108 protein-coding genes, 2 tRNA genes and 3 pseudogenes (2 of these 113 running past the window's edge) are annotated in these 112702 nt (G+C 58.9%); 59 read left to right on the top strand and 54 right to left on the bottom strand.

The window, feature by feature from the left end; translation table 11 throughout:
• Nucleotides 1-1055, bottom strand: partial view of a Tex family protein gene (locus tag PMI27_RS27355; RefSeq protein WP_008149282.1) — the start only. The gene continues 1270 nt to the left of window position 1, outside the view; only the first 1055 of its 2325 coding nucleotides appear in the window; the start codon lies at nt 1053-1055; the stop codon falls past the left edge of the window.
• A gap of 361 nt (nt 1056-1416) precedes the next feature.
• Between PMI27_RS27355 and ompR the strand changes: the two genes are divergently transcribed.
• Together ompR and PMI27_RS27365 are read left to right on the top strand one after the other, a co-directional pair.
• Nucleotides 1417-2157 (top strand): osmolarity response regulator transcription factor OmpR, encoded by a 741-nt coding sequence (gene ompR, locus PMI27_RS27360; protein ID WP_008149284.1) that lies wholly within the window; start codon nt 1417-1419, stop codon nt 2155-2157.
• 115 nt (nt 2158-2272) lie between these two features.
• Complete coding sequence (locus PMI27_RS27365; RefSeq protein WP_008149285.1) at nt 2273-3586, top strand: ATP-binding protein; 1314 nt, start codon at nt 2273-2275, stop codon at nt 3584-3586.
• A gap of 104 nt (nt 3587-3690) precedes the next feature.
• Here the strand turns inward: PMI27_RS27365 and rimK are convergent, their stop codons facing one another.
• Nucleotides 3691-4596 carry a 30S ribosomal protein S6--L-glutamate ligase gene (rimK, locus tag PMI27_RS27370; RefSeq protein ID WP_008149287.1) on the bottom strand — a complete coding sequence of 302 codons (906 nt, stop codon included), beginning with the start codon at nt 4594-4596 and terminating at the stop codon, nt 3691-3693.
• Nucleotides 4593-5072, bottom strand: coding sequence for a retropepsin-like aspartic endopeptidase RimB (gene rimB / locus PMI27_RS27375; protein ID WP_008149289.1), 480 nt, complete (start codon nt 5070-5072; stop codon nt 4593-4595). The genes rimK and rimB overlap by 4 nt, the downstream gene beginning before the upstream one ends.
• A gap of 216 nt (nt 5073-5288) precedes the next feature.
• Between rimB and PMI27_RS27380 the strand changes: the two genes are divergently transcribed.
• The gene (locus PMI27_RS27380) at nt 5289-5696 is read left to right on the top strand and encodes an RNA-binding S4 domain-containing protein (protein ID WP_008149291.1); all 408 of its coding nucleotides are present in this window, start codon (nt 5289-5291) and stop codon (nt 5694-5696) included.
• A 102-nt stretch (nt 5697-5798) separates the two neighbouring features.
• On the opposite strand, the pseudogene PMI27_RS31960 reads toward PMI27_RS27380, so the two are convergent.
• Nucleotides 5799-6111 (bottom strand): annotated as a pseudogene (locus PMI27_RS31960) (phosphatase PAP2 family protein); the annotation flags it as partial.
• A 104-nt stretch (nt 6112-6215) separates the two neighbouring features.
• Here PMI27_RS31960 and hslO point away from each other — a divergent pair.
• Together hslO and PMI27_RS27390 are read left to right on the top strand one after the other, a co-directional pair.
• Nucleotides 6216-7118, top strand: a complete 903-nt coding sequence (gene hslO, locus PMI27_RS27385) for an Hsp33 family molecular chaperone HslO (protein WP_008149293.1) — start codon at nt 6216-6218, stop codon at nt 7116-7118.
• A gap of 182 nt (nt 7119-7300) precedes the next feature.
• On the top strand, nt 7301-8842 hold the full coding sequence (locus PMI27_RS27390; RefSeq protein WP_008149295.1) for a phosphoenolpyruvate carboxykinase: 1542 nt from the start codon (nt 7301-7303) through the stop codon (nt 8840-8842).
• Between the two features lie 74 nt (nt 8843-8916).
• Here PMI27_RS27390 and PMI27_RS27395 read toward each other — a convergent pair whose 3' ends face one another.
• From PMI27_RS27395 to PMI27_RS27415, 6 genes and pseudogenes are all read right to left on the bottom strand, one after another.
• Nucleotides 8917-10188: a type II toxin-antitoxin system HipA family toxin gene (locus PMI27_RS27395; RefSeq protein WP_008149297.1), complete on the bottom strand. Its 1272-nt coding sequence runs from the start codon at nt 10186-10188 to the stop codon at nt 8917-8919.
• A 2-nt stretch (nt 10189-10190) separates the two neighbouring features.
• The gene (locus PMI27_RS27400; RefSeq protein WP_008149299.1) at nt 10191-10679 is read right to left on the bottom strand and encodes a helix-turn-helix domain-containing protein; all 489 of its coding nucleotides are present in this window, start codon (nt 10677-10679) and stop codon (nt 10191-10193) included.
• A gap of 201 nt (nt 10680-10880) precedes the next feature.
• The gene (locus PMI27_RS27405) at nt 10881-11237 is read right to left on the bottom strand and encodes a DUF1493 family protein (protein ID WP_008149302.1); all 357 of its coding nucleotides are present in this window, start codon (nt 11235-11237) and stop codon (nt 10881-10883) included.
• Between the two features lie 88 nt (nt 11238-11325).
• A pseudogene (locus PMI27_RS30095) lies at nt 11326-11481 on the bottom strand (YhfG family protein); the annotation flags it as partial.
• Nucleotides 11482-11592: 111 nt separating this feature from the next.
• Nucleotides 11593-11889, bottom strand: a complete 297-nt coding sequence (locus tag PMI27_RS27410) for a hypothetical protein (RefSeq protein WP_008149304.1) — start codon at nt 11887-11889, stop codon at nt 11593-11595.
• A gap of 438 nt (nt 11890-12327) precedes the next feature.
• Nucleotides 12328-12606 carry a hypothetical protein gene (locus PMI27_RS27415; RefSeq protein WP_008149309.1) on the bottom strand — a complete coding sequence of 93 codons (279 nt, stop codon included), beginning with the start codon at nt 12604-12606 and terminating at the stop codon, nt 12328-12330.
• A 310-nt stretch (nt 12607-12916) separates the two neighbouring features.
• Here PMI27_RS27415 and PMI27_RS27420 point away from each other — a divergent pair, with 310 nt between their 5' ends.
• From PMI27_RS27420 to PMI27_RS27435, 4 genes are all read left to right on the top strand, one after another.
• Nucleotides 12917-13420: a hypothetical protein gene (locus tag PMI27_RS27420; RefSeq protein ID WP_008149310.1), complete on the top strand. Its 504-nt coding sequence runs from the start codon at nt 12917-12919 to the stop codon at nt 13418-13420.
• A 129-nt stretch (nt 13421-13549) separates the two neighbouring features.
• Nucleotides 13550-15478, top strand: coding sequence for a RecQ family ATP-dependent DNA helicase (locus tag PMI27_RS27425; protein WP_008149313.1), 1929 nt, complete (start codon nt 13550-13552; stop codon nt 15476-15478).
• Between the two features lie 130 nt (nt 15479-15608).
• Nucleotides 15609-16835 carry a 3-hydroxyacyl-CoA dehydrogenase gene (locus tag PMI27_RS27430; RefSeq protein ID WP_008149315.1) on the top strand — a complete coding sequence of 409 codons (1227 nt, stop codon included), beginning with the start codon at nt 15609-15611 and terminating at the stop codon, nt 16833-16835.
• A 37-nt stretch (nt 16836-16872) separates the two neighbouring features.
• Nucleotides 16873-17292, top strand: coding sequence for an acyl-CoA thioesterase (locus PMI27_RS27435; protein ID WP_008149318.1), 420 nt, complete (start codon nt 16873-16875; stop codon nt 17290-17292).
• A gap of 69 nt (nt 17293-17361) precedes the next feature.
• Here the strand turns inward: PMI27_RS27435 and PMI27_RS27440 are convergent, their stop codons facing one another.
• The 4 genes from PMI27_RS27440 to PMI27_RS27455 all read right to left on the bottom strand — a co-directional run bounded on the left by PMI27_RS27440 (nt 17362) and on the right by PMI27_RS27455 (nt 22353).
• The gene (locus tag PMI27_RS27440) at nt 17362-17850 is read right to left on the bottom strand and encodes a glycine zipper domain-containing protein (RefSeq protein ID WP_008149319.1); all 489 of its coding nucleotides are present in this window, start codon (nt 17848-17850) and stop codon (nt 17362-17364) included.
• Nucleotides 17851-18186: 336 nt separating this feature from the next.
• Entirely contained in the window at nt 18187-20535 is a 2349-nt protein-coding gene (locus PMI27_RS27445; RefSeq protein ID WP_008149322.1) for an FdhF/YdeP family oxidoreductase, read from the bottom strand.
• Nucleotides 20532-21371: a formate dehydrogenase accessory sulfurtransferase FdhD gene (gene fdhD, locus PMI27_RS27450; RefSeq protein ID WP_008149325.1), complete on the bottom strand. Its 840-nt coding sequence runs from the start codon at nt 21369-21371 to the stop codon at nt 20532-20534. Before fdhD ends, PMI27_RS27445 begins: the two co-directional genes overlap by 4 nt.
• Nucleotides 21372-21465: 94 nt before the next feature.
• Complete coding sequence (locus PMI27_RS27455; protein WP_008149327.1) at nt 21466-22353, bottom strand: LysR family transcriptional regulator; 888 nt, start codon at nt 22351-22353, stop codon at nt 21466-21468.
• A gap of 136 nt (nt 22354-22489) precedes the next feature.
• Here PMI27_RS27455 and lysM point away from each other — a divergent pair, with 136 nt between their 5' ends.
• Nucleotides 22490-22930, top strand: coding sequence for a peptidoglycan-binding protein LysM (gene lysM, locus PMI27_RS27460; RefSeq protein ID WP_008149329.1), 441 nt, complete (start codon nt 22490-22492; stop codon nt 22928-22930).
• A 120-nt stretch (nt 22931-23050) separates the two neighbouring features.
• Here the strand turns inward: lysM and yrfG are convergent, their stop codons facing one another.
• Complete coding sequence (gene yrfG, locus PMI27_RS27465; protein ID WP_008149332.1) at nt 23051-23713, bottom strand: GMP/IMP nucleotidase; 663 nt, start codon at nt 23711-23713, stop codon at nt 23051-23053.
• Nucleotides 23714-23802: 89 nt separating this feature from the next.
• On the opposite strand from yrfG, the gene nudE reads away from it, so the two are divergent.
• On the top strand, nt 23803-24369 hold the full coding sequence (gene nudE / locus PMI27_RS27470; RefSeq protein ID WP_008149334.1) for an ADP compounds hydrolase NudE: 567 nt from the start codon (nt 23803-23805) through the stop codon (nt 24367-24369).
• Nucleotides 24366-25193 carry a 3'(2'),5'-bisphosphate nucleotidase CysQ gene (cysQ, locus tag PMI27_RS27475; protein WP_008149335.1) on the top strand — a complete coding sequence of 276 codons (828 nt, stop codon included), beginning with the start codon at nt 24366-24368 and terminating at the stop codon, nt 25191-25193. Before nudE ends, cysQ begins: the two co-directional genes overlap by 4 nt.
• 102 nt (nt 25194-25295) lie before the next feature.
• Here the strand turns inward: cysQ and PMI27_RS27480 are convergent, their stop codons facing one another.
• From PMI27_RS27480 to rfbC, 4 genes are all read right to left on the bottom strand, one after another.
• Nucleotides 25296-25751, bottom strand: coding sequence for a YiiD C-terminal domain-containing protein (locus tag PMI27_RS27480; RefSeq protein WP_008149338.1), 456 nt, complete (start codon nt 25749-25751; stop codon nt 25296-25298).
• Between the two features lie 40 nt (nt 25752-25791).
• Nucleotides 25792-27183: a sigma-54-dependent transcriptional regulator gene (locus PMI27_RS27485; RefSeq protein WP_008149340.1), complete on the bottom strand. Its 1392-nt coding sequence runs from the start codon at nt 27181-27183 to the stop codon at nt 25792-25794.
• Entirely contained in the window at nt 27180-28988 is a 1809-nt protein-coding gene (locus PMI27_RS27490) for a sensor histidine kinase (protein ID WP_033052977.1), read from the bottom strand. Before PMI27_RS27490 ends, PMI27_RS27485 begins: the two co-directional genes overlap by 4 nt.
• Nucleotides 28989-29094: 106 nt before the next feature.
• Nucleotides 29095-29640 (bottom strand): dTDP-4-dehydrorhamnose 3,5-epimerase, encoded by a 546-nt coding sequence (rfbC, locus tag PMI27_RS27495; protein WP_008149343.1) that lies wholly within the window; start codon nt 29638-29640, stop codon nt 29095-29097.
• A 177-nt stretch (nt 29641-29817) separates the two neighbouring features.
• Here rfbC and PMI27_RS27500 point away from each other — a divergent pair, with 177 nt between their 5' ends.
• From PMI27_RS27500 to PMI27_RS27515, 4 genes are all read left to right on the top strand, one after another.
• Nucleotides 29818-32730, top strand: coding sequence for an aminotransferase (locus PMI27_RS27500; RefSeq protein ID WP_008149345.1), 2913 nt, complete (start codon nt 29818-29820; stop codon nt 32728-32730).
• A 303-nt stretch (nt 32731-33033) separates the two neighbouring features.
• On the top strand, nt 33034-33912 hold the full coding sequence (gene aguB / locus PMI27_RS27505) for an N-carbamoylputrescine amidase (RefSeq protein WP_008149347.1): 879 nt from the start codon (nt 33034-33036) through the stop codon (nt 33910-33912).
• A gap of 5 nt (nt 33913-33917) precedes the next feature.
• On the top strand, nt 33918-35024 hold the full coding sequence (gene aguA, locus PMI27_RS27510; protein WP_008149349.1) for an agmatine deiminase: 1107 nt from the start codon (nt 33918-33920) through the stop codon (nt 35022-35024).
• 243 nt (nt 35025-35267) lie between these two features.
• A complete protein-coding gene (locus PMI27_RS27515; protein ID WP_008149352.1) occupies nt 35268-35480 on the top strand; it encodes a hypothetical protein in 213 nt (70 codons plus the stop codon).
• A 226-nt stretch (nt 35481-35706) separates the two neighbouring features.
• Here PMI27_RS27515 and PMI27_RS27520 read toward each other — a convergent pair whose 3' ends face one another.
• Nucleotides 35707-37797, bottom strand: coding sequence for a TonB-dependent receptor (locus tag PMI27_RS27520; RefSeq protein WP_008149354.1), 2091 nt, complete (start codon nt 37795-37797; stop codon nt 35707-35709).
• A 254-nt stretch (nt 37798-38051) separates the two neighbouring features.
• Between PMI27_RS27520 and PMI27_RS27525 the strand changes: the two genes are divergently transcribed.
• The 5 genes from PMI27_RS27525 (at nt 38052) to fic (ending at nt 42950) form a co-directional block, all read left to right on the top strand.
• A complete protein-coding gene (locus PMI27_RS27525; RefSeq protein WP_008149357.1) occupies nt 38052-38723 on the top strand; it encodes a DsbA family protein in 672 nt (223 codons plus the stop codon).
• A 253-nt stretch (nt 38724-38976) separates the two neighbouring features.
• Nucleotides 38977-40260, top strand: coding sequence for an OprD family porin (locus PMI27_RS27530; protein ID WP_008149359.1), 1284 nt, complete (start codon nt 38977-38979; stop codon nt 40258-40260).
• Nucleotides 40261-40505: 245 nt separating this feature from the next.
• Nucleotides 40506-40916: an MbcA/ParS/Xre antitoxin family protein gene (locus tag PMI27_RS27535; protein WP_008149361.1), complete on the top strand. Its 411-nt coding sequence runs from the start codon at nt 40506-40508 to the stop codon at nt 40914-40916.
• The gene (locus PMI27_RS27540) at nt 40916-41593 is read left to right on the top strand and encodes an RES family NAD+ phosphorylase (RefSeq protein ID WP_008149362.1); all 678 of its coding nucleotides are present in this window, start codon (nt 40916-40918) and stop codon (nt 41591-41593) included. Before PMI27_RS27535 ends, PMI27_RS27540 begins: the two co-directional genes overlap by 1 nt.
• 232 nt (nt 41594-41825) lie before the next feature.
• On the top strand, nt 41826-42950 hold the full coding sequence (gene fic, locus PMI27_RS27545) for a protein adenylyltransferase Fic (protein WP_008149363.1): 1125 nt from the start codon (nt 41826-41828) through the stop codon (nt 42948-42950).
• Between the two features lie 63 nt (nt 42951-43013).
• On the opposite strand, the gene PMI27_RS27550 is transcribed toward fic, so the two are convergent.
• Both PMI27_RS27550 and PMI27_RS27555 read right to left on the bottom strand, forming a co-directional pair.
• Nucleotides 43014-43307, bottom strand: coding sequence for a DUF3077 domain-containing protein (locus tag PMI27_RS27550; protein ID WP_008149364.1), 294 nt, complete (start codon nt 43305-43307; stop codon nt 43014-43016).
• 310 nt (nt 43308-43617) lie between these two features.
• Nucleotides 43618-43941, bottom strand: coding sequence for a helix-turn-helix domain-containing protein (locus PMI27_RS27555; protein ID WP_008149365.1), 324 nt, complete (start codon nt 43939-43941; stop codon nt 43618-43620).
• Between the two features lie 220 nt (nt 43942-44161).
• On the opposite strand from PMI27_RS27555, the gene PMI27_RS27560 reads away from it, so the two are divergent.
• The 6 genes from PMI27_RS27560 (at nt 44162) to PMI27_RS27585 (ending at nt 47616) form a co-directional block, all read left to right on the top strand.
• Nucleotides 44162-44383: a tautomerase family protein gene (locus PMI27_RS27560; protein ID WP_008149366.1), complete on the top strand. Its 222-nt coding sequence runs from the start codon at nt 44162-44164 to the stop codon at nt 44381-44383.
• Entirely contained in the window at nt 44380-45036 is a 657-nt protein-coding gene (locus PMI27_RS27565) for a DsbA family oxidoreductase (protein ID WP_008149367.1), read from the top strand. The genes PMI27_RS27560 and PMI27_RS27565 overlap by 4 nt, the downstream gene beginning before the upstream one ends.
• A gap of 43 nt (nt 45037-45079) precedes the next feature.
• Nucleotides 45080-45790: an SDR family NAD(P)-dependent oxidoreductase gene (locus PMI27_RS27570; protein WP_008149368.1), complete on the top strand. Its 711-nt coding sequence runs from the start codon at nt 45080-45082 to the stop codon at nt 45788-45790.
• A gap of 62 nt (nt 45791-45852) precedes the next feature.
• Complete coding sequence (locus PMI27_RS27575; RefSeq protein ID WP_008149370.1) at nt 45853-46695, top strand: oxidoreductase; 843 nt, start codon at nt 45853-45855, stop codon at nt 46693-46695.
• Nucleotides 46696-46895: 200 nt separating this feature from the next.
• A complete protein-coding gene (locus tag PMI27_RS27580; protein WP_008149373.1) occupies nt 46896-47294 on the top strand; it encodes a carboxymuconolactone decarboxylase family protein in 399 nt (132 codons plus the stop codon).
• A complete protein-coding gene (locus tag PMI27_RS27585; protein ID WP_238545875.1) occupies nt 47260-47616 on the top strand; it encodes a hypothetical protein in 357 nt (118 codons plus the stop codon). Before PMI27_RS27580 ends, PMI27_RS27585 begins: the two co-directional genes overlap by 35 nt.
• 284 nt (nt 47617-47900) lie before the next feature.
• Here the strand turns inward: PMI27_RS27585 and PMI27_RS0229005 are convergent.
• The 6 genes from PMI27_RS0229005 to PMI27_RS27610 all read right to left on the bottom strand — a co-directional run bounded on the left by PMI27_RS0229005 (nt 47901) and on the right by PMI27_RS27610 (nt 52724).
• Nucleotides 47901-47976: transfer RNA gene (locus tag PMI27_RS0229005), tRNA-Thr, on the bottom strand.
• Between the two features lie 544 nt (nt 47977-48520).
• Nucleotides 48521-49750: a methyltransferase gene (locus PMI27_RS27590; protein WP_008149376.1), complete on the bottom strand. Its 1230-nt coding sequence runs from the start codon at nt 49748-49750 to the stop codon at nt 48521-48523.
• Complete coding sequence (locus tag PMI27_RS27595) at nt 49731-50420, bottom strand: ABC transporter permease (RefSeq protein WP_008149378.1); 690 nt, start codon at nt 50418-50420, stop codon at nt 49731-49733. Before PMI27_RS27595 ends, PMI27_RS27590 begins: the two co-directional genes overlap by 20 nt.
• Nucleotides 50417-51112: an ABC transporter permease gene (locus PMI27_RS27600; protein WP_008149380.1), complete on the bottom strand. Its 696-nt coding sequence runs from the start codon at nt 51110-51112 to the stop codon at nt 50417-50419. The genes PMI27_RS27595 and PMI27_RS27600 overlap by 4 nt, the downstream gene beginning before the upstream one ends.
• A 78-nt stretch (nt 51113-51190) precedes the next feature.
• Nucleotides 51191-51937 (bottom strand): ABC transporter substrate-binding protein, encoded by a 747-nt coding sequence (locus PMI27_RS27605; protein ID WP_008149381.1) that lies wholly within the window; start codon nt 51935-51937, stop codon nt 51191-51193.
• Nucleotides 51938-51950: 13 nt separating this feature from the next.
• Nucleotides 51951-52724, bottom strand: coding sequence for an ABC transporter ATP-binding protein (locus PMI27_RS27610; protein WP_007897462.1), 774 nt, complete (start codon nt 52722-52724; stop codon nt 51951-51953).
• Nucleotides 52725-53286: 562 nt separating this feature from the next.
• Here PMI27_RS27610 and gabP point away from each other — a divergent pair.
• Together gabP and PMI27_RS27620 are read left to right on the top strand one after the other, a co-directional pair.
• Nucleotides 53287-54678, top strand: a complete 1392-nt coding sequence (gene gabP / locus PMI27_RS27615; RefSeq protein WP_008149383.1) for a GABA permease — start codon at nt 53287-53289, stop codon at nt 54676-54678.
• Between the two features lie 380 nt (nt 54679-55058).
• Nucleotides 55059-55385, top strand: a complete 327-nt coding sequence (locus PMI27_RS27620) for a hypothetical protein (protein WP_008149386.1) — start codon at nt 55059-55061, stop codon at nt 55383-55385.
• Between the two features lie 82 nt (nt 55386-55467).
• Here the strand turns inward: PMI27_RS27620 and vapC are convergent, their stop codons facing one another.
• The 6 genes and pseudogenes from vapC to PMI27_RS27650 form a co-directional block, all read right to left on the bottom strand.
• Nucleotides 55468-55875, bottom strand: coding sequence for a type II toxin-antitoxin system tRNA(fMet)-specific endonuclease VapC (gene vapC, locus PMI27_RS27625; protein ID WP_008149388.1), 408 nt, complete (start codon nt 55873-55875; stop codon nt 55468-55470).
• Nucleotides 55875-56105 carry a type II toxin-antitoxin system VapB family antitoxin gene (vapB, locus tag PMI27_RS27630; RefSeq protein WP_008149391.1) on the bottom strand — a complete coding sequence of 77 codons (231 nt, stop codon included), beginning with the start codon at nt 56103-56105 and terminating at the stop codon, nt 55875-55877. Before vapB ends, vapC begins: the two co-directional genes overlap by 1 nt.
• Nucleotides 56106-56287: 182 nt before the next feature.
• Nucleotides 56288-56740, bottom strand: coding sequence for a hypothetical protein (locus PMI27_RS27635; RefSeq protein ID WP_008149393.1), 453 nt, complete (start codon nt 56738-56740; stop codon nt 56288-56290).
• A 5-nt stretch (nt 56741-56745) separates the two neighbouring features.
• The gene (locus PMI27_RS27640; RefSeq protein ID WP_008149396.1) at nt 56746-57162 is read right to left on the bottom strand and encodes a hypothetical protein; all 417 of its coding nucleotides are present in this window, start codon (nt 57160-57162) and stop codon (nt 56746-56748) included.
• Between the two features lie 37 nt (nt 57163-57199).
• On the bottom strand, nt 57200-58174 hold the full coding sequence (locus tag PMI27_RS27645; RefSeq protein WP_008149398.1) for an alpha/beta hydrolase family protein: 975 nt from the start codon (nt 58172-58174) through the stop codon (nt 57200-57202).
• Nucleotides 58175-58243: 69 nt separating this feature from the next.
• Nucleotides 58244-59303: pseudogene (locus tag PMI27_RS27650) on the bottom strand (PDDEXK nuclease domain-containing protein).
• Nucleotides 59304-59564: 261 nt separating this feature from the next.
• On the opposite strand from PMI27_RS27650, the gene PMI27_RS27655 reads away from it, so the two are divergent.
• A complete protein-coding gene (locus tag PMI27_RS27655) occupies nt 59565-60014 on the top strand; it encodes a hypothetical protein (RefSeq protein ID WP_008149403.1) in 450 nt (149 codons plus the stop codon).
• Nucleotides 60015-60099: 85 nt separating this feature from the next.
• Here PMI27_RS27655 and PMI27_RS0229000 read toward each other — a convergent pair.
• The 5 genes from PMI27_RS0229000 to PMI27_RS27675 all read right to left on the bottom strand — a co-directional run bounded on the left by PMI27_RS0229000 (nt 60100) and on the right by PMI27_RS27675 (nt 64320).
• A tRNA-Phe gene (locus PMI27_RS0229000) sits at nt 60100-60175 on the bottom strand.
• Nucleotides 60176-60278: 103 nt separating this feature from the next.
• A complete protein-coding gene (locus tag PMI27_RS27660) occupies nt 60279-60551 on the bottom strand; it encodes an oxidative damage protection protein (RefSeq protein WP_008149405.1) in 273 nt (90 codons plus the stop codon).
• A complete protein-coding gene (gene mutY, locus PMI27_RS27665; RefSeq protein ID WP_008149408.1) occupies nt 60548-61615 on the bottom strand; it encodes an A/G-specific adenine glycosylase in 1068 nt (355 codons plus the stop codon). The genes PMI27_RS27660 and mutY overlap by 4 nt, the downstream gene beginning before the upstream one ends.
• On the bottom strand, nt 61612-63837 hold the full coding sequence (locus tag PMI27_RS27670; protein ID WP_008149410.1) for an AsmA family protein: 2226 nt from the start codon (nt 63835-63837) through the stop codon (nt 61612-61614). Before PMI27_RS27670 ends, mutY begins: the two co-directional genes overlap by 4 nt.
• 78 nt (nt 63838-63915) lie before the next feature.
• Nucleotides 63916-64320 (bottom strand): acetyl-CoA sensor PanZ family protein, encoded by a 405-nt coding sequence (locus tag PMI27_RS27675; protein ID WP_008149412.1) that lies wholly within the window; start codon nt 64318-64320, stop codon nt 63916-63918.
• 220 nt (nt 64321-64540) lie between these two features.
• Here PMI27_RS27675 and PMI27_RS27680 point away from each other — a divergent pair, with 220 nt between their 5' ends.
• The 7 genes from PMI27_RS27680 to PMI27_RS27710 all read left to right on the top strand — a co-directional run bounded on the left by PMI27_RS27680 (nt 64541) and on the right by PMI27_RS27710 (nt 70368).
• Nucleotides 64541-66205, top strand: a complete 1665-nt coding sequence (locus PMI27_RS27680) for an OFA family MFS transporter (protein WP_008149415.1) — start codon at nt 64541-64543, stop codon at nt 66203-66205.
• Between the two features lie 284 nt (nt 66206-66489).
• A complete protein-coding gene (gene hisB, locus PMI27_RS27685; RefSeq protein ID WP_003218037.1) occupies nt 66490-67083 on the top strand; it encodes an imidazoleglycerol-phosphate dehydratase HisB in 594 nt (197 codons plus the stop codon).
• On the top strand, nt 67083-67721 hold the full coding sequence (gene hisH / locus PMI27_RS27690; protein WP_008149418.1) for an imidazole glycerol phosphate synthase subunit HisH: 639 nt from the start codon (nt 67083-67085) through the stop codon (nt 67719-67721). Before hisB ends, hisH begins: the two co-directional genes overlap by 1 nt.
• Nucleotides 67722-67979: a DUF2164 domain-containing protein gene (locus PMI27_RS27695; protein ID WP_008024930.1), complete on the top strand. Its 258-nt coding sequence runs from the start codon at nt 67722-67724 to the stop codon at nt 67977-67979.
• Nucleotides 67980-68021: 42 nt separating this feature from the next.
• Nucleotides 68022-68759, top strand: a complete 738-nt coding sequence (gene hisA / locus PMI27_RS27700) for a 1-(5-phosphoribosyl)-5-[(5-phosphoribosylamino)methylideneamino]imidazole-4-carboxamide isomerase (protein ID WP_008149420.1) — start codon at nt 68022-68024, stop codon at nt 68757-68759.
• Nucleotides 68760-68768: 9 nt separating this feature from the next.
• On the top strand, nt 68769-69539 hold the full coding sequence (hisF, locus tag PMI27_RS27705; protein WP_007897430.1) for an imidazole glycerol phosphate synthase subunit HisF: 771 nt from the start codon (nt 68769-68771) through the stop codon (nt 69537-69539).
• A gap of 73 nt (nt 69540-69612) precedes the next feature.
• Nucleotides 69613-70368 carry a substrate-binding periplasmic protein gene (locus PMI27_RS27710; protein ID WP_008149422.1) on the top strand — a complete coding sequence of 252 codons (756 nt, stop codon included), beginning with the start codon at nt 69613-69615 and terminating at the stop codon, nt 70366-70368.
• A 3-nt stretch (nt 70369-70371) separates the two neighbouring features.
• Here PMI27_RS27710 and PMI27_RS27715 read toward each other — a convergent pair whose 3' ends face one another.
• The 5 genes from PMI27_RS27715 to gpmI form a co-directional block, all read right to left on the bottom strand.
• Nucleotides 70372-71610, bottom strand: coding sequence for a trypsin-like serine peptidase (locus PMI27_RS27715; RefSeq protein ID WP_008149424.1), 1239 nt, complete (start codon nt 71608-71610; stop codon nt 70372-70374).
• Between the two features lie 104 nt (nt 71611-71714).
• A complete protein-coding gene (locus PMI27_RS27720; protein WP_008149425.1) occupies nt 71715-72512 on the bottom strand; it encodes a divergent polysaccharide deacetylase family protein in 798 nt (265 codons plus the stop codon).
• Nucleotide 72513: 1 nt separating this feature from the next.
• Nucleotides 72514-73833, bottom strand: coding sequence for a S41 family peptidase (locus tag PMI27_RS27725; RefSeq protein WP_008149426.1), 1320 nt, complete (start codon nt 73831-73833; stop codon nt 72514-72516).
• Nucleotides 73834-73864: 31 nt separating this feature from the next.
• The gene (locus tag PMI27_RS27730) at nt 73865-75163 is read right to left on the bottom strand and encodes a murein hydrolase activator EnvC family protein (RefSeq protein ID WP_008149427.1); all 1299 of its coding nucleotides are present in this window, start codon (nt 75161-75163) and stop codon (nt 73865-73867) included.
• A 230-nt stretch (nt 75164-75393) separates the two neighbouring features.
• Nucleotides 75394-76923, bottom strand: a complete 1530-nt coding sequence (gpmI, locus tag PMI27_RS27735; protein WP_008149428.1) for a 2,3-bisphosphoglycerate-independent phosphoglycerate mutase — start codon at nt 76921-76923, stop codon at nt 75394-75396.
• A 153-nt stretch (nt 76924-77076) separates the two neighbouring features.
• Here gpmI and PMI27_RS27740 point away from each other — a divergent pair, with 153 nt between their 5' ends.
• From PMI27_RS27740 to secB, 3 genes are read left to right on the top strand one after another with little or no spacing between them, the layout of a single operon-like run.
• Nucleotides 77077-77490, top strand: coding sequence for a rhodanese-like domain-containing protein (locus PMI27_RS27740; protein WP_008149429.1), 414 nt, complete (start codon nt 77077-77079; stop codon nt 77488-77490).
• Nucleotide 77491: 1 nt separating this feature from the next.
• Entirely contained in the window at nt 77492-77746 is a 255-nt protein-coding gene (gene grxC / locus PMI27_RS27745; RefSeq protein WP_008149430.1) for a glutaredoxin 3, read from the top strand.
• A gap of 41 nt (nt 77747-77787) precedes the next feature.
• Entirely contained in the window at nt 77788-78273 is a 486-nt protein-coding gene (gene secB / locus PMI27_RS27750) for a protein-export chaperone SecB (protein ID WP_007897410.1), read from the top strand.
• 131 nt (nt 78274-78404) lie between these two features.
• Here the strand turns inward: secB and trmL are convergent, their stop codons facing one another.
• Nucleotides 78405-78860, bottom strand: a complete 456-nt coding sequence (gene trmL, locus PMI27_RS27755) for a tRNA (uridine(34)/cytosine(34)/5-carboxymethylaminomethyluridine(34)-2'-O)-methyltransferase TrmL (protein ID WP_008149431.1) — start codon at nt 78858-78860, stop codon at nt 78405-78407.
• Between trmL and PMI27_RS27760 the strand changes: the two genes are divergently transcribed.
• On the top strand, nt 78859-79299 hold the full coding sequence (locus PMI27_RS27760) for a hypothetical protein (RefSeq protein WP_033052975.1): 441 nt from the start codon (nt 78859-78861) through the stop codon (nt 79297-79299). The two genes, trmL and PMI27_RS27760, sit on opposite strands and share 2 nt — an antisense overlap.
• A gap of 543 nt (nt 79300-79842) precedes the next feature.
• Here PMI27_RS27760 and ntrC read toward each other — a convergent pair.
• From ntrC to glnA, 5 genes are all read right to left on the bottom strand, one after another.
• Nucleotides 79843-81279: a nitrogen regulation protein NR(I) gene (gene ntrC, locus PMI27_RS27765; protein WP_008149434.1), complete on the bottom strand. Its 1437-nt coding sequence runs from the start codon at nt 81277-81279 to the stop codon at nt 79843-79845.
• A complete protein-coding gene (glnL, locus tag PMI27_RS27770) occupies nt 81276-82361 on the bottom strand; it encodes a nitrogen regulation protein NR(II) (RefSeq protein WP_008149435.1) in 1086 nt (361 codons plus the stop codon). The genes ntrC and glnL overlap by 4 nt, the downstream gene beginning before the upstream one ends.
• Nucleotides 82362-82591: 230 nt before the next feature.
• A complete protein-coding gene (locus PMI27_RS27775) occupies nt 82592-83212 on the bottom strand; it encodes a DUF4124 domain-containing protein (RefSeq protein WP_008149436.1) in 621 nt (206 codons plus the stop codon).
• Nucleotides 83209-83718, bottom strand: coding sequence for a DUF4124 domain-containing protein (locus PMI27_RS27780; protein ID WP_008149438.1), 510 nt, complete (start codon nt 83716-83718; stop codon nt 83209-83211). The genes PMI27_RS27775 and PMI27_RS27780 overlap by 4 nt, the downstream gene beginning before the upstream one ends.
• 298 nt (nt 83719-84016) lie before the next feature.
• Nucleotides 84017-85423: a glutamate--ammonia ligase gene (gene glnA / locus PMI27_RS27785; protein ID WP_008149440.1), complete on the bottom strand. Its 1407-nt coding sequence runs from the start codon at nt 85421-85423 to the stop codon at nt 84017-84019.
• A 330-nt stretch (nt 85424-85753) separates the two neighbouring features.
• On the opposite strand from glnA, the gene thiI reads away from it, so the two are divergent.
• Entirely contained in the window at nt 85754-87208 is a 1455-nt protein-coding gene (gene thiI, locus PMI27_RS27790) for a tRNA uracil 4-sulfurtransferase ThiI (RefSeq protein WP_008149442.1), read from the top strand.
• 139 nt (nt 87209-87347) lie between these two features.
• A complete protein-coding gene (typA, locus tag PMI27_RS27795) occupies nt 87348-89168 on the top strand; it encodes a translational GTPase TypA (protein WP_008149445.1) in 1821 nt (606 codons plus the stop codon).
• Between the two features lie 327 nt (nt 89169-89495).
• Here typA and PMI27_RS27800 read toward each other — a convergent pair whose 3' ends face one another.
• The gene (locus PMI27_RS27800) at nt 89496-89939 is read right to left on the bottom strand and encodes a YkgJ family cysteine cluster protein (protein ID WP_008149447.1); all 444 of its coding nucleotides are present in this window, start codon (nt 89937-89939) and stop codon (nt 89496-89498) included.
• Between the two features lie 254 nt (nt 89940-90193).
• On the opposite strand from PMI27_RS27800, the gene PMI27_RS27805 reads away from it, so the two are divergent.
• From PMI27_RS27805 to PMI27_RS27825, 5 genes are all read left to right on the top strand, one after another.
• Entirely contained in the window at nt 90194-92644 is a 2451-nt protein-coding gene (locus PMI27_RS27805) for a glycogen/starch/alpha-glucan phosphorylase (protein WP_008149449.1), read from the top strand.
• Between the two features lie 204 nt (nt 92645-92848).
• Nucleotides 92849-96421 (top strand): DUF2339 domain-containing protein, encoded by a 3573-nt coding sequence (locus tag PMI27_RS27810; protein WP_008149452.1) that lies wholly within the window; start codon nt 92849-92851, stop codon nt 96419-96421.
• Complete coding sequence (locus PMI27_RS27815) at nt 96418-97791, top strand: DUF3999 domain-containing protein (RefSeq protein WP_008149454.1); 1374 nt, start codon at nt 96418-96420, stop codon at nt 97789-97791. Before PMI27_RS27810 ends, PMI27_RS27815 begins: the two co-directional genes overlap by 4 nt.
• Nucleotides 97792-97962: 171 nt before the next feature.
• Complete coding sequence (locus tag PMI27_RS27820) at nt 97963-98973, top strand: class 1 fructose-bisphosphatase (protein ID WP_008149456.1); 1011 nt, start codon at nt 97963-97965, stop codon at nt 98971-98973.
• 3 nt (nt 98974-98976) lie between these two features.
• On the top strand, nt 98977-99579 hold the full coding sequence (locus PMI27_RS27825) for a DUF924 family protein (RefSeq protein WP_008149458.1): 603 nt from the start codon (nt 98977-98979) through the stop codon (nt 99577-99579).
• Between the two features lie 180 nt (nt 99580-99759).
• Here PMI27_RS27825 and PMI27_RS27830 read toward each other — a convergent pair whose 3' ends face one another.
• A complete protein-coding gene (locus tag PMI27_RS27830; RefSeq protein ID WP_150113487.1) occupies nt 99760-101652 on the bottom strand; it encodes a methyl-accepting chemotaxis protein in 1893 nt (630 codons plus the stop codon).
• A gap of 101 nt (nt 101653-101753) precedes the next feature.
• Nucleotides 101754-101906, bottom strand: coding sequence for a hypothetical protein (locus tag PMI27_RS31730; protein WP_160171627.1), 153 nt, complete (start codon nt 101904-101906; stop codon nt 101754-101756).
• Between the two features lie 30 nt (nt 101907-101936).
• Here PMI27_RS31730 and PMI27_RS27835 point away from each other — a divergent pair, with 30 nt between their 5' ends.
• On the top strand, nt 101937-102191 hold the full coding sequence (locus PMI27_RS27835) for a hypothetical protein (protein WP_008149462.1): 255 nt from the start codon (nt 101937-101939) through the stop codon (nt 102189-102191).
• A gap of 31 nt (nt 102192-102222) precedes the next feature.
• On the top strand, nt 102223-102792 hold the full coding sequence (locus tag PMI27_RS27840) for a lipocalin family protein (protein WP_008149464.1): 570 nt from the start codon (nt 102223-102225) through the stop codon (nt 102790-102792).
• A 121-nt stretch (nt 102793-102913) separates the two neighbouring features.
• Here the strand turns inward: PMI27_RS27840 and PMI27_RS27845 are convergent, their stop codons facing one another.
• A complete protein-coding gene (locus tag PMI27_RS27845) occupies nt 102914-104278 on the bottom strand; it encodes a formimidoylglutamate deiminase (protein ID WP_008149465.1) in 1365 nt (454 codons plus the stop codon).
• Between the two features lie 200 nt (nt 104279-104478).
• Here PMI27_RS27845 and hutC point away from each other — a divergent pair, with 200 nt between their 5' ends.
• The 9 genes from hutC to hutH all read left to right on the top strand — a co-directional run.
• Nucleotides 104479-105147: a histidine utilization repressor gene (hutC, locus tag PMI27_RS27850; RefSeq protein WP_236713266.1), complete on the top strand. Its 669-nt coding sequence runs from the start codon at nt 104479-104481 to the stop codon at nt 105145-105147.
• On the top strand, nt 105144-105713 hold the full coding sequence (locus tag PMI27_RS27855; RefSeq protein ID WP_008149470.1) for a HutD/Ves family protein: 570 nt from the start codon (nt 105144-105146) through the stop codon (nt 105711-105713). Before hutC ends, PMI27_RS27855 begins: the two co-directional genes overlap by 4 nt.
• Nucleotides 105714-105782: 69 nt before the next feature.
• Nucleotides 105783-106034, top strand: a complete 252-nt coding sequence (locus PMI27_RS31725) for a hypothetical protein (protein ID WP_160171626.1) — start codon at nt 105783-105785, stop codon at nt 106032-106034.
• 157 nt (nt 106035-106191) lie between these two features.
• Nucleotides 106192-107880 (top strand): urocanate hydratase, encoded by a 1689-nt coding sequence (gene hutU / locus PMI27_RS27860; RefSeq protein ID WP_008149472.1) that lies wholly within the window; start codon nt 106192-106194, stop codon nt 107878-107880.
• A gap of 132 nt (nt 107881-108012) precedes the next feature.
• A complete protein-coding gene (locus PMI27_RS27865) occupies nt 108013-109485 on the top strand; it encodes a purine-cytosine permease family protein (protein WP_008149473.1) in 1473 nt (490 codons plus the stop codon).
• Between the two features lie 69 nt (nt 109486-109554).
• A complete protein-coding gene (locus tag PMI27_RS27870; RefSeq protein WP_008149475.1) occupies nt 109555-110523 on the top strand; it encodes an ABC transporter substrate-binding protein in 969 nt (322 codons plus the stop codon).
• Nucleotides 110524-110593: 70 nt separating this feature from the next.
• Complete coding sequence (locus PMI27_RS27875; RefSeq protein ID WP_008149477.1) at nt 110594-111445, top strand: ABC transporter permease; 852 nt, start codon at nt 110594-110596, stop codon at nt 111443-111445.
• Nucleotides 111442-112272, top strand: coding sequence for a quaternary amine ABC transporter ATP-binding protein (locus PMI27_RS27880; protein WP_008149478.1), 831 nt, complete (start codon nt 111442-111444; stop codon nt 112270-112272). Before PMI27_RS27875 ends, PMI27_RS27880 begins: the two co-directional genes overlap by 4 nt.
• A 144-nt stretch (nt 112273-112416) precedes the next feature.
• On the top strand, nt 112417-112702 hold the start of the coding sequence (gene hutH / locus PMI27_RS27885; protein ID WP_008149480.1) for a histidine ammonia-lyase. It continues 1238 nt past the right edge of the window; 286 of the gene's 1524 nt are visible here — the first part of the coding sequence; the start codon lies at nt 112417-112419; its stop codon lies beyond the right edge, outside the window.

The raw sequence follows: 112702 nt of genomic DNA, 5'->3' as shown, positions 1-112702 counted from the left end.
GTGGCGTGATCCAGCAGCTTGCCGGTGGAATCGACCACGGCGACCTTGCAACCGGTGCGCAGACCCGGGTCGAGACCCAATGTGGCACGCGGACCTGCCGGCGCCGACAGCAGCAAGTCGTGCAGGTTATGGGCGAACACGTTGATTGCTTCGGTTTCTGCGCCGTCGCGCAGTTCGCCCAGCAGGTCGGTTTCGAGGTGGGTGTAGAGCTTGACCTTCCAGGTCCAGCGCACCACTTCGCCCAGCCATTTGTCGGCGGCGCGGTTCTGGTTCTGGATGCCGAATTGCTGGCCGATCATGCCTTCGCATGGGTGCATGGCGCCCGGCAGTTCGTCGCCGACTTTCAGCGCCGAACTCAGGATGCCTTCGTTGCGGCCACGGAAAATCGCCAGCGCACGGTGCGACGGCATGCTTTTCAGCGGTTCATCGTGTTCGAAGTAGTCGCGGAACTTGGAGCCTTCCTCTTCTTTGCCGGCGATGACGCGCGCGCTGAGGGTGGCTTCCTGCTTGAGGTAGCTGCGCAGCTTGTCCAGCAGGCCGGCGTCTTCGGCGAAGCGTTCCATCAGGATGTACTTGGCGCCTTCGAGGGCCGCCTTCACATCGGCCACGCCTTTTTCGGCATCGATGAAGCGCGCGGCTTCAGCGTCTGGCGTCAGGGTAGGGTCGTTGAACAGGCCGTCGGCCAGCTCGCCGAGGCCGGCTTCCAGGGCGATCTGGCCCTTGGTGCGGCGCTTCTGCTTGTACGGCAGGTACAAGTCTTCGAGGCGGGTTTTGGTGTCGGCGAGCTTAATGTCGCGTTCAAGTTGCGGGGTCAGCTTGCCTTGTTCCTGGATGCTGGCAAGGATGCTGATGCGCCGTTCGTCGAGTTCTCGCAGGTAGCGCAGACGCTCTTCCAGATGACGCAACTGGATGTCATCGAGGCTGCCGGTCACTTCTTTCCGGTAGCGGGCGATGAAGGGAACGGTAGAGCCTTCATCGAGTAGCGCGACGGCCGCTTCGACCTGTTGTGGGCGTACGCCGAGTTCCTCGGCGATGCGGCTGTTGATGCTGTCCATAAAACCACCTGACAAATTGTGAAAGCAGGCTCGCAGGCGCAGAGATAAGGGCTCGGCGAGTCTGGTTGAGCGGCCTGGCCTGCGCCGCTACCTGGATCAACAGGTATCCCGTTGACCCGTGAAATCGAACAATTACTGCCTGTGCCATGAAAATAAAAAACGGCCACCTACAGTAATGATCAGACGTTGCCTGACACAAAAGGCCGCGCATTATAACCAGCGTTCTGTCATTCGGGGGCATCGCAGGCTGTAGGCATAAAGACCGGATTTCTGGCGATGAAGGAAAAATCTGCTAACAATGCACACGGTGCGTATAACGGCAGCTACGCCATAATGCGCGCCGAGATCAAAGGAGCATCTAATGAGCAGCACTGCAAACATTGCTGAAGGCGAAAAAATTCTTATTGTTGACGACGATCCGGGGCTGAGCAGCCTGCTGGAACGTTTTTTCGTCAGCAAGGGCTACCGCGCCCGCGCCGTACCGAACACGGAACAAATGGATCGCCTGCTGGCGCGTGAAGTGTTCAACCTGGTCGTCCTCGACCTGATGCTGCCTGGCGAAGATGGCTTGACCGCTTGCCGCCGCCTGCGCACCGCGAACAACCAGATTCCGATCATCATGCTGACCGCCAAGGGCGATGAGCTGAGCCGCATCAAGGGCCTGGAGCTGGGCGCTGACGATTACCTGGCCAAACCGTTCAACCCGGACGAGCTGATGGCTCGCGTCAAAGCGGTCCTGCGTCGCCAGTCGGCCCCGGTACCGGGCGCTCCGGGCAGCGAAGACGAAAGCGTGACCTTCGGTGACTACGAGCTGTCCCTGGCGACCCGCGAGCTCAAACGCGGCGACGAAGTGCACATGCTCACCACCGGTGAGTTTGCGGTGCTCAAGGCGTTGGTCATGAACGCCCGTCAGCCACTGACCCGCGACAAGTTGATGAATCTGGCCCGTGGTCGCGAGTGGGACGCCCTGGAGCGCTCCATCGACGTACAGATTTCCCGTCTGCGCCGGATGATCGAGCCCGATCCGTCCAAACCGCGTTACATCCAGACTGTCTGGGGCGTGGGTTACGTGTTCGTTCCGGATGGCGCCGCCACCAAGTGATCGGCGATTTGTAGGAGCGGGTCTTGCGGGCAACGGGTCAGATGACTTTGCTCGCAGACTCGCGATCCGCAATATGCGAGCATCGCTCGCTCCTGCAAGTGTGTAGCGGTTATCCATGAAAACCCCCGTTTGGTTCCCCCAGAGTTTCTTCTCCCGCACCCTTTGGCTGGTGCTGATCGTCGTCCTGTTCTCCAAGGCACTGACCCTGGTTTATCTGTTGATGAACGAAGACGTGCTGGTGGATCGCCAATACAGCCACGGCGTCGCCCTGACGCTACGCGCCTATTGGGCGGCCGATGAAGAAAACCGCACGAAGATTGCCGATGCCGCGACCCTGATCCGGGTAGTGGGTGCTGGCGTGCCGGAAGGTGAGCAACACTGGCCTTACAGCGAGATCTATCAGCGGCAGATGCAGGCGGAGCTGGGTGCCGACACTGAAGTCCGATTGCGTATGCACTCGCCGCCGGCCCTGTGGGTCCGGGCGCCAAGCCTGGGTGACGGCTGGCTGAAAGTGCCGCTTTATCCGCATCCATTGCGCGGCCAGAAAATCTGGAACGTACTCGGCTGGTTCCTCGCTATCGGTCTGCTGTCCACTGCCTCGGCGTGGATCTTCGTCAGCCAGCTCAATCAACCCTTGAAACGTCTGGTCTATGCCGCGAGGCAACTCGGCCAGGGCCGCAGTGTGCGTCTGCCGATCAGCGACACGCCGAGTGAAATGACCGAGGTTTACCGCGCCTTCAACCAGATGGCGGAAGACGTCGAACAGGCCGGCCGCGAGCGCGAACTGATGCTCGCCGGGGTGTCGCACGACTTGCGTACGCCACTGACCCGTTTGCGGCTGTCTCTGGAGCTGATGGGCGACCACAGTGACCTGACGGACGACATGGTGCGCGACATCGAAGACATGGATGCGATTCTCGACCAGTTCCTGGCGTTCATTCGCGATGGTCGTGACGAGTCGGTGGAGGAGGTGGACCTGAGCGATCTGGTGCGCGAAGTCGCGGCGCCATACAACCAGAACGAAGAGAAAGTGCGCCTGCGCCTGGAGCCGATTCAGCCGTTTCCATTGCGTCGGGTGTCGATGAAGCGGCTGCTGAACAACCTGATTGGCAACGCCTTGCATCACGCGGGCAGCGGGGTTGAGGTGGCGGCTTATGTGTCCGGGGACACCAGCGCGCCGTATGTGGTGCTGAGTGTCATGGACCGTGGGGCGGGGATTGATCCGTCGGAGCTGGAGGCGATTTTCAACCCGTTTACTCGGGGTGATCGAGCCCGGGGCGGGAAGGGGACCGGGTTGGGCTTGGCGATCGTGAAGCGGATTGCTTCGATGCATGGCGGGAATGTTGAGCTGCGTAACCGTTCTGGTGGCGGGCTGGAAGCGCGGGTGCGGTTGCCGCTTGGATTGATGCTGCCAAGGGATGCGGTTTAACGGCTGAAAAGATCGCAGCCTCGCTTCGCTCGACAGCTCCTACAGGAAAATGCGATCCCCCGTAGGAGCTGTCGAGCGAAGCGAGGCTGCGATCTTTTCAAGGTTTAACCCTTCCCTTTGGTGCGCGTCATATTCGGCCCACCATTCTTCTCAAGATGCTCAATGATGATCCCCGCCACGTTCTTGCTGGTGGTGGTTTCAATCCCTTCAAGTCCAGGCGACGAGTTCACTTCCATCACCAACGGCCCGTGATTGGAGCGCAGGATATCCACACCCGCCACCGCCAACCCCATGACTTTCGCCGCGCGCAACGCGGTCATACGTTCTTCCGGCGTGATCTTGATCAGGCTGGCACTGCCGCCGCGATGCAGGTTGGAGCGAAACTCCCCCGGCTTGGCCTGGCGTTTCATTGCTGCGATCACCTTGTCGCCCACCACGAAGCAGCGAATGTCCGCCCCGCCGGCCTCCTTGATGTATTCCTGAACCATGATGTTCTGCTTCAGGCCCATGAACGCCTCGATCACCGACTCCGCCGCCGTCGCCGTTTCACACAGCACGACGCCGATGCCCTGAGTGCCTTCCAGCACCTTGATCACCAGCGGCGCACCGTTGACCATCTCGATCAAGTCGGGAATGTCATCCGGGGAGTGCGCAAACCCGGTGACCGGCAAACCGATCCCTCGGCGTGACAGCAATTGCAGCGAGCGCAGTTTGTCTCGCGAGCGGGCGATGGCCACCGATTCATTGAGTGGAAAAACGCCCATCATTTCGAACTGACGCAACACCGCGCAGCCATAAAACGTCACCGACGCGCCAATCCGCGGGATCACCGCATCGAAACCCTCCAGCGGCTTGCCGCGGTAGTGGATCTGCGGCTTGTGGCTGGCGATGTTCATGTAGGCGCGCAGGGTGTCGATCACCACCATTTCATGGCCACGCTCGGTACCGGCTTCGACCAGACGACGAGTGGAATACAGACGCGGGTTACGCGACAGCACAGCGATCTTCATGCAACACCTGTGGAGGAGGTAGATACCGGGAACACCGGCTTGTCTTGTACGTACTTAATGCCCGGATTGACCACCAACTGGCCGTCGATCAAGGCTTTGGAACCGAGTAACAGGCGATATCGCATGGACTTGCGGCAGGCGAGCGTGAACTCGACCCGCCAGACCCGATCACCGAGGGCCAGGGTGGTGCTGACCACGTAACGCATCTGCGCGTGGCCGTTGGAGCTTTTGATGGTTTTCATCGTCACCAGGGGTGCTTCGCAGCGCCGGTGACGCAGTTGCACCACCGTGCCCAAGTGAGCAGTAAAGCGCACCCACTGTTCCCCGTCGCGCTCGAACGGTTCGATATCGGTGGCATGCAGGCTGGAGGTGCTGGCGCCGGTGTCGATTTTTGCGCGCAGGCCCGCGACTCCCAAATCCGGGAGCGCCACCCACTCGCGCAGACCGACAACGGTCAAATGGTCAAATGTCTTCAAAGGTGCTCAACCGGTAGAAACCGCTCAGGCCGCACGCGGCCGAATTCGCGGTATTCACGCAGAATAATGGGTAAAAGGCGACAGATATCTACGGCCCGGATTTCCAGCCCTCAAGGGAGGCACTGGAACGTGTGCATTGTAATCCGAGCCGGCGTAATTCATGGCACGACAGAAACGGTAGTACAGTTCAGCAATATTTCAGAATGAGGAAATTCCATGGCACAAAAAAGCGAAGAGGACGACAAAGTCCGTCTCGATAAGTGGTTGTGGGCCGCGCGTTTTTATAAAACACGCGCCTTGGCCAAGGCGGCGATTGAAAGCGGCAAGGTGCATTGTCGGGGCGAGCGCTGCAAACCGGGCAAGGAACCGAGGATCGGCGACGAGTTTCAGATTCGCACAGGGTTCGAGGAGCGCACGGTGGTGGTTCAGGCGCTGTCGATCGTACGCCGTGGCGCGCCAGAGGCTCAGGCGCTCTACGCTGAAACCGACGCCAGCATCGCCAAGCGCGAAGCGGCTGCGGCCATGCGTAAGGCCGGTGCGCTGGGCGTGAGCACCGATGGCAAACCAAGCAAGAAGCAGCGACGGGATTTGTTCAAGTTTCGTGGAAGCAGCAACGACGAGTAAGACAATTTTTTCTGTGTTGCCTGTGAGGCAGCCTTCGTCGGATCGCCGCCCGGAGCCAGCCCGCTCCCACAGGTACTGCGCAGTCCTTGTGGGAGCGGGCTTGCTCGCGAACGAGTGCGCAGCACTCGCCTGGCCGGCGAATTTGGCGAACAACATGCGGATAAAAAGCAGCACCAGCAGAATTATCCCAACCACCACATCGAAAGGCCACAGACTTGCAATTGCCCAAGCGTGTAGCCATATCGGGTTATTCGCCAGCAGCGCGTTGGATGGGTGAAAGCGCCACTCGTCGAAAACCGCGCACAGCCTCTGACCCGTAGGCCATAACCAAAAGGCCAGCAGCGCCAGAGGCAAGAAACTGCATAAAGCCAACCGGGAGGTTCCACCTTGCTTGGAACAAACCCGGATTGTTCATAAAATGCCCCTCACGGCTGAACATCGCGCACCTAAATGGTGCCGCAGAGGCGCAATTTCTCGCTGTTTGAAATCATTTTGTCATTACTTCAGATACCCAGACCTATGACCGATTTACCGGATACCGACTACACCCAACGCTTCATCTTCGATGACAGCGACACCCGCGGCGAGCTGGTTGCGTTGGAGCGTAGCTACGCCGAAGTCCTCGCTAAACACCCGTACCCGGAGCCGGTTGCACAACTGCTTGGCGAGCTGATGGCCGCGGCGTCGTTGTTGGTCGGCACCTTGAAGTTCGATGGCTTGCTGATTCTCCAGGCCCGTTCCGAAGGCCCGATCCCGTTGCTGATGATCGAGTGCTCCAGCGAGCGCGAAATCCGTGGCCTGGCCCGATACGAAGCTGACCAAATCGCCCCCGACGCGACCCTCGCCGACCTGATGCCTAACGGCGTATTGGCGCTGACAGTCGACCCGACCCAAGGCCAGCGTTACCAGGGCATCGTCGACCTCGATGGCGAAACCCTGTCGGAGTGCTTCACTAATTACTTCGTGATGTCCCAACAAGTCGGTACGCGTTTCTGGTTGTACGCCGATGGTCGTCGCGCCCGTGGCCTGTTGCTGCAGCAACTGCCTGCTGATCGTTTGAAAGACGAAGAAGAACGCGCCGCCAGCTGGCAGCACATCACCGCGCTGGGCAGCACCCTGACCGCCGATGAATTGCTGAGCCTGGACAACGAAACCATCCTCCATCGTCTCTACCACGAAGAGCAGGTTCGTCTGTTCGATGTGCAGAAACTGCGCTTCCGTTGCAGCTGCTCGCGCGAACGTTCTGCCAATGCGCTGGTCAGTTTGGGTCTGGAAGATGCCCAGTCGCTCGTGATCGAACATGGCGGCAATATTGAGATTGACTGTCAGTTTTGCAACGAGCGCTACCTGTTCGACGCTGCCGATATCGCTCAATTATTCGCTGGAGCGGGTGTTGATACGCCGTCAGATACCCGTCACTAAAACGGTTCAGCGCAGGTAAATTCACTGGTTTGTGCCGGAATAACGCCGTTCTGACGGGAGGGCCCTACTATTTTTGGGCTTTTCTGGCATAATCCGGCCCACTTTTTGTCGCGGTAGTAGTGCACGACTTTCTACTACAAAACGTTTGGAGCACACTCGGCCACTGGCCGACGGGGAATCTCATGACGCAAGCCAATAACGCCGTGTACACCGATCTGAGTGTTGATGATCTGGTAAAAGAAGCTCTGAGTCGCGGTGAGGGCGAGCTTGCCGATACCGGCGCGCTGGTTGTTCGCACCGGTCACCGCACCGGCCGCTCGCCAGTCGATCGTTTCATCGTTGACGAGCCCTCCACTTCGGCTTCCATCGCCTGGGGCCCGATCAACCGCAAGTTCCCGGCCGACAAGTTCGATGCCCTGTGGGACCGCGTTGAAGCGTTCAACAACGCGCAAGAGCACTTCGTTTCCCACGTACATGTTGGTGCGTCCGAAGACCACTACCTGGCCGTGAAGATGACCACCCAGACTGCCTGGCAGAACCTGTTTGGCCGTTGCCTGTTCATCAACCCGCAAAAGTACAACCCGGCTGGCCGTGATGAGTGGCAAGTGCTCAACGTTGCCAACTTCGAGTGCGTGCCAGAGCGTGACGGCACCAACTCCGACGGTTGCGTGATCCTCAACTTCGCTCAGAAGAAAGTGCTGATCGCCGGCATGCGTTACGCCGGTGAAATGAAGAAAGCCATGTTCTCGGTGCAGAACTACCTGCTGCCGGCTTCTGACGTACTGCCAATGCACTGCGCCGCCAACATCGGCGAAGCGGGCGACGTGACCCTGTTCTTCGGTCTGTCCGGCACCGGCAAAACCACCCTGTCCGCCGATGAAAGCCGTTACCTGATCGGTGACGACGAGCACGGCTGGGGTGAAGGCGTTGTCTTCAACATCGAAGGCGGCTGCTACGCCAAGTGCATCGACCTGTCCGAGAAGAACGAGCCGGTCATCTGGAAAGCCATCAAGCACGGCGCAGTCCTGGAAAACGTCGTTATCGATGACGCCAAGCACGCCGACTACGCTGATGTCAGCCTGACCCAGAACAGCCGCGCCGCCTACCCGCTGGAGCACGTCGCCAAGCGTTCCGAGAAAAACCTCGGTGGCGAGCCAAACGCTGTGATCTTCCTGACCTGCGACCTGACCGGCGTGTTGCCGCCAGTGTCGATCCTCAGCGAAGAACAAGCGGCTTACCACTTCCTGTCCGGCTACACCGCACTGGTGGGCTCGACCGAAATGGGTTCCGGCAGCGGCATCAAGTCGACCTTCTCCACCTGCTTCGGCGCACCGTTCTTCCCGCGTCCGGCTGGCGAATACGCAGAACTGCTGATCAAGCGCATCCGCGGCTTCGGCTCCAAGGTCTACCTGGTCAACACCGGCTGGACCGGCGGCGGCTACGGCGTCGGCAAACGCTTCAACATCCCGACCACTCGCGGCGTGATCGCAGCGATCCAGAGCGGCGCGTTGATCGGTGCTGAAACCGAACACCTCGACACCATCAACCTCGACGTGCCGTTGGCTGTGCCGGGCGTTGAGACTGGCCTGTTGAACCCACGTAATACCTGGGCTGACAAGGCTGCTTACGATGAAGCGGCTAAAGCACTGGCTGGGTTGTTTGTTGAGAACTTCAAGAAGTTTGAAGTGAGCGACGCGATCAAGGCTGCTGGGCCTAAGTTGTAAGGCTTGGATTTAGCGAATGAAAAAGCCGCCCTTCGGGGCGGCTTTTTTGTGGGCGAAAGATGAGTAGTTCTGGGTCACTTGGCAGACAGGCGAAACGCGGGAGCCATATTGTCTTGTTCTCGCTTCGACAGCCCCGCTGCGCTGGCCACTTTTGCCCACTGACCTACGACCTCTTGGAAGTTCTCAATTATTTCTTCCGCATCATCACGGCCTACCCGAAAGTACCCGGCCACTTCGCGAGCGAGTTCGAGATCTAGCGCGTTGTCGGCATCTGTAATGTTGAGCTTCAACCCATCGGCGTGTGATACCGGGTTCATGTCGTAGGCATCAGACAGGCGCCACCCCCGGCCGGGGTCAAGGAGAAAACCATGGTTGCGCAGGTGGTCGTCGGTATTGGAGACGAGGATGTTGAACACAATGCGCGACCACAACTCGCGGAGATCTTTGTCGGGTTCTGAACCATGCTCCATGAGTACTTCTGCCAGCTCTAGATAGCTGGCGCCCACCGATGCATCGTCACCGTCCACGCGGTCAGTCATGGTCATGGCTGAGGCGAAATGTAGTCGCCCACCCGTTTCGGTACGGTCGAAGCGTTTGACCATGAAGCAGTGATGGTCGCTCGCATAGCGTTGCGCAATACCCTTTGCCACCCGCAGACCGCATTGATTCGCCAGAACACTCACCACGAATTCCCATCCGCCGACGTCATAGTCGTCGCGAGTGCTCGGAAACTTGGCGATCCACAGATGACGATTCTTGTCAGCAACACTGGCCTTGGGCCTGGCACCGCCCAATGAACCACCGGGTGCGATTAACATTCTCAGCCACTCGCGCCCATCGAGTGACGTGTTGTCTGGATCGTTTTCCAACGCTCGACTTGCCTGCTCCAGCGCACGTAACTCGACAAAGGGAGGCGCCGCCAATCCATCTCGATCATCCAGAAAATTGCCTTCGTCATTGAGCTTGTAGCGAATAGCACCGACTCGATAGAGGTCATGAACGCCTAACAGGAAATCCGACTCATAAAGCTTGGTACCCTTCGGGACCAAGCCGTCGCGGATGTCCCGTTCCAGTCGGCGTTTCATCAGCAATTGACCCCAGCGATCCGGGCTTGAGTCGGCAAAAACGCCGAAGCGGGTCTGATGCTGTCCTGGGAACTGTCGCCCTTCGAAGAGCTTGATGCGGGGATCCAGCGTCGTGAAATTCAACTCGGGATCGGCCAAAGCAGCAGTGTCGTACTCAAACTCGAACACGTTAGTGGAGCGAGCCTTTCCGGCATGAAGAAACCCTAGACGCCTTGGTCTTTGCAGGGTTTCCCAATCGGCATACACCGCGATCAGTGTCATTTTTAATCCGTCTCAGGTTTAGATTTTTTCTTGGTAAACAAATTGGAAAAAGAGTGGGTGTTCAATGGGAAATCAACCTCAAGATCCGAATCGGAGATGGGACTTTCCAGTGCTTCCGTAGCCCTGTCGCGAATGGGTGACGATGCTTTCGTTGAAGCCACGTTGCGCACTCGTTGGCGTTTACTGGCTGCGGAGCTCGCTCGTGGGGTTAATTGCGCGTCTTGCAGTTGGCGCCCCAACTCATCCGTTGCTGCGAGCTTGCTCAAGTCTTTCTCGAGGCCCAGAACCTGCATCACGGACATATAGGCGCCCATCGTCACGCCTGAGCCGCCGGCCTCCAATGAGCGCAGCGTTGTCAGCGACATGCCTGCTCTCTCAGCCACTTGCTTGGCTGTCAGCTTGCGACGTAGCCGAGCGAGTTTGAGTCGTTCGCCAAACTCGGCGAGCAATCTGGATGCAGCCGGCAGCAGGGGGGCTGTTTTTTTAGCCATGTGCCATTATTCCTTCGTTTTTTGGCTTTAACAGCCAGAATAATAGCACTTATGTAGTTATTTGCTGGGCTGCTCCAACGTGGGGCAAGACTCTCTCTGCCAGTACGCCACTCCAGATGTACGTGTGAGGCGGATTGTTGAAACTGTCATTATTCCAACTTAAATCGCGAAAAACAGACAGAATATTGCCACTTAAGTGATCTACGAGATCCCTTCCAGAGCTTTTGTATCCCACCGTTGCAACTTGACCGCTTGGTAAAGCATGCCGATGGTCAGTGGGGCTTTGTCGCCACGACCTTTGGCCCGGCGTTTAAGGAACACATCGAACCCTTCCGGCTGGAAGTAGCGATAGGCGTCGTAGTCCACGAGGTCGATCGCAAACTGTTCTTCCAGTGCTTCCATCAAATGCCGCGCATCAGAGCCGTCGCAGCCCAGGTCAAAATTGATCGAGGTGGTGAGGCTGAGGGTTTTGCGTTCGGGCAGCCCGAGTTCTTCGTGCAGCAACTGCATAAGCAAGTGCATCGCGTGGTCGTCGGGGAAGTTGGGGGCGAGGATCATTCGGGTGGGTCCGGTTGGGCTTGAACGGACCTTATCGGTCGTCAGGTTTTGGGGGAAGGGCGGGAGCAAATTTTGACGGCTCGTCTTGTCGATATTTGGCGAGCGCTTCTTCTCGTGTCGGAAGTGGTTGGTCGAGATCTGCTGCTGAAGTGTCGAATCCTGCGAGACGCAGGCTCGCCAAGTAGTTTGAGCGGCGGATTTTTTCATAGTGTGCTTGTTTTTGTTTGAAGGTTATTTCGCTCATCATGATTTTCCGTGCTGCTAGCTGGCCTGTTCTGGGCCGGAATTATGCGTCGTGTTCATCGCAGGCAAGCCAGCTCCCACAAGGGCGCGGCTTGCCTTTCGGTGCTTAGCGTCAGGTTGGCGCTTTCCAGCCCATCATGCGTTGTTGGGCGACTTTCAGCAGGTCGCAGCCGTCCTGAGTCAACAGGTAGAGGGCGTGGGTGATATGCGGGATGTCTTCCACGTCACCGTTTTTGAAGCATTGGCAATGTAGGGTTTTGAGTAGGTCGCTTGAAGCGCGGATGCGCTGGAGGGCGGCTTCGAGGATGTCTTGCGGATTGGCCTCTGTGTCGATGATCAGGGGCGGGGAATCGGTGAGGTTGGTTTGGAGGGGGCGGTAGCGATCGGGGAACGGGTTCAATTTATTCATAGTGAGAATTCTCAAGTGCATCAGGAGAAACCACCACCATCGTGACCAAGCGATGGGAGGCGGACTGTGTTCGGGTTGGTCAAACCGGTGAGAACTCACTTTGCCGGTACGCCCGAAGGCGTCCCGAACACAGCCACCATATAGCGTGCAGGCACTTGAGGTGCCGCAGCATACAACGGAAGCGGAATGAGTTCTCAATTCAGGTGACCAAGCCCGAGTCGCTGAATTGGCAGCGACAGTCCGACTATAGGTGCGAGTCGCCGGGTGGCGATAGGCGACAAGGTGTCTGTGGTTGTAGGACCGGGATGAAGCTTTGATAGGGCGTTGCCTACGGACTTATCCCCAGCCGCAAATTCTCTCGTTTGATTGTTATCAGGTGCACCGCGTTATCGTTCATCGCGGGCAAGCCCGGCTCCCAGAGGGATTTTCGTTCGGGCATTAGACAGCTGTAGTTCTCGGCAGCCGTTGCCGGGCGATATCGAGCAGTTCATTACCGTCCTGAGTCAGCAGATACAGCGCGTTGACGATGTTGGGAATATCACTCGCATCCGCCTGTTTGAAGCACAGGCAATACAGTGTTTCGAGCAGTTCGCTGGCGGCGCGGATACGTTGGCGGGCGGCGTCGAGGATTTCGTGAGGGTCGGCTTCTGTATCGATGACCAGCACGGGGGTGTCGCTGTAGCGGGATTTGAGCGGGTGATAGCGTTCTGTAAACATCGAGGTTCGTCCTGTGCGAAATCGGGAGGTGGCTCCCGGCAGGCCGAGACACTGTTTTCAGCCGCGCCGCAGACTATAGAAGGGCACAGCGCCGCGCGGCAATACGACTTCGATGGACAGGTTTTGTAGGGGTTTTACCTGCCTTTTCGGACAGAACCTACGCGTTTCCCGAGGTTTTTTACGCCTAAACCCTTAGACGGTAAATTTCCTACGGGTTTGTCAGGCGAAACCCATCAAACCTCTGTATGGTGCGCGCCAGAATCAGTAGGACGTTTCGAAACGTCCGTCCAACGCTTAAAGGGAATTAGGTATGCAATGGCTACGTATGGCCTCGATTTTGTTGCTGTGGGCCGGGGTTTGTCGCGCAGCGGGTGCTGCTGACGCCGATAACTCGATGGTCCTGGCCAATATGGAACGCACCGGTTGGCCGGATGCGCTGACCAGTCAGGTGAACTTGGACACGGCTTTTCGCGCTGAAGTGCTGATGTTCGGCAAGGCATTGCTGGCCAGTGAAGCGCTGGATGAACAGAGCCTGAAACAACGACTGGGTGTGCAGGATGTGAAGCTCAAGTCGGTCAGGCAGGTGCGTGACGGGCTGTGGGACCGGCTGCTAACCACCTATCGCAGCGCCAGCCAGAACTGCGACAGTGAACCTTTCTGCCCCCGCGTGCGAAGTGTCGCTGATTTGCGTCAGTTGGCGGCGGCGTTCACCGGCGAAATCAGCCCGGCCCATGCCATTTGGGCGAGCAAGAGCCAGGTGTTTCACGAGCAGGCGCTAAATGAGCAGCTGCGAGTGGCGGTGTTGCTGCCGTAGCCTCATCGTCTGCTGACGATCGTTCGAAGCTGTATCATCCCGTATCGTTTTGGTCCCCGACCTTTTCTCGACTCGCTGCGTTTGCCGGCTAGGCTTTGGGCTTCGCAGCGGTCAACGGAGTGACAGCTTATGCACAACACCCTGGAACAGGTTTTCGGTTATCCACAGTTTCGGCCCGGCCAGGAAGCGGCGGTCAGCGCGGTGTTGGCCGGGCGTTCGGCGGCGGCGATTTTCCCCACCGGCTCGGGCAAGTCGCTGTGTTATCAATTATCCGCCTTGCTGCTGCCGCACCTGACATTGGTGGTCTCGCCGCTGCTGGCGTTGATGCAGGATCAACTGGCGTTCCTGCAGCGCCACGGCATTGCGGCGGGCAGTATCGATTCGGCCCAGAGCCGCGATGACGCCAGCGATGTGATGGCTCGGGCCAAGTCCGGCGAGTTGAAGATTTTGATGATCTCGGTGGAGCGCCTGAAGAACGAGCGTTTCCGCAATTTCTTGCAGCAAGTGCCCATCTCGTTGCTGGTGGTGGATGAGGCGCACTGCATCTCGGAATGGGGCCACAACTTTCGCCCCGACTACCTCAAGCTCCCCGACTATCAGCGCCAGTTCAACATCCCTCAGGCGCTACTGCTGACCGCCACTGCGACACCCAAAGTGATCGCCGACATGGAGGCCAAGTTCGCCATTGCGCCCGAAGACGTAGTAACCACCGGTTTTTATCGGCCGAACCTCAATCTGTTAGTGGAACCGGTGCGCGGTCAGGATAAACGCCGACGCCTTGTCGAATGGATGAGTGAACGTCCAGGCCAGCCGAGCATCGTCTACGTCACCTTGCAGAAAACCGCTGAGCACATCGCCGAACACCTGGGGCGCAACGGCATACAGGCCGAGGCGTATCACGCCGGTTTGCCCCACGAACAACGGGAAGCCATTCAAAAGCGCTTTATGGGTGGGCAGTCCAATTGCATCGTCGCCACCATCGCGTTCGGCATGGGCATCGACAAGAGCGACATCCGCAACGTGGTGCATTTTGACCTGCCCAAATCCATCGAAAACTACAGCCAGGAAATCGGCCGCGCGGGGCGTGACGGGCAGCCGTCCGACTGCCTGGTATTGGCCAACCGCGACAGCCTCAACGTGCTGGAAAACTTCGTCTACGGCGACACGCCTGAGCTGGATGGCATCCGCCATGTGCTCGACGAGTTGCAAGCCGCCGCGCCCGAGGGGCAGTGGGAGTTTCTGTTGGGGCCGTTGGCGGACCAAAGCAACATCCGCCAATTGCCGCTCAAGACCTTGCTGGTGCAGTTGGAACTGCGCGGAATCATTGCGCCGCGTTACGCCTATTACGCTGAATACCGCTTCAAATACTTGCAGGAACCGGAGGCTTTGCTCGCCCGCTTCGAGGGTGAGCGCAAGGACTTCGTCGCGGCGATCATCCAGACCTCGAACCGCGCACGGACCTGGGCCACGGTGAATTTCGATGCGCTGTATGAGCAGCATCAGGCCGAGCGTAATCGCGTGGTGAAGGCGCTGGATTATTTCCAGGAAAAGGGCTGGGTCGAGCTTGAAAGCAAGCAGATGACCGAGGTCTACAGCCTGCTGCAAACGGACTTTGATGCCCAAGCCTTGAGCGAAGAGTTGCACGCCTACTTCACCCGCCATGAACAAACCGAGATCGCACGGATTCACGCCATGCTGGATCTGTTCGCCACGGACCATTGCCTGGGTTATCGCCTGGCCGAGTACTTCGGCGATGAAAATGCGCCGCAGCAGTGCGGGCATTGTTCGGTGTGTCACGGGGATGTGGCGCGGTTGCCGACGCCACCGGAATTACCGGTGCTTGTGGATAAAAACTTCGAGGCGTTGTGCGGTGATTTTATCCACAGGCACGAGCAGTACACCGGCAACACTCCATCGGCGGAACGCGTTACGCGGTTTTTATGCGGCATCGGCGTGCCGCTGTTCACCAAGCTCAAGGCACGGTCGATTCCCGGGTTTGCGGCGCTGGAGGATTATCCGTACGCCGAAGTCCGCGACTGGTCCCAGTCGCACCTCTAACAGGGGGGAGTCGGTGTTTTCGAAGCACATCCATCCCCTGAATGTTGCTCATCACAGGAATAAATTTCAAAAATGCGCGGTGGCTGACTATGGTGAAGGCTGTCTTTGGATCGCCAATAAGAGAACAATCATGAGCCAGACACCGTTCAATATTCAGCGCGCCGCCGTCATTGGCGCAGGCACCATGGGCCGTGGCATTGTCATGTGCCTGGCCAACGCCGGCGTCCCGGTGCAGTGGGTCGATAACAATCCACAGATGCTTGAACAGGCGCTGGCTACCGTGGCGGACACCTACGCCCACAACGTGCGTCAGGGACGGATCGATCACGCCGAGGCGGACGCTCGCATAGCACGGGTAACGGCGGCTGCGGACTACGCGGCGATCCGCGATGTCGATCTGGTCATCGAAGCGGTGTACGAAAACCTCGAACTCAAGCAGAAAATCTTCCGTGAACTGGACGGTCTGCTCAAACCTGAAGCCATTCTGGCCAGCAATACCTCGGCGCTGGATATCGATGCCATCGCTGCGGCTACTCGCCGTCCGCAACAGGTCCTGGGCCTGCACTTCTTCAGTCCGGCGCACATCATGAAACTGCTGGAAATCGTTCGCGGTGCCCAGACTTTACCGGTGGTGCTTGAGGCTGCTCTGGCGCTGGGCAAGCGCATGGGCAAGGTCAGCGTGGTGTCGGGCAACTGCCATGGTTTCATCGGCAACCGCATGCTGCGTCCGTATGTACTCGAAGCGCGCAAGATGTTGCTCGAAGGCGCTTATCCCTATCAAGTCGATGCGGTGCTGCAAGGTTTTGGCTTTGCCATGGGGCCGTTCCGCATGTACGACGTGGTCGGCATCGATCTGGAGTGGCGCGCTCGGCAGTTGGCCGGCATAGGGCAAGATTCGCCTGAGGTTCAGGTGGACAATCGTCTGTGCGAATTGGGTCGTTTCGGTCAAAAGAGTGGCAATGGGTATTACCACTATGAGCCGGGCAGTCGCCAGGCTGAGCACGATGTTGAAGTCGATGCGCTGGTATTGAAGGTCAGTGAAGAACTAGGGTTCCAGCGACGCGAGATAAGCCCCGAGGAGATTCTGGAGCGCTGCTTGCTGGCACTGGTCAATGAAGGGGCGAAGATCCTTCAGGAAGGGATTGCCGAATCGGCGCACGACATCGATCTGGTGTACCTCAATGGCTACGGCTTCCCGGCGGACAAGGGCGGGCCGATGGCCTGGGCGGATCAACAAGGGCTGGCGGATATTCACCAGCGGTTGCTGGCGCTTGAGACGAAGCAGGGTGATCAGTGGAACCCGGCGCGGTTGATCGGGGAGTTGGCGGCGGTGGGTAAAGGGTTTGCGGATCGGTAGACTTCACCTGTTCGAACGATCCTCAAGGCGAGAACCCATGCCCCAACGCACCGACTATCCCCACTTCCAGCCCATCACCACCCGTTGGCACGATAACGACGCCTATGGTCACGTCAACAACGTCACCTACTACAGCTTCTTCGACACGGCAGTGAACACCTACCTGATCGAAGTCGGCGGTCTGGATATCCATGACGGCGAGGTAGTTGGCTTTGTGGTGAGTTCGGCTTGCGATTACTTCGCTTCCATTGCCTTCCCTGACCGGATAGAAATCGGTTTGCGGGTGGGCAAGTTGGGCAACAGTTCGGTGCAATACGAGCTGGCGGTGTTCAAGGCCGGGGAAGACGAAGCCTGCGCGGCAGGGCGGTTCGTGCATGTGTTTGTGGATCGGACATCGAATCAGCCGGTGGCGATTCCTGCCGGGTTGCGCGCAGCGCTGCAGCGGTTGGTGGTTTGACGGGCAAAAAAAATCGCAGCCCTTGGGCTGCGATTTTTTGATGCATCGGCAAGCGAGGCGATTCAAGCCTCAGTCGCGATAGCGATGGTGATGCTTGCGGTGGCCATAGGCATGACCGCGCCCCGGATGGTCGTCACGGTAGTAGCGACGATCACCATGGCCGCCACGATAAGAACGACGATCATCATCTTCGTCATCGCTCTTGTTGCCCATGTAGTTACCCAGCGCGCCACCGGCGCCGCCACCTGCTGCGGAGCCGATCAGGCTGCCGGTGGTGCCGCCCATGCTGCGGCCGACCACGTTACCGCCAGCTGCGCCCAACGCACCGCCAATGGCGGCTTCGCCACGGCTGCGTTTGTCTGCGCCAACTGCGCTACCACCCGCGCCGCCCAGGGCCGCGCCAATGGTGGAACCTGTACTGCCGCCTAATGACTGACCGACGACTGAGCCCAGAACCCCGCCCAATGCGCCGCCCACACCTGCTTCGGTGGTGCCGCCAGCAGAAGCGAAGCCACTGACCAGGCCAAGGGACAACAAGAGAATCGAGGAGAACTTCATAGAGGAACCTCAAGGGGATGACGGCGCGATCCTGAGGCCGTGTCATGGTCGTGACAATCGAAATCCGACGAGTAACACGACTTGAGCACATTTCTATAAGTTACTGTTTTTTAGCTGGAACTTAAGTGTTTTTCGCCGGTCTTTAGCTACTTCGGATAGGCCGTTTTCATGCAAAACGGCCTTTTTTGTGGGCGTTTGGAAAGTGACTGATCCGGAAGATTCGTTGAATGTTCCCCCGCTTTCGCGAGCAAGCCCGCTCCCACAGTGGATTTGTGTACGACACAGATCAAATGTGGGAGCGGGCCTGCTCGCGATTGCGGTAGATCAGACGCTGCGTTAAGCCGACTTGGCCAAAATCAACCCGGTTTCACTCGCCGCTTCCAACCGGATCGCCACAAACTTCGATGTCGGTGTATGGCTGCCATCCCCGATGCTCTCCAGCGGCACCAGCGGATTCACTTCCGGGTAATAAGCCGCCGCTTGCCCGGCAGGGATATCAAACGCCAGCAGCGTAAAGCCCTTCACCCGACGCTCACGTCCATCATCCCAGATTGAAACGATGTCAGCCTTCTGCCCCGGCTTGAACCCCAGGCGAATGATATCGGCTTCGTTGGCGAACAACACATCACGCTGACCTTTCACGCCGCGATAGCGGTCATCAAGCCCATAAATCGTGGTGTTGTACTGATCGTGAGAGCGCATCGACTGCATGATCAGGTCCGGCAATACGCCGGTGGCGCGAGTGCGTTCGTGCACCAGGTCTTTGGGCAGGACGTTCGGACGGAAATTGGCGCGCCCCGACGCGGTATTCCAGCGGCGAGCACCGGCGCTGTTGCCGAGGTAGAACCCGCCCGGGTTCTGGATCTTTTCGTTGAAGTCCTTGAAACCCGCAATGGTGTCGGCGATCAGGTCGCGGATGCGCCGGTAATCGGCCACCAGCCAGTTCCAGTCCACCGGTTCGCTGCCCAGGGTTGCGGCGGCGATGCCGGCGATGATCGCTGGCTCCGAGCGCATCTGCTTCGACAGCGGCTGCAGCTGGCCGTTGGAGGCGTGAACCATGCTGAACGAGTCTTCGACGGTCACCGCTTGCGGGCCTTCGGTCTGGATGTCGATGTCGGTGCGGCCCAGGCACGGCAGGATCAGCGCCTCTTTACCGTGTGCCAGATGGCTGCGGTTGAGCTTGGTACTGATTTGCACGGTCAGGTCGCAGTTGCTCAGGGCCTGGAAAGTCCGTGAGCTGTCCGGAGTGGCTTGGGCGAAGTTGCCGCCCAGACCGATAAAGACTTTCGCGCGGCCATCGGCCATGGCATGGATCGCCTCGACCACGTTGTGACCGTTTTCACGCGGCACCTTGAACTTGAAGCGACGCTCCAGGGAATCGAGGAACGCCACCGGCGGACGCTCGTTGATGCCCATGGTCCGGTCGCCCTGCACGTTACTGTGGCCGCGCACCGGGCACAGACCGGCGCCGGGACGGCCGATGTTGCCCCGCAGCAACATCAGGTTGGCGATTTCCTGAATGGTTGCCACCGAATGGCGATGCTGTGTGATGCCCATCGCCCAGCACATGATCACGTTTTTGCCTTTGGCATACATCCGCGCCGCTTGCTCGATTTCAACCAGCGTCAGTCCGGATTGATGGACGATCTGCTCCCACGAGGTGTCGTCGACGATGCCCAGGTATTCCAGCACGTTGACACTGTGTTCATTGAGGAAGTCGTGGTCGAATACGGCAGGCTCACCCGCCTTCTGTGCGTCACGCTCCCACTGCAGCAGGAACTTGGCCATGCCGCGCATGATCGCCATGTCACCGCCCAATGCCGGACGGAAGTACGCGGTGTTGGTCGGCTTGTCGCTGTTGGTGAGCATTTCGATCGCGTGTTGCGGGTGCTGGAAGCGTTCCAGGCCTCGCTCCTTCAACGGGTTGATGCACACCACCTGAGCGCCGCGTTTCACCGCTTCGCGCAGCGGTTCGAGCATCCGTGGGTGGTTGGTGCCAGGGTTCTGACCCCAGACAAAAATCGCGTCGGCGTGTTCGAAGTCGTCGAAGGTGACGGTGCCTTTGCCGACGCCGACACTTTGCGCCATGGCCACACCGCTGGCCTCGTGGCACATGTTCGAGCAATCGGGGAAGTTATTGGTGCCGTAGGCACGCACGAACAATTGATACAGGTACGCCGCTTCGTTGCTGGCGCGGCCCGAGGTGTAGAACTCGGCCTGATCCGGGCTCGACAGACCCTGCAAATGTTTGGCGATCAAGGAGAACGCAGCGTCCCAGCTGATCGGCTTGTAGCGATCGGTTTCGGCGTCATAGCTTAATGGCTCGGTCAGACGGCCCTGATATTCCAGCCAGTAGTCACTTTGTTCCAGCAACGAACTGACGCTGTGTTTGGCAAAGAACGCACCGTCGACACGGCGTTTGGTCGCTTCCCAGTTCACTGCTTTGGCGCCGTTCTCGCAGAACGCCACCATGCCGGCTTCATTGGAATCGCCCCAGGCACAACCGGGGCAGTCGAACCCGCCGTTTTTGTTGGTTTTGAGCATCATGCGCAGGTTTTTCAGCGCGTTGTCGCTGGTCAACCAGGCCCGGGCAACGCTGGCCAACGCGCCCCAGCCACCGGCTGGACCTTTGTAGGGCTTATAACGCGGAACGGGTTTCTGGTCGGCTTGTTGGTGTTGACTCACGCTGGGTTCTCCGTCGCGGGGCTGTAGACCCGCGGCGCATTTTTCTGCGGCAGGTGGATGAGATTGAGGTTGTGGCGACGGGCCCATTGCACGGCAAGGCCCGTGGGCGACGACAGGCTGACCAGGGTCTGGATACCTGCGCGCAACACTTTCTGGATCAGTTCGAGACTGCAACGGCTGGTGACAATCACCAGCCCGCCGGTGGTCGGGATCTTCTGACGGATCAGTCCACCAATCAGCTTATCGAGGGCGTTGTGTCGGCCGATGTCTTCGCGACCCAGCAGCAATTGGCCCTGACTGTTCATGAATACGGCTGCGTGCACCGCGCCGGAGTACTGGCCAAGAGGCTGGAACGCACCGATGCGCTGACGCAAGCCATCAAGCCATTCGGCGGGCGGCAAGGGGGCGCCGGGCAACACCTTGAGATCAGGCAATGCCTGCTCCACCGCTTCCACGCCGCAGAGTCCGCAACCGCTGGTGCCAGCCATTTGCCGACGCTGTTGCTTGAGGTTCCAGAAGGCGCGGTTGGCGATGGTCACTTGCGCGTATTGCGCTGAACCCGAGCCGCTGAGTTGCAGGTCATAAATGTCGCAAGCGTCTTCGATGATGCCGCTGCCGAGGCTGAAGCCGACGATGAAGTCTTCAAGGTCCGTCGGCGTGACCAACATGACCGCCTGACTGATGCCGTTATAAGCGATCGCCAACGCGACTTCTTCGGCCAGCGCGGTGCTGGCCGATTCGGTGTCTTGAAGGTCGCAGTAACTGTACGTCTGGCTTGCGGCGGGCGCTGGCGTTTCGAGGGCTGGCGCCGCGCAGGCAGGGCGCTTGGCGTTCATGAGGTATCACCGACGGTTTAGGCTGCTTTAAGCCTAGGCGCGTCAACTTGTCGCGTCTAATCGCTATTACTGATCTACCGATAGATGACGTCGATCAAGAGCTCGGCAGCGATTGCTGAAGAATCGCGAAACAGGCTTCCGCGAGCGCCGAACGCGGGGCGCTGCGACGCATGATCAGCCCCAGCCGGGCGAGGGTTTGAGCATTTTCGATGGGGTGCAGGCGCAAATGATCGGTGAGTTTTTCCAGGCCACCGTCCAGCGGCATCACGGCGCAGCAGAATCCACCGTGCACCGCTTGTAACAATTGGTGGACGGCATCGGTTTGCAGCAACGGCTGCGGGGTGAGGCCGCGACTGTGGAAGTTGTGGTCGATGGACTGCCGAAAATGCATGCCGCTGGTGAGCATGCCCAGCGGCAGTTCGATCAGCGATTCCCAACTCAGCGGCGCCTCGCCGAAACTGAAGAAGCGCTGATCGTAGAGCAGGCCCATGCGGGTTTCGCTGAATGCCAGGGAATCGAAGCGTTCGCCGTCCAGTCGCTCCAGGTACGACACGCCCAGATCCAGGCGATTGTTTGCCAGTTGTTCCAGGATTTGTTCAGAACTCAGGGCCGAGAGCTCGAAGCGCAGGTTCGGGTGTTCGGCGTGCAAGCGTTGCATCAACGGCAGTGGATCGAAGCTCGACAGCGGCACCACGCCCAGACGCAACGTACCGACCAGATTGCCGCGACAGGCCGCCGCCTCGGCCTGCAAGCCGTCGTAGGCCGCCAACACGGTGCGCGCCCACGCCAGCACCCGTTCACCCGGTGCGGTGAAACCCTCGAAGCGCTGACCGCGATTGACCAGCGGCAACTCGAGTTCTTCTTCGAGGCTGCGCAGGCGCATGGACAGGGTCGGCTGGGTGATGTGACAACGCGCAGCGGCCTGGCCGAAATGCCGGGTTTCGTCGAGGGCGATGAGGAATTTAAGTTGCTTGATGTCCATCTTCGCTCCAGGGCGCGGGAAGGTTCGGATTCTAGCGCTTGGGGGGAAGCGGCGTCATTGGTCGGGTTGGAACCGCAAGTGACAGCCTTGGTCTAGGCTTTTGCGTCTGGAACCCAAAACCCAAGGAGAGTGCACCATGAGCATTTTTAGCTTTGTGAAAGAAGCAGGCGAAAAACTTATCGATCTGCTGACGCCAGGCAACGCCAATGCCAGCGAGCAATTGAAGGAACACATCAGCAAGGTCGGCCTGGGTAACCCGAATGTGCAGGCGACGGTGGATGGCGACAAAGTCACCGTGACCGGCGAAGTCGGCAGTCAGGAAGAGAAGGAAAAAATCCTGCTGGCGGTGGGCAATATTGCCGGTGTCGGTAGTGTGGATGACCAGATCACCGTGACGGGCCCGGTTGCTCAGGCGGCGCGGTTCGTCACTGTGAAAAAGGGCGACACCCTCAGCGCGATTGCCAAGGCTGAGTACGGCGACGCCAACAAGTACAACAAAATCTTCGAGGCCAACAAGCCGATGCTGTCTCACCCGGACAAGATCTATCCGGGGCAGTCGTTGCGTATTCCTGAGTAAGCCTCAAGGCCGTGTGATGGCCATCGCGGGCAAGCCTTGCTCCTACAGGATGTATGCAAAATTCGCGTACGACACACACCCGTAGGAGCAAGGCTTGCCCGCGATGCAGGCGACGCGGTCTCAGAGCCCGGCAATGAGCTCCCGATAATCCCCCACCGCCGCAAACTCGGCCGTGTCCTTCGGCCCTTTACGGCTATCCGGCTCACTCACGGCCAACAAATGCGCCACCCCAAAATCCCGCGCGCTGCGCAGGATCGGCAATGTGTCGTCGATAAACAGACTGCGCGCCGGATCGAAACCGATGTCCGCCTGCAAGGCATCCCAGAATTGCGGGTTTTCCTTGGCAAAACCGTAATCATGCGAGCTGATCAACCGCTCGAAGTACGGCGCCAGTTCGATTCTTTCCAGCTTCAATGACAACGAATCGCGGTGTGCATTGGTAATCAGCACCACGCGCTTGCCCGCCTGTTTGATGGCGGCCAGAAAGGTGTCCGCATCCGGACGCAGGGCAATCAAATGCGCGGTTTCCAGTTTCAGTTCACGCACCGACAGCTTGAGCTCGGCGCTCCAGAAATCCAGGCAATACCAATGCAACTGGCCGGCGTTGCGTTCGAACAACGGCTGCAATTCCATCTCGGCCATGGCCCGGCTCACCCCGTGCAATTCGGCGTAACGCTGGGGCAGGTGTTCCATCCAGAAATGGTTGTCGTAGTGCAGGTCCAGCAGCGTGCCGTCCATATCCAGCAGAACGGTGTCGATGTCGCGCCAGGGCAGCAGGGACATAAAAACTTCTCCAGCGGTAAAAAAGATATCCGACGTAAACAATCAGGATAGGCCGGGTATAGTAACGCGTTCACGCCAAGGAGCTTTTCATGCGCCAGAAACCCACCATCCTCGCCCGCGAGATCGTCGCCACCAGCCGTTTGTTCTGCGTCGAAGAGCTGAAGTTGCGCTTTTCCAATGGCGTGGAGCGCACGTATGAGCGACTGGTGGGCAAGGGCGCCGGTTATGGCGCGGTGATGATCGTGGCGATGCTGGATGCGGACCACGCGGTGCTGGTTGAAGAATATTGCGGCGGCACCGATGAATACGAGCTGTCCTTGCCTAAAGGCTTGATCGAGCCGGGCGAGGACGTGCTGGCGGCGGCCGAGCGGGAGCTCAAGGAAGAGGCCGGGTACGGCGCGCGGCAACTGGAGCATTTGACTGAGTTGTCGTTGTCGCCCGGTTACATGAGCCAGAAGATCCAGGTGGTGTTGGCCACTGATCTGTACGAAGAAAGCCTTGAAGGCGATGAGCCGGAGCCGATGGGCGTGGACAAAATCAACCTGCGTGAGTTGTCGGCCCTGGCCCAGAACCCGCGATTCACTGAGGGCCGTGCATTGGCAGCACTGTACCTGGCCCGTGATCTACTGACTCAGCGTGGAGCGTTCCAGCCATGATTTTCCCCCATCCGTTGATGGCGCCTGTTGTTGAACTGGCGCTGAAGGCTGGCGAAGCGATTCTACCGTTCTGGCGCATCGGTACGGCTGTAACCGCCAAGGCTGACGATTCCCCGGTGACGGCGGCGGACCTGGCTGCTCATCATCTGATTCTGGCCGGGCTGACGGCGCTGGACCCGAGCATCCCGGTGCTGTCCGAAGAAGACGCCAACATTCCCCAGAGCGTGCGCGCCGGGTGGCAGCGTTGGTGGCTGGTGGACCCGCTGGACGGAACCAAGGAGTTCATCTCCGGTAGCGAAGAATTTACCGTTAACATCGCGCTGATCGAGCAGGGGCGAGTGGTGTTTGGCGTGGTATCGATGCCGACCAACGGGCGCTTCTACGTCGGTGGGGCGGGTCTGGGCGCGTGGCGTGGCGATAAAGACACGGCGCCTTTACCGATTCAGGTTCGCGAGGTTCCTGCTGAAGGTGAAGCGTTTACCGTGGTTGCCAGTCGTCGGCATTCCAGTCCTGAGCAGGAGCGCCTGCTGGCCGGGTTGAGCGACAGTCTGGGTGAACTGCAATTGGCTAACATCGGCAGTTCGTTGAAGTTCTGTTTGTTGGCGGAAGGGGCGGCGGATTGTTATCCGCGGTTGGCGCCGACTTCGCAGTGGGACACGGCGGCGGCGCAAGGCGTGCTGGAAGGGGCTGGCGGTGAGGTGCTGGATTTGAGCGGTGCGCCGTTCAGTTATCCGGCGCGGGAGTCGTTGCTGAATGAGTTTTTCCTGGCGCTGCCGGCGAAGGCTGCGTGGCGGGAAAAGTTGTTGGCTTTGGCTCGGGGTTGAAGATCAAAAGATCGCAGCCTCGTTTCACTCGACAGCTCCTACAAGGGGCGGCGCGTTTCTCTGTAGGAGCTGTCGAGTGAAACGAGGCTGCGATCTTTTGCTTTAGCGGTGGAGTACGTACTGCCCGGTAAACTTCACCGCATCATCATCACTGTCGGCATTGACGATCCGCGAATGCAACGTCAACCGTGCCCGTCCATACCGCCGATACATCGCCAAAAACTTCTTCCAAACCGCCGCACTCGGCGCATGGCAAATCGCTGTCGCGTCCATGGTCACCGGCAGCGGATAGCTGATCTGTCCTTCCTGAATCACGATGTGCCCGCCTTCAACCCCTTCTTCACGCAAACGCAAATGCAACCAGCCCCAACCGGCCAGCACCGCGCCGCAATACAGGCTGCCGCCAAACATCGTGCTTTTGTGATTAACGTTGGCCTCCAGCGGCAAGTGCAGGCGCAGTTGCTGGTCGTGCCAATCGAGCACTTTGAGGCCCATATCTCGCGTCAGCGGAATATCGCGATGGAGGACTGATTCCAGATGACGGCTGTCGCGGCTCATGCACGGATCTCTTGTTTGAAGATGATGATTTGACGGTAGCTCAATCGGGTTCGTCGGTGTGGCTGGTGCCACCGTCGGCGAAGTTCAGCCCGTGTTTGCGCAGTTTGTCGTGCAAGGTCTTGCGTGGGATGCCAAGGGCTTCGGCGAGGCTGCGCACCGAGCTGTGAGAACGCGCCAGTTCGGCGGCGATCAAGCTCTTCTCGAAATTTTCCACTTGTTCGCTGAGACCGCCGCTGACCACGTCGACCGTCATGCCGACAGCGCCATCCGCCGCGTTATTGTCCAGGGCCAGTTCCAGGCCCAGGGCAAAGCGTTCGGCGGCGTTCTGCAGTTCCCGCACGTTGCCCGGCCAGGTGTGGCGCAGCAGCAGGGCGCGTTGTCCCGGTTGCAACTCGTGGGGTGGCAGACCGTGACGAGCACTCGCTTCATCGGCGAAATACTGAAACAACATCAGCACATCTTCGCCGCGCTCACGCAGCGGCGGAATGCGCAGCGGTGCGACGTTCAGGCGGTAATACAAGTCGGCACGGAAGCGGCCCTGATCGGCGGATTGACGCAGGTCCTCCTTGGTCGCGGCAATGATGCGGATGTCCAACGGGATCAGCTGATTACCGCCCAAGCGCTCGACGACCCGCTCTTGCAGCAAACGCAGCAATTTCACCTGCACATCCAGGCTCATGCTTTCGATTTCATCGAGGAACAACGTGCCGCCATTGGCGAATTCGAACTTGCCGATGCGCCGCTTTTGCGCGCCGGTAAAGGCGCCTGGCTCGTGACCGAACAGCTCGCTTTCTACTACCGACTCGGCGAGGGCGCCGGCATTGATCGCCACGAACGGACCGTTACGACGGCTCGACAGATCGTGCAATGCACGTGCGACAACTTCTTTACCGGCACCGGTTTCGCCAAGGATCAGCACATCGGCTTTGGTCGCCGCCAATGCACCAATCTGCTCGCGCAGGCGCAGCATCGGCGCCGATTGCCCGACCAGTCGGGCGCTCAGTTCATTGCGATCGCTCAGGGCCAGACGCAGGCTGCGGTTGTCCAGCACCAGCCGGCGCAGGGCCAGGGCGCGGCGCACGCTGTCGAGCAGGGCGTCGCTGGCAAAGGGTTTTTCCAGAAAGTCATAAGCCCCGGCGCGCATGGCTTGTACGGCCAGCGGCACATCGCCGTGACCGGTAATCAGCAGCACCGGCAGTTCCGGGTCCTGGGCATGCAGTTCAGTCAGCAATTCGAGACCGTCCATGCCCGGCATGCGGATGTCACTGACCACCACGCCGGGCCAGTCGCGTTCCAGTTGCGCGGCCAGGCCTTTGGCTTCAGCGAGCGGCAGGATTTTCAGGCCAGCGAGGTCCAGGGTCTGGCTCAGGGCCTGACGCAGGTGCGGATCGTCGTCGATCAGCACGACCTGGATGCGGTTGTCGATGGTCATGCACTTCGGTCCTCGGACGGTTGCAGGCTCACACCCGGCGCGCCTGCACGCAGCTTCAGGGTAATCAGGGCGCCACCTTCCTTGTGGTTGGAGAACGACAGTTCACCACCGAAAGCGCGCATCAGGGTTTCGCAAATCGCCAGCCCTAACCCAAGCCCCTGAGTGCGGGTCTTGGTGGTGTAGAAGGGCTCGCTGGCGCGGCCAAGTGCCTCCAGGCAGAACCCGGGGCCATTGTCGCGAATGTACAGATTGACGCCGTCGGCAGTGGATTGGGCACTCAACCAGAGCTTACGCGGCGGGCCTTTTTCCGTCAGGGCGTCCAAGGCGTTGGCCAGCAGATTGCCGAGCACCTGACGCAGACGGGTTTCCCCGGCCTCGACCCACAGGGTGGCGGCCGGCAAGTCGCGGATCAGCTCGACTTCCATGCTGCGTCGACGCTTGGCCAGCAGCGCCAGCGCATCGTCCAGCGCCGGTTGGAGGGCGACGCTTTCCGGGGCGTGGCGATCGCGCCGGGCGAAGGCGCGCAGGTGGGCGATGATCGACGCCATGCGCCCGGTCAGTTCGCTGATCAACTTGAGGTTGCCGCGCGCATCGTCGGTGCGCTGATGATCGAGCAGCACCTCGGCGTTTTCTGCGTAGCTGCGGATCGCCGCCAGCGGTTGATTCAATTCGTGGCTGATGCTCGCCGACATGGTGCCAAGGGCCGACAGTTTACCGGCCTGCACCAGATCATCCTGAGCACGAACCAGCTCTTGCTGGGCCTGTTCGCGTTCCAGTACTTCCTGTTTCAGTCGACGGTTCAGGCCTTCGAGGTCGCTGGTCCGCTCGGCTACCCGGCCTTCCAGCTCGCGACGGGCCTTGGCTTCGAAGGCGATTCGATCAAGGTAATGACGGCGGCGCTGCATCATCAGCCCCAGCAGCAACATCAACACCAACAACGTCGCGCCGCCGATGGCGACGACCGTGCGTACCGGGCGATCGATCAAAGTGCGTGGGGCGAGGATGCTGACGTTCCAACCGGTTTCTGCGATGGACTGGGTTTGTGTCAGCCAGGCGTTGGGGTTGAGCCGCAATGGTTTGGGATCACGGGTCGGATAAGGTTGAATCGCAGTAATAGCCTTGCTTTCTTCTTCGCCCAACGGGCGGGTCGAGCGGAATCGCCACTCGGGCCGCGACGTGAGAATGACCACGCCGTTATGGTCGGTCAGCAGCAGTTGTTCCGGGGTTTTGCCCCAAAGGCTTTCGGTGTGGTCCAGGTCAACCTTGACCACCAGCACGCCGATGATCTTTTCGCCGTTACGCACGGCGGCGGCGAAGAAATAGCCGCGCTTGGCCGATGTCGTGCCCAAACCGAAAAAACGCCCAAGCCGCCCGGCCATGGCTTCGCTGAAATACGGCCGGAAGGAAAAATTACGCCCGACGAAACTGTCGTGTTTGTCCCAGTTGGACGCGGCCAGGGTCTTGCCCGTGGTGTCCATCAGGTACATGACTTCGGCGCCGGTCTGGGCGCTGATATTTTTCAACAAGCGATTGGCGTTGCCTTGGGTGACGCCATCGTCGGGCGCGCCGAGGACGGCTCGCAGGGCCGGCAGATCGCCGAGGATCTGCGGCAACACTTCATAGCGGTGCAGGGTGCCCAGCAGGTTGGCGACATAAAGATCGAGGGTCTGACGGTTCTGCCCGGCCAGTTCGCTGCGGTAGTAGCGCTCGGCCAGATGCTCCAGCGGCCACAGTAATGGCGCCAGGCACAGCGCGAGCAGGGCCAGGCTGCGCCAGCGGGGTCTGCGGGGGAGGGTCGGAGTCATGAGCATCGAGCGCCTGTGGGTACAGGCGCATTATGCCTAGGCTTGCGGGCGCAGTCTGCGCGCCGTGGGTCAGGCACGCTTGCGCGGTGATGATTCAGACGGTGTTTCAGGAAAAGACTTCAGCATCCTTGAAGAACGCAGCGGCTTGATCTTTGCCGGACAGTTGTGGCGCTTCGTCCAGTTGCCAATCAATGGCCAGGTCCGGGTCGTCCCAGCGAATGCTGCGCTCGGCGGACGGGGTGTAGTAGTCGGTGGTTTTGTAGAGGAATTCGGCGAACTCGCTCAGCACCACGAAACCGTGGGCGAAACCCTCCGGGACCCAGAGTTGGCGATGGTTCTCGGCGGACAGACGCACAGCCACCCATTTGCCGAAATGGGGCGAGCTGCGGCGAATATCCACGACCACGTCGAGTACTTCACCGGCGGTGACCCGAACCAGTTTGCCTTGAGTGTTTTCCAGCTGGTAATGCAGACCGCGCAATACGCCTTTTTGCGAGCGGGAATGATTGTCTTGAACGAAATTCGTCTCCAGGCCAGTCGCTTCTTTGAAAGCCTTGGCATTGAAGCTTTCATAGAAGAAACCGCGCTCGTCACCAAATACCTTGGGTTCGATGATCAGAACACCGGGCAGGTCGGTGGTGACTACATTCATGGTGTTTCTCCAGCGATAGACGTTGATGGCGCATATTCTTACGTAAAGTGGCAAACAGTGCGACTGCTAGTTAAAGACAGTAGTTGCCCGGTTTCGTTCGTCAACTATGGAAGGGGGTTGCGTATCGTTTGAAGCAGTGGCGATATAAGCGCCTAATAAAATCTCAGGGGTCGTTGTATGCCACTCGCCACGTTGATTCATCGCGCCAGTTTGCCCAGCCCGCAAGTGTCTGCGGAGCAAGCGCTTGAGCTGTTGAAGGGACATTACGGCCTGAGTGGAAGGTTGCAGGCCCTCGGCAGCCAGCAGGATCTTAACTATCGGGTCGACAGCGACCAGGGGCGTTTTGTCCTGAAAATCTGCCGTGGTGATTACTCGGCGCAGGAGCTGCACGCCCAGCACGCCGGACTCAAGCATTTGGGTGAACACCCCGATGTGCATGTGCCGCGAGTGATTCCCGCCAAAAACGGTACAGACCTTCTCTCTCTGGAAGTCGGCGGCCAACCGGTGCATGTGCGCCTGCTCGATTACATCGAAGGCCAGTCGCTCACACACCTGGATCATCTGCCCGGTTCAGTGGTGGCCGGTTTTGGTCGACTCTGCGGTGAAATGGACCTGGCGCTGGCCGGTTTCGACCATCCGGGCCTTGAGCGCACTCTTCAATGGGACGCCCGCCACGCCAACGCGTTGATCGCACATTTGCTGCCGGTCATCAACGACGACCAGCAACGCCGACTGATTGCCGATGCGGCTGAACAGGCCGAGCGTCATTTGCAGCCGCTTGTGGATAAGCTGCCGGTACAGGCCATTCACATGGATATCACCGACGACAACGTGGTGTGGCAGCGAGATTCGCAACGCCAGTGGCAATTGCAGGGTGTGATCGATTTCGGCGACCTGGTTCGTACCTGGCGCATCACTGATCTGTCGGTGACCTGCGCGGCGCTGCTGCACCACGCTGATGGCGATCCGTTCTACATTTTGCCGGCGGTTCAGGCCTATCACGCTGTCAATCCGCTCACGCATGAAGAGCTACTGGCGCTCTGGCCGCTGATCGTAGCCCGTGCGGCGGTATTGGTGCTTAGCGGCGAACAGCAGGTCAGCATCGATCCGGGCAACGAATACAGCCGCGACAACCTCACCCACGAGTGGGAGATTTTCCGCGTTGCCACATCGGTGCCGTTGGCGTTGATGGAAGCGGCGATCCTGACCGCCGTCGGCCAGAAACTGCCGGGCATCGGCAGCGAAGGCTTTGCGCCGCTGCTGCCGAGCCTGGTGGGGCGTGAGTTTGCGTTGATCGATTTGGGCGTGCTCAGCCCGCATTTTGAAGCCGGCAACTGGGAGCAGGAGGGGATCGATCAGCGGCTGCTGACCGAAGCTGCCGTGGCTCACGGTCTGGCGGCCAGTCGTTATGGGCAATATCGCTTGTCCCGCACTCGCCCGGACAGCGCTACTGAGCCGGAAACTTGCCCATTGCACGTCGAATTGCGAGTGCCCCACGGCACAGCGGTCGAATCACCGTTTGCCGGGGTGGTGCATCAGCCAGCGGCGGGTGTGCTGCAACTGGACGGCCCGCAACTGAGTGTTCGCCTGTGGGGCGTGACGCCGTCGCTGCACACGGGCGCAGCGCTGGTCAAAGGTCAGGTGCTGGGTTCCGTCAACGGGCCGTTGATCGTGCAGTTGTGCCGCGACGCTTCGTTCACGGCGCCGTTGTTTTGTACGCCGTCCCGCGCGGCTGCCTGGCAAGCGTTGTGCCCGTCACCGGCGGTGCTGCTGGGACTGGCCTGTGACGCTGAAGAAGAACTCGATTCGCAGACGTTGCTGGCGCGCCGTGACGCCAGTTTCGCCCGTACCCAGAAACACTATTACGTCGACCCGCCGCGTATCGAACGTGGCTGGCGCAATCATTTGATCGACATGCAAGGCCGTTCCTACCTCGACATGCTCAACAACGTTGCGGTGCTTGGCCACGGTCATCCGCGCATGGCCGCTGTCGCCAGCCGTCAGTGGTCGCTGCTCAATACCAACTCGCGTTTTAACTACGCAGCGATTGCCGAGTTCTCTGAACGTTTGCTGAAACTGTCGCCGGACTCCATGGACCGGGTATTTCTGGTCAACAGTGGCAGCGAAGCCAATGACCTGGCAATCCGCCTGGCATGGGCCTACAGCGGTGGCCGCGACATGCTCAGCGTGCTCGAGGCCTATCACGGCTGGACAGTGGGCGCGGACGCGGTCTCGACCTCGATTGCCGACAACCCGAAGGCTTTGAGCAGCCGTCCGGACTGGGTGCATCCGGTCACCGCGCCGAACACTTATCGCGGCGAATTCCGTGGACCGGATAGCGCGCCGGACTACGTGCGCAGCGTCGAACACAACCTGGCGAAAATTGCCGAGCAGAAGCGTCAACTGGCCGGTTTCATCTGCGAACCGGTGTACGGCAATGCTGGCGGTATCTCGCTGCCGCCGGGGTATTTGAAACAGGTTTATGCGCTGGTTCGTGCCCAGGGCGGCATTTGTATCGCCGATGAAGTGCAGGTCGGTTACGGCCGGATGGGCAATTTTTTCTGGGGTTTCGAAGAGCAAGGCGTGGTGCCGGACATCATCACCATGGCCAAAGGCATGGGCAACGGCCAGCCGTTGGGCGCGGTGATCACCCGTCGGGAAATCGCCGAAGCGCTGGAGGCCGAGGGTTACTTCTTCTCGTCGGCCGGTGGCAGCCCGGTCAGTTGCCAGATCGGCATGGCAGTGCTGGATGTGATGGAGGAAGAAAAACTCTGGGAAAACGCTCAGGTCGTGGGCGGGTATTTCAAGGAACGGCTTGAAGCGCTGATCGATATCCATCCGCTGGTGGGCGCGGTGCATGGCTCCGGCTTCTATCTGGGCGTCGAGTTGATCCGCAATCGCGAAACCCTGGAACCGGCGACCGAAGAAACCGCGGCGCTGTGTGATCGATTGCGCGAGTTGGGGATCTTCATGCAGCCAACTGGCGATTACCTGAACGTCCTCAAGATCAAACCGCCGATGGTGACCTCGCGTCAGAGCGTGGATTTCTTCGTGGACATGCTGTCGAAGGTTCTCGCAGAGGGCCTGTAAACACACGTCCCTGTGGGGGTGAGCCTGCTCGCGATTGGGCAGGATCAGTCGACATCCATGTTGAATGTTCGACTGCAATCGCGAGCGGGCTCACTCCCACATTGGTACGGTGTTAATTCGATAGATATCGGCTTTTTAGCAAAAAAATATGACAAAAGGTTTGTTGGTGACTTCTAAAGCCGATTTTTATCGGCTATAAAGTCACCTCTGCCCCGGTGTGGCCTCACCACGCCCGGTGCTTCCCATTTCTGTCATTGGTCGATACCACCTTCGACCCTCAAGCAATTGCCCCGGAGATGATTCATGAGCCGTATCGTTACCGTCGCCGCCACCCAGATGGCCTGTTCCTGGGACCTTGAAGCCAACATCGAGACCGCTGAGCGGCTGGTCCGTGAGGCCGCGGCGCAAGGCGCGCAGATCATCCTGATCCAGGAACTGTTCGAGGCTCCGTACTTTTGCCAGAAGCCGAACCCGGATTACCTGCAGCTGGCCACGACCGTTGAAGACAACGTCGCCATCAAGCACTTCCAGAAAGTCGCCAAAGAGCTGCAAGTGGTTCTGCCGATCAGCTTCTACGAACTGGCGGGCCGCGCGCGTTTCAACAGCATCGCGATCATCGATGCCGACGGCAGCAACCTCGGGATTTATCGTAAAAGCCATATCCCGGACGGCCCTGGCTACCATGAAAAGTACTACTTCAATCCGGGCGATACCGGCTTCAAAGTCTGGAACACCCGTTACGCGAAAATCGGCGTGGGCATCTGCTGGGACCAGTGGTTCCCGGAATGCGCCCGCAGCATGGCGTTGCTTGGTGCGGAAATTCTGTTCTACCCGACCGCGATCGGCAGCGAGCCACACGACAAGACTATTTCGTCTCGCGATCATTGGCAGCGCGTGCAACAAGGCCATGCCGGCGCGAACCTGATGCCGCTGATCGCCAGCAACCGCATCGGCAACGAAGAGCAGGACGGCTACGACATTACGTTCTACGGCTCGTCGTTCATCGCCAACCAGTTCGGCGAGAAGGTTCAAGAACTCAACGAAACCGAAGAAGGCGTACTGGTTCAGAGCTTCGACCTGGACGAACTGGAACACATCCGCAGCGCCTGGGGCTCGTTCCGTGATCGTCGCCCGAACCTGTATGGCACACTGAAAACCCTCGACGGTTCCCTGGAGTCCTGATTGTCATGACCACTTTGCACAGCACGCCGCGCGCCGACGGCTTTTACATGCCCGCCGAATGGGCGCCGCAAACCCAGACCTGGATGATCTGGCCCGAGCGCCCGGACAACTGGCGTCTGGGTGGCAAACCGGCGCAAGCCGCGCACGTCGCGGTGGCCAAAGCCATTGCGCGTTTCGAACCGGTAACCGTAGCGGTTTCCGCCGGCCAATACGAAAACGCCCGTGCCCGTCTGGACGTGCCGAATATTCGTGTGGTGGAAATGTCCAGCGACGACGCCTGGGTTCGCGACACGGGTCCGACGTTTGTCATCAATAACGGTGGCGAAGTCCGTGGTGTGAACTGGGACTTCAACTCGTGGGGCGGTTTCGACGGGGGGCTGTACTCGCCGTGGAATCGCGATTCCCAGGTCGGCGGCAAGATCCTCGAGATCGAGCGCAGCCAGCGCTACCGCACCGAGGGCTTTGTGCTTGAAGGCGGTTCGATCCACGTCGACGGCGAAGGCACGTTGATCACTACCGAAGAATGCCTGCTCAACCGCAATCGCAATCCGCACATGAACCGTGCAGAGATCGAAGCGGTGCTCAGCGCCAATCTGGCTGTGGATAAAATCATCTGGCTGCCGGACGGTTTGTTCAACGACGAAACCGACGGCCATGTGGATAACTTCTGCTGCTACGTGCGTCCGGGCGAAGTGTTGCTGGCCTGGACCGATGACCCGCAGGACCCGAACTACCCGCGCTGCCAGGCGGCAATGAAAGTGCTGGAAAGCAGCACCGACGCCAAGGGTCGCCCATTCACGGTGCACAAGATGCCGATTCCGGGGCCGCTGTATGCGACCGAAGAAGAGTGCGCCGGTGTTGATCCGGTGGACGGGACTCAGGAACGTAATCCGACCGTGCGTCTGGCGGGTTCCTACGTGAACTTTCTGATCGTGAACGGCGGCATCATCGCGCCGAGCTTTGACGATCCGTTGGATGGCCCGGCAAAAGAGATTTTGCAGGCACTGTTCCCGCAGCACGAAGTGGTGATGGTGCCCGGCCGCGAACTGTTACTGGGGGGCGGTAACATCCACTGCCTTACCCAACAACAGCCAGCACCGCACAAAGAGTGAGTGCAGTTGTAACAGCTTGAGTTGATTGCAGAATCGATTCGGCAACCATTTTCCCTTCCCGTTTTGTAGAAAGCCCGCAGCCCTAAAGGACTGCGGGCTTTTTTGTATCCACTTGTCGACAGTTGCGAAACCTTGGCACAGCTCTTGTATCGCTCAGGGTGTAACAGGGAGGGGGAGAACTGCGATGTTCTGTCATAAACCTTGGATAAGTTAGCCGCTCACAATCCAGGAGAGAGCGCGGAAATGAACGCCGAAATGAATGTGGTGACCGAGCGGGCGTTGCATCCCCTGGCAGTAAACAGCGAATCGCTCCAGGTCCTGGCGCACTGGTTGAAGTCCAATGGAACGCGTCAGATCAGAGAACCTGATCCGCGCCGGACGATGATCGAACGCTACCCCGCTGGTTTATTCAGCGAAGCGGAGCTGGAAGCGTTGTGGGATGTGATGGAAGGATAAGAAGAAAAAACAAAGGATTGATAAAAGCGCTGCCGGGATGGCGGCGCTTTTTTATGGGCGAAGGTTTTGTGTGCATGGAGATTAATTGTGGGAGCGAGCCTGCTCGCGAAGGCGGTCTAACAGTCAACATTGATGTTGGATGTGTCGGCCTCTTCGCGAGCAGGCTCGCTCCCACAGGTTATCGGTATGAACACAATATTTGTGTGTCCACACCGGTTCGTGGTGTTTAGAAGCTGTAGGTTCCGGTCACGACCACGCTGCGCGGTTCACCCGGCTGAATCTGCGCTGCACTGGTGGCCGACGAGTAATAGGTCTTGTCGCTGATGTTGTTCAGCGCCGTGCGCAAATCCCAATCCTTCTGCCGGAACCCGGCCAATGCATCCCAACGGCCATAACCTGGCAGGACAGTGGTGTTGAGGTTGTCGGCGTAGCGCTGGCCCACCAGGGTCAGACCGGTTTCGGCGTACCAGCCCATTTCCGGTTTCCAGGTCAGGAACAGGCTGCCGTTGTGCTTGGCCACGTTGCTGATGCGTTTGCCTTCAAAGCCGTTGTTGTCCTTTTCGACCGTCGCGTCCTGCACACCCACGCCACCGCGCACGTACCAGTTGCCCGCGAATTTGCCGGTGCCAGTCAGCTCGATCCCGCGGGAACGTTGCAGGCCGGTCATCAAGGTGACGGTCGGATTGTCGGGGTCGCTGGTACGGCGGTTGTAGAGTTCCAGTTCGTAGATCGCCAACGTGGTGCTCAGGCGATCATCGAGCCAGTCGCTCTTCACGCCGATTTCCTTTTGCTTGGTCAGCTCGGGGCTCAGGTCGTTGCTGTTGCCGGCGGCGCCTGGGGTGATACCGATCAAACCACCGCCGACCGGGGAAAAAGTCTTGGTCCAGGAGGCGTAGAAGGAATGATTCTGCAGCGGCGTCCACACCAGTCCTACACGCGGGCTGGTGCTATGGCTGTCACGATTTTCGGAAATGTCCCGCAGCTTGTTGGTCGACTCGATGTCGAAGGTGTCGTAACGCAAACCCGCCAGCAGTTGCCATTGATCGTTCAAACGCAGTTGATCCTGCACGTACACTGCACGGCTTTCGACTTCGGTGTGAGAGCTGCTGGACACTTGCATCCGTCCGGTGTGGCGCAAATTGCGGTCGGGGTTGTACAGGTCGAGCGCCGGCACCGGCTGAGTCCCGCGTCCGGTGGCCGCGTTGTACAACGTCGGATCGCGCCGCTGGCTGCCGATTTCGATGCCGGTCAGCAAACGATGCTCAAGGCCGAACGTGTCGAAACCGCCTTCCAGCTCGACGTTGTTGTAGACGTTGCGGGTGGTCAGGTCCTGTTGCCAGTGCTGGCGCGTGACCTTGTTGGTCGCCGGGGTGTAACCGGTCAGGTAGGTGTTGTCGAAGTCGCTGTTGAGCTTGAACACGCCCAGGGTGTGGCGCAGCTGCCAGTTATCGCTGAGCTCATAACTGAGTTTCGAGCGCAGGGATTGCGACTTGTCGTCGATGAAATCGTGCTCGCTGCCGTAGGTCGTATCCCGTCCTACGTCGGCCGGGCGTCCGTTTACACCGGGGATGCCGCGATCCGGCGTACGGTTGTAGCGGCTGTATTCGTACTGCACCAGCCAGTTCAAGTCCGGGGTCAGTTGCCAGCTCATCGACGGTGCGAACAGTTGGCGATTGCCGCTCACGCCATCGCGGAAGCTGTTTTGATCCATGTTGCCCATGTTCAGGCGCAGGCTGATGTTCTCGCTCGGGTCGGTGCCGAGGTCGGCGTAGAGGCTGCGCAAATCATCGCTGCCGCCCTGGGCCTCGAGGGTCGAGCGGCGACCGAATTCAGGCAACTTGCTGACCCGATTGACGATCCCGCCCTGACTACCACGGCCATACAAAACAGCGGCCGGGCCTTTGAGGACTTCGATGCGTTCGATGTTGTGCAAATCGCGCACGTATTGGCTGTCGTCACGGATGCCGTCAAGGTAGAAGTCGTTGCTGGCGTCGAAACCGCGGATGCGCAGGCTGTCGAAGCGAGTGTCGGCGCCGCTGCTGACGTTGGGGATGCCGCTCAGCGCGGTGCCAAGATCGTTGGTGCCGTAATCCACGACGTTTGCGGTTTTGATCGAGTCGATGGCTTGTGGAACGTAGCGCACCGGCGTGGCGGTGCGGGTCGCGGTGCTGGTTTCTTTCACGCGCGGGTCATCGGCTTCAGCTTCGGCGCTGATCGACGTCTCGGGTAAAACAGTGGTGGCGGCGCAGGCAAAACCGGCAGAGAGAAATGCAGAAAGCCCAAGGGTGACGGGCGTGAGGCGAAAGGGGGCAGGCATCTGAAGCGCATCCGAAAGGGTGGAGTAATCCGAGGGTGCGAATGGTAATGCTTGCTATTTACTTCCGTTAATTATTCTTGAAAGCTCCCGCTGTTTGATTATTTCTAATTGTGTCGAGATAGCTACAGTGAGGCCGTGAGGCCATTCGACCGATTCATGAAACAGACTGAAAGCCATTCCAGCGTTTTTCAGAAACGGGCGGAGGACTAATCTGCCGGCATCTCGTTTTCCTACGCCTTTGCCGGAGTCTTCCCATGATCCTTCACTACATTTACGACCCGTTATGCGGCTGGTGCTATGGCGCAAAACCGCTGGTGCAAGCCGCTCAGGCGGTGTTGTCAGTGATCGCCCACGGTGGCGGCATGATGACTGGCGCCAACCGCCAGACCGTCTCGCCACAACTGCGCAACTACGTGATGCCCCACGACCGTCGCATTGCCGAGTACACCGGCCAGCCGTTCGGCGAGGCGTATTTCGAAGGATTGCTGCGCGATGAGACAGCGGTGTTCGATTCCGCACCACCGATTGCCGCGGTGCTGGCAGCCGAGCAGATCGCCGGCCGAGGACTGGAGTTGCTGGGGCGTTTGCAGAGTGCTCACTACGAGGAAGGTCAACGCATTGCCGATGAAGCGGTGTTGTTAGAACTCGCGAAAGACATCGGTCTGGAATCTCAAGCGTTCCAGGCTGCTTTCAAAGAAGCTGAAACCGATCGCCACATCAAGGACAGTCGAGCATTGCTGGCCGAAGTCGGCGGTCAGGGTTTCCCGACGTTCGTCCTTGAGCGCAACGGCCAATTTACCCTGATCGATATCGGCCCGTGGCTCGGCAAGCCGCAAGCCTTCGCGGCATGGCTGAGTCAGTCGCTTCCCGCACAAGGGGCCTCATCGGCGCTTCAAGCCTGTGGCCTCGACGGCTGCGCCCATTGACGCGCGACAAGTGTTTTCTTAGACGTTTTTCGCCTATTTACAGACGATTCATGAAATTGACACATCGTTAAGGGCGCGGCTAGGATTCGCCCCACGCCTGTGGCTAACCGCCACGACTCATAAAATAACTAAAAGGCCCGCCACGATTTCTTCGTGCGCGGGCCTTTTTGTTTGGGGTGAAAAAAGAGCGCGATAGTGCCGTTTCAGCCGTTCGACACAGCGCGTATCAACCGATCATAAGGAAAAGAACAAAATGTTGAACAAGCGAATCAGCCTGATCGCTCTGGGGATGTTGAGTGCTACACAGGTCATGGCTAACGACCAGGCCGAATCCAAGGGTTTTGTTGAAGACAGCAGCCTCAAAGTGCTGCTGCGCAATGCCTACATCAATCGCGACAAAAAAGACGGCAACGACGACCAGCGTGAATGGGGTCAGGCTGCCATCGGCACCTACACCTCGGGCTTCACCCAAGGTACCGTCGGCGTAGGCGTTGATGCCTTCGGTCTGTACGCCTTGCGTCTGGACCGTGGTAGCCACAGTGGCGGCCAAGGCATCGACTTCTTCAAGGAAGGCGACAGCGGTAACCCGGCCGGCGACCTGGCCAAAGCCGGCGGCGCGGTAAAATTCCGCGTATCCAGCACTGTCCTGACCTACGGCGACCAGATGCCAGTCCTGCCGGTGTTGAGCTACGACAACGGGCGTCTGCTGCCGGAAAGCTACACCGGCACGCTGATCACCTCCAAGGAGATCAAAGGCCTGGAGCTGAACGCCGGTCGCTTCACCGCCGAATCGCGCAAAAGCGCTGAAGGCCATGACAGCGGCGGCTTGAAGTCGATCAACGTGTTGGGCGGTAGTTACCAGTTCACCGAACAGTTCAAGGCTGCGCTGTACGCCTCCGACGTCGAAGACGTGTTGAAGAAGCAATACGTGAACGCCAACTACGTGTTCCCGATCGACAAGGATCAGTCCCTGACCCTGGACTTCAACGGCTACCGCACCAAACTGGACGATTCCTACGTTCGCGAAAGCGGTGCGACCGGCGACGACAACAAAATCTGGAGCCTGGCCGCCACATTCGCCACCGGCGCGCACTCGTTCACGCTCGCCCACCAGCGCAGCACCGGCGACAGCAACCTGGGCTATGCCTACGGCGGCTACCAGAAGGATCAAGGTCGCGTCGGCGACGGCGGCAACACCATCTACCTGGCGAACTCCTACTGGTCCGACTTCAACGCCGAAGACGAACGCAGCTGGCAGCTGGGCTACGGCCTGGACTTCAGCACCTTCGGTGTTCCAGGCCTGAGCTACAACTTCGCCTACGTGCGCGGCGACAACATCACCACCTCCACCAGCGAAGGCGGCACCGAGCGCGAAATCTTCAACCAGTTCAAGTACGTCGTGCAAAGCGGCCCGGCCAAAGACCTGAGCGTGAAACTGCGCAGCTCGATCCTGCGTGTCTCGCAGAAATCGAGTGAGTACAACTCCAGCGGTAATGAAGTGCGTGTGTTCGTGGATTACCCGATCAACATTTTCTGATGATCGGTTGCGCTATCGAGGCCTGATGCAAGGCTGAGAAAGGAGAAGCCCCGGCTGGTTCGGGGCTTTTTTGTGGGCGCAGAAGAGCTCTGGCTTGCGCCACCGGGCGAGCCTGGATTTTCCATCGCGTGGAAACCGTGATCGTCGAAAAGCCTTAGATAATCCGTAAGCGAACAAAAAATTAAAGTATGTTCGGAACTGTACTACTCTGAAGGCACATCCCTTTGCCCGAAGGAGTCCATCCAATGGCCACTTCATCCCCCGTCCGCACAGCTCCCCAAGAGCTCAACACCCCGGAAGCCGGCCGCGTGGCGCTCAAGTTCTTCTTCAACCTGATGGAGCGTTGGGGCTGCACCGCCGAAGAACAGCGCACGCTACTCGGCAAAGTCGGCAACACCACCTTCTATAAATACAAACACCTGCCGCCTAATGTGCGTCTCCCTCACGACACTCTGGAGCGCATCTCCTACCTGATGGGCATCCATAAAGCCCTGAGCATCATCTTCAGCAATAACCGCGACCGCGCCTACAAATGGGTCAGCAGTCCGAACACCGCCGCCCCGTTCAATGGTCAATCCGCGTTGAGCTATATGCTCGCCGGCCGGGTGGTGGACATCGCTGACGTGCGTCGCTACCTCGATGGCGTCCGCGGCTGATGGCCCCGCAAGTCGTGCTCCCCGAGTGGAACCGTGCTTACCGGATGATCAACAGCGCGTTTCCCCCGATCACCCTGTTTGAGGACGTGCTCGACCCCGAAGACCTGCAAACCGCCTACGCCCTGGAAGCCCTGACCAACGACCGGTTGGTGCAAGAAGCCGGCGTGCTCTCCCGCGTGCTCCCCGAAGACCGAATCTCCGGCCCCGGCTCATCACCGGTCATGGCCGCGTTCACCCACATCGGCAAAACCAGCCGCTTCACCGACGGCACCTACGGCGTCTACTACGCCGCCAGCAGCCAGGCCGCCGCCATCGCTGAAACGAGCTATCACCAGGAACGCTTCCTCGCCGCAACCAACGAGCCCGACATCGAGTTGACCCTGCGCACCTACGTCAACAAAGTCGTCAAACCGATGCACGACGTTCGCCAACACTACCCCGAACTGCACAACCCGGATCCTGACGCTTACGGGCCGTCACAAGCCTTCGCCCGGCAACTGCGTGAAACCTTGTCGTGGGGGCTGCTTTACAACAGCGTCCGGTTGGCTGGGCATGAATGTGTTGCTGCTTTTCGTCCGCCGGCCGTGTCTATTCCGAAGCAGGGCAAGCACATTCGATATGTGTGGAGTGCGAGCAGTCGCAAGATTTCGTTCGTGTTTGAGGTCAGCGAGGTGTGAGCCGGAAACTAAAAAGCCCCGATTGATTAGGGAAATTCCAAACGAGGTCATGTCGCGAAAATTCAATTTCCGTAACACGTGTCGCCAACATGTCGTCCGCGGCGACACGTTTCTCAGACGTGTCGCAAAAAGTGAAAAATTGCGACACGTTATGGCCTCATGTCTACACTGGCGACATGAGTAAAGCCTCTCTCTGCTCAAAAAAACATACAAGATGATCAGGATCGCATTCATGACCGAACCGTTGCTGCCATGGCAGGCTGACAGGCCATACAACCAACTGCTGCTGCTACCACCAGGAATCGAGCTGGAAACACGTGCCGTCCTCAAAAAATGTATTAAGGCACGTACCGCGTTGGCCGAGTTGAAACAGGCCGCAGAGTTGATTCCGAATCAGACGGTCCTGATCAATACAATTCCGTTGCTGGAAGCAAAAGACAGTTCGGAAATAGAAAGCATCGTCACCACCACGGACTTATTGTTCCAGCATGCTCAAGACACTGAAAACCATGCGGATCCGGCGACCAAGGAAGCGTTACGTTATCGAACAGCACTGAATCAAGGCTTTCAATCCCTGACGGAGCGGCCGCTGTCCACCAACACTGCTGTAGAAATTTGCCGCACGCTAAAAGGCGTGAAGTTGGACATCCGCCGCACGCCAGGCACACAGCTCGCGAATGACCGTACCGGCGAAGTCATCTACACCCCGCCCGAGGGTGAGGATCACTTGCGTAACCTTCTCGCCAACTGGGAACGCTTTCTGCACAACGAAACCGATCTCGATCCCCTCGTTCGTATGGCAGTCGGGCATTATCAATTTGAGGCAATCCATCCATTTATCGATGGTAACGGCCGCACCGGACGGGTCATAAATACTTTGTTTTTGATTCAGGAAGGCCTGTTGAACCTACCTATCCTCTATCTCAGCCGCTACATCATTGCCTACCGAGCCGACTACTACCGACACTTACTGGAAGTCACGACTAAACAGGCTTGGGAACCATGGTTGTTGTTCATGCTAAGCGCTGTAGAAGAAACCGCTCGCTGGACGACGGCAAAGATTGCAGCCATTCGTGCATTGTCCGAACACACCACTCAGTTTGTTCGTGAACAACTGCCGAAGACCTATACGCGTGAACTGGTCGATGTCATTTTTGAGCAGCCCTACTGTCGTATCAGCAACGTCGTCGAGAAGAAAATTGCTCAGCGCCAGGCTGCGTCTCGTCACCTGAAAGAGCTGGTGATGATTGGAGTTTTGGAAGAGGTTCAGGTGGGTAAGGAGAAGCTTTTTATTCATCCGAAACTGATGCAATTACTCATTCGCGACAGCAACGAATTCAAGCATTACGCAGGTTAATGTGTGTGAGTCGAAACGCAAAAAGCCCCGATTGATCGGGGCTTTTTCTTGTGTGCGATTTGTTTATGACACGACGTTACTGGCTTTGTTGTTACCCGGTGCATCGAGCACCTTCGCTACGTCATCGATGATCGCCTTACTCATATCCTGCAAAAAATGCGACGCCCAGGCATGCCGGTCGGTGTCACGAACCATGGCGGCGTCAGATGCGAGAAGTTTGGCGATGTGGAGCCGGTCGGAGGCGTGTGAGAGGGCCTGGATGACCGGAACACCGGCGTTGATGCGGAACAGCGGTTGGTTGGCGTGGTAGGAGAAAGGGGTGAGGCCGATGGTTTTCAGGTCTTGGGGGTTGGTCATTGGGCACCTCCGGTTTTTGGGCGGTGGTGGGCGTGACCCGGTGTAGCGGTAGCGAAAATTTTGAATAGATTGCGGGCATGCATAAGGAGAACTCCGGTTGGTTTCTGCATCGAATTCGAGTTCTCAGGCCCGGTCACTGAATTGGCAGTGACGGGTTGAAGGTAGCTGGAGGGGGGAGGATGCGCAATCGTGGCTAGGTGGTGGCGTGGTTTGAAGGTTTTTTGACTTTTATGGCTGGGCAATAATTATGGGCAGCCATAATTTTCATACATCAGAAGGGGCTGAGTCCTACTGCAAAATCGCACAACGTCTAGCAGGCGTTAGCTTGTGAAATGACGATCTGAGGCAAAGCCCCGGCATCGTTGGACGGCAAGGTAAAAGCCGTTCGAAAGCCGAGTTTATCCAGCATGTCCATCATTGCATCGATCGTAAATTTCTCGATCTTGCCAGTGGTGAGTTCTGAGACGCGTGATTGGGTCACGTTCAATCTGGCAGCAGCCTCACTTTGTTTGAGGCCCAAGGTTTTGATGTAGTCAGTGATGAAGAGCGATAGCTCCATCTTCAACGCTTTTTTGCTAGCGACTTCGCTGTCATGCGTGGCATGAAATGGGCTGTCGAAAAATTGAACTGCCATCAACGTCTCCCTCCTTTGAGTTATCTAAAATTTGCGATACGTGCAGGCTAGTCGATTGATCGTTTTTTATGCAAACGTATTGTGCCTGCGAGACAAAACTCATTACACCACGTAACTAATGATGTTCCCGCCCCCACCTTTATCCCCTCCAGCCAACCCCATACATTGAACTCCAACGCCGACCCATTCATTCCGAAGGGAAGGTCACTGGAGATTCCTCATGCCTTTCGTAAGCGTACGCATCACCCGCGATGGCGTTACCTCTGAGCAGAAAGCTCAGGTGATCGCCGAAATCACAGAAACCCTGCAACGCGTCCTCAACAAGGATCCGCACCTGACCCACATCGTGATCGAAGAAGTCGACACCGATAACTGGGGCTACGCCGGCATCACCACCACCCAGTACCGCAAGCAGCTGGCTGAGGCGGAGGGGAAGTCATGACCGCGACCGTCTCCATCGATTTCGTCTCCGACGTGGTGTGCCCGTGGTGCGCCTTAGGCGCTACGGCGTTGGAGCAGGCGATCGAGAACGTGGCGGGTGAAGTCTCGGTGGAACTGACCTACAAGCCCTTCGAGTTGAACCCGGACATGCCGGCAGTCGGCGAAAAAGCGGTTGAGCATTTGATGCGCAAATATGGACGAACCGCCGAAGACGTCGCCGCTGGCAAAGCGATGCAGATCGAACGCGGCGCGGCCATCGGTTTCAAGTTCGATCTGGAGAAGCGTACGCACTTCTACAACACCTTTGATGCTCACCGGTTGTTGATGTGGGCGTTGCAGGAAGGGCGGCAGGTCGCACTGAAGAAAATCCTGCTGCGCGCTTATTTCACCGACGGCCGGAACCCGAGCGATCGCGAGACGCTGGTTGGCCTGGCTGCTGAAGCGGGACTGGATGTGGCGGCTGCTCAAGAGGTGTTGGCGTCCGGCGCGTTCGCCAAAGAAGTGCGTGAGCTTGAAGAGTTTTACCGCCAGCGCGGCATCAATTCGGTTCCGGCCATGGTGCTGAACGGTCGTCACCTGGTGTCCGGTTCGCAGTCGGTCGAGTACTACGAACAGATGTTGAAACAAATGGCGAAGGCCCCCGCCGAAGCCTGATTACTTACTTTTTCAAACCATCATTTATTAGTTGAGGTTCATCATGAGCAATTCGAAAAAAGTCATCGTAATTACTGGCGCCTCCCAAGGTCTCGGCGCAGGCATGGTCAAAGCTTTCCGTGATCTGGATTACAAAGTTGTCGCCACTTCGCGTTCGATCAAACCGTCCACCGACCCGGACATCCTCACCGTGGCAGGTGACATCGGCAACCCGGAAGTCGCCCAGCAAGTCATCCGTGAAGCCATCGCACGTTTTGGCCGCATCGACACCCTGGTCAACAACGCCGGGATCTTCGTTGCCAAGCCGTTCACCGCTTACACCCAAGAAGACTATGCCGCGGTGCTGTCGGTGAACCTGAACGGTTTCTTCTACATCACCCAACTCGCGATCACCGAGATGGAAAAACAAGGCAGCGGCCACGTCGTCAACATCACCACCAGCCTGGTGGACCACGCCATCGACGGTGTGCCGTCGGTACTGGCTTCGTTGACCAAAGGTGGTTTGAACGCGGCAACCAAGTCCTTGGCCATTGAATACGCCAAGCGCGGGATTCGGGTGAATGCGGTTTCCCCGGGCATCATCAAGACGCCAATGCATGGTGAAGAAACTCATGAAGCGCTGGGGAATCTGCACCCGGTCGGGCATATGGGCGAGATCAGCGACATCGCGCAGGCGGTTGTGTATCTGGACAGTGCCAACTTTGTCACCGGCGAGATCCTGCACGTTGATGGTGGTCAGAGCGCCGGTCACTAAGACCTGACCTGTCCACAACGCCGTCGATCAATGTCGACGGCGTTTTCATTGGAGAGCACACCATGACCATCGACGTTCACAAGGTTTTCCTGATTACCGGAGTCAGTTCAGGCTTCGGCCTGGCTTTTTCGCAAGCAGCGCTGGCGGCGGGGCACACGGTGGTGGGGACGGTGCGGCGCGAATCCGAGCGTGCTGCGTTCGAAGCGCTGGATGCTCATCGCGCCAAAGCGTTCGTGCTCGATGTCACCGATTTTCCGGCGATTGAGCCGCTGGTGGCCGATATTCTGCGCGAGGTGGGCCAGATCGATGTGTTGGTGAACAACGCCGGTTATGGTCATGAGGGCATCCTCGAAGAGTCACCTCTGACTGAGCTGCAGCGTCAGTTCGACGTCAATGTGTTTGGCGCAGTGGCAATGATCAAGGCGGTTCTGCCCGGTATGCGTGAGCGGCGCAGCGGGCATATCGTCAACATCACCTCCATGGCCGGCTTCATCACCTTGCCGGGTATCGCCTACTACAGCGGCAGCAAATTCGCCCTCGAAGGCGTGAGTGAAGCGCTGGCCAAAGAAGTGGAAAGTCTGGGCATCCACGTGACCGCCATGGCGCCGGGCTCGTTTCGGACCGAATGGGCAGGCCGCTCGATGATCCGTTCGGGTCGCACATTGGGTGAATACAACGCGGTGTTCGATCCAGTCCGCAAGGCGCGTGAAGAAAAAAGTGGCAAGCAGGCCGGCGATCCGCACAAAGCGGCGCAGGCATTGTTGACCCTGGTGGCTGCGCAAAAGCCGCCGGTTCATCTGTTGCTGGGGAAGGATGCTGTGAGGCTGGTGCGCGAAAAGATTGCGCATCTTCAGGCGGAAATCGACGCTTGGGAGCACCTTTCGGAATCGACGGAATTCGACTGATCGAAACCCTCGGGGTATAGGAACTCAAACCCCGGAAACAACAAAGCCCTCGTATTTCTACGAGGGCTTTGTTTTGTAGGGTGCCGGCACCAGACGGAATAATAGATCCGTCCCCCTTTTTACTCCGGGCATGGCCGCCAGCGAACTAAACTAGTTGTATCTGCGTAGCAGATGTCTCTATAGAGGTAAGGAGGTGTCAAATGGCTATTCATGATACCTATCGGGAAATTGAACAGACCCTGGGTCAGGTACCGGAGTGGATTAAGCAGATGCCGGAAGGCGGAGCGATCGGATTCTGGGGCGTAGCCCGGGATTTCTGGCTGGCGGATACCAAGATTCCTAATAAGTACAAGGAGTTGATAGGTCTGGCGGTGTCTGGGGCGACTCGTTGTAAGTATTGCGCCCTGTTCCATACCGAAGCCGCGCGCTTGTTTGGCGCGAGCGACGAGGAAATTTCCGAAGCCAGCTTTATGGGCGCGCTGACCATGATGGGCAGCACCTTTATTAACGCCCAGCAGATCGACTACGAGCAGTTCCGGCAGGAGACGCTGAGTATCGTCCGATATGTCAAAGATCACTCGCAACCCAAAGCCGCTTAAGCCGTTGCGGGAACCAGTCCTTCGCCAGCTGACGAAGGATAAGTTGATTGCAATCACCAGCGATGGTCCCAGGACCACCGCTCGGTGGCAAGCGGCTGTGCTGCGAGCCATCACCGAACTAATGCAATTCAGTGATACCGCCCGCGAAGAAAGCCAAGACCTGCGCATTCCCTTCGCCAAAGCACTCCATGACCTCTATGCGGGACAGAAGTCCGACGCCGAGTTGACGGAAATGGTGTTGCTGATGCTGGAAGTGGAAACCGCCCCCTTGTTCGGCAAAGGGCCCCAGGTAGGAGCAGCATCTGGGAGCAATGGCCTCTGAGAAGTGGAAAAGGGAAAACTTTATTTTCCCAAATGGAAGCCGTCGTTTATCCCCTGGTTTTGAGCAAAAAAGCTCCGCACGATTTGAGCATGCTGATTACGTCAACCTAGGCTTGGCGTGTGTTTCAGGTGGGTGCAGTCGCTCGTCAACGTCACGCTGAAGCGAATGTGTAACGGCAGGGTGCGCAGGCGAATTTGGGGGGGCTATCAAGGTCGGGTAGAAGCAGATTCTCCAACCCCAGAAACAACAAAGCCCTCGTATTACTACGAGGGCTTTGTTTTGTATGGTGCCGGCACCAGGAGTCGAACCCGGGACCTACTGATTACAAGTCAGTTGCTCTACCAACTGAGCTATACCGGCGTGTTGGGCGACGATTATAGCGATTGGGTTGGTTCTGTAAACCCCTGAATTCAGACTATTTTTGCGCAGGCGTCAAGCTGGCCCCGCGGATGCTTCTGCGGGGCCGACCGGTGCAATTGCTTTAGCCCCTTACACGCCGTTTTTAACCGCGTTGATCAGGTCCTCACTCAGCACTTGCGCGGGCGCCACTTGCACGCTTTGCGTGTAGAACGGGGGCAGGTTCTCGACGCCTCCGAGGTACACCAGCAGGTTGCCGAACGGACTTGCTGTTTGAACGCAGGAAAATATGGCGTTTGGCAAAGATAGTTGAGGTTTCGCAGGTCGTTATGTTGTTTTGCCTTAATGCTTATGCACAACGGGATCTGTACCGCACCTGCTTAGAGGCAAATTTGTGGACCCGTTCTCATTTGCTCGCAAATACCTGTTTTCCCGCTTTTTTTACAGGTGTACGAAAATTGAACAGTTGTGTTTCTGCCCCGAAACAGCCGTATATATTGGATCCACGATAATTTCATCCCCAGAGTTATCCACAGGCTGAGGCGTTTTAAGGGCGCTCAGCCAGGATCAGGAAATTACGCGGTGTAAGCGAGGTTTCGCAGAAGGTGCCGAGGCGAACCGCATACCCCTGCTCGGAGAGGAAAAGGGCTCGATCGAGTACCAGCCAAAGCTCCAAAGGGCGTCGGAAAAGTCCGCGCACTAGCTCGAGATTGCGTACTTCGGCCAGTCGTTGCCAACCGGTAGCTTCGAGCGCTGGCCAATCTTGCGGTTCGATTGTGGATAACTCTTTAAGCGCGGCCAAATGATGGCAGTAATCGGCAAAGGATTTATCCAGCCAGGCACTGGGCAGCGAAGGGGTGGGCAGGTACTCGTCAACGCCGCGCAGTTGCCGTTGCAGCAGGTCGAAACCCAGGCGTCGGGCCATGGAAGTGTCACGCTGACGTCGGACGCGAGCGCCGGCGGTGACGGTTTCGTTCATCGGCAGAGAGAGATCTTCGAGCGATAGTTGTAGGTCGGATCGCATACCCGCAGAGGAGAGCGTCTGATACTCGCTCACACTGATCCGGTTATAGCAGCAAGGGGCGATGGCCAGCTGCTTGCAACCGGTGGCGCTCGCGAGTTGCATCAGCCGCACATGAAGATCACCGCAGGCGTGCAGCGCTACTGGCGTGTGGTCAGCCTTCAATAAAGAGGCAGCACCGGACGCGAGCACGTCTTGCTCGACGTGAAGCGCATGCAAATGATGACGCTGACTGAGTGCCTGGCCACTGGCGACCAGCGCCGGGTCATATTCCAGGCAAGTGAGCTGCTGACCGGTTTGTAACAGGCGTCGCCCCAGATGTCCTTTGCCTGAACACCAATCCAGCCAATGCATCGGCGCCTCAGAAAATTCCAGCCGACTGGCAAACGCCTCGATCTGCTGCCACTTGCGCCCCGGCACATCGACATTCAGCCGATGGCCAGCTACATCGAGTGCATGAGGCGGCAATTCACCTACAGCGCTCAGCTCAAGGGAAAGCGCCGCCAGTGAAGCGAATGGCTCCGGCGCCTCCAGAAGAGCAGGTTGGTTATGAGCATTTTCCGCATCGTCCAATGACCTGCCGCGTAGCCATACAGACAACTCTGGGTAGGACGTTTCCCACGGAAGCCGCAGATGAGTAAACGGACGAGGCTTCCATAACGCCTGATGCTCGATCAGAAAAGCATCCAGCGCCGTGAAGCGGGCGAGTAGGGCCTCGCCCGTCAGCACGTGGGAATCAACGCCCTTGGCAGGCATCGACGCGCAGCCAGCGCTCCAGCAGCTTGAAGCCGCGAACCAGCACGTAGGCCATCAACAGATAGAACATGCCCGCGGCGAAGAAGATTTCAATCGGCAGGTAGGTCCGGGCAATGATGGTGCGGGCCATGCCGGTCAGTTCCAGCAAGGTCACGGTGCTGGCCAGGGCGCTGGCCTTGAGCATCAGGATGACTTCGTTGCTGTAGGCCGGCAGGCCGATGCGGGCTGCGCGGGGCAGGATAATGTAGAACATCGCTTTGGCCCGGGACATGCCCAGCGCCCGGGCAGCTTCAATCTCGCCCTTTGGAATCGCCTGGATTGAGCCGCGCAGGATTTCGGCGATGTAGGCCGCGGTGTGCAAGGTCATGGTCGCCGTGGCGCACCAGAACGGATCGCGCAGGTACGGCCACATCGAGCTGTTGCGGATCGCGTCGAACTGCGCCAGCCCGTAGTAGACCAGGAACAGCTGAACCAGCAACGGCGTACCACGGAAAAAGAAGATGTAGCCGTAGGGGAATGCCCGCACGTACCAGAGTCGTGACGAGCGCGCGATGCCCAGCGGAATCGCCAGCAGCAAACCGGCGATCACGGCGATGGCCACCAGTTCCAGGGTCAGTGTCGCGCCCTGAGCCAGTTTCGGCAGCCACTTGATGATGACTTCCCAGTTCATTGGGTGCTCCTCGCGAAGCCGCGAGCGGCGCGTTTTTCCATGAAGTGCATGCCGGTCATGGCGAGAACCGTCAGGCCCAGGTACATGAACGCGGCCACCATATAAAAGGTGAACGGCTGCTTGGACACGGTCACGCCGATTTGCGCGTGACGCATGATTTCTTCCAGGCCGATGACCGACACCAGTGCAGTGTCTTTCATCAGGATCATGAACAGGTTGCCCAGCCCAGGCAGGGCGATGCGCCACATCTGCGGCATGATCAGTTTGGTGAAGATACGGAATTTCGACAGGCCCAACGCCACACCCGCTTCGCGGTGACCTTTGGGGATAGCCAAAATTGCACCACGAAACACTTCCGTGGCGTAGGCGCCGAAGCACAGCCCCAGCGCAATCACGCCAGCGGCGAAGGCATTGAGTTCGAGGTCGGGGTTGCCGAAGAACTCGCCCAGGGCACGCATCAGGTTGACCGTGCCGAAGTAGATCAACAGCACCCAGAGCAATTCAGGGATGCCGCGAACCAGGGTTGAATAAGTGCCGCCAAGCCATTGCAGCGGCTTGTACGGGGAAGTCTTGGCCAAGGCGCCGAGCAGACCGAGCACCAGCCCCAGGCACAAGGCCGAGAGTGCCAGTTTCACAGTCATCAGCGCGCCAGCGGCGAGCGCCGGGCCGAATCCGTAGAGATCGATAGTCATGGATTTCTTTTCAAATCGCGGCAGGCAATGCCAAGGACTGGCGCCGTCAAATAACGGCGCCGGCCCGGCAGGTCAGAATCAATAGATGCTGAACGGGAAGTACTTGTCGTTGATCTTTTTGTAGGTGCCATCAGCGACGATTTCTTTCAGTGCGGCGTTCAGCTTCGTACGAATCTCATCGCCTTTACGTACAGCGATACCGATCTTGTCGCTTTCTTCCACCGGGTCGCCTTTGAACTCATAAGAACGGCCGGCGTCGCTTTTCAGCCACTCGTAGTTGACGTACTTGTCCGCCAGGATGCCGTCCAGACGACCGGAGGTCAGGTCGAGGTAGGCGTTTTCCTGGGTGTCGTAGAGTTTGATTTCAACGCCTTCCATGTTGTCTTCCAGCCAGGTGCCAGCGAGGGTCGCACGTTGTGCACCGATCACTTTGCCTTGCAGGGAAGCCTTGTCGGTTTTGAAATCGACGTTTTTCGGTGCGATGAATTGCAGCTTGTTGGAGTAGTACGGGTCGGTGAAGTCCACCGCTTGCTTGCGCTCGTCGGTGATCGACATCGAGGAGATCAGGAAGTCGAACTTCTTGGCGTTCAGGGCCGGAATGATGCCGTCCCAGTCGGACGTAACCACGGTGCATTCGACTTTCATCTTGGCGCACAGGGCGTCGCCGATTTCTTTGTCGAAGCCGACGACATTGCCACTGGCATCTTTGTTGTTGAACGGTGGGTAGGCCGCTTCGATGCCCATCTTCAAGGTCTCGGCGGCGGCACCGGCGCTGAAGGCCAGGGTGACGGCAGCGGCCAGGAAGATTTTTTTGTAGTTCTGCATGCGGGTAGCTCCGTTAGCGGTTGCTGGACATGAATTGTTTGCAGCGCGCCGAAAGCGGGTTTTCGAACACCTGCTGTGGCGATCCTTGCTCTTCTACCAGGCCCTGGTGGAGGAACACCACCTCGCTGGAAACCTGACGGGCGAAGCCCATTTCATGGGTGACCAGCAGCATGGTGCGGCCTTCTTCGGCCAATGCGCGGATGACATTAAGTACTTCCTGGACCATTTCCGGGTCAAGGGCGGAGGTGGGCTCGTCGAACAGGATCACCTTGGGCTGCATCGCCAACGTGCGGGCAATGGCCGCGCGTTGTTGCTGGCCGCCGGAGAGTTGCGCCGGGTAGGCGTGGCGTTTGTCAGCGATGCCGACCTTGGCCAGCAAGGCTTCTGCGACTTCGATGGCCTCGGCCTTGCTCTGGCCAAGTACGCGGCGCGGCGCTTCGATGATGTTGTCGAGCACGCTCATGTGCGGCCAGAGATTAAAGTTTTGAAACACAAAACCGATCTCGCTGCGCAGGCGATTGATCTGCTTGCCGTCGGCTGCGACCAGTTCGCCGTTCTTGGCGGCTTTGAGCTTGAGTTCTTCGCCGGCCACCAGGATTTGTCCCTGATGCGGGTTTTCCAACAGGTTGATGCAGCGAAGGAAGGTGGACTTGCCGGAACCGGAAGAACCCAGGATCGAGATCACGTCGCCGTCGCGGGCGGTCAGCGAGATGCCTTTGAGCACCTCAAGCTGTCCGTAGCGTTTGTGCAAGTTGCGGATTTCAAGCGCGGGCGTGGCCTCAGCCATGTGCGTTCCTCATAAGTATTTCGCTCCTGCTGTTGGCGGCCTTCCTGGCGAGGCGGCCAAGCTAGCATAGCGTCTGAATGGCAGCCAACAGCGCTACGGGCGGTAAACGGGTGGCCTGTGGCAGGTTGTCGCATCGGTACAGCAGACTGTCGCGCTGCTATCAACCGAACAGCCGTTTGAACCCTGCCTGTCGATAAAAAGGCTGGGGCTGTTCCAAAAAAGGGCGCGATGTTGCCAGCTTTGGCGGGGGGTTGGAAGCGCTAACCGGCCAAACGTTCCTGAACCGCACTTTTATTGTGCGTCGCTATATTTTTGGGTGTGTTTCTGGTGCGCCGTTTCGTTCTTAAAGTGGGTCGCAGGGTAACGCTCTGGCGAATTGCCATTAATCTCAATGACTTGCGATAACTGTCCGGTCTGGCGGAGAGCCCCATCCTTGGGCGTTCTGTAACATTTTGGCGCAATTATTGCGTGCAGAATACGGAACGCCCCGTTGGTTTCTTTTTACGAGAAGGAACGCCACACCGGGTGGACGTAATCGCTTTTCCTTACAAAGGTAGTTTCAATGAGCAGTACCCCAAGCTCCAATGGCCTCGAACAGGGGCTCAAACCGCGTCATGTGACCATGCTGTCGATCGCCGGGGTTATCGGTGCCGGCCTGTTCGTCGGCTCCGGCCACGCCATCGCCGCTGCAGGCCCGGCCGTTCTGTTGGCCTACGCTGCCGCCGGCATGCTGGTGGTGCTGGTGATGCGCATGCTCGGCGAAATGGCCGTGGCTTCGCCGGACACAGGCTCCTTCTCGACGTACGCCGATCGCGCGATCGGTCACTGGGCCGGTTTCACCATCGGCTGGCTCTACTGGTGGTTCTGGGTGTTGGTGATTCCGCTGGAAGCCAACGCCGCCGCGACCATCCTGCACGCCTGGTTCCCGAATGTGGCGATCTGGGCCTTCACCTTGATCATCACTTTGCTGCTGACGGTGACGAACCTGTTCAGCGTGAAGAACTACGGTGAATTCGAATTCTGGTTCGCCCTGGTCAAAGTCGTGGCGATCATCGGCTTCATCGGCCTCGGCATTCTGGCGATCTTCGGCTTCCTGCCGACCAGTCAGGTCAGCGGCGTTTCGCACCTGTTCGACACCCAGGGCTTCCTGCCAAACGGCATGGGCGCAGTGTTGGGCGCGATCCTGACTACCATGTTTTCCTTCATGGGCACCGAGATCGTGACCATCGCGGCCGCGGAATCGAAGAACCCTGGCCAGCAAATCTCCAAGGCCACCAACTCGGTGATCTGGCGGATTGGCTTGTTCTACCTCGTGTCGATCTTCATCGTTGTGGCCCTGGTGCCATGGAACGACCCGGTACTGGCAGCCGTCGGCTCCTACCAAACCGTGCTTGAGCGCATGGGCATCCCGAATGCCAAGCTGATCGTCGACATCGTGGTACTGGTTGCTGTGACCAGCTGCCTGAACTCGGCGCTGTACACTGCCTCGCGCATGATGTTCTCTCTGGGCAAGCGCGGTGATGCACCGGCCGTTTCCCAGCGCACCAACAAGAGCGGCACGCCGTACTGGGCCGTCATGCTCTCCACCGGCGCTGCGTTCCTCGCGGTTTTCGCCAACTACGTGGCCCCGGCCGCCGTGTTCGAATTCCTGCTGGCCAGCTCCGGCGCCATCGCGCTGCTGGTGTACCTGGTAATCGCCATTTCGCAACTGCGTATGCGTAAACAGCGCATGGCTCGCGGTGAGAAAATCGCCTTCAGCATGTGGCTGTTCCCGGGCCTGACCTACGCGGTGATCATTTTCATCGTGGCAGCCCTGACCATCATGCTGTTCCAGGAAGCGCATCGCGTAGAGATTCTCGCGACCGGCCTGCTGGCGCTGTTGGTGGTAGCTGCAGGCGTGCTGGTAGCGCGTCGTCGTCACAACGAGAAGCTGAGTGCAGCGTTGGCGCGCTGAATGATCTGACGCAAGCCAATTGATGTTGAGGCACCGAAACGACCGCCATCAGAGATGATCGCGGTCGTTTTTTTTGCCTTTCATTCAGGTGCTTGATTGGTTAGCAAGCGGATAGACACGATGATGGCGAGATAGTAGCCTTTGCGCCGAATGTGTATCCCGCTGTTACGGGATGCGATGGAGTTTCAGGACACGGACTGCTCGACGCCCTCAGCCTTCCCGGCTAAAAGCCCCCGACCCTTTCTTGCCTGCTCCTTCATCTGCGGTGTGTTCACAGATGCATTTGCGTGTGCCTGCCGTTCAAGCGGTAGAACAGATCAGCGCTGCATGGAGCTAGCCCGGCCATTCAGCCAACCCATTGGGGCATCAAGGAGACAGGCATGGCGTTTACATCGGTTGTGTTCAAAAACCCGAATACCGGTGCCATGAAAGAAGCGCCAATCGGCTTCTCGTGGACCGTATTTTTCTTTGGCTTTTTCCCGGCCTTGTTCCGTGGCGACTTCAAGTGGGCAGCGATCATGTTCGTGGTGGCCTGCTTCACGTTCAGCCTCAGCAACCTCGTGTTCATGTTCATCTACAACAAGCTGTACGTGAAGGACCTGATCAATTCCGGCTACAAGGCTCAGTCCATCGCCAAAGGCGAACTGGGCTATGCCAGCGCCAAGCTTGGCTTTGATATCCCGCGTCTGGAAGGTGTTGCTGCCTGATTGTTGGTTTGAAGGTTGCAAAAAAACGGCCGCTGTCAGTGATGACAAGCGGCCGTTTTTTGTTTTGTAGGCTATTTCCAACTCAAGTGGGGTGAACCCAGTCTTCTACACGTAGTCCTGGGACCCGTTCGAACTCGCGCAGGTTATTCGTTACAACAATGAGCCCACGTGAACGGGCATGTCCCGCAATCATATAGTCGTAAGGGCCAATGGGTGTTCCTGCCCTTGCCAACTCTGACCGAATCATTCCTGTGTGCGCGGCCGCTTCGTTGTCGAATGGCAAAACCTCAAGCCGTGCTGCGAAGCTCTCGACCACCGCCAGATTCTTTTCGGGAGTCGCAGATTTTTCGGCACCGTAGATCAATTCCATCAGCGTGACTGCACTGATGCACAACTGCCCGTCGTGAAGGTTGAAAGCTTCTCTTACGATTTGCGGTTTGTTTTTGATGGTGAAGATGCAGATGTTGGTATCGAGCATGAACTTGATCATTAGAACGACTCACGCTCCTGCTCGAAGGGTTGGTCGCGATCAGTCATAAAGTCTGCGCTTACGCCATCTCCATCGAACCAGCTATCCCAAGTTTCGTCCGCCGGGGTGATGATGCGAGCCCTGCCGATGGCGACTACGTTGACTCGTTTCACATCGCTTGGCATGGCCACAGCTTTCGGAAGCCGGACAGCCTGGCTTCGATTACTCATGAAAAGGGTGGTCTGTTCCATTTTTGGCCTCCGTTTTTTTGGTGTGTTGTGAGTCCAAAGAATAGATTTAAAGGGGGATATGTCAATGGGATATACCTTTTCACTGACGAGAGGTAGGGGCAGATCCTTTGGGAACGGTTTCCACAAAAAAACGGCCGCTGTCAGTGATGACAAGCGGCCGTTTTTGTTTCTGAGGCGAGTGTTTACTCGGCCTTTTCTTCCTGAGCATCCAGCGACTCGCGATAGCTGTCGAGCGCCGTACCGAAGTCAGTGATGAACTGCGGATCCGTCAGCCAGGCTTGGGCGGTGTCGCGGTCCATGCCGTCGGCCCACATGCGGTAATCGATCAGCATGTCGGCGGCCAGGTGAGTGGCGGCCATGGCTTCGTTGTCGGCGTTTTCCATGTCCAGCAGTTCTGGATGGTCACTGATGATTCCGGCGAGGTTCGACAGCAAGGTCAGCAGCATGTCGTTGCGGCTGGTGGCTTCTGCGTCGTGCATTTTGCTGAACATCGCCAGGGTGTATTCCGGGATCGGCTCGCCGATTTCGCCCAGGTCATCGTCCGGCGTGGCGGGTTTGCGGCCGTGGATGTTGATTTGCTTGGCTTTGATCTTGGCGCGTTTGGCGCGTTTCTGTTGCTTGTTCAGGGAGGCCATTAAATTCAGTTCGCTTTCGATTGTGTTTGGGCCGCGATGGCGTCGGACGCCGCCACGTAGTCAGCCTGGAAGGCCGGGGATTCGATCCACGCCAGTGCGCCGGCTTCGTCCACTTCGGTGGACCATTGGCGATATTCGATCAGCGCGGCGACGATAAAGTCTGTCGCTGTTTCTTCGCCTTCCTGCTCCAGCACCAGCGCGAGCAACGGGTGTTCAAGAAAGGCCTTGCACATGGCTTGCTGGCTGATCTTTTGCGCGTCGATCATTTCTTTGAACAGGTCGGTCAGGTCCACCGATTCGAAGTCGATGCGATCGTCGTTCGGGTCCAGCTCGACCGGCGCGGCGGCCCGTTGGGTGCGGTTCTGCTTGGCCTTGGCTTTGGCGCGAGTGGCGCGTTTGTTCTGCTTGTTGGCGGATGCCATGGGCGTCGTTCCGTATTCCGTTGAGTAGGCGCATCAGTCAGTTGCGTGGCACTAGCCGCCCAGGTGTGTCGGGGGCCAGTTTGCCGGTCTGCAACCAGGACAATGCAATGGGCCATAGTGTGGCTTGGTATGGGCTACGAAAAAAGGCGAAATGTCCGACTTCTTGTTCGCCGATGTCTTCGGGGCCGATTCGCAAGTGGACATTCGTGCTGTTGGTGAAGTAACCCAGCAGCCGCTCGATGGCTGGAATCGTGCCGTAAGGATCGTCGCTGATGCTGATGGCCAGGTTTTGTGCGGTGACGGATGAGAAGGGCAGTCGCCCGGACTTTGCGTGAAGGACGCGACCGCTGGGGCGTTTCTCGTAGTGCGCGGTGGGCATGCTCCAGTCGCGAACCACGCCGGCGGGCGTGTCCTCTAGCCAGCCGAGACGTTTGCCGGGGAAGTAGCCGCAAAGCAATGTCATCAACGGCATCACCAGATGCCACTTGCCGAACATCCGCCAGCGATGAGCGGGCGCGTAATCGCGCCAGTAAGCGAATTGCGCACCGACGGTCACCAGACGTCGAATCATATGCCCGGAGGCTCCCAGGCCCGCTGCACAGCCTCCAAAGCTGTGGCCTACAACATCGATGGGTTGCTCGGGGAATTCACGCTGAGCGCGCTTGAGCATCGCCTCAAAGTCCAGCGCGCCCCAATCTGACCATGAAGCCCGAAGCCCTTTCAACGACGCGAGTCGCGATTCGCCGATGCCACGGTAGTCGTAAGTGATCACGTCGAAGCCGTTGGCGAACAGGTAATCGGCGAAGCGCGAGTAATGGCGGCAGCGGACGGAGGTGGCGGCGTTGATGATGACGACCGGGCGGGTAGCGTCTTGACGGGGGTGCCTCCAGGTAAAACCGCCGAGGCTGTAGCCGTCTGCGGCGGGCTCCTTGAACGGTTCGCCTGCCGTAGATGTTCGCGGTGGCAACTCGGTTTGAGTGGGTGCCAGTGAGGGCATGTCCTGCAAATTCATCGGCGTCGGACCTTTGCGGGTAGCTGCCAACGATAGTCTTCGCGCAGCTTATGAACAATCCATCGGTGTTTATCCGGGTAACTGGTCGAGCAGTCTCTCTTCAATTGCCGCCCGCTCTCGATCCAGTTCCGCCCGAAGCTCCTCCTCGCTCGGCAGCACTAGCTTGTACTTGCTGGCGAAAAGTTGTTCGTTGCCCTGCAACATCGAGTAGCGCACCACTGACTCGTTTTTTTGCGCACAAAGGATGATGCCAACGGTCGGCCCGTCCTCATCGTTGCGCTTGAGGTCGTCATACATGCGTACATACATGTCCATCTGCCCGACATCCTGATGAGTTAATTCGCCTCGTTTGAGATCGAAGATGACGAAGCATTTGAGAAGGTAGTTGTAGAACACCAGATCGATGTAGAAGTCTCTACCTTCGGTATTTATGCGTTGTTGGCGGGCAACGAAAGCGAAACCTTTGCCCAGCTCAAGCAGGAAGCCTTGAAGTTGCTCGATGAGTGCTTGTTCAAGTTCGGTTTCCAGAACAACTCCTGCGTTGGGCAGGCCGAGAAATTCCAGCATCACGGGATCCCGGATGAATTCTCGAGGGCTGTCGTTCATCGCATGGATGTTAGTAGCGGCTTCTTTCATGACGGTAAGCTTGTCCCGACTCATCAGCAGTCGCTCGTAATAGAGCGTGCTTATCTGGCGTTCCAGCGCGCGGCTTGACCAGTTTTGGTTGGCAGATTCGTCCATATACCATTTTCGTGCCGTGTCACTGTCGACTCGCAGCAGTCTGCGGTAGTGCGTCCAGCTCAATTCGGGACGCAGTGCGTCTCGAATTGGAAACGTCTGATAAAACAAGCGCATTTTTCGCAAGTTAGTCTCATCAAAGCCCTTTCCGAACTCCGCGGTCAGTACTTTTGCCAGCGTCAACAGCAACTGCTTGCCATAACCTGCCCGCCGAGCCCCTTCCTGCTCGAACTCCACAATATGCCGTCCGATTTGCCAGCAGGTTTTGCACCTGGACGGTATCGACCGCACGTAGCATCTTCTGCCGTGCCTGGCGGATCAATTCGCCAAGATTGCCAAGCAGTGAGGCGAGTTGCGGGTCTTGGGTGTTATCGGGTTTGAGTGCGCTCATGAAGTCTTCCGCAGCTGGATGAACAGGCAGAAGAGGATTGCAGGTGTGGGTCGGTCAGCGATGCCGGGCGCGTCTGGTAAACCGGAAGGAAAGTCGGACTGGTTTTGCGGGATCACGCCGACGGCAATCTGCGTTTGAGGAATACATCACGTAGTCCGATTCGCAGTTAGCTCAAGTGCTAATCGATCTAAAACTTGAACATTCGGTAACAAATCTAAAAAGAGTAACGATTGGGTTCTGAGCAACCCGGGAGTCGCCATCATGAAGAACGTCCATTCATTCATGCTGCCCATCGCCGCCGTCGGCGTACTGATGTTTCCAGTCGTGCTTAACGCCGCTAGTCTTGAACCGATCGACAGCACAGGTGTGCAAGTCCAGCAGCAACAGCAAAACGGGATTACTTACCTGTCCGGAGGGGTCGGAGAGGATGAGGCTCGAGCCATTCAACAAACCCAGGGCTACAACCTGCACATGACCTTCTCCACCGGACCGAAGGACGAATATGTTCCGGATGTGAATCTGGTCATTCAGAAAAACCCGGGGTCGCCCGTGCTGACGCTGAGTGAGGCCGGCCCGTTGGTTTACGTGCAGCTGCCACCCGGCAAGTACACCGTCGTCGCGACACGCAATGGTGAGGAGCGGCGTGATACGGCGGAGGTAGGAAGCGGTGCTGCTCGCAATCTGGTCTTCCATTGGGGTAGTGAAAACTAGCCAAAGAGAGACGACTTGCGCGACGCCTGATCAAATCCCAGGCATAAAAAAACCCTGAATCTTGCGATTCAGGGTTTTCGGTATTTGGTGCCCAGAGACGGAATCGAACCGCCGACACGGGGATTTTCAATCCCCTGCTCTACCGACTGAGCTATCTGGGCAACGGGGCGCATTAAACTGGTTTTTCAGGGGGTCGTCAAGAAAGTTTTCAAAAAAATTTTAATTATTACCGTCGCTTACGTTCCGACCCTCGAAAAAGCGGGATTATTCAGCCGGCGGAACGTAGCCGTCAGCCTTGGCGTATTCCTCGCCGGAAAAGAACTTGTCCATCTCGCCCTGAAGATATTTGCGGTCTTCGGCGTTCATCATGTTCAGGCGTTTTTCGTTGATCAGCAGGGTCTGGTGCTTTTGCCAGTCTGCCCAGGCTTTGGCCGAGACGTGGTCAAAAATGTCCTGACCTTTTGCGCCAGGAAATGGAGCGCGCTCCAGGGCGGGCAATTCTTCTTTGTACTTGCGGCACATGATGGTGCGGGTCATGACGACTCTCCTGCGTTCAATACGGCGGCCGCGCGTTCGAGCAAGGTTTTGACCGGGGCGGCAAGGCCCAGGCGCGGCGGGGTGGCGAGGTTATACCAGAGCCAGTCGGCCTCGGCCACGTGATGGCCGGCCTCCTGGACCTGAACCAGCCAGGGTTCGATGGACAATTGAAAATGACTGAAGGTGTGTACCAGGCTTGGCAGCGCCTGTTGGCTGCCAAGCTCCAGCGAATGCTGCGAAGCCAGATGTTGCAGGTCGTCGAGGTCATCGAGTTCCGGCAGGCTCCATAGACCGCCCCACAAGCCCGTGGAAGGGCGACGGTAAAGCAGAATCGCGCCGTCACCGTTGGCGAGCATCGGCATCAGCGTACGCTTCTGTGGCACGGCTTTACGCGGTTTGGGGATCGGGTAGCGTGTCTCCAGGCCGAGCATGTGCGCTTCGCAGCCCTTTTCGAGCGGGCAGAGCAAGCAGCTTGGTTTGCTGCGGGTACAAAGCGTGGCGCCCAGATCCATCATCGCCTGGGTGTAGGCGTTGACCCGATCATGCGGCGTAAAGCGCTCAGCGTTCGCCCAGAGCTGTTTGGCGACCTTGGGCTCGCCCGGATAGCCCTCTTGCGCGGTAAAGCGCGCCAGCACCCGTTTGACGTTGCCGTCGAGGATCGGCGCCCGCAGGCCCATGCTCAGGCTGGCGATGGCGCCAGCCGTGGACAGGCCGATGCCCGGCAGATCAACCAGCTTTTCTACATCCCGCGGAAACTCGCCGCCGTACTCGGCGACAACAATCTTCGCGGTCTTCTGCAAATTGCGCGCACGGGTGTAGTAACCGAGGCCGGTCCATAGGTGCAGCACTTCGTCTTCCGGTGCGGCGGCCAGGGCTTCGACCGTCGGCAACGAGGCCATGAAGCGGTCGAAGTAGTTCAGCACGGTGCTGACCTGGGTTTGCTGCAACATGATTTCCGAGACCCACACCCGATACGGGGTGATGCCTTGTTGCCAGGGCAAGTCGTGGCGGCCGTGGCGGTCGTACCAGTCCAGCACCGCCGTTGAAAACTGCTCGGCTCTCATCGCTTGAACAGCCCCTTCAACGCGTTTTTCAGTTCCGGGCTGACCTTGTCGCCAAGCTTCTCGTCGATTTTTTCGCTGATTTTTTCGCCAGCCAGTTTGCTCGCGACCTGGCCCATGCGTTCGTTATCGAGGCGGCAAGCCTTGGCGCCCAGTTCCAGCGGGCCACGGCAGCGCAGCGGCCACTCGATGCCGACGAACTTCTCGCCAACCTGGCAGGCCGGGTCCGGCATGTCGCTCTTGTCGCCTTCGACGATAACGCCCACGCGGTAATCCATGCCCAGCACCCGCAGATCGACATCGCCGTCGCCATTGACGGTCATGCCCGGGATGCGCACTTTCAGGTCCGGGTTGCTGGCCACGCCGTTACGGAAGGTCAGGTTGCCCTTGAGCTCCTGGAACGGTGTGTCCTTGCCCCGTGGTTCGCCGTTGAGGGATTTACGGTTCAGGGTGGCGATGCCTTTGCACAGCTGTTGTTCGAGGTTGGCATTGAGCAACACGCCGTTGTTGATGATGAAACTGGCATTGCCGTTGAGGGTTTCGATCAGAGCTTTCTGGCTGTTGCCGCTGCCGGTCAGGTTGCTGTTGAGTGTCACCAGGCCTTTGACCGGCGGATTTTTACCCTGACTTTCGAGGATTTTTTCCACCGGTACTTTGCTGATGCTCGTCTGCATGTTCAACGCTGGCACCTGTTGGCGCACGTCGAGCGTACCTTTGGCGTCGAAGTTGCCGTCGTACAGGTCGCCGCGAAGACTTTCCAGGGTCAGCAGACCGCCCTGGCCTGTGGCCTTGAGTGCAGCGTTCTGGATCGGCAATTTATCGAGGGTCAGCTGTCCGAAGGTGAGGTCGGCGTCTACGTCGAGTTTGGCCAGGCGCTCCACCGGCAACAGCCGCTCGGTGCTCCACGCGTCTTTGGTCGGTGCTGGCGGCAGCGGTGTGCTGCCCGCGCCGGCCATGGCTTCGGCCTCGGTGTTGGCCACTTCGGCCTTACGCACCTGCGTCGCGCTGTTGGCTTCGGCGGATTTTGGTGGCAGATAACGGTCGACGTTGAAGGTGTCGGCCTTGAGGGTCGCCCGCAGCGATTGTTTGGCGAAGTCCTCGACGGCGATGCGGCCACTGAAGGTGCTGTCGTCGACTTTGAGGTTGATGTTGTCCAGGATCACGCTGGTCGGCGTGCCTGCAAGGCGGCTGACCAGTTCGACTTTGCTCAGGCTGCCTTCAGCCATCGCCGGAAGCTTCTGGCCGATGCTGTCGACGAATTTCGCCAGATCGAACTGGGCGATCGACAGGCCGCCGCTGACTTGCGGGGTTTTGTCGAGGTCGTTGACCTTCAGTTCACCCAATGCGCGCAGTTGGTTGGCAGAGATTTTGATGCCAGTCCATTCGGCGACGTTCGCCGCTTTATCCAGCAGTAACTGGCCCTGGGCGGCGAAGGTCATGGTTTTGCCTTGCAGCGGATCGCCAGCCACTTCGCCAGAGAGTTTCATGTCTTCGAATTTGTAGCGTTGCAGTGCGCGCTCGAAGCGTAGCTCGCCATTGAGCTCGGTACGGACACGCAGGACCGGCTGGTTAGTGCCCAGGAACGCGGTGAGTTTGACCGGGATGTTCGTGGAGTCATGCACCGGGCCGGTACTCAGCTGGATGCTTTCGGCGCTGAATTGCTTGCCGGTTTTCTCGTCGCTGTATTCAACGCGGGCGTTGTTGACGGTCAGGCTGTCGATGTCCAGGCGAATCGGCTGGGCCGGTTTTTCCGCTTGGGCGGTGGTCTCGGTCGCGGGTTCACCAGTGGTCGCGGGCGGCGTGGTCGGAGTGGCCGGCGCCGGTGCCTTGCCGATGTCTTCCCAGTTGCCGTGACCGTCCTTGTCGCGGTTCAGGCGCAGGTTCAGGCCTTCGACGCGCACATCGCTCATCTGCACTTCTCGGCGCAGCAGCGGCAGCACACGGACCGACAAGCCGAGCATCTGCAAATCAGCGAACGGCTCGGCGGGCTTGGCCAGGGTCGCGACGCTGGCTTCGTGCAATTCCAGGCCCAACCACGGGAACAGGCTCCAGCCGATATCGCCATTGAGCGTCAGCTCGATGTGGGCCTTGTCGCGGGCTATCTGGCGAATCTCGTCTTTATAGTCATTGGGATCAAAGAGGTGGGTCAGGGCAAAGCCCAGCGCCACAATGATCAGCAATAGCCCGAGAAGTACCAGACCCAGGATTTTGCCGAACGCTTTCATGGGCGAGTCCTTGTAGTTAGTCGAATTCGAAATTTAGCCGGGGAGTATAGCGCCCCGCAGCGGACGACCGGTCAGTGATCACGTCGGCAACTCATCCAGCGGTATTTTCAGTTTGGCCGCCAGCGCTTGTGCCTCCAGATGCCCGGCAGGCGCCAGCAAACGCAATGTCGCGCCCGATTGCGACGCCATTTTCTGCGCTTCATTCACCAGTCGCTCGGCCACGCCACGACGACGGGTAATTTTTCGTACGCATAGTTGGGACAGGTGCCAGACATCTGAGTGCCGTTGCAGGCGTGCCGCGCCCAAAAGCCGATCGTTGAAGCGGCCGGCGATCAGCGAACCGTCCAGCAGGCAGCCTTCGATCAACTGCAATTCCCCGGCAAACGGGGCAAACAGCCAGTCCGGAGCATCGCGGTAGATCTTCTGCAGATCTTGCTGATCCTGATACGTGGCTTCGTTTAGCGGCTCGACAATGATCGGCATGAGGGCTCCTTCAGTGGTACGAGAACTGATGACATACAAAAGGTGATATCACTTTGATTTTTCTGTCACGTACAGATGGTAACCTCTGCCGGTTCGTCCGTCCTTCTGCGACGCGATGTCGCACCAAAATGGAGCTTCACCTCAAAAACAGTCATGCGTGCGCATAAAGGCTGGGGGTGAGGAGCGCTGACGAACCAATCTAATAATTGGGGGATACACCATGACCACGAGCATCACGGCGGACGGCCTCAAAGCCGACCAGCCCGCGTTCCTGTCCAAGGAACGCATCATCGCCAAGCCCGGTTTCAACCGTTGGCTGGTACCGCCGGCCGCCTTGGCCATCCACCTTTGCATCGGCATGGCCTACGGCTTTTCGGTGTTCTGGTTGCCACTGTCCAAAGCCCTGGGCGTGACCAAGGCAGTGGCCTGCGCGCCGGACATGAGCTTCATCTCGCAAGTCTTCTCGTCCCAATGCGACTGGCCGATCTCGATGCTCGGCTGGATCTACACCCTGTTCTTCATCTTCCTCGGTTGCTCGGCCGCCATCTGGGGCGGCTGGCTGGAACACGCCGGGCCACGCAAGGCTGGCGTTGTATCGGCACTGTGCTGGTGTGGCGGTTTGCTGATTTCAGCGCTGGGGGTCTATACCCACCAGATATGGCTGATGTGGATCGGCTCCGGGGTCATTGGCGGTATCGGCCTGGGCCTGGGTTACATCTCGCCGGTATCGACCCTGATCAAGTGGTTCCCGGACAAGCGCGGCATGGCGACCGGCATGGCGATCATGGGTTTCGGTGGTGGCGCGATGGTCGGTGCTCCGCTGGCCGCAGCCTTGATGGGCCACTTCGCTTCGCCAACCAGCGTCGGTGTATGGCAGAGCTTCCTGGTGATGGCCGCGATCTACTTCGTGTTCATGATCGGTGGCGCACTGTCCTACCGCGTTCCGCCAACTGGCTGGAAGCCTGAAGGCTGGACTGCCCCGGCGAAGAAAGCTTCCAATGCGATGATCACCCACCGTCACGTCCACGTGAACGTGGCGTGGAAAACCCCGCAATTCCGTCTGGTGTGGCTGGTGCTGTGCCTGAACGTTTCGGCAGGTATCGGCATCCTCGGCATGGCTTCGCCGCTGTTGCAGGAAGTGTTCGCTGGCACGTTGTTGGGTAACGGCCTGACATTCGGTCAACTGGACGCTTCGCAACTGGCCTCGATCGCTGCGATTGCTGCCGGTTTCACCGGTTTGCTGAGCCTGTTCAACATCGGTGGCCGCTTCTTCTGGGCCTCGTTCTCGGACTACCTGGGCCGCAAAAATACCTATTTCGTGTTCTTCGCCCTGGGTTTTGCCCTGTACGCGCTGATCCCGAACCTCGGTCACCTGGGCAACGTTGCGCTGTTCGTGGCGGCCTTCTGCATCATCCTGTCGATGTACGGCGGTGGTTTTGCGACGGTTCCTGCGTATCTCGCGGACCTGTTCGGCACGCAAATGGTCGGCGCGATCCACGGTCGTCTGCTGACGGCCTGGGCGGCGGCGGGTGTGTTGGGTCCGGTGTTGGTGAACTACCTGCGTGAGTATCAGCTGAGCATCGGCGTTGAACGCGCCGCGGCTTACGACATCACCTTGTACATCCTCGCGGGCCTGCTGGTGCTGGGGTTCATCTGCAACCTGCTGGTGCGTCCGGTGGCTGACAAGTACTTCATGACCGACGCTGAACTGGCCGCCGAACAGGCGCTGGGCCACGACAAAGGGGCTGACAGCAGCACCGTACTGGAGTGGAAAGCGGATGCGGGCACCAAGCCTTTGGCAGTGGCTGCGTGGCTGGTGGTGGGTATTCCGTTGGCGTGGGGTGTTTGGGTGACCCTGCAGAAAACGGCAGTATTGTTCCACTAAGTTAAGTAAACGCATCACCCCGTGTGGGAGTGAGCCTGCTCGCGATAGCGGTCTGACAGTCGACAGAGATGTTGAATGTGAGGGCCTCATCGCGAGCAGGTCGAATCGTCGCACCGTCACTCCCACATTTGTTTTGTGTTCCATCCAAATGGCTTGTATGGACATGTCTATCCCCGACAGCGCGGGGTTCAGCCCGTCAGGGATATCACGTCGCGTGTTTCTGTTTGGCGCCCGCGCCCCTATAATGGTTGCCTTTTTCGCCCAATGATTTTGCGGAGCTGGTGATGGCCGAACGTAAGGCGTCAGTCGAGCGCGACACTCTGGAAACCCAGATCAAAGCCTCGATCAACCTGGATGGCACCGGAAAGGCCCGATTTGATATCGGTGTTCCTTTTCTTGAGCACATGCTGGACCAGATCGCCCGTCACGGGCTGATCGACCTGGATATTGTCAGCAAGGGCGACCTGCATATCGACGACCACCACACGGTGGAAGACGTCGGTATCACCCTGGGTCAGGCCTTTGCCAAAGCCATCGGCGACAAGAAAGGCATCCGTCGCTACGGCCACGCCTACGTGCCGCTCGATGAAGCGCTGTCGCGCGTGGTGATCGACTTCTCCGGCCGCCCTGGCCTGCAGATGCACGTTCCCTACACCCGTGCCACCGTTGGCGGCTTCGACGTTGACCTGTTCCAGGAATTTTTCCAGGGCTTCGTCAACCACGCGCTCGTCAGCCTGCACATCGACAACCTGCGCGGCACCAACACTCACCACCAGATCGAAACCGTGTTCAAGGCTTTCGGCCGCGCCCTGCGCATGGCTGTGGAGCTGGATGACCGCATGGCCGGTCAGATGCCGTCGACCAAAGGCGTTCTGTAATGCAGACGGTCGCGGTTATCGATTACGGCATGGGCAACCTGCACTCGGTGGCCAAGGCCCTCGAGCACGTCGGTGCCGGCAAGGTCCTGATCACCAGCGATGCCGATGTGATTCGCGAAGCCGACCGGGTGGTTTTTCCCGGCGTCGGCGCGATTCGCGATTGCATGGCGGAGATCCGTCGCCTGGGCTTCGATTCGCTGGTGCGTGAAGTCAGCCAGGACCGCCCGTTCCTCGGCATCTGCGTCGGCATGCAAGCCTTGCTCGACAGCAGTGAAGAGAACGACGGCGTCGACTGCATCGGCCTGTTTCCGGGTCAGGTGAAGTTCTTCGGCAAGGATTTGCACGAAGAGGGCGAACACCTGAAAGTCCCGCACATGGGCTGGAACGAAGTGAAGCAGACGGTCACACATCCGCTGTGGCACAACATTCCGGACCTGGCGCGTTTCTACTTCGTGCACAGCTACTACATCGCTGCCGGCAACCCGCGGCAAGTGGTGGGTGGCGGTCACTACGGTGTCGATTTCGCTGCGGCGCTGGCCGATGGCTCGCGTTTCGCCGTGCAGTTCCACCCGGAGAAGAGCCATACCCATGGCCTGCAATTACTGCAGAACTTCGCCGCGTGGGATGGTCGCTGGTAAATGGCCGTCAAGAAGAAGCCGCCGATCCTGACCCTCACTCCTGAACAGGAGAACGAGGCCAATCACAAGATCAAACGCTTTATGGAAGATCGCTTCGAACTGGACCTGGGTTCGTTCGAAGCGGCTGAAATCCTTGAGCTGTTTACCCGTGAAATTGCGCCGCACTATTACAACAGGGCGATTTTCGATGTGCAGACGCACCTCAAAGAGAGGTTCGAAAGCATCGAAAGCGACTTGTGGGCGCTCGAGAAAAACTGATTTTCGAGCGAAGCTGAACAATCGAATTTGAAGGTTTGCCAGATGCTGATTATTCCCGCTATCGATCTTAAAGACGGTGCCTGTGTTCGTCTGCGCCAGGGCCGCATGGAAGATTCCACGGTGTTCTCCGATGACCCGGTGAGCATGGCTGCCAAGTGGGTGGAAGGCGGTTGCCGCCGTCTGCATCTGGTCGACCTGAACGGCGCCTTCGAAGGCCAGCCGGTCAACGGCGAAGTGGTCACCGCCATCGCCAAGCGCTACCCGAACCTGCCGATCCAGATCGGCGGCGGTATCCGCTCGCTGGAAACCATCGAACACTACGTGAAAGCGGGCGTGAGCTACGTGATCATCGGCACCAAAGCCGTGAAAGATCCGGCTTTCGTTGCTGAAGCCTGCCGCGCGTTCCCGGGCAAAGTGATCGTCGGTCTGGATGCCAAAGACGGTTTTGTCGCCACTGACGGCTGGGCTGAAATCAGCACCATTCAGGTGATTGACCTGGCCAGGCAATTCGAAGCCGACGGCGTATCCGCGATCGTTTATACCGACATCGCCAAAGACGGCATGATGCAGGGCTGCAACGTACCGTTCACCGCTGCGCTGGCCGCTGCGACGAAGATTCCAGTGATCGCTTCCGGCGGTATCCACAATCTGGGTGACATCAAGTCGCTGCTCGACGCCAAGGCGCCAGGCATCATCGGTGCCATCACCGGCCGGGCGATTTACGAAGGCACCCTCGATGTCGCTGAAGCGCAAGCTTTCTGCGATTCGTACAAAGGCTGAGGACTCACCATGGCGCTGGCCAAACGCATCATCCCTTGCCTGGACGTGGATAACGGCCGGGTGGTCAAGGGCGTCAAGTTCGAGAACATTCGCGACGCCGGCGACCCGGTGGAAATCGCCCGTCGCTACGACGAGCAAGGTGCCGACGAGATTACCTTTCTCGACATCACCGCCAGCGTCGATGGCCGCGATACCACGCTGCATACCGTCGAACGCATGGCCAGCCAGGTGTTCATTCCGCTGACCGTGGGTGGCGGTGTGCGTACCGTGCAGGACATTCGCAACTTGCTCAATGCCGGCGCGGATAAGGTTTCGATCAACACCGCTGCGGTGTTCAACCCGGAATTCGTCGGCGAAGCGGCTCAGCATTTCGGCTCGCAGTGCATTGTCGTCGCCATCGACGCCAAGAAAGTTTCCGGTCCGGGCGAAACCCCGCGCTGGGAAATCTTTACTCACGGTGGTCGCAAGCCAACCGGTCTCGACGCCGTTGAGTGGGCGAAAAAGATGGAAGGCCTCGGTGCCGGTGAAATCCTGCTGACCAGCATGGACCAGGACGGCATGAAAAACGGCTTCGACCTGGGCGTCACCCGCGCCATCAGCGACGCACTGGGGATTCCGGTCATCGCGTCCGGCGGTGTCGGCAACCTGCAACACTTGGCCGACGGCATCCTCGAAGGCCACGCTAGCGCGGTGCTGGCGGCGAGTATTTTCCACTTCGGCGAATACACCGTGCAGGAAGCCAAGGCCTACATGGCTCATCGCGGCATTGTGATGCGTTAAACAGTACAGGCCAGTGGACAGCATGGCGGGCTCAAGGCACTCTTGGGCACGCCATGGATTCCGGTAGCCCGACATGCTTAAACGTCTTCTTCTTGTCCTCGCCAGTGCTTCTCTGTTGTTCATCAACGGAGTTCACGCCGAAGAAAATCCCGGCACCGGTCTGGTGTTGCTGACGGAAAACTTCCCGCCGTACAACATGGCGAAGAACGGCAAGAACTTCGCTCAGGACGAGAACATCAACGGCATTGCCGTGGACATTGTCCGTGAGATGTTCAAACGCGCCGACATCACTTACAGCCTGACGCTGCGTTTCCCTTGGGAGCGAATCTACAAACTTGCCCTGGAAAAACCCGGTTATGGCGTGTTCGTGATGGCGCGGTTGCCGGACCGTGAGAAACTCTTCAAGTGGGTCGGCCCGATTGGTCCGGACGACTGGATCATGCTGGCCAAGGCGGACAGCCAGATCACGCTCGAGACGCTGGAGCAGGCGCGCAAGTACAAAATTGGCGCCTACAAGGGCGATGCGATTGCCGAGACGCTGGCCAAACAGGGACTGAAACCGATCGTTGTGCTGCGCGATCAAGACAACGCAAAAAAACTGGTCAACGGCCAGATCGACCTGTGGGCCACGGGTGACCCGGCAGGCCGCTATCTGGCGCGCCAGGACGGCGTGAACGGGCTCAAGACTGTGCTGCGCTTCAACAGCGCCGAGTTATACCTGGCGTTGAACAAGGACGTGCCAGACGAAACCGTTGCCAAGCTTCAGGCAGCGCTGGATCAGTTGCGCAAGGAAGGCGTGGTGGACGACATCATGGCGAAGTATCTGTAACCCTCACTTCGATGCAACCTGAGACGGAGCGGCCGGCGTCGCGCTCAAGTACACGGCACTGGTAAACACGTTGTTCAATGTCGCCCTTGTCAGGTGCTGTTGCCCTGAGGCAACGCCAATAATACAGAGCGCATGTGCGCCGCTTTGTGGCCCGATTTCACTATTGATATAAGCATCTTCAGAGCTGATGGCGGCGCTGTAATAGTCGGAAGCTTTGCAGTCCCTGGCGTTATGGACCGTTTTGTAGCGATAGAAGGGCGCCTCGAGGGAGAACCTGAAGTCCCACGTAGGCAATACGATCTGCCCGTCCGCGTTTTGCGTTCTATACACGTATGACTTGAGCTTCCAGGGCTCCGTGACAGTCAGCTCGACTGGCTCCAGCGAACAGTTCGCCCCATTACTGGTGAAGACACCGTCAATAAAGCAGTTGTGTAGAAAGTTGGCCGAGTAGCTGTAGTTGAAACGGGCAGCTGTGCAGGACGTCGAGTGCTCGCAGCCAGGCGGCGCGGGTGTATTGCGCGAGACCACGACCTTACTGACGATGCCGGTGATTTCATTGGTGCGGCGGTTCAGCATCGGGCTACCGGAGCTGCCAGCGTGAAGGTCGCAGCTGTTTTTCATGGCCAAAGGGAACACCCCGGGGTGATCGATGAACGTTCCGGCGGTTTGTTCAGCGCAGGCGCTCAATCGAAGACCTTGTTCGGTAAAACCGCCCGGCGCGCCAACGTTAAGCGCATCCTGACTCTCGTAGGTTTGATGGGACGCCAGCTTGAGCGGGTTGACCCCGGCCCGTATCAGCGACGCCAATGTCGCCTCGACCTCCAATACTGCAAGATCGGTCCCGACCAGACTGCTCCATCGGGCAGTTCGGATGGCGTATTGGCGCTTACGCTGTGGCATGTCATGAAAGTAGTGGAAGGTGACGCTGGCTTCCAAAGGCAGATGGGTCCGCGCAGAACCGTACTCAAAGAGCACGCAATGACCGCTGGTGAGCAGGTAAGCAGGGCCGGTGGCTCGGCCTTGCCTGTTTCGCGTATCCAGTAGAACGGCGCTGCAAGTCTCGCCCGATTGGAGGCTGAGTCGTCCCACGCCGCTCCAGATTTCATAAAAATGCTCGCTGTTTTGCAGTGCCCTTGACGGTGAGTCGTTGACGGCGCCTTCGCCCAGGTCGCGGGCCTGTACAGCGGAAATAGCCAGCAGGCCAATCAGGCCGGCGAAGCAAAAGAAACTGAGGTATTTCATGTCCATTCCTTGGGGATGAAATTCAGAGTGAGCGCTATCGTGGCACGGGGCGGTGTACCGGCAGGTATAAATAGTTATCGCGAAATGGAGTGGGCTGCTGGGAATTACCGGGCGGTCGGGAGGCGGTACTGGCCATCCTTGCCATGCGCTGCCGTTGCACGATTGCCGCGCACACTGATCATCTGTTTGATGTCGATCCAGTCAATGCCCTGAGCCTTGAGCTTGGGCAATTCACGTTCAAGCACCGCTAATGTCTGCGGATACGGATGCCCGATCATCACCGCAGAACCCTGCTTGCGCGCCAGGCTGATTGCCGTCTGCAGCTGAGTAAATATCGCGGCTTCAGTGGGCTCGTCATCCAGGAATACATCCCGCGAAACGCTCGCCAGACCAATCTTCTGCGCCTCGGCGGCCGCCACGGTTTGCGCACTGGTGCGGCTGTCGACGAAGAATTTGTGCCGACGCTGCAAGTCCGCCATCAACCAAGCCATGGCAGCCGGCTGAGAGGTCATGCGGCTGCCCATGTGGTTGTTGATGCCAGCGGTGTAGGGCACGACCTTGAACGCTGCGTTCAGGCGTTTCTCAAGTTCGTCGATGGGCAAGTCGGGGTGCCAGGCGAACGGGCCGGTGGCCGGGTCCATGGGCATGTGCAGGATGACAATCTTGCCCGCGCGATGGGCCTCGCGGGCGAATTCGGTGGCGTGGGGCGTGTCCGGCATGATCGCTGTGGTGACCGGGCCGGGCAGGGCCAGCACGCGGCGATCCCGGGGCAGGTTCTGTCCCAGGTCATCGATGATCAGGCTCAGATAAGCCTTGTGAGGTGTGGCCGCTGTTGTGGCAGGCGCCGCGTGAGCGACACCCGCCAGACAGCACAGCAGACCGAGTAATAACCGCAGGCGCATCTCAGCGGCCGGAGGTGATGCTCAACCCTTTGAGCAGGCTCAGGGCCTGGGCCAATTGGTAGTCGTCATCCTGCGGCATCGCCTTGGGTTTGCCGCTGGAGCTGGTCGGTTTGTCGGCGCCGCCGTTGCCATTGCCCAGGTGACCTTGCAGATCGGCTTCCTTGAAGTACTCGCCGTCCTGCTCGTTGGTGATCTTGGCCTTGCGTACTTCGATGTCCGGGACGATGCCCTGAGCCTGGATCGAGCGGCCGTTCGGCGTGTAATACAGCGCCGTGGTGATCTTCAGTGCGCGGTCGTTGTTCAGCGGCAGCACGGTTTGTACCGAGCCTTTGCCGAAACTGGTGGTGCCCATGACCACCGCGCGTTTCTGATCCTGCAAGGCGCCGGCGACAATTTCCGAGGCCGAGGCGCTGCCGCCGTTAATCAGTGCAACCATTGGCACGGCTTCGCTTTCGTCCTTGCCGGTGGCGGAGAAGCGCAGTTCGGAGTTGGCGATACGGCCCTTGGTGTAAACGATCAGGCCCTTGGTGATGAAGTGGTCGACCACTTCCACCGCCGCTTGCAGCACGCCGCCCGGGTTGTTACGCAGGTCGAGGATGATGCCTTTGAGCTTCTTGCCGTTGTCCTTGCGCAGCTTGGCCAGGGCCTTGGAGACTTCGTCGCCGGTCTTGACCTGGAACTGGGTGATGCGGATGTAGCCGTAGCCGGACTCCAGCAACTGGCTCTTCACGCTCTTCACTTGAATGATGGCGCGGACCAGGGTCACGTCGAACGGCGCACCGCCATCACGAACCAGGGTCAGGGTGATTTTCTGGCCGATCTTGCCGCGCATCTTGTCCACGGCTTCGGTCATGCTCTGGCCGCGGGTCGGCTGGCCGTTGATCTTGACGATGAAGTCGCCGGCCTGAATGCCAGCCTTGGAGGCCGGGGTGTCATCGATCGGCGAAACCACCTTGATGAAACCGTCTTCGGCACCGACTTCGATGCCCAGGCCGCCGAATTCGCCGCTGGTGCTTTCCTGCAATTCAGCGAAGTCTTCCGGGCCCAGGTAGGCGGAGTGCGGGTCGAGGTTGCTGAGCATGCCTTTGATGGCGTTTTCCAGCAGGGTCTTGTCGTCCACCGGCTCGACATAGGCAGCCTTGATCCGATCCATGACCTCGGCAAAGGTGCGCAACTCTTCCAGAGGCAACGGCGCCTTGGTGGTCGCAGCAGTGCCCGCAGGCGCGACCGCCGGGGCCGGTTGAGCGGCAAACGCCAGAGGCGCGCCGATCACCAGGGCGATCGTCAGGGCCAGCGAGGTAAGGCGGGACAAATGCAGCATGTCGAACGAACTCCTGAAGTAGATGGCGTACTTATCCTTGCGCACGACACCATTGCGCCGGATCACTCGGGTGACCCTGCTGACGAATAGCGAAATACAGCGCTGGTGTGTCCTGCCCGCCACTGCTACCCACAGTGGAGATGGACTCACCGGCTTTTACCACGTCACCCGCAGACTTGAGCAGCGTCTGGTTGTGACCATAAAGACTCAAAAAACCGTTGCCGTGGTCGAGAATCACCAGCAACCCGGCACCTCGCAACCAGTCGGCGAACACCACGCGACCGCCATGCACGGCGTGCACCTGGCTGCCGGCGGAGGCGCTGATCATCACGCCGTCCCACTTGGTGCGGGCGTCGTCGCCACGGGTTTCGCCAAAGCGTGCCAGCAGTCGACCATCGACTGGCCAGGGAAGTTTTCCCCGGCTTGAAGCAAAGGGGCCGCCGAAGGTCTCACCTGAACTTGATACCAGGGCGCCGGGTGTCGATTTAACGGGTTTGCGTGGGGCGTCAGTAGCTTCAGCATCTGCTGCAGCCTGGGCCTCACGTAAACGCTTTTTTTCGGCTTCCTGCTGGGCGATCAGCGCTTTTTGCCGCGCTTCTTCTGCCTCTCGGGCCTGACGGGCCAAGGTTTCTTCAATGGTTTTAAGGACTTTAGACAGGTCTGCCTGATCTTGCTCGCGGGCTGCCAGCTTCTGATCGCGGGCCTTCACGTCGTCGCTGAGCTTGGCCAGGACTTGCTGGCGCTCCTTGCGGACTTTGTCGAGCTCATCACGCTGGCTGTCGAGGCTGCTTTTCTGCACCAGCAATTGCGCCTGTTGCATGGCGATGTCCTTTTCGACATTGGCCAGTTGGCGCAGGGTTTCGTTGAAATTCTTCAGCTGCTCCAGGCGGGCCTGGCTCAGGTAGTCGTAATAGGTGAGGGTGCGGGCGAATTTTTCCGGGTTCTGCTGGTTGAGCAGCAGCTTCAAGTACTCCTGACGACCGTTCTGATAGGCCGCGCGGGCCTGAATGGCGATCAGTCGCTGCTGTTCAATGCGCGCGCTCTGGAGTTTTTTTTTCTCGGCATCGAGTCGCTGCAGCTCGGATTCGCTTTTCTTCAGCTCTTTTTGCAGGGCATCGACCTGCTTCTCGAGCTTGCCCATCTCGGTCTCGGTGCCTTTGAGGTCTTTCTGCACACCGGACTTTTCTTCCTGGAGCTTGCCCAGCAGCTTTTTCAGCTCGGCAATGTCCTGACGCGTGGCGTCCAACTGTTGTTGGGTTTGCGCGCGCTCGTCAGCAAAGGCCGGTTGGAGCAGGCATGTCAGAGCAAGGGCTATCAGGACGCGAAGCATAGAGGCGGGCGACACCAGGGAAAGGGACAGCCTAGTATGCCCGCCAAGCGCTGCAAAAAAAACGCCCAATTGGGGCTGTGTGATAACCGGGCTGAAAAACACCGAAAACCAATGTGGGAGCGAGCTTGCTCGCGATGGCATCAGTACATTCAACAAAGATGTTGGCTGTCAGATTGCTATCGCGAGCAGGCTCGCTCCCACAGGGTTTTGGTGGTGTTTGAAGGGGCGGGTTACACCAGAATCGATGTCCCGGTCATTTCCGCCGGTTTTTCCAGGCCCATCAACATCAGCATGGTCGGTGCCACATCCGCCAGCACGCCGCCGTCGCGAACCTTGAAGTCACGCTTGCCGACATAGATGAACGGCACCGGTTCGGTGGTGTGGGCGGTATGCGCCTGGCCAGTGGTCTCATCGGACATCTGCTCGACGTTGCCGTGGTCGGCAGTAATCAGGGCTTCACCACCGACTTTTTCCAGCGCATCAACGATGCGGCCAACACACAGGTCGAGGCATTCAACGGCTTTTACCGCTGCGTCGAACACGCCGCTGTGGCCGACCATGTCGCCGTTGGCGTAGTTGACGACGATCACGTCGTAACGCTGGTTTTCGATGGCATCGACGATGCGGTCGGTGACTTTCGGGGCGCTCATCTCGGGCTGCAAGTCATACGTGGCGACTTTTGGCGACGGGATCAGGATGCGTTCTTCGCCCGGGAACGGTTCTTCACGGCCGCCGGAGAAGAAGAAGGTTACGTGGGCATACTTCTCGGTTTCGGCAATGCGCAGCTGGGTCTTGCCGTTTTTCGCCAGGTAGTCGCCCAGCACGTTGTCCAGGCTGCCTGCGGCGAAGGCCGATGGGGCGGGAATGCTGGCGGCGTACTGGGTCAGCATGACGAAGCCGGCCAGTTTTGGCTGGCGGGCACGTTCAAATTCCTTGAAATCGTCTTCGACGAACACGCGGGTCAGTTCGCGGGCGCGGTCAGCGCGGAAGTTCATGAACACCACGGCGTCGCCGTCTTCGACTTTTACCGGCTCACCGATGCTGGTGGCTTTGACGAATTCGTCGCTCTCGCCGCGTTCGTACGCGGCTTGCAGGCCTTCCTGAGCGGTGGCGGCGTTGAATTCGCCGTTGCCATCGACAATCAGGTTGTAAGCCTGGGACACGCGGTCCCAACGGTTGTCGCGGTCCATGGCGAAGTAACGGCCAATAATGCTGGCGATCCGGCCTTTGCCGAGGGCCTGGAAGGCCGCATCCAGCAGTTCGATGGACGACTCAGCGCTTTTCGGCGGCGTGTCGCGACCATCAAGGAAGGCGTGCAGATAGATTTTTTCAGCGCCGCGCTTGAAAGCCAGTTCGGCCATGGCAACCAGGTGATCCTGGTGGCTGTGAACGCCGCCATCGGACAGCAGGCCCATGAAATGCACGGCTTTGCCGGCAGCAACGGCTTTATCGACAGCGGCGCAGATGGTCGGGTTCTCGAAGAACTCGCCGTCGCGGATCGATTTGGTCACGCGTGTGAAGTCCTGATACACCACGCGGCCGGCGCCGAGGTTCATGTGGCCGACTTCGGAGTTGCCCATCTGGCCATCCGGCAGGCCGACGTCCATGCCGCTGCCCGAGATCAGGCCGTTCGGCACGGTGGCCCACAGACGGTCCAGTACAGGCTTCTTCGCCGCAAAGATGGCGTTGGATTCAGGGCTCTCACTGTGACCGAAGCCGTCGAGAATAATCAGGACCAAAGGTTTAGGCGTGGTAGTCATGGATTCCACTCGTGGCTGAGTTAATAGAGGGCGATGGAAAAGGGAGTGGCAGTTTAAAGCTAAGTTCCGACGGCGTCACCGCCGGACGGGGTTTGGCCCACCATAGTGGCTGTGTATACTGGCCGACATTTTAACGCCCTGGAACCTCCTTCGATGGTTGCTCACCTGATTGAATTTGCCACTAACCACTATCTGCTCGTCGGTATCTTCGTCGTACTGCTGGCGTTGCTGATCGCTTATCAGATGCAAGGCGGCGGTCGCAGCCTGAGCACCGGTGAACTGACCGGGCTGGTCAACAAGGACGCGGGCGTTGTGATCGACATTCGTTCGACCAAGGACTTCGCCGCCGGTCACATTGTTGGCGCGGTGAACATTCCTCACGACAAACTGACCGCTCGCGTTGGCGAACTGGAAAAGCACAAGGCCAAGACCATCATCCTGGTCGACGCCATGGGCCAGACTGCTGGCACGCATGCCCGCGAACTGATGAAGTCCGGCTTCACCGCCGCCAAGCTCTCCGGCGGTATTTCCAGCTGGAAAGGCGACAACCTGCCGCTGGTGAAGTGATATGAGCAACGTCGTCGTCTATTCCAGCGATTACTGCCCTTACTGTTCGCGAGCCAAGTACCTGCTCGAGAACAAAGGCGTGGCCTTCGAAGAGATCAAGGTCGATGGCAAGCCGCAGGTGCGTGCCGCCATGGCTCAGAAGGCCGGACGTACGTCCGTGCCACAGATCTGGATCGGCAGCACCCACGTGGGTGGTTGTGATGATTTGTTCGCCCTTGAGCGCGCCGGCAAGCTCGACGCCATGCTCAAGGCCTGAATGCCTTCCCTATAAGACCCCAAGATCAGAAAGGATCTGAGATGACTGACCAACAGAACACTGCAGCTAGCGAAGAAGAAACCGCACCGCAATTCTCCTTGCAGCGCATCTATGTACGTGACTTGTCCTTCGAAGCACCGAAAAGCCCGGCAATCTTCCGCCAGCAGTGGGAACCGAGCGTCGGTCTGGATCTGAACACCCGTCAAAAGGCCCTGGAAGGCGACTTCCACGAAGTCGTACTGACTTTGTCAGTTACCGTGAAAAACGGTGAAGAAGTGGCGTTCATTGCTGAAGTGCAACAGGCCGGGATCTTCCTGATCAAGAACCTCGACGACGCTTCGATGAGCCACACCCTCGGCGCGTTCTGCCCGAACATCCTGTTCCCGTACGCTCGCGAAACCCTGGACAGCCTGGTCACCCGCGGTTCGTTCCCGGCGCTGATGCTGGCCCCGGTGAACTTCGACGCGCTGTACGCACAAGAGCTGCAACGCATGCAGGCGGCTGGCGAGACTCCAACCGTTCAATAAGCGGTCTGAGCATCGAAGCAAGTCCAATGTGGGAGCGGGCTTGCTCGCGAAAGCGGTGTAACAGACAACGATGATGTTGAATGTTATGGCCCCTTCGCGAGCAAGCCCGCTCCCACATTTGTTATGTGGTGTTATTTGAACCCGTTTTGGCGCCAGGCCTCGTACACGGCGACCGCCACGGTGTTCGACAGGTTCAGGCTACGGCAGCCTTCACGCATCGGCAGGCGCAGGCGCTGTTCGCCGGGCAGGGCATCGAGTACTTCTGCCGGCAAACCACGGCTTTCCGGGCCGAACAGGAACGCATCGCCCTCGGCGAAGCTGGCATCGTGGAACGGCCGCGAGCCCTTGGTGGTAAAGGCGAACAGCCGAGGATGACCGAGGCTTTCCAGACAGCTGGCGAGGTCTGCGTGGCGTTGCAGGGTGGCATACTCGTGGTAATCGAGGCCGGCCCGGCGCAGACGCTTGTCGTCCATCTCGAAGCCCAGCGGTTCGATCAAATGCAGGTGGCAGCCACTGTTGGCGCACAGCCTGATAACGTTGCCGGTATTCGGCGGAATTTCTGGTTGGAAAAGGATGACGTGAAACATGCACGGCTCCGAAGGTAAAGATGAACGGCATTCTACGCCTGAAGCTGACCCGCGTTCGAAGCTATTCCCGCGAGTGATGGCTTCGCTGGCGATTGTCGGGGTGATGGTGGGGCTGATGATCGGTCGCCTGACCACGCCCGACCCCAGCGAATTGCAGCAGGTCGAGGTCACGGGCGATGGACTGGTGGTGTGGTTCAACAACGAACCCAAGGCTCACGGCGAGTTCGTCGACGGTAGCCTCGCGTTGCTGTTCGAGGCTGAAGGAAAGGCGCAGAAAGGTCAGCTCAAAATCAACGACAAGAGCGCGAACTGGCGCGTGCGTTTGAGTGATGGGGGGTTGTTGCTGACGGTGGTGGCGGCCCGGCCACTGCAGGGCGAGTGGGCCGGTAGCGAGGTCGATGACCGCTGGCGGCTGGAGATCCATCTCCGAGAGCAATAAAAGAGGGAATCCCCGGCCTGCCTGTACCAAGGTCCCCAAAACGGCGGGGCTCGCGCATTGCGCCGTGAGCCCGGTGTAAAGAAGGAACCCCTGACCTGCCTGTATCAAGGGCCCCAAAACTGCTTGGGCTCGTCGCTTGTGCGGTGTGAGCCCGGTGTAAAGAGGGGAATCCCCGGCCTGCCTGTACCAAGGTCCCCGAAACTGGGTAGTGAACTGAATCACTGAATGGACTATTGCAGGGGGCGTGCCAGGTTTTAACAAGTTGAAACAGAATGTCGCGCTGAAACGTCGAAAGCCCCGTATTCCGGGGCTTTCGTGTTTTTTCGATAGGGGTTCGATTGCGAAAAGTGGTGAGGTAATGGATCAGTGTTTGTGCGCGATTGCGGTTCACGGTGCATTGCCACGGTGCATGAGGCCCCATAAAGCATCGCGGGCAAGCCTTGCTCCTACAGGTCATACGCCAATGTTGATATGGCGTAGATCCTGTAGGAGCAAGGCTTGCCCGCGATTGGATGTAACTGTCAGTGAAGAACTCCAGGCTGCTTAACCCTCATCCCCCTCATCATCATCCCCGCCATCAACCTTCATCCCCAGTTCCTTGATCTTGCGCGTCAGGGTATTACGCCCCCAGCCCAGCAAAACGGCGGCATCGCGGCGGCGGCCGGCGGTGTGTTTGAGGGCGGTTTCGATCATGATCCGTTCGAACGCCGGCACAGCGCTGTCGAGCAGGCTCGACTGGCCACGAGCCAACGCCTGATCGGCCCACTGGCGCAGCGCTTGCTCCCAGTTGGTGACCGGCGCCGAATCCTGCGGCAGGTTCAGCAGCTCCGGCGGCAGGTCGCTGATGTGCACTTCGCGACCCGAAGCCATCACCGTGATCCAGCGGCAGGTGTTTTCCAGCTGACGCACGTTGCCGCCCCACGGCAGGTTCTTCAGGTATTCCTCGGTTTCGCTTTTCAGCAGCTTCGGCTCGACCGCCAGTTCTTGCGCGGCGCGGCTGAGGAAGTGCTTGGCCAGGGTCGGGATGTCTTCGCGACGGTCCGACAACCGTGGAATGTGGATGCGAATCACGTTGAGGCGGTGGAACAAGTCCTCACGGAATTTCCCGGCATGCACCAGGGTTTCCAGATTCTGGTGAGTCGCGGCGATGATTCGCACATCGACCTTCACCGGCACATGGCCGCCGACGCGGTAGAACTCGCCGTCCGCCAACACCCGCAGCAAACGAGTCTGGGTGTCTGCCGGCATGTCGCCGATTTCATCGAGGAACAGCGTGCCGCCGTCAGCCTGTTCAAAACGCCCGCGACGCAGGTTGGCCGCCCCGGTGAACGCGCCTTTCTCATGGCCGAACAGCTCGGATTCCATCAGGTCTTTCGGGATCGCCGCCATGTTCAGCGCAATGAACGGCGAAGCCGCACGCGGACTGTGACGGTGCAGCGCGTGTGCCACCAACTCTTTACCGGTACCGGATTCGCCGTTGATCAGTACAGTGATGTTGGAGTGGCTCAAGCGCCCGATGGCGCGAAACACTTCTTGCATCGCCGGCGCTTCACCGATGATTTCCGGGGTGCGGGTCAAGGCGACCGGGACTTCCAGGCCTTGCTGTTCCTGGGCGTGCTGGTTCGCGCGCTTGACCAGCGACACCGCTTCGTCAACGTCGAACGGTTTCGGCAGGTATTCAAACGCGCCGCCCTGATAGGACGCGACAGCGCTGTCCAGATCGGAGTGAGCGGTCATGATGATGACCGGCAGCCGTGGGTGTTGTTCGCGAATCCGCGCCAGAAGGTCCAGGCCACTGGCACCCGGCATGCGAATGTCGGAGATGATCACGTCCGGCTGCTGGCGCGCCAGGCGGCTCATCACGCCATCGGCGCTGTCGAAGCTTTGCGTGGTCATGCCTTCTTGCTGCAAGGCTTTTTCCAGGACCCAACGGATAGAACGGTCGTCATCGACGATCCACACGGTTTCACTACGGCTCATGTCGATGTGGCTCCTTGTTCCAGTGGCAGAAAGATCGAGAAGGTGGTGTGGCCTGGATGGCTGTCACATTCGATCAGGCCCTGGTGCTGGCTGATGATGTTCTGGGTAATGGCCAGGCCCAGCCCGGTACCGTCCGGGCGGCCGCTGACCATGGGAAAGAAGATGGTTTCCTGCAATTCCGCGGGAATGCCCGGGCCGTTGTCGATGATTTCGATCTTGGTCACCAGACGATGGCGCACGTGGCCGATGGTGAACTGGCGCATGGCGCGGGTGCGCAGGCTGATGCGGCCAAGGCGCAGCTCGTTCTGGCTGCTGATGGCCTGCATCGCATTGCGCACGATGTTCAGCACGGCCTGAATCATCTGTTCGCGATCGATCAACACGTCGGGAATGCTTGGGTCGTAGTCGCGCACCAAAGTGATGCAACCCTGGCTTTCGGCCTCCACCAGATGACAAACGCGTTCCAGAACTTCGTGGACATTGCACATCGCCAGTGACGGCAGCTTGTTGGAGCCGAGCATGCGATCGACCAGATTGCGCAGGCGGTCGGCCTCTTCAATGATCACGTTGGTGTAGTCGCGCAGGCTTTCTTCCGGCAGTTCACGGGCGAGCAATTGCGCCGCGCCGCGAATCCCGCCGAGAGGATTCTTGATCTCGTGAGCGAGGCCGCGCACCAGCATCTTGCTGGTTTCCTGTTTCGACAGCTGCGCCTCTTCCTTGGTGATTCGCAGCAAGCGGTCACGGGGGTGGACTTCCAGCAGCAGCATGGTGGCGCCGTTGGCCAGGATGGGCGTTACCGCGTAGTCGACGGTCAGCGTCTGGCCGGTGAGGGCGGTGAGCATCGCTTCACGCTTGGTGAACGGATGTGCCTGCTGGACCGCCTGGCGCAGGGAGTTCAGCGCCTCGGTGGATTCGGTGAACAACTCACTGATGAACTGCCCATGGCTACGCTGACCGCTGATGGCCAGGAGCATCTCCGCCGCCGGGTTCATGTACTCAAGGCGCAGTTCGGCATCGAGCAGAATGGTGGCGGTGGTCAGGTTGTCGAGTAGCAATCGATGCAGTGCGTCGCTAATGGTCATCAGGACCTCTTTTGGAGCAGGGCATGCGCGTGAATAACGCGCCGATACGAGGAAAATGCAAAAACCAAACCAAGGCTCCGAAAAGAAGCGTTTAAGGCCTGAAACGGGCGTTTGACGCTCGTTTGCGTGGCGTTCTGCCAGCTTTGACGGGTACTTTCGAACCAAAATGGGTTGGTATATGGGTACGGTGCAACCAATTGCACCAATATAGTGCGCAAACCTGAACGGCGTTAGAAGAAGCGCAGGAAGGGATTTTTTTCTTCTACGGGTTTGTCTTTGAGCGGACATTCCGGCCGTTGGCCGTAATCGGAGAGGGCGCAGGGTTTGACCTGGCGCTTCTGCGCGAGGGAGATGCGCAGCATGTGAAACGGCTGGTTGGCGGTGCGCTCGACCGTGCGGCCCTGCTCGTCGAGGATTTCCACGGAGAGGTTATGGCTGCCTCGATCGATGTTGCTCAGGGCGAACACGGGGCTCAGGCCGGGCGCTGCGGTGGGTTGGCCGTCGAGTAGCAGTTGGTAGCGATGGCCTCGCTGCAGGCCGGGTTCGCTGGTGACGCTGACGATAATTTCGCCAGCATTGCTGCGTACCGTGGCGTCTGGCTCCGGCACCAGTACTCTCAGCATGTCGTAGTGGAGCAGTGGTTTTGTTTCGGCCTTCTTTCCAGCCATCACCGGTGCTGCGCCGCCAGGGTTGGCGGACATGCGGTTACTCGTCGCCAGTGGCACGCGCTTGGCGTTGCTGGAGCCTGGCTTATCGGTGTAGACCCGATTGCCCTGGGCGTCGACGTAGGTGAACACCTCTGCCGTCACTGGCAGGGCGATCAAGTAGATGATCAGCAGCCACAGCCTCACGGCTTGTGCACCCGTTGTACGGTGAACGTCACGGTGGGACTTTGTTGAACGATGTTTTCCCCGTCGATCACCTGCACCGCGAGGCTGTGTGTGCCGCGATCAATATTGACCAGTTGCAGGATCGGCACGTTGCTCGGCTGGCCGTAAGGTTGATCGTCCAGCAACAGCCTGAACAGATGAGGGCCTTGCAGGCGGGGTTTGATCAGCACGTTGACGGTGAAGGTGCCGTTGTTGGCACGCAGCGCTTCGGTGGTGGGTAAGTTGGACAGCTCCAGCACCTCGTAAGCGCTGCGCGGCTGTTCGCGGCTGGTGGCTTCGACAGGTGGCGCAGAAGGAGATTGGGGCTCAACCCTGTTCAGCGGTGGCAACTCGACCGGCTGAGCCTTCACGCCATCGGGCGGTTGATTGCTGTAGGCGGTATTGCCGTCGGCGTCGGTGTACTTGTAGATCTGCGCTGCAGCGGGCAGGGCGATCAACAGCAGCATCAATAGAAAACCACGACCCATAAAATTGACCGGAAGCGAAGGCGTTGGCTTGCAGCATAGGTCAGGGGCGCCGGTTGACCCAATTCATAAACATCCGGGCATGATTTACATCGATCTCCCAAACACCGCAAACCCCTGTGGGAGTGAGCCTGCTCGCGATAGCGGTGGAACAGTCAACATCAATGTTGAATGAAATAATGCTATCGCGAGCAGGCTCGCTCCCACAGGGTTCTGTGTTGGTCTCTAAACCGCGGGCATAAAAAAGGCCTCCCGAAGGAGGCCTCTTTTTTGTCACGCCGCTTGCGCAGGCGCTACCGGATCAGCAGCTGTAGTACAGCTCGTATTCCAGTGGGTGTACGAAGGTACGTACTTTGATTTCTTCTTCGCTTTTCAGGGCGATGTAAGCGTCGATGAAGTCGTCGCTGAAAACGCCGCCTTTGGTCAGGAACGCACGACCTTTGTCCAGCTCTTCCAGGGCTTCTTTCAGGCTGCCGCAAACTTGTGGGATCTCTTTCGCCTCTTCAGGCGGCAGGTCATACAGGTTTTTGTCAGCAGCATCGCCAGGGTGGATCTTGTTCTGGATACCGTCCAGGCCGGCCATTACCAGGGCAGCGAAGGCCAGGTACGGGTTGGCTGCCGGATCCGGGAAGCGGGCTTCGATACGGCGAGCGCGAGGGCTGGACACGTAAGGAATACGGATCGAAGCGGAACGGTTACGAGCCGAGTAGGCCAGCATTACCGGAGCTTCGAAACCTGGGACCAGACGCTTGTAGGAGTTGGTCGACGGGTTGGTGAAGCCGTTCAGCGCTTTACCGTGCTTGATGATGCCGCCGATGAAGTACAGAGCGGTGTCGGACAGGCCGGCATAGCCTTCGCCAGCGAAGGTGTTCTTGCCATCTTTGGCGATGGACAGGTGAACGTGCATACCCGAACCGTTGTCGCCGTACAGCGGCTTAGGCATGAAGGTCGCGGTGCGGCCGTATGCATCAGCAACGTTGTGTACGCAGTACTTCAGGGTCTGAACTTCGTCAGCCTTGGCCACCAGGGTGTTGAACTTCACACCGATTTCGTTCTGGCCGGCAGTTGCCACTTCGTGGTGGTGAACTTCGATGACCAGGCCCATTTCTTCCATGGCGTTGCACATGGAGGTACGGATTTCGTGGTCGTGGTCGAACGGCGGAACCGGGAAGTAGCCGCCTTTGACGCCTGGACGGTGGCCTTTGTTGCCGCCTTCCACGTCCTGGTCGGACATCCACGAACCTTGTTCGGAGTAGATCTTGAACATGGAGCCGGAGATGTCGGACTTGAACTTCACTTGGTCGAAGATGAAGAATTCAGGCTCTGGACCAACAAATACGGTGTCGCCGATACCGGTCGACTTCAGGTATTCCTCGGCACGCTTGGCGATCGCACGTGGGTCACGGTCGTAGCCTTGCATGGTCGAAGGTTCGATCACGTCGCAAACCAGGATCAGGGTTGGCTCTTCGGTGAACGGGTCGAGAACGGCAGTGCTGTCGTCCGGCATCAGGATCATGTCGGAGGCTTCGATGCCTTTCCAGCCAGCGATGGAGGAACCGTCGAACATTTTGCCTTCTTCGAAGAAAGCTTCATCCAGCGCGTCGCGAGCCGGCATGGTCACGTGGTGCTGAGTGCCTTTGGTGTCCGTGAAGCGCAGATCAATCCACTTGACGTCATGATCTTTGATGAGTTGAACCGACTTCGACATAGTGTCCTCCGGGTGGCTTCGGGCTTAGTAGTGGATGCCCTTAGAATGTGGGTGATGCCGGCGCGAATACTCTGCCAAGGCAACCTGCCTCACAAGGGAGCAAATTGCATGCCAGTGCCCCACCATGGGTTTTTTGCCCCAATTTCACGCTTATAAAGGTGTAAAGCGCAGCAAAGCTGGAAATAGCGCCCCGTAATGTAGCGTTAAATTCAACAAATGACCTGTTTTGGTGCGCGCAAAACCTTCTGCACATTAACTGGTTAAACCTTGAGCAATTTCCGCTATAATCCGCGCCCCCCTTTTTCGGCTGGCCCAGCGCGCGCTGTTTTCATGAAACTAATCGTAAAAGTCTTCCCCGAGATCACCATCAAGAGCCGCCCGGTACGGATGCGTTTCATCCGCCAGTTGGCCAAAAACATCCGTACCGTGCTCCGCGACCTGGACCCGGCTGTGGTGGTGAACGGTGTGTGGGACAATCTCGAGCTTGAAACCCGCGTCAGCGAGCCCAAAGCCTTGAAGGAGATGACCGAGCGCCTGAGCTGCATGCCGGGCATCGCGCATTTTCTTCAGGTCGACGAATACCCGCTGGGTGACTTCGACGACATCGTCGCCAAGTGCAAGCAGCACTTTGGTGATGCGTTGGCCGGGAAGATCTTTTCGGTGCGCTGCAAGCGTGCCGGCAAGCATGAATTCAGTTCGATGGACGTCGAGAAATACGTCGGCAGCCAACTGCGTCGTCAGTGCGGCGCCGCCGGAATCTCGCTGAAAGAGCCGGAAATCGAAGTTCGTATCGAAATTCGCGACAAACGGTTGTTCGTGATCCACAACCAGCACAACAGCATCGGCGGTTATCCGCTGGGTGCCCTGGAACAGACACTTGTGCTGATGTCCGGCGGCTTCGATTCCACTGTTGCTGCTTACCAGATCATGCGCCGCGGTCTGATGAGCCATTTCTGCTTCTTCAATCTGGGCGGACGAGCCCATGAACTGGGCGTTATGGAAGTCGCGCATTTCATCTGGAAGAAGTACGGCAGCTCCCAACGCGTGTTATTTGTCAGTGTGCCTTTCGAGGAAGTACTGGGAGAAATTCTCGGGAAAGTCGATAACAGTCATATGGGCGTAGTTTTGAAGCGTATGATGTTGCGCGCTGCTTCCCGTATTGCCGATCGGCTGGAGATCGAAGCGCTGGTCACCGGCGAAGCGATTTCCCAGGTGTCGAGCCAGACGCTGCCGAACCTGTCCGTGATCGACTGCGTGACCGACAAGCTGGTCTTGCGTCCGCTGATCGCCAGTCACAAGCAGGACATCATCGACCTGGCCAACGAAATCGGGACTGCCGACTTCGCCAAGCACATGCCGGAATACTGCGGGGTCATCTCGGTGAACCCCAAGACCCACGCCAAGCGTCCACGCGTGGAGTACGAAGAACAACAGTTCGACATGGCAGTACTTGAGCGTGCGCTCGAGAACGCCAAACTGGTGCCGATCGATCGCGTGATCGACGAATTGGGCCAGGACTTGCAGATCGAAGAAGTCAGTGAAGCGCTGGCTGGTCAGATCGTCATCGACATCCGTCATCCGGATGCCGCTGAAGACGACCCGCTGGGCCTCGTTGGCATTGAGGTACAAACGATGCCGTTTTATGCATTGAACGCTCGTTTCAAGGAACTGGACCCTACTCGCCAGTACCTGCTGTATTGCGACAAAGGCGTGATGAGTCGCCTGCATGCCCACCATTTGCTCAGTGAGGGGCATGCCAATGTGCGCGTTTATCGACCGAGCTAAGAGCCCGGGGCTGTATGCCTGTGGCCTGCGTCACCGGCCCCCCGACTCTGCCGTCAAGCTGTAACGGCAAGGCCTGACTCTACTGTAAATCGCTGCCAAGACTTGTCAGCACACCGAATCCTCTGATCGAGATACACAAGTGATCGAAAATCTACGCAACATCGCCATCATTGCTCACGTTGACCATGGTAAGACCACCCTGGTAGACAAACTCTTGCGTCAATCCGGCACCCTGGAGCGCAACGAGCTCAACGACGAGCGCGTGATGGACTCCAACGACCAGGAGAAAGAGCGCGGTATTACCATTCTGGCGAAAAACACCGCCATCAACTGGAACGGCTACCACATCAACATCGTGGACACCCCGGGCCACGCCGACTTCGGCGGCGAAGTTGAACGCGTAATGTCGATGGTTGACTCCGTTCTGCTGCTGGTTGACGCTCAAGACGGCCCTATGCCGCAAACCCGTTTCGTGACCAAGAAGGCATTCGAAGCCGGCCTGCGTCCAATCGTGGTGATCAACAAGGTTGACCGTCCAGGCGCGCGTCCGGACTGGGTTCTGGACCAGATCTTCGACCTGTTCGACAACCTCGGTGCTACCGAAGAACAGCTGGACTTCAAAGTCGTCTACGCCTCGGCCCTGAACGGCATTGCCGGTCTGGAACACACCGACATGGCTGAAGACATGACCCCGCTGTACCAGTCGATCGTCGACAACGTACCTGCGCCGAAAGTCGACCGTGAAGGTCCGTTCCAGATGCAAATTTCCGCTCTGGACTACAACAGCTTCCTGGGTGTTATCGGCGTTGGCCGTATCGCTCGTGGTCGCATCAAGCCGAACACTCCGGTTGTCGCTATCGACGCCGACGGCAAGAAGCGTACCGGTCGTATCCTGAAGCTGATGGGTCACCACGGTCTGCACCGTATCGACGTTGAAGAAGCAGCTGCCGGCGACATCGTCTGCATCAGCGGCTTCGACCAGCTGTTCATCTCCGACACTCTGTGCGACCCACTGAACGTCGAAGCGATGAAGCCGCTGACCGTTGACGAACCAACCGTTTCCATGACCTTCCAGGTAAACGACTCGCCTTTCTGCGGTAAAGAAGGCAAGTTCGTCACCAGCCGTAACATCAAGGAACGTCTGGACAAAGAACTGCTCTACAACGTTGCTCTGCGCGTTGAAGAAGGCGACACCGCCGACAAGTTCAAAGTCTCCGGCCGTGGTGAGTTGCACCTCTCGGTACTGATCGAAACCATGCGTCGCGAAGGCTTCGAAATGGGTGTTGGTCGTCCGGAAGTGATCATCCGCATGGTTGACGGCGTCAAGCACGAACCGTACGAAAACGTGACCATCGACCTGCCAGAAGAATCGCAAGGTTCGATCATGGAACAGATCGGTATCCGTAAAGGCGACCTGACCAACATGGTTCCGGATGGCAAGGGCCGTGTGCGCCTTGAGTACAACATCCCGGCTCGTGGCTTGATCGGTTTCCGTAACGAGTTCCTGACCCTGACCTCCGGTGCAGGCATCCTGACCTCGATCTTCGACCGTTACGACGTGATGAAGTCCGGCGACATGTCCGGCCGTCAGAACGGCGTGCTGGTTTCGGTTGCTACCGGTAAGGCTCTGACTTACTCGCTGGAAACCCTGCAAGCTCGCGGCAAACTGTTCCTGGGTCACGGTGAAGACGTGTACGAAGGTCAAATCGTCGGCATCAACAGCCGCGACAACGACCTGGGCGTTAACCCAACCAAAGGCAAGAAGCTCGACAACATGCGTGCCTCGGGTAAAGACGAAACCATCGCTCTGGTTCCGCCTATCCGTTTCACCCTGGAACAAGCTCTTGAGTTCGTGCAAGAAGACGAACTGTGCGAAGTCACTCCTAAGTCCATCCGTCTTCGTAAGAAGATCCTGGGCGAAAGCGAGCGTACCCGCGCTGCCAAGAAAGCCGGTAACTGAGTTTCGACTTAGTTAGCTGCTAAAAAAACGCCCCCGACCGCAAGGTCGGGGGCGTTTTTGTTTGTCTGGGGGAAGACGAATTTTGATGGCGGTGGATTCAGAATCTTGGGATGACTGGGGATCGCCCCCTCACCCCAACCCTCTCCCCAGAGGGTAGAGGGAGCTGACCGAGTTGTTAGTCGAAATACTGCGACCTGAAAGTCCGAAGTCGAACTCAGGATTTGAAAAGCCCAAAGATCTGCTCCCTTCCCCCCTCTCCCCACTGGGGAGAGGGCTGGGGTGAGGGGTGGTTCTCAAGAGCGACGCAGAATCGGCCCTTAGCCTCGATCAGAACTTCTCGAGCGTGCGGCGGCTCTCGCTGGTCTCGCGCGCCACTTCTTTCGGCTTATACGCGCAATACCCCGGCCGCGGCCCGATTTTCGGGTGGTTGCGGCAAGTATCCGGGCGCTTTTCATAAATAGTGCACAGACGGCTCTTACGATCCAGGTACAGGCAATCGTTGTTGCTCATGCGCTGAAGGGTGAAGATCTCGGACTTCTGGTTGTAACGCTCGACGATCCCTTCCTTCTGCAGACGCTTGGCGATGTTCTTTGGCGGCTCGCCGCGCTCGAACTCATCGACGATGCCGATACGGATCAGATCCTTGATCTTGACCTCGACCGGCAGGGTGCAGCAGCTGGAAACGCACGAACCACACATCGGAGCGGAGTACTTGGCCCAGGTATCGAGGCGATCGATCTCCGCGGCGGCGATCAGGTTGGACTTCATCATCGGTTGTTACCAGCGTGCATCAGGGCGCGCGATCATACCGGGACTGGTGGATTTTTGAACAACCTTTCGCCAGATTTTTTCGTATTCCTCCCAGTAACACCTGTAACCCGGCACGGCCCCTGCATTCTTTCCGGTGCGCGGCAAGGTAATGTCGATCTATCTCACACTAACGGGAAAAACTGCCGAACCAGAGTTCCAACGGCCTGTCAGACCGTCTAGGCTCAACTACTCCACGCTCGCTCGAGGTCCTATCAATGACTCAAGAACCACTTGTTCGCGAAGCAGAGGTGGCCGCATTTCGCGACGCCGTCTTGACCAAACTCACCTACGCGGTGGGCAAAGACCCGGATCACGCCTTCGACCACGACTGGTTCGAAGCCATTGCCCTGGCGGCGCGCGATCACATGGTCGAGCACTGGATGGATCACACCCGGCAGATTTACCGCAAAGGTCAAAAGCGGGTTTATTACCTCTCCCTCGAATTTCTGATCGGCCGTCTGCTCTACGACAGCCTGAGCAACCTTGGCCTGCTGGACGTCGCCCGCGAGGCCATGACTGAACTCGGCGTCGACCTTGAGCGCATCCGCCTGCTGGAGCCAGACGCAGCGCTGGGCAACGGCGGCCTCGGTCGTCTGGCCGCGTGCTTCATGGAAAGCATGTCGACCCTCGGCATTGCCGGCCACGGTTACGGCATTCGTTACGAACATGGTTTGTTCCGCCAGGCCATCGTCGACGGCTGGCAACAGGAACAGACCGAACATTGGCTGGATTTCGGTAACCCTTGGGAGTTCGAACGGCCAGAGGTCGTATACCCGATCGGTTTCGGCGGCAGTGTCGAAACCGTCACCGACGAATCCGGCAAGTCCAAGCAGGTCTGGACGCCAGCGGAAACCGTTCGCGCCATTGCGTATGACACACCGGTCGTCGGCTGGCGCGGGGCGAGCGTCAACACGCTGCGCCTGTGGCGCGCCCGGGCCATGGAAGATTTGCACCTTGAGCGCTTCAACGCCGGCGACCACTTGGGCGCCGTGGCAGAAGTCGCCCGGGCCGAAAGTATTTCCCGGGTGCTCTACCCAGCGGACAGCACCGAAGCCGGCCAGGAACTGCGCCTGCGCCAGGAATATTTCTTCGTCGCCGCGTCCTTGCAGGACTTGCTGCGCCGCCATCGCAACATGCACACCTCGGTCCTGACCCTGGGCGATCATGCCGCGATCCAGCTCAACGACACCCACCCCTCGATTGCCGTGGCCGAACTGATGCGGCAACTGGTCGATGTCTATGACGTCGCGTGGGATGCGGCATGGCAGGTCACTGTCGACACGCTGTCCTACACCAACCACACGCTGCTGCCGGAAGCGCTGGAAACCTGGCCGGTCGGTTTGATGGAGCGGATGTTGCCGCGGCACATGCAGATCATTTACCTGATCAACGCCCAGCACATCGATTCGTTGCGGGCCAAGGGTATCCATGACTTCGAGGTCCTGCGCGCGGTATCGCTGATCGAAGAAGACAACGGCCGCCGTGTACGCATGGGCAACCTGGCGTTCCTTGGCTCCCACAGCGTCAACGGCGTGTCCGGGCTGCACACGCAGCTGATGCGCAAAACGGTGTTCTCCGAACTGCACAAGCTCTACCCGGACCGAATCAACAACAAGACCAACGGCATCACCTTCCGCCGCTGGCTTTACCAGGCCAACCCCGAACTGACCTCAATGATGGTCGACGCCCTCGGCCCGGATCTTCTGGACAACGCCGAAGAACGTTTGCTCGGCCTGGAGCCGTTTGCCGAGAAAGCCGCGTTCCGCAAGGCCTTCGCCGAGCAGCGCCTGCACAGCAAAAAAGCCCTGGCGTACATCATTCACGAACGGCTGGGGGTCGCGGTCAACCCGGCCGCGATGTTCGACGTGCAAGTCAAACGGATCCACGAATACAAACGTCAGCTGCTCAACCTGTTGCACACCGTCGCGCTGTATCAGGCGATTCGCGCCGAGCCGGAAATCGATTGGGTGCCACGGGTGAAGATCTTCGCCGGCAAGGCGGCGGCCAGTTATCACCAGGCCAAGCTGATCATCAAACTGACCAATGACATCGCCCGGGTGGTGAACAACGACCCGACGGTGCGCGGTTTGCTCAAAGTGGTGTTCTTGCCCAACTACAACGTCAGTCTGGCGGAAAGCATCATCCCGGCAGCGGATTTGTCGGAGCAGATTTCCACCGCAGGCTTCGAGGCTTCGGGCACCAGCAACATGAAGTTCGGCCTCAACGGCGCGCTGACCATCGGCACCCTGGACGGGGCCAACGTCGAAATGTGCGAACGCATCGGCGTCGAACACATGTTTATCTTCGGCCTCAGCGCTCAGCAGGTTGAAGCGCGCAAGCAGAATCATGAGTTCAATGCGACGCCGGATATTGCGGCATCCCATCGGCTTAATGATGTGTTGCAAGCGATACGCGGCGGGGTGTTCTCGCCGGATGATCCTTCCCGTTACACAGGATTGATCGATTCGCTGATCGACTACGATCGCTTTCTGGTCTGCGCCGATTTCGACTCCTATTGGGACGCGCAGATGCGGGTAGAAGCCCATTGGCACGATTCGAAGGAATGGTGGCGTTCGGCGGTGTTGAGCACCTCCAGGATGGGCTGGTTCTCGTCCGACCGGACCATTCGCGAGTACGCCACGGATATCTGGAAAGCTTTGGAGTAACTTTTAGCAATAATTGCGAGCAAGGCCCGACGGTTGTTGGGCCTGATCGATATACTAAGCGTCAGTTTCAGTGAGCGCTGCGCGCTCAATCGCGGGCAAGCCATGCTCCTACAGGCTATATGCAAATCCTGTAGGAGCAAGGCTTGCCCGCGATGACGTCAGCGCAGACGCTACAAGGCAATGGGCCGCTTAGGGATATCGACCATGCAATGGATGTTCATGCTGATAGGGATGGTGCTGGGCTGGGTACTCGACGAGTCCTTCAGCGATGCGCTGTTGGGCGCATTGCTCGGGCTGGGTATTGGCCAGGCCATTCGCATTGGCCGCCTGGGTTCACAGGCCACCGAGCAACGTAAGCTACTTGATCAGGCTCAGATCGCGCTGAATGCGGTGCAGCAACGGCTGTCATTGCTGGAAGTGTCAGGCGTCAAGACGCCGGAATCCCACGAACCCGAGCCGTCTCCTGAATTCACGCTCGACGAAATCCCTGCCGAAGCCCCGGAACTGGTCTGGGAACTCCCTCCCGAACTGGAACCGATTACCGCGGCTGCCGCCGAAAGCAGCCGTCCAGTGCCCGTCGATGCCTGGAAACCCGAACCGGTCGCCCACGAACCACAACAACCCGCCATCCCGCGTGGCCCGAACTTCATTGACCGCGCCATCAGTGGCGCCCGCAACTGGCTGTTCGGCGGCAACACGGTGCTGCGGGTCGGTGTGGTGCTGTTGTTTCTGGGTTTGGCCTTCCTGCTGCGTTACGCCACCGAAGGCATGGTGGTGCCGATCGAGTTGCGTTACGCCGGTGTTGCGGCGGCGGCATTGGGGCTTCTGGGGCTGGGCTGGTGGCTTAGAACACGCAACAGCAATTACGCGTTGATGCTGCAAGGCACCGGGATCGCGGTGCTGTACCTGACCGTGTTTGCCGCGATGCGCCTGCATCCGCTGCTCGATCCTACGGCGGCGTTAGGCCTGCTGGTCGCGGTGACGGTGTTCTCGGCGATTCTTGCCATCACCCAGGATGCCTTGGGCCTGGCTGCCGCTGCAGCGTTGGGTGGTTTTGCCGCGCCGATCCTGACCTCCACCGGCGCCGGCAACCATGTCGCACTGTTCAGCTACTTCGCCTTGCTCAACGCCGGCATCCTCGCCATCGCCTGGTTCAAGGCCTGGCGGCTGCTCAACCTGATCGGTTTCGTCGGCACCTTCGGCATCGGTTTCGCCTGGGGTCTGCGTTCCTATACGCCGGAGTTGTTGTGGAGTACCGAGCCGTTCCTGATTGTGTTCTTCCTGATGTACCTGGCCATCGGTCTGCTGTTCGCCAGGCGCAAGTTGCTGGAAATGAGCGATGCACCCGAGGACGACAGCCGTGAAGCGCTGCTGCATTGGTCGGCGCGCAAGGGCGATTACGTCGACGGCACGATGCTGTTCGGTCCTCCGTTGGTGGGCTTCGGCTTGCAGTTCGCATTGGTCCAGCACTTGGAATTCGCTTCAGCCTTCAGCGCATTGGCGTTGGGCATGATTTACATGGGCCTGGCGCGCCTGCTGATGGGCGGACGAGCGTTGCTGTTGGCGGAAACCTGTCTGGCGCTGGGGGTGATCTTCGCCAGCCTGGCGATTCCGTTGGGGCTCGATGCGCGCTGGACCGCTGCTGCCTGGGCTGTCGAAGGCGCCGGCATCTTCTGGCTGGGCCTGCGTCAGCAACGACCGCTGGCCCGAGCCTTTGCCTTGCTGCTGCAACTGGGCTCGGCGCTGGCCTTCCTCAGTGAGCTGCGAATCGGCGAAAGCAGCCTGCTCGAGGGTGCGCCGCTCGGTGCGTTGATGCTCGGCGTGGCGTTGTTGTTCAGCTTCTACCAGTTGCGCAAAGCCTTGCCCGAGCAGACGTCGGACTGGGAGCGTAAAGGGCTGCCCGTGTTGGCCTGCCTCGGTCTGACCTTTCTTTATCTGCTGGCGCCGTTGTTCTTCTTCACTCACGGTACGGCGATCAGTTGGGCGCTGGCGGGGTTGGCGACCTTGTTCGTTGGCTTGCGTCTGCAGTCGCGCACCTTCCTGTTCACCGCATTCGCCGTGCAGTTGCTCGGCGGTGCGTTGTTCCTGCTGCGGCTGCAAGGTTCGAGCGGTGAGTCCGCCGCTGTGTTCAGCGCGGGTTGGAGCGGTTTGCTGAGCGCGTCGTTGATCGGCCTGGCGCTGATCGCTGGCATGTTGCTGGCGGCGCGCGATGAGATGGTCCGAAGCGATGTGCGCTTGCTGCGCGGCTTGTCGGTGGTGCTGCTGGCCGGTCTGGTGTTGATCAATCTGGCGGTGCTGTTCGTCCTGCCTTGGCAAACAGCGAGCGCGGTATGGGCGGCCAGCGGTCTGTTCATCATCTGGCTCAGTCTTTATCTGAAGCAGCGCGTGAGTTTTGTCTTCGGTTTGCTGTTGCAGGTGATCGGTGGCGCGGCGTTCCTGCTGGCCGGGCCGGATTTGCTCGGACCGCTTGCGAGTGAAGGATTGAAGCCTCTGGCTCACAGCGGTTTCTGGACGCCGCTGGTGTTGGGTTTGGCTGCAATGGTCGGCGCCTGGCGCTTGCAGCTCGGCAATCATGCGTCGGCCTTCGATGTGCTGAGCTTGCAGCGTTTGTCCGAAGTGCTGCTGGTGTGGGGCGCGGCTTGGTGGGCGCTGGCGTGGGTCAGTGAGGTGCTGCGCTTCGCACCGTTGAATCTGCAAGCGACGTTGTTGCTGGCCGTTGCGGCGCTGAGTATGGCGCTGTGGACAGTCTTGGCGCTGCGCCTGAAATGGTCGGCGCTGGGCTTGCTCTGCACCTTGCTGATTCTTGCGTCCGGTTTGGTGTTGCTGGCTGCGTGGCACTCGCGTTATCACCCGGCGGCCAATTTTGGTTGGCTGGTATGGGCGGCCGTGTTCGTTGTGCACTTCATCTCTCTGCGGCGTCTGGCGCCGATGTTGCCGGCGCGCGCCCTCAGTACCGCGCACGTGCTCGGCTGCTGGCTGTTGATCGGTGTGCTGGCGCTGGAGCTGCGTTACGGTTTGCTGCTGTTGTCCGAGCAGTACAACGCCTGGCGCTGGTTGGGTTGGGCGATTCTGCCGAGCCTGTATCTGGTCCTCGCAGCCGCACCCCGTGCCTGGCCATGGCCGGTGTCGACTTATGCCCGCGAATACCGTGTCTATGCCGCCGCACCATTGGCATTGCTCATGCTCGGGTGGTTCTGGCTGGCGAACATCGTCAGCGACGGCACCGCCGAACCGTTGCCTTACGTACCTCTGATCAACCCGCTGGAGTTGGGTCTGCTGTTTGCGCTGTTCGGCGTCTACGTATGGTCCCGCAGCGCCGTGACGCAACTGGCGATCCGCAAGGACTATGCCGAACACGCCACGCAACTGATCGCTGGCGCCTCGCTGTTTGTGTTCTTCACGGCGCTGGTAATGCGCACTGCCCACCATTGGGGCGGTGTGCCGTTCGAGCTGGATTTGTTGCTCGAATCCATGCTGGTGCAGGCCGGTCTGTCCATCGTCTGGACGTTGATGGCCCTGAGTCTGATGATCGGCGGCCATCTGCGTCATCGCCGCGAAGTCTGGCTGATCGGTGCGGCGCTGATTGGTGTGGTGGTGGCCAAACTGTTCTTTGTCGAATTGAGTAACCGCGGCGGACTCGCCCGGATCGTCTCGTTTATCGGCGTTGGCGTGTTGCTGTTGGTGGTGGGCTATTTCGCCCCGTTGCCGCCCAAGCGCTTTGATGCTGAGCCGGAGGCTGAAAAACCGGCCCCGCAAACCGAAGGAGTGTCGTCTTGAGTCAGAAGCTGAACCTGGTCTGGTTGGGCGCTGTTGCGCTGGGTGTGGCGCTGTCGGCCAGTGCTCAGGAAAAACTGGCGGACTTCGCCACGCAGGTACCGTTGTCGGTCAGCGGCGAAGGTCCGTGGTATCGACTCGAATTGCCGTTGAGCGTGCAATTGAATGCGCGGCAAACCGATCTCAGCGATGTGCGCGTGTTCAATGCCGCCGGTGAGGCGCAGGCGTATTCCTTGGCGCGCGCGCCGGCGCAGACCAGCGAAAACCGTACCCTGACCGACGTGAAGTGGTTCCCGCTGTACAACTCGGCGGACTCCACCGAGCACGCACCGAGCGTGCGGGTGCAATCGAGCGCCAACGGCACGCTGGTCGAAGTGCAGCCGTCCAGTCAGTTGGAGGCGGGCGAAGAAATGCTGCGCGGCTGGTTGCTCGACGCCAGCAGTATCAAAGCTCCGTTGCAGCAGTTGATCCTCGACTGGACCAGCGAACGCGACGGCTTCCAGCGTTTCACCATCGAAGCCAGCGACGACTTGCAGCATTGGCAGTCGTGGGGCGAAGGTCAGGTGGCACGCCTGACGTTTGCTGACGAACAGGTCGAGCAGCATGAAGTCGCCCTGCCGGGTCAGTCGGCCCGTTATCTGCGCTTGCTGTGGAACACGCCGCAATCGGCCCCGACATTGACCTCTGCGCAACTGCTAAGCGCCAAGACCCGCAGTCTGCCGCTACCGCTTGTCTGGTCGCAACCCCTGGCCGGCAGCAGCGTGAAGGCTGGTGAATACACTTGGCAATTACCCATGGGGCTGAATGTCGAGCGCGTGCAGGTCGAGTTGAGTCAACCCAACAGTTTGGCGCCCGTGACCTTGTCCGGTCGTCGGGAAAGTAGCCTGCCGTGGCAGCCGATGAGCAGCGGTTTGCTCTATCGCTTGACCCAGAATGGCCAGGACGTGGTGCAGAACGAATTGCAGCTGTCGGGGCAAATCGTTCAGCAGTTGAAGCTGACGGTGGACGAGCGCGGCGGCGGTCTGGGTGCCGAGGCACCGACAGTGCGATTCGCCGTGCGCTCCATTCAATTGATGTTCCTGGCGCGCGGGGCGGGGCCTTATACGCTCGCGCTGGGAAGTGCCACGGTGAAGGCGGCAAGCCTGCCGCTGTCGACGTTGATTCCGGATTACAGCGCTGCAAAGTTGGCGACATTGGGCAAGGCTACGGTGGAGGGCGGGACGGTGGCCACGCCAGCGTCGACCGTGACAACGGCTGCGACGATCGACACAAACTGGAAGAAAATCGGGCTGTGGGCGGTGTTGCTGCTCAGTGTTTTGTTCCTGGGCGCGATGGCGTTCAGTCTGTTGCGCAAGCCGCCGGCCAAGCCTTGAAGGCGGGTGCTCGCGATAGCGGTTCCAGGTCGGTAAAAATGCCGGATTCGAACTACGCTCAACCGGGCGCATGAACTCTATTGGGTGTAACACGTCTGATAGGAGGAAATGCGCCCCGACTCGCGTTAAACTGCGCGGGTTTTTAGCCCCCCCATTCCACCGGAGCCTTCCATGTCCCGCGTTACCCTGAGTCGCTATTTGATTGAGCAGACCCGTAGCAATAACACCCCTGCCGATCTGCGTTTCCTGATCGAAGTGGTGGCGCGTGCTTGCAAAGAGATCAACCACGCCGTGTCCAAAGGCGCCCTCGGTGGTGTTCTGGGCAGCATGGGCACTGAAAACGTCCAAGGTGAAGTGCAGAAGAAACTCGACGTGATCTCCAACGAGATCCTGCTCGAAGCCAACGAATGGGGCGGTCACCTGGCCGGCATGGCGTCCGAAGAAATGGACAACGCCTACCAGATCCCGGGCAAATACCCGAAAGGCGCGTACCTGCTGGTTTTCGACCCACTGGACGGCTCGTCGAACATCGATATCAACGCGCCGGTCGGTACTATCTTCTCGGTGCTGCGTTGCCCGAACGAATACCTGAGCCAAAACGAGCCCTTGAACGAAAAGGCTTTCCTGCAGCCAGGCACCGAGCAAGTGGCTGCCGGTTACGCGATCTACGGTCCACAGACCATGTTGATCCTGACCCTGGGCGACGGCGTAAAAGGCTTCACCCTGGACCGCGAAATGGGCAGCTTCGTGCTGACCCATGAAGACATCAAGATCCCGGAATCCACTCAGGAATTCGCGATCAACTCTTCCAACCAGCGTCACTGGGAAGCGCCGGTACAACGCTACGTCAGCGAATTGCTGGCGGGCGAAGAAGGCCCGCTGAAAAAGAACTACAACATGCGCTGGGTCGCCGCGATGGTCGCGGACGTGCACCGCATCCTGACCCGTGGTGGCTTGTTCATGTACCCACGCGACAGCCGCGAGCCGTCCAAGCCGGGCAAGCTGCGTCTGATGTACGAAGCCAACCCGATGTCGTTCCTGGTTGAACAGGCTGGCGGCGCTTCTACCGATGGCCATCAGCGCATCCTCGACATCAAGCCTGACGGCTTGCACCAGCGTGTCGCGGTGTTCCTCGGTTCGAAAGAAGAAGTCGAACGCGTCACGGCTTACCACAAGGAATAAACCATGACCGCGCCCTGGCAGCCGTTGCTCGAATGGTGGTTCGGAACATTCGAATCCCCCAACGAAATAGCGGCTGACAAGGGCAAGTTATGGTTCGGCAAGCGCGACAGCCAGGACCTCGAAGCGCAGACGCGTTTCGGGGACTGGGTCGAGCAGGCACTGGCCGGCGGATTGACCGAGTGGGCGCAACGCCCCGAAGGTTGGCTGGCCCTGGTGCTGCTGCTCGATCAACTGCCGCGAATGATCTTTCGCGACACTCCCAAATCCTTTTCAGGCGATCTCAGGGCTCAGGCACTGGTGGCGCAAGGCATTGCTGCGGATTTCGATCGGCAGTTGCGGCCGATCCAGCGGGTATTCATCTACCTGGTGTTTGAGCATTGCGAGAATCTGGCGGTGCAGAATGAGGCGGTTTCGCGGTTTATCGAGCTGGTTGCGCAGCAGCCGGAAGCTGAGCGGGCACTGTTTACCGATTATCTGAACTATGCCGAGAAGCATCAGCAGGTGATTGCACGGTTTGGGCGGTTTCCGCATCGCAATGCGGTGTTGGAAAGGGAGTCTACGGCTGAGGAGTTGGCGTTTCTTTCGGGACCCGGGTCTCGGTTCTAAATCCACCCCTCACCCTAACCCTCTCCCCAAGGGGTAGAGGGGACTGACCGAGTTGTGCTTTCGAGTGACATCGACCTGAAATATCAAGTCGAGCTCAGGTTTCGAAAACCATGAAGATCTGCTCCCTTTCCCCCTCTCCCCCGTGGGGAGAGGGCTGGGGTGAGGGGTGGATCTTGAAGTTTAAATGCGGAAACTACCCACCAATTGCTTCAACCGCGCCGCCTGCTGCTCAAGGTCTGAACACGCACGCAACGTCGCCTGCAAGTTCTCCACGCCTTCCTGGTTCAGCGTGTTGATCTCGGTAATGTCGACATTGATCGACTCCACCACCGCCGTCTGCTCTTCCGTCGCAGTGGCCACCGACTGGTTCATCCCGTCGATCTCACCGATACGCTGAGTCACGCTGCCCAGACGTTCGCCCGCCTGGTTGGCGATGCCGACGCTGCTTTCGCTCTGGCGCTGGCTGTCGGTCATGGTGATCACGGCTTCCCGGGCGCCGACTTGCAGTTCCTCGATCATCTTCTGCACTTGCTGCGCCGAATCCTGAGTCCGGTGCGCGAGGTTACGCACCTCGTCCGCGACCACGGCAAAACCGCGACCGGCTTCACCGGCACGGGCCGCTTCGATGGCGGCGTTGAGTGCCAGCAGGTTGGTCTGCTGGGAGATGCTGGTGATCACTTCCAGAATCTGCCCGATGTTCACGGTATTGCTATTGAGCGTTTCGATGTTGCCGCACGAATCGCTGATCTTCGCCGAGAGCTGCTGCATCGCCGCGATGGTTTTATCGACGACTTGCTGACCGTCTTCGGCCAATGCGCGGGCATCGCTCGAATGCTGAGAGGCGAGGGCGGCGTTCTGGGCGATTTCCTGGGCGGCGGCGCCCAGTTCGTTGATGGCGGCGGCGACGCTGCTGGTGCGTGAGGCTTGCTGGTCGGAATTGAACATCGACGAGTTCGACGCCGCAACCACACGCAAGGCGACTTCGTTGACCTGGCCGGTGGCCGAGGACACTTCGCGAATCGACGTATGAATACGCTCCACAAAACGGTTGAACGAGGTGCCCAGTGCACCGAATTCGTCCTGGCCGTGAATCGTCAGGCGTTTGGTCAGGTCACCTTCACCTTCGGCGATGTCATGCATGGCGCGGCCCATGGTCAACAGGGGCTGCATCAGGAAGCTGATCAGCATGCCCAACAGCGCGATGATGATCACGACGGCAATGACCATGGCGATGATCGCCGAGGTGCGGAACTCGCTGAGCATCGAGAACGCGGTGTCCTGATCCAGCACCAGCGCCACGTACCAGTCTGCCGAGGGCACACCGTTGACGTGGGTAAAGGAGATGAATTGAGTCTTGCCGTCGATCTCGACTTCTTTCATGCCCGGGCTGACTTTCGGCGCGCCGTTCGGGTAGGCGTCGGTCAGGCTCTTGAGCACCAGTTTGCTGTCCGGGTGGATCAGGATCTTGCCATCGGCGCTGACGATAAACGCGTGGCCATGGCCGCCGAAGTTCAGCGAGTTGATGATCGCGCTGACGCTGGACAGGTCGATGTCTGCGCCGGCGACGCCGATCATTTGATTCTGATGTTTCACCGGGGTGGCAACGGTGATCACCAGTTTGCCCGACGACGCGGCGATATAAGGTTCGGTGACGATGGTCTGTTGGGCGCCATTGGCCGCCTTGTACCAGCCACGGGCGCGGGGGTCGTAATCCGCGGCACGATTGCCGGCCGGGACCGAGAACATCACGCCGTCGGTGCCACCGAAGTAGCTCAACTGAAAATTACTGGTGTAGGCCGGCAGGTCGATGGCGCGCTTGAGGTTGGCCTGAGCGCTACCGTCCACGGCGATTTGCTGGGACAGCGATTGCAGCAACTGCATGCGGCTTTCCAGCCAGGTCTGGATGTTGCTGGTGGTCAGGCTGCCAAGTTCCTGCATCGAGGACTCGGTACTGCTGCGCAGGGTTTGACGCTGGCGGTAGTCGTTGAAAAGGATGAAACAAGCGAATGCAACGGCCACCACGAGGGCGGCAGCCAACAAGATCTTGTGGCTGAACTTCATGTTTCTGGTCATTAAATGAGCTACCGCGGAGTGGCTGGTCAACAAAGGGGCGTCAATTTGCCACAGTCGTGGGCGTTGCGCTGCTTTTTATGTCGACTGGCCGGCGCCAAAGATTAGGCGGCTTTTGCGAAAACCGACGAAATACCCAATAGCGAAAGTAAAGTTGCAGATTTTCCAAATAAGGCAGACGAGCGGCCCAATAAATAGCCGGGCGGCCAGGGAACCAGATAGGGGTTTTCTCTTCTAAGCTTCAGCTTGGCAGCCATGCCATTCCCCTTCGCCCCAGGAGCTACACCATGTCGCTGCGTTCTATCGCCTTGCTTTCGTTCTGCGTGTTGTTGGCCGCTTGCAGCAAGATCAATCAGGAAAACTACTCGAAGCTTTCGTCAGGCATGCCCAAGGCCGAAGTAGAAACCTTGTTGGGCAAACCCTCCGATTGCTCGGGCGCGCTCGGCATGTCCAGTTGCACCTGGGGTGACAAGAACAGCTTTATCAGCGTGCAGTACGCCGGTGACAAAGTGCTGATGTTTTCCGGCCAAGGCCTGAAGTAAACCGGGGTTATACGCCCACGGGAGAAAAATAATGAAGCGGTTACTGATAGTCCTTTTAGCCGGCCTGGTTTTGGCCGGCTGCGCCACGTCTGGCGTAGATCCGTTGGCACCGAAAACCGCCAATAGCGTCAATCTCAAGAAGTACCAAGGGACCTGGTACGAGTTGGCTCGTCTGCCGATGTATTTCCAGCGCAACTGCGCGCAATCCGAAGCCCATTACACGCTCAAGCCTGACGGCAAGGTGTTGGTGCTCAATCGCTGCCTGACGGCGGACTGGCAGTGGGAAGAGGCCAAAGGCGTGGCCTGGCCACAGGAACCGGGTAAAACCGACAAGCTGTGGGTCGAGTTCGATACCTGGTTTTCGCGGCTGATTCCGGGTGCGGCGAAGGGAGAGTACTGGGTGTTGTACGTCAGCGATGACTACAAGACCGCCATTGTTGGCGATCCGAGCCGCAAGTATCTGTGGCTGCTGTCACGGACCCCGACGGTCAATGGCGTCGTGCGTGAGGAACTGCTGAGCAAGGCGCGTCAGCAAGGTTACGACACCACGCGGCTGATCTGGCGCGCGACAGACACGCAGATGGCCAAGACCTCGAATTAACAGTCACCGAAGACCCAATGTGGGAGCGAGCCTGCTCGCGATAGCGGCCTGTCAGTCAACATTGATGTTGAATCTGGCGGCCCTTTCGCGAGCAGGCTCGCTCCCACAGTTGTTTCCGGTGTTAGCCCAATAGATCGCGCAAGACTTGGGTGAAGGCGCGGTTACTTTCTTCTTCGTCCGCATGACGCCCATCACGCACAACCCACTGGCCATTGACCAACACATCCCGCACCTGGCGATCGCCACCGGCAAACAACCAGCGATTGAGAATCCCGTCGCCACTGGCTGTCGCCAGGTACGGATCGTTGCCATCCAGCACCAGCCAATCCGCACGTTTGCCAACTTCCAGCGCACCAATCGACTGACCCAGCGCTTGAGCGCCGCCATCCAGCGCCGCGTCGTACAGCGTGCGGCCGACCATCGGCTGATCCGCGCCATACAAACGGTTACGGCGTTGGTCGCGCAGACGCTGGCCGTATTCCAGCCAGCGCAATTCTTCCACCACGCTCAATGACACATGGCTGTCGGAACCGATGCCCATGCGCCCGCCCTGAGCGAGGAAATCCACTGCCGGGAAAATCCCGTCGCCGAGGTTGGCTTCGGTGGTCAGGCACAAGCCGGCGATGGCGCGACTCTTGGCCATCAGCGTGACTTCTTCCGGGTTGGCGTGGGTGGCGTGAACCAGGCACCAGCGCTGATCGACTTCGGTGTTCTCGTACAGCCATTGCAGCGGACGGCGGCCGCTCCAGCTCACGCAGTCATCGACTTCTTTCTGCTGTTCGGCGATGTGGATGTGCACCGGGCACTGCCGGTCACTGGCGGCCAGCACTTCGCTGATCTGCTGCGGTGTTACCGCGCGCAACGAGTGGAAACACAAACCCAGCGACTGCGCCGGTTGCTGCGCCAGGATCGGCTGCAAGCGCGATTGAAGCTTGAGGTAGTTTTCGGTGCTGTTGATAAAGCGGCGCTGGCCTTCGTTCGGGGCCTGGCCGCCGAAACCGGAATGGCTGTAGAGCACCGGCAGCAGGGTCAGGCCGATCCCGGCGGAACTGGCGGCGTGGCTGATGCGTAGCGCCAGTTCGGCCGGGTCCGCGTAAGGCTGGCCGTTGGTGTCGTGGTGTACATAATGAAATTCCGCGACCGAGGTGTAACCGGCCTTGAGCATTTCGATGTACAGCTGACGGGCGATGACGCCGAGTTGATCCGGGCTGATTTTTCCGACGAGGCGATACATCAAATCGCGCCAGGTCCAGAAACTGTCATTCGGATTACCCGCCACTTCCGCCAGCCCGGCCATGGCGCGCTGGAAAGCGTGGGAGTGTAAATTCGGCATACCCGGCAGCAGCGGACCGCTTAGCCGTTCGGCGCCATCTGCGTTGGAATCGGCCTGGATATGGGTCAACACGCCATCGGCGCTGACCTCAAGACGTACATTGTTGGCCCATCCACTAGGCAGCAGCGCGCGTTCAGCAAAGAAGGCGGACATGGTTCAGCACCCCATCGTGTGTTATTTGTATATACATATACAGACGTTTGCCTGCTCGGTAAACTCCGGCAAGCTAGTAGCCCTCAACAAATGAACAAGGATTAACCGTGCCAACTCCGTCTGCCACATTGCCGCCGAATGCCAATCTGAGCGCCAATCTGGGCGACAGTCCGGCGCCCTTGTACGCCCGCGTCAAACAGATGATCACCCAGCAAATCGACAGTGGAAACTGGCCGCCGCACTACCGCGTTCCGTCGGAAAGCGAGCTGGTCAACCAGCTGGGGTTCAGCCGTATGACCATCAATCGCGCCCTGCGCGAGATGACCGCCGACGGTCTGCTGGTGCGCATGCAGGGTGTCGGTACGTTCGTCGCCGAGCCGAAAAGTCAGTCCGCGCTGTTTGAAGTCCACAACATCGCCGACGAAATCGCCTCCCGTGGCCATCGCCACACCTGCAAGGTCATCACCCTCGAAGAAGAGGCTGCCGGTTCCGAGCGGGCCTTGGCCCTGGACATGCGAGAAGGCCAGAAAGTCTTTCACTCGCTGATCGTGCATTTCGAAAATGATATCCCGGTGCAAATCGAAGACCGTTTCGTCAACGCACTGGTGGCGCCGGACTACCTCAAGCAGGACTTCACCCTGCAAACGCCATACGCCTATCTGAACCAGGTCGCGCCGCTGACTGAAGGCGAGCACGTGGTCGAGGCGATTCTGGCCGAGGCCAGTGAGTGCAAGTTGCTGCAGATTGAAAAGGGCGAGCCGTGCCTGCTGATTCGCCGCCGCACCTGGTCCGGCCGTCAGCCAGTGACCGCCGCCCGTTTGATCCACCCCGGTTCCCGTCATCGTCTGGAAGGTCGGTTTCATAAATGAATCAAGTAAAGGTTCTACGCGCAAAAGATTACCCACGCATGCCATGGAAAAACGGCGGCGGCAGCACTGAAGAAATCACCCGTGATGGAGGTGCCGGCCTTGAGGGTTTCGGCTGGCGTCTGTCGATTGCCGACATCGGCGAGTCGGGCGGTTTCTCGACATTCGCCGGCTATGAGCGAGTGATCACTGTGCTGCAAGGCGACGGCATGACCTTGCGGGTTGATGGTCAGGACACTCGGCCATTGTTACCGCTGGAGCCATTTGCTTTCAGCGGCGAGAGCCAGGTTTCCTGCACCTTGCTCGGCGGGCCGATCCGCGACTTCAACCTGATTTATGCACCGCAGCGTTATAGCGCGCGGTTGCAGTGGCTGGACGGCGAGCAGCGGTTTTTCAGCTCGGCGGGCACCGTGCTTGTGTTCAGTATCACCGACGAGCTTGAAGTGAAGGTCGGTAACAGTGCCTCACAGCTGGGTCGCCATGATTGCCTGCAACTCGACGGTAACGCCGACCTGCTGGAAGTCTCCAGCAACGGTCAGTGCTGTGTGATCGAGCTGACTGCACGCTGATCCAACTGTTTACAAAATCTCTGTGGCGAGGGGGTTTACCCCCGTTGGGTTGCGAAGCGACCCCAAAAAATGGGGCTGCTGCGCAACCCAACGGGGGTAAACCCCCTCGCCACAAAAGCAATCCTCATCCTGTTTCCCATCGCGCACCACTTTGTTACCGAACGCCCCAGCGTGGCGCAAAACCCCGCTCAAGTAACAGCTGTAATCCCCCTCACAAAATCCCCCCGAAAAATTTCATCTTTGCCAGAACCCTTGATCCAGGCGCTTTCCAGCCGTTTCAAAACTTTTCTTGAGCACTCATTCAGCAAGTTGGCCGCTTGATTGCATATGCTTGTATGTACAAGTAAAGACGTATGCGTATGAGTCGATCGAGACTCCTCGCAACGTCCACTGATTCGCTTGTGTCGCGTTGACGCGCACAGGCTGGCTTATCCCCCCGCCAGGGTTGGTTTGGATTGATCGCTGAGGAGTCTTTTTCGTGACTGACAATACCCAGAAACCTACGAAGTATCGTGACGTTGAAATTCGTGCCGCTCGCGGTAACAAGCTGACCGCCAAGAGCTGGCTGACTGAAGCGCCGCTGCGCATGCTGATGAACAACCTTGACCCGGAAGTCGCCGAGAACCCTAAAGAACTGGTGGTTTACGGTGGTATCGGTCGTGCGGCACGTAACTGGGAATGCTACGACAAGATCGTCGAAAGCCTGACCAACCTGAATGACGACGAGACCCTGCTGGTGCAATCCGGCAAGCCGGTCGGCGTGTTCAAGACCCACAGCAACGCCCCGCGCGTACTGATCGCCAACTCCAACCTGGTGCCACACTGGGCGAGCTGGGAACACTTCAACGAACTCGACGCCAAAGGCCTGGCCATGTACGGCCAGATGACCGCCGGCAGCTGGATCTACATCGGCAGCCAGGGCATCGTTCAAGGCACCTACGAAACCTTCGTCGAAGCCGGTCGCCAGCACTACAACGATGACCTGAAAGGTCGTTGGGTCCTGACCGCAGGCCTCGGCGGCATGGGCGGCGCTCAACCTCTGGCCGCGACCCTGGCCGGCGCTTGCTCGCTGAACATCGAATGCCAACAGGTCAGCATCGACTTCCGTCTGAACAGCCGTTATGTCGACGAGCAAGCCACCGACCTCGACGACGCGCTGGCCCGCATCGCCAAATACACCAAGGAAGGCAAAGCGATTTCCATTGCCCTGCTGGGTAACGCGGCTGAAATCCTGCCGGAACTGGTCAAGCGTGGCGTGCGCCCGGACATGGTCACCGACCAGACCAGCGCCCACGACCCGCTCAACGGTTACCTGCCAGCCGGCTGGACCTGGGAAGAGTACCGCGCTCGCGCCAAGACCGAGCCTGCTGCCGTGGTCAAGGCCGCCAAGCAATCGATGGCTGTACACGTTAAAGCGATGCTCGAATTCCAGAAAATGGGTATTCCGACCTTCGACTACGGCAACAACATCCGTCAGATGGCTCAGGAAGAAGGCGTCGAGAACGCATTCGACTTCCCGGGTTTCGTACCGGCTTACATCCGTCCGCTGTTCTGCCGCGGTATCGGTCCGTTCCGCTGGGCTGCACTGTCGGGCAACGCCGAAGACATCTACAAAACCGACGCCAAGGTCAAAGAACTGATCCCGGACGACGCGCACCTGCACAACTGGCTGGACATGGCGCGCGAGCGCATCAGCTTCCAGGGTCTGCCGGCACGTATCTGCTGGGTTGGCCTGGGCCTGCGCGCCAAGCTCGGTCTGGCGTTCAACGAAATGGTTCGCAGCGGTGAATTGTCCGCGCCAATCGTGATCGGTCGCGACCACCTGGACTCCGGTTCGGTAGCCAGCCCGAACCGCGAAACCGAATCCATGCAAGACGGTTCCGATGCCGTGTCCGATTGGCCACTGCTCAACGCTCTGCTCAACACCGCGAGCGGCGCGACCTGGGTTTCCCTGCACCACGGCGGCGGCGTCGGCATGGGCTTCTCCCAGCACTCGGGCATGGTGATTGTCTGCGACGGTACTGACGAAGCGGCCGAGCGTATCGCTCGCGTCCTGCACAACGACCCGGCTACCGGTGTCATGCGTCACGCTGATGCGGGTTATCAGATCGCGATCGACTGCGCCAAGGAACAGGGGCTGAACCTGCCGATGATTACCGGCAAGTAATGCTTGCCTGTAGGAGCAAAGCTTGCTCGCGATGAACGATAACGCGGTGCATCAGATACACCGCCATCGCGAGCAAGCTCAGCTCCTACAGGGACCGAGTGAATTCCAATAACAATCCACAGAGGTTGAATCATGGCTGTTAACAGCGATCGTGCAGGCAGTAAACCGTTGATCGAGAAACGTTCGATCGACTACATCCCGGAAGCGGAGAGACACGGTCGTCTGTTGAGTCAGTTCACCCTATGGATGGGTGCCAACCTGCAAATCACCGCGATTGTCACCGGGGCCCTGGCCGTGGTGCTGGGCGGTGACGTTTTCTGGTCGTTGATCGGTCTGTTGATCGGTCAACTGCTCGGCGGTGGCGTCATGGCGTTGCATGCCGCACAAGGGCCCAAGCTGGGTCTGCCGCAGATGATTTCCAGCCGGGTACAGTTCGGCGTTTATGGCGCGGCCATCCCGATCGTACTGGTCTGCTTGATGTACCTCGGCTTCACCGCAACGGGAACCGTGCTTTCCGGCCAGGCGCTGGGCCAGTTGTTTGATGTCAGCGACAGCGTCGGCATCCTGATCTTCGCCAGTGTCATCGTGCTGGTCACGGTGCTTGGTTATCGGGTGATCCATTGGATCGGCCGTGTTGCCAGTGTCATTGGCGTGATTGCTTTTGTTTATCTGTTCAGCCGTCTGATGAGCCAGGTTGATGTTGGCGCACTGCTGCAAATCCGCCACTTCAGCTGGAGCAGTTTTTTGCTCGCGGTATCGCTCGCGGCGTCCTGGCAGATCGCCTTCGGTCCTTACGTGGCTGACTACTCTCGCTACCTGCCGAGCAAGATTTCCTCGGTGAAAACTTTTTTTGCCGCAGGCGCAGGTTCGGTCATTGGTGCGCAGGTAGCGATGGTCCTCGGCGTGTTCGCTGCCGCATCGGCCAACGGGCAATTCGCTGGCCATGAAGTCGCCTACATCGTCGGTCTGGGCGGTACCGGTGCCACCGCTGCGCTGCTGTATTTCAGCATCGCGTTCGGCAAGGTCACCATCTCCACGCTGAACTCCTACGGCAGCTTCATGTGTATTGCGACCATCATCAGCGGCTTCCGTGGTGACCTGAAGGTATCGCGCTTGCAGCGTCTGGTCTTCGTGCTGGTCATCGTTGGTGCTGCGACCCTGATGGCGCTGCTCGGTCAGCACTCGTTCCTCGGTGCGTTCAAGTCCTTCATCCTGTTCCTGCTGGCGTTCTTCACGCCATGGAGCGCGATCAACCTGGTGGACTACTACTGCATCACTCGCGAGCGCTATGACGTGCCGGCACTGGCCGATCCGAACGGTCGCTACGGCCGTTGGAACGCCCTCGGTATCAGCGTCTATGTCTTCGGTGTGCTGGTGCAGCTGCCGTTTATCTCCACCAAGTTCTATACCGGTCCGCTGGTGGCGGCCCTGGGTGATGTGGATATTTCCTGGATCATTGGTCTGGTGATTCCGGCAGCCCTGTATTACGTGTGCGCGAAAAAATGGCACAGCGCAGTTCCCGATCACCTGATCCTGCCGCTCGAGCAGGACAGCGATGCAGCACCTATAACAAGCGGGGCCAGTCGCGCTGCGGCGCAGGCCTGATTGGACGTGGACAGGGCTGGATGCCTCTTGACTGCCGTAAGCCAACTCATGATTAGGAGCGTCACTACAATGAAATCGAACAAGACCCTGCTGACCACATTGCTTTCCATGGGCCTGCTGGCCAGCGCCGGCGCCACTCAGGCGGCGGGTTGGTGCGAGTCGGGCAAACCGGTGAAATTTGCCGGTTTGAACTGGGAAAGCGCCATGCTGCTGACCGACGTGCTGCAAGTCGTGTTGGAGAAAGGCTACGACTGCAAGACCGACAGCCTGCCGGGCAACTCCATCACCATGGAAAACGCCCTGAGCAGCAACGATATTCAAATCTTCGCCGAAGAGTGGGTCGGCCGTAGCGAAGTCTGGAACAAGGCTGAGAAGGCCGGCAAAGTTGTCGGTGTCGGCGCGCCTGTCGTGGGTGCTGTCGAAGGCTGGTACGTGCCGCGTTACGTGATCGAAGGCGACGCCAAGCGTAAGCTGGAGCCTAAAGCCCCGGACCTGAAAGCGATCGCCGATCTGGGTAAATACGCTGCAGTGTTCAAGGATCAGGAAGAGCCATCCAAGGGCCGTTTCTATAACTGCCCGGCCGGCTGGACCTGTGAGCTGGATAACAGCGAAATGCTGAAAAGCTACGGCCTGGAAAGCACCTACACCAACTTCCGTCCGGGCACCGGCCCGGCGCTGGATGCCGCGGTGCTGTCGAGCTACAAACGTGGCGAGCCGATCCTGTTCTACTACTGGTCGCCAACCCCGCTGATGGGCCAGGTTGATCTGGTGAAACTCGAAGAAAAACCAGGCGTGGACAAGAGCGTGACCATCAAGGTCGGCCTGTCCAAGACCTTCCACGAGCAAGCCCCGGAACTGGTGGCTGTGCTGGAAAAGGTCAACCTGCCAATCGACCTGCTCAACCAGAACCTCGGGCGCATGGCCAAAGAGCGAATCGAGTCACCAAAACTGGCCAAGATCTTCTTGAAGGAACATCCTGAAGTCTGGCACGCATGGGTGAGCGAAGACGCAGCCAAAAAGATCGACGCGGCCTTGTAGGTCGAGCTTCTCCGACTGCCGGCAACGGCAGTCCGGTGCTTGATCGCAACCCCTTGATTGAGAGTCTCTTATGTTTCCCGAAAGCTTTACCTTTTCCATCGCCGACTGGGTCAACAGTTGGGTCGATTCACTGGTCACCAACTACGGCGATGTGTTCCGCAGCATCTCCGACACCCTGTTGTGGGCCATCGTCAATCTTGAAGGGCTGCTGCGTGCGGCGCCCTGGTGGCTGATGCTGGCGATCGTGGCGGGCGTTGCCTGGCACGCGACCCGCAAAGTCGTGACCACCGCCGTGATCGTAGGCTTGCTGTTCCTGGTGGGCGCGGTCGGCCTCTGGGACAAGCTGATGCAAACCCTGGCGCTGATGATGGTGGCGACCATCATTTCGGTGATGATCGGCATTCCGCTGGGCATTCTTTCGGCACGCAGCAATCGCCTGCGTTCGTTCTTGATGCCGCTGCTGGACATCATGCAGACCATGCCGAGTTTCGTGTACCTGATCCCGGTGCTGATGTTGTTTGGCCTGGGCAAGGTCCCGGCGATTTTCGCCACCGTAATCTACGCCGCACCACCGCTGATCCGCCTGACTGATCTGGGTATCCGCCAGGTCGACGGCGAAGTGATGGAAGCGATCAACGCCTTCGGTGCCAACCGCTGGCAGCAACTGTTTGGTGTGCAACTTCCGCTGGCCCTGCCGAGCATCATGGCCGGGATTAACCAGACCACCATGATGGCCCTGTCGATGGTAGTGATTGCCTCGATGATCGGTGCCCGTGGCTTGGGTGAGGACGTGTTGGTGGGGATTCAGACCCTCAACGTCGGACGTGGTCTTGAGGCGGGTCTGGCGATCGTGATTCTGGCAGTGGTTATCGACCGTATTACTCAGGCGTATGGTCGGGCACGGCATGAGGTGAGCAAATGAACAACGAAGCCATCAGCAAGATCGAAGTCAAAAACGTCTTCAAGATTTTCGGCAACCGTTCCAAGGATGCGCTGGCCATGATCGGCCAGGGCAAAACCAAGGATCAGGTGCTGTCCGAAACCGGCTGTGTGGTCGGCGTGAACGACTTGTCCCTGAGCATCGGCACCGGCGAGATCTTCGTGATCATGGGCCTGTCGGGTTCCGGCAAGTCGACGCTGGTGCGCCACTTCAATCGCCTGATCGACCCGACCAGCGGCGCGATCCTGGTGGACGGCGTGGACATCCTGCAATACGACATGGAAGCCCTGCGCGAATTTCGCCGACACAAGATCAGCATGGTGTTCCAGAGCTTTGGCCTGCTGCCGCACAAGACCGTGGTGGATAACGTCGCCTACGGCCTGAAAGTGCGTGGCGAGACCAAGCAAATGTGCTCCGAGCGCGCGTTGCACTGGATCAACACCGTGGGCCTCAAGGGCTACGAAAACAAATACCCGCATCAGCTCTCGGGCGGCATGCGTCAGCGTGTGGGCCTGGCTCGCGCCTTGGCGGCGGACACCGACATCATCCTGATGGACGAAGCCTTCAGCGCCCTCGACCCGCTGATTCGCGCGGAAATGCAGGACCAGTTGCTGGAGCTGCAAAAGACTCTGCACAAGACCATCGTCTTCATCACCCACGACCTCGACGAGGCCGTGCGCATCGGCAACCGCATTGCGATTCTCAAGGATGGCCGCCTGATTCAGGTGGGTACGCCAAGAGAGATCCTGCATTCGCCGGCGGATGAGTATGTGGACCGGTTCGTACAGCGTCGGGCTGCGGTGGTTTAAGAGATTTGCAGTGACTTTGCTGGCCTCATCGCGGGCAAGCCTTGCTCCTACAGGTCCGCGGTGAAACCCCGTAGGAGCAAAGCTTGCTCGCGATAGCGTCGGCAAAGCTGCATCAATATTCAAGTTGTACGCACGAGGTTGAAGATGTCCCAGGCTGAAAAAATCGTTATCGCCGACGCCCCGTTGCGTTGGCAGGATGTGGTTGCCGTCGCCCGCCATGGCGCACAGCTTGAGCTGTCACCACAGGTCTGGGCGCGGATCGAAAATGCCCAGGCGATCGTCCAGCGCATCGTCGTCAGCGGCGAGCGCGCCTATGGCGTCAACACCGGCCTCGGCGCGCTGTGCAATGTCTCGCTCAAAGACGAGCAACTCAGCCAATTGTCGCGCAACACCCTGCTCAGTCACGCCTGTGGCGTCGGCGCACCATTGG

Source organism: Pseudomonas sp. GM41(2012) (assembly GCF_000282315.2).
In the GTDB taxonomy this organism is placed as follows: domain Bacteria; phylum Pseudomonadota; class Gammaproteobacteria; order Pseudomonadales; family Pseudomonadaceae; genus Aquipseudomonas.
This window is presented reverse-complemented; position numbering and strand designations above follow the sequence as displayed.

Bases quoted from the DNA above. Each gene is read 5' to 3' on its own strand.
- PMI27_RS27610 (WP_007897462.1), bottom strand. From the start codon at position 52,724: ATGGCTGAGGCCACGCCCGCGCTTGAAATCCGCAACTTGCACAAACGC.
- PMI27_RS27380 (WP_008149291.1), top strand. From the start codon at position 5,289: ATGGCACAAAAAAGCGAAGAGGACGACAAAGTCCGTCTCGATAAGTGG.
- gpmI (WP_008149428.1), bottom strand. From the start codon at position 76,923: ATGACTACCACGCCTAAACCTTTGGTCCTGATTATTCTCGACGGCTTC.
- PMI27_RS27800 (WP_008149447.1), bottom strand. From the start codon at position 89,939: ATGATGAAGTCCAACCTGATCGCCGCCGCGGAGATCGATCGCCTCGAT.
- PMI27_RS27680 (WP_008149415.1), top strand. From the start codon at position 64,541: ATGACCACGAGCATCACGGCGGACGGCCTCAAAGCCGACCAGCCCGCG.
- hisA (WP_008149420.1), top strand. From the start codon at position 68,022: ATGCTGATTATTCCCGCTATCGATCTTAAAGACGGTGCCTGTGTTCGT.
- PMI27_RS27780 (WP_008149438.1), bottom strand. From the start codon at position 83,718: ATGGGTCGTGGTTTTCTATTGATGCTGCTGTTGATCGCCCTGCCCGCT.
- PMI27_RS27530 (WP_008149359.1), top strand. From the start codon at position 38,977: ATGTTGAACAAGCGAATCAGCCTGATCGCTCTGGGGATGTTGAGTGCT.
- PMI27_RS27455 (WP_008149327.1), bottom strand. From the start codon at position 22,353: ATGGACATCAAGCAACTTAAATTCCTCATCGCCCTCGACGAAACCCGG.
- PMI27_RS27865 (WP_008149473.1), top strand. From the start codon at position 108,013: ATGGCTGTTAACAGCGATCGTGCAGGCAGTAAACCGTTGATCGAGAAA.
- PMI27_RS27520 (WP_008149354.1), bottom strand. From the start codon at position 37,797: ATGCCTGCCCCCTTTCGCCTCACGCCCGTCACCCTTGGGCTTTCTGCA.
- PMI27_RS27390 (WP_008149295.1), top strand. From the start codon at position 7,301: ATGACGCAAGCCAATAACGCCGTGTACACCGATCTGAGTGTTGATGAT.
- PMI27_RS27810 (WP_008149452.1), top strand. From the start codon at position 92,849: ATGCAATGGATGTTCATGCTGATAGGGATGGTGCTGGGCTGGGTACTC.
- PMI27_RS27820 (WP_008149456.1), top strand. From the start codon at position 97,963: ATGTCCCGCGTTACCCTGAGTCGCTATTTGATTGAGCAGACCCGTAGC.
- hisB (WP_003218037.1), top strand. From the start codon at position 66,490: ATGGCCGAACGTAAGGCGTCAGTCGAGCGCGACACTCTGGAAACCCAG.
- aguA (WP_008149349.1), top strand. From the start codon at position 33,918: ATGACCACTTTGCACAGCACGCCGCGCGCCGACGGCTTTTACATGCCC.
- PMI27_RS27805 (WP_008149449.1), top strand. From the start codon at position 90,194: ATGACTCAAGAACCACTTGTTCGCGAAGCAGAGGTGGCCGCATTTCGC.
- PMI27_RS27430 (WP_008149315.1), top strand. From the start codon at position 15,609: ATGAGCCAGACACCGTTCAATATTCAGCGCGCCGCCGTCATTGGCGCA.
- PMI27_RS27880 (WP_008149478.1), top strand. From the start codon at position 111,442: ATGAACAACGAAGCCATCAGCAAGATCGAAGTCAAAAACGTCTTCAAG.
- vapB (WP_008149391.1), bottom strand. From the start codon at position 56,105: ATGGAACAGACCACCCTTTTCATGAGTAATCGAAGCCAGGCTGTCCGG.
- aguB (WP_008149347.1), top strand. From the start codon at position 33,034: ATGAGCCGTATCGTTACCGTCGCCGCCACCCAGATGGCCTGTTCCTGG.
- fic (WP_008149363.1), top strand. From the start codon at position 41,826: ATGACCGAACCGTTGCTGCCATGGCAGGCTGACAGGCCATACAACCAA.
- hisF (WP_007897430.1), top strand. From the start codon at position 68,769: ATGGCGCTGGCCAAACGCATCATCCCTTGCCTGGACGTGGATAACGGC.
- PMI27_RS27825 (WP_008149458.1), top strand. From the start codon at position 98,977: ATGACCGCGCCCTGGCAGCCGTTGCTCGAATGGTGGTTCGGAACATTC.
- nudE (WP_008149334.1), top strand. From the start codon at position 23,803: ATGCGCCAGAAACCCACCATCCTCGCCCGCGAGATCGTCGCCACCAGC.
- PMI27_RS27575 (WP_008149370.1), top strand. From the start codon at position 45,853: ATGACCATCGACGTTCACAAGGTTTTCCTGATTACCGGAGTCAGTTCA.
- PMI27_RS27500 (WP_008149345.1), top strand. From the start codon at position 29,818: ATGCCACTCGCCACGTTGATTCATCGCGCCAGTTTGCCCAGCCCGCAA.
- PMI27_RS27635 (WP_008149393.1), bottom strand. From the start codon at position 56,740: ATGGCCTCCCTGAACAAGCAACAGAAACGCGCCAAACGCGCCAAGATC.
- PMI27_RS27695 (WP_008024930.1), top strand. From the start codon at position 67,722: ATGGCCGTCAAGAAGAAGCCGCCGATCCTGACCCTCACTCCTGAACAG.
- PMI27_RS27740 (WP_008149429.1), top strand. From the start codon at position 77,077: ATGGTTGCTCACCTGATTGAATTTGCCACTAACCACTATCTGCTCGTC.
- PMI27_RS27620 (WP_008149386.1), top strand. From the start codon at position 55,059: ATGGCGTTTACATCGGTTGTGTTCAAAAACCCGAATACCGGTGCCATG.
- PMI27_RS27675 (WP_008149412.1), bottom strand. From the start codon at position 64,320: ATGCCGATCATTGTCGAGCCGCTAAACGAAGCCACGTATCAGGATCAG.
- glnL (WP_008149435.1), bottom strand. From the start codon at position 82,361: ATGACCATTAGCGACGCACTGCATCGATTGCTACTCGACAACCTGACC.
- PMI27_RS27565 (WP_008149367.1), top strand. From the start codon at position 44,380: ATGACCGCGACCGTCTCCATCGATTTCGTCTCCGACGTGGTGTGCCCG.
- PMI27_RS27605 (WP_008149381.1), bottom strand. From the start codon at position 51,937: ATGCAGAACTACAAAAAAATCTTCCTGGCCGCTGCCGTCACCCTGGCC.
- grxC (WP_008149430.1), top strand. From the start codon at position 77,492: ATGAGCAACGTCGTCGTCTATTCCAGCGATTACTGCCCTTACTGTTCG.
- hutC (WP_236713266.1), top strand. From the start codon at position 104,479: ATGATCACCCAGCAAATCGACAGTGGAAACTGGCCGCCGCACTACCGC.
- PMI27_RS27670 (WP_008149410.1), bottom strand. From the start codon at position 63,837: ATGAAAGCGTTCGGCAAAATCCTGGGTCTGGTACTTCTCGGGCTATTG.
- PMI27_RS27550 (WP_008149364.1), bottom strand. From the start codon at position 43,307: ATGACCAACCCCCAAGACCTGAAAACCATCGGCCTCACCCCTTTCTCC.
- ompR (WP_008149284.1), top strand. From the start codon at position 1,417: ATGAGCAGCACTGCAAACATTGCTGAAGGCGAAAAAATTCTTATTGTT.
- PMI27_RS27535 (WP_008149361.1), top strand. From the start codon at position 40,506: ATGGCCACTTCATCCCCCGTCCGCACAGCTCCCCAAGAGCTCAACACC.
- lysM (WP_008149329.1), top strand. From the start codon at position 22,490: ATGAGCATTTTTAGCTTTGTGAAAGAAGCAGGCGAAAAACTTATCGAT.
- PMI27_RS27640 (WP_008149396.1), bottom strand. From the start codon at position 57,162: ATGGCATCCGCCAACAAGCAGAACAAACGCGCCACTCGCGCCAAAGCC.
- hisH (WP_008149418.1), top strand. From the start codon at position 67,083: ATGCAGACGGTCGCGGTTATCGATTACGGCATGGGCAACCTGCACTCG.
- PMI27_RS27840 (WP_008149464.1), top strand. From the start codon at position 102,223: ATGAAGCGGTTACTGATAGTCCTTTTAGCCGGCCTGGTTTTGGCCGGC.
- PMI27_RS27715 (WP_008149424.1), bottom strand. From the start codon at position 71,610: ATGAAATACCTCAGTTTCTTTTGCTTCGCCGGCCTGATTGGCCTGCTG.
- PMI27_RS27855 (WP_008149470.1), top strand. From the start codon at position 105,144: ATGAATCAAGTAAAGGTTCTACGCGCAAAAGATTACCCACGCATGCCA.
- glnA (WP_008149440.1), bottom strand. From the start codon at position 85,423: ATGTCGAAGTCGGTTCAACTCATCAAAGATCATGACGTCAAGTGGATT.
- PMI27_RS31725 (WP_160171626.1), top strand. From the start codon at position 105,783: ATGGGGCTGCTGCGCAACCCAACGGGGGTAAACCCCCTCGCCACAAAA.
- PMI27_RS27415 (WP_008149309.1), bottom strand. From the start codon at position 12,606: ATGTTTACAGAACGCTATCACCCGCTCAAATCCCGCTACAGCGACACC.
- PMI27_RS27435 (WP_008149318.1), top strand. From the start codon at position 16,873: ATGCCCCAACGCACCGACTATCCCCACTTCCAGCCCATCACCACCCGT.
- fdhD (WP_008149325.1), bottom strand. From the start codon at position 21,371: ATGAACGCCAAGCGCCCTGCCTGCGCGGCGCCAGCCCTCGAAACGCCA.
- PMI27_RS27830 (WP_150113487.1), bottom strand. From the start codon at position 101,652: ATGACCAGAAACATGAAGTTCAGCCACAAGATCTTGTTGGCTGCCGCC.
- trmL (WP_008149431.1), bottom strand. From the start codon at position 78,860: ATGTTTCACGTCATCCTTTTCCAACCAGAAATTCCGCCGAATACCGGC.
- PMI27_RS27485 (WP_008149340.1), bottom strand. From the start codon at position 27,183: ATGACCATCGACAACCGCATCCAGGTCGTGCTGATCGACGACGATCCG.
- PMI27_RS27660 (WP_008149405.1), bottom strand. From the start codon at position 60,551: ATGACCCGCACCATCATGTGCCGCAAGTACAAAGAAGAATTGCCCGCC.
- PMI27_RS27440 (WP_008149319.1), bottom strand. From the start codon at position 17,850: ATGAAGTTCTCCTCGATTCTCTTGTTGTCCCTTGGCCTGGTCAGTGGC.
- cysQ (WP_008149335.1), top strand. From the start codon at position 24,366: ATGATTTTCCCCCATCCGTTGATGGCGCCTGTTGTTGAACTGGCGCTG.
- PMI27_RS27760 (WP_033052975.1), top strand. From the start codon at position 78,859: ATGCACGGCTCCGAAGGTAAAGATGAACGGCATTCTACGCCTGAAGCT.
- PMI27_RS27725 (WP_008149426.1), bottom strand. From the start codon at position 73,833: ATGCTGCATTTGTCCCGCCTTACCTCGCTGGCCCTGACGATCGCCCTG.
- PMI27_RS27525 (WP_008149357.1), top strand. From the start codon at position 38,052: ATGATCCTTCACTACATTTACGACCCGTTATGCGGCTGGTGCTATGGC.
- PMI27_RS27585 (WP_238545875.1), top strand. From the start codon at position 47,260: ATGTCAAAGATCACTCGCAACCCAAAGCCGCTTAAGCCGTTGCGGGAA.
- PMI27_RS27400 (WP_008149299.1), bottom strand. From the start codon at position 10,679: ATGGCTAAAAAAACAGCCCCCCTGCTGCCGGCTGCATCCAGATTGCTC.
- hslO (WP_008149293.1), top strand. From the start codon at position 6,216: ATGACCGATTTACCGGATACCGACTACACCCAACGCTTCATCTTCGAT.
- rimK (WP_008149287.1), bottom strand. From the start codon at position 4,596: ATGAAGATCGCTGTGCTGTCGCGTAACCCGCGTCTGTATTCCACTCGT.
- secB (WP_007897410.1), top strand. From the start codon at position 77,788: ATGACTGACCAACAGAACACTGCAGCTAGCGAAGAAGAAACCGCACCG.
- PMI27_RS27730 (WP_008149427.1), bottom strand. From the start codon at position 75,163: ATGCTTCGCGTCCTGATAGCCCTTGCTCTGACATGCCTGCTCCAACCG.
- PMI27_RS27720 (WP_008149425.1), bottom strand. From the start codon at position 72,512: ATGCGCCTGCGGTTATTACTCGGTCTGCTGTGCTGTCTGGCGGGTGTC.
- PMI27_RS27570 (WP_008149368.1), top strand. From the start codon at position 45,080: ATGAGCAATTCGAAAAAAGTCATCGTAATTACTGGCGCCTCCCAAGGT.
- yrfG (WP_008149332.1), bottom strand. From the start codon at position 23,713: ATGTCCCTGCTGCCCTGGCGCGACATCGACACCGTTCTGCTGGATATG.
- PMI27_RS27405 (WP_008149302.1), bottom strand. From the start codon at position 11,237: ATGATCCTCGCCCCCAACTTCCCCGACGACCACGCGATGCACTTGCTT.
- PMI27_RS27870 (WP_008149475.1), top strand. From the start codon at position 109,555: ATGAAATCGAACAAGACCCTGCTGACCACATTGCTTTCCATGGGCCTG.
- PMI27_RS27395 (WP_008149297.1), bottom strand. From the start codon at position 10,188: ATGACACTGATCGCGGTGTATGCCGATTGGGAAACCCTGCAAAGACCA.
- PMI27_RS27515 (WP_008149352.1), top strand. From the start codon at position 35,268: ATGAACGCCGAAATGAATGTGGTGACCGAGCGGGCGTTGCATCCCCTG.
- PMI27_RS27425 (WP_008149313.1), top strand. From the start codon at position 13,550: ATGCACAACACCCTGGAACAGGTTTTCGGTTATCCACAGTTTCGGCCC.
- PMI27_RS27580 (WP_008149373.1), top strand. From the start codon at position 46,896: ATGGCTATTCATGATACCTATCGGGAAATTGAACAGACCCTGGGTCAG.
- PMI27_RS27655 (WP_008149403.1), top strand. From the start codon at position 59,565: ATGAAGAACGTCCATTCATTCATGCTGCCCATCGCCGCCGTCGGCGTA.
- ntrC (WP_008149434.1), bottom strand. From the start codon at position 81,279: ATGAGCCGTAGTGAAACCGTGTGGATCGTCGATGACGACCGTTCTATC.
- PMI27_RS27645 (WP_008149398.1), bottom strand. From the start codon at position 58,174: ATGAATTTGCAGGACATGCCCTCACTGGCACCCACTCAAACCGAGTTG.
- PMI27_RS27540 (WP_008149362.1), top strand. From the start codon at position 40,916: ATGGCCCCGCAAGTCGTGCTCCCCGAGTGGAACCGTGCTTACCGGATG.
- PMI27_RS27420 (WP_008149310.1), top strand. From the start codon at position 12,917: ATGCAATGGCTACGTATGGCCTCGATTTTGTTGCTGTGGGCCGGGGTT.
- PMI27_RS27365 (WP_008149285.1), top strand. From the start codon at position 2,273: ATGAAAACCCCCGTTTGGTTCCCCCAGAGTTTCTTCTCCCGCACCCTT.
- PMI27_RS27595 (WP_008149378.1), bottom strand. From the start codon at position 50,420: ATGAACTGGGAAGTCATCATCAAGTGGCTGCCGAAACTGGCTCAGGGC.
- PMI27_RS27710 (WP_008149422.1), top strand. From the start codon at position 69,613: ATGCTTAAACGTCTTCTTCTTGTCCTCGCCAGTGCTTCTCTGTTGTTC.
- PMI27_RS31730 (WP_160171627.1), bottom strand. From the start codon at position 101,906: ATGGCTGCCAAGCTGAAGCTTAGAAGAGAAAACCCCTATCTGGTTCCC.
- PMI27_RS27555 (WP_008149365.1), bottom strand. From the start codon at position 43,941: ATGGCAGTTCAATTTTTCGACAGCCCATTTCATGCCACGCATGACAGC.
- PMI27_RS27490 (WP_033052977.1), bottom strand. From the start codon at position 28,988: ATGACTCCGACCCTCCCCCGCAGACCCCGCTGGCGCAGCCTGGCCCTG.
- PMI27_RS27560 (WP_008149366.1), top strand. From the start codon at position 44,162: ATGCCTTTCGTAAGCGTACGCATCACCCGCGATGGCGTTACCTCTGAG.
- PMI27_RS27875 (WP_008149477.1), top strand. From the start codon at position 110,594: ATGTTTCCCGAAAGCTTTACCTTTTCCATCGCCGACTGGGTCAACAGT.
- PMI27_RS27480 (WP_008149338.1), bottom strand. From the start codon at position 25,751: ATGAGCCGCGACAGCCGTCATCTGGAATCAGTCCTCCATCGCGATATT.
- thiI (WP_008149442.1), top strand. From the start codon at position 85,754: ATGAAACTAATCGTAAAAGTCTTCCCCGAGATCACCATCAAGAGCCGC.
- vapC (WP_008149388.1), bottom strand. From the start codon at position 55,875: ATGATCAAGTTCATGCTCGATACCAACATCTGCATCTTCACCATCAAA.
- PMI27_RS27600 (WP_008149380.1), bottom strand. From the start codon at position 51,112: ATGACTATCGATCTCTACGGATTCGGCCCGGCGCTCGCCGCTGGCGCG.
- PMI27_RS27590 (WP_008149376.1), bottom strand. From the start codon at position 49,750: ATGCCTGCCAAGGGCGTTGATTCCCACGTGCTGACGGGCGAGGCCCTA.
- PMI27_RS27845 (WP_008149465.1), bottom strand. From the start codon at position 104,278: ATGTCCGCCTTCTTTGCTGAACGCGCGCTGCTGCCTAGTGGATGGGCC.
- rfbC (WP_008149343.1), bottom strand. From the start codon at position 29,640: ATGAATGTAGTCACCACCGACCTGCCCGGTGTTCTGATCATCGAACCC.
- gabP (WP_008149383.1), top strand. From the start codon at position 53,287: ATGAGCAGTACCCCAAGCTCCAATGGCCTCGAACAGGGGCTCAAACCG.
- PMI27_RS27835 (WP_008149462.1), top strand. From the start codon at position 101,937: ATGTCGCTGCGTTCTATCGCCTTGCTTTCGTTCTGCGTGTTGTTGGCC.
- mutY (WP_008149408.1), bottom strand. From the start codon at position 61,615: ATGAGAGCCGAGCAGTTTTCAACGGCGGTGCTGGACTGGTACGACCGC.
- PMI27_RS27410 (WP_008149304.1), bottom strand. From the start codon at position 11,889: ATGAATAAATTGAACCCGTTCCCCGATCGCTACCGCCCCCTCCAAACC.